Source organism: Cellulomonas sp. GTC20042 (assembly GCF_055389595.1).
Window position 1 is genome coordinate 2505071 of the sequence record NZ_AP043678.1, and the last position, 110940, is coordinate 2616010.

Annotated in this window: 111 protein-coding genes, 1 tRNA gene and 1 other RNA gene (2 of these 113 only partly in view); 55 read left to right on the top strand and 58 right to left on the bottom strand. The window is 74.0% G+C overall.

Translation table 11 applies throughout. The features are described 5' to 3' along the window. On the bottom strand, nucleotides 1-227 hold the start of the coding sequence (locus ACZ5HG_RS11625; RefSeq protein ID WP_464176378.1) for a DNA gyrase/topoisomerase IV subunit B. It extends 1921 nt beyond the left edge of the window; 227 of the gene's 2148 nt are visible here — the first part of the coding sequence; it begins with the start codon at nucleotides 225-227; its stop codon lies off the left edge, out of view. A 201-nt stretch (nucleotides 228-428) separates the two neighbouring features. Between ACZ5HG_RS11625 and ACZ5HG_RS11630 the strand changes: the two genes are divergently transcribed. After that, a complete protein-coding gene (locus ACZ5HG_RS11630) occupies nucleotides 429-659 on the top strand; it encodes a DUF7455 domain-containing protein (RefSeq protein ID WP_464176381.1) in 231 nt (76 codons plus the stop codon). Nucleotides 660-904: 245 nt separating this feature from the next. Here ACZ5HG_RS11630 and ACZ5HG_RS11635 read toward each other — a convergent pair whose 3' ends face one another. The 3 genes from ACZ5HG_RS11635 to ACZ5HG_RS11645 all read right to left on the bottom strand — a co-directional run bounded on the left by ACZ5HG_RS11635 (nucleotide 905) and on the right by ACZ5HG_RS11645 (nucleotide 5036). After that, nucleotides 905-2449, bottom strand: coding sequence for an RNA polymerase sigma factor (locus ACZ5HG_RS11635; RefSeq protein WP_464176383.1), 1545 nt, complete (start codon nucleotides 2447-2449; stop codon nucleotides 905-907). 331 nt (nucleotides 2450-2780) lie between these two features. After that, on the bottom strand, nucleotides 2781-3179 hold the full coding sequence (locus ACZ5HG_RS11640) for a universal stress protein (RefSeq protein ID WP_464176385.1): 399 nt from the start codon (nucleotides 3177-3179) through the stop codon (nucleotides 2781-2783). Between the two features lie 177 nt (nucleotides 3180-3356). Further along, nucleotides 3357-5036 carry a DUF4192 family protein gene (locus ACZ5HG_RS11645; protein ID WP_464176387.1) on the bottom strand — a complete coding sequence of 560 codons (1680 nt, stop codon included), beginning with the start codon at nucleotides 5034-5036 and terminating at the stop codon, nucleotides 3357-3359. 126 nt (nucleotides 5037-5162) lie between these two features. On the opposite strand from ACZ5HG_RS11645, the gene ACZ5HG_RS11650 reads away from it, so the two are divergent. Both ACZ5HG_RS11650 and ACZ5HG_RS11655 read left to right on the top strand, forming a co-directional pair. After that, nucleotides 5163-5687 carry a hypothetical protein gene (locus ACZ5HG_RS11650; RefSeq protein ID WP_464176389.1) on the top strand — a complete coding sequence of 175 codons (525 nt, stop codon included), beginning with the start codon at nucleotides 5163-5165 and terminating at the stop codon, nucleotides 5685-5687. A gap of 19 nt (nucleotides 5688-5706) precedes the next feature. Next, the gene (locus ACZ5HG_RS11655; RefSeq protein ID WP_464176391.1) at nucleotides 5707-6855 is read left to right on the top strand and encodes a polyprenyl synthetase family protein; all 1149 of its coding nucleotides are present in this window, start codon (nucleotides 5707-5709) and stop codon (nucleotides 6853-6855) included. A gap of 57 nt (nucleotides 6856-6912) precedes the next feature. Here the strand turns inward: ACZ5HG_RS11655 and ACZ5HG_RS11660 are convergent, their stop codons facing one another. Continuing rightward, nucleotides 6913-7320 carry an Rv2175c family DNA-binding protein gene (locus ACZ5HG_RS11660; protein WP_464176393.1) on the bottom strand — a complete coding sequence of 136 codons (408 nt, stop codon included), beginning with the start codon at nucleotides 7318-7320 and terminating at the stop codon, nucleotides 6913-6915. A gap of 202 nt (nucleotides 7321-7522) precedes the next feature. Between ACZ5HG_RS11660 and ACZ5HG_RS11665 the strand changes: the two genes are divergently transcribed. Continuing rightward, entirely contained in the window at nucleotides 7523-8725 is a 1203-nt protein-coding gene (locus ACZ5HG_RS11665) for a lytic transglycosylase (RefSeq protein WP_464176395.1), read from the top strand. Between the two features lie 39 nt (nucleotides 8726-8764). Continuing rightward, on the top strand, nucleotides 8765-10813 hold the full coding sequence (gene pknB, locus ACZ5HG_RS11670; RefSeq protein WP_464176397.1) for a Stk1 family PASTA domain-containing Ser/Thr kinase: 2049 nt from the start codon (nucleotides 8765-8767) through the stop codon (nucleotides 10811-10813). Nucleotides 10814-10894: 81 nt separating this feature from the next. Here pknB and ACZ5HG_RS11675 read toward each other — a convergent pair whose 3' ends face one another. From ACZ5HG_RS11675 to ACZ5HG_RS11685, 3 genes are all read right to left on the bottom strand, one after another. After that, nucleotides 10895-12244, bottom strand: coding sequence for a class II 3-deoxy-7-phosphoheptulonate synthase (locus ACZ5HG_RS11675; RefSeq protein ID WP_464176400.1), 1350 nt, complete (start codon nucleotides 12242-12244; stop codon nucleotides 10895-10897). Continuing rightward, complete coding sequence (locus tag ACZ5HG_RS11680; protein ID WP_464176402.1) at nucleotides 12241-13461, bottom strand: pyrophosphate--fructose-6-phosphate 1-phosphotransferase; 1221 nt, start codon at nucleotides 13459-13461, stop codon at nucleotides 12241-12243. The genes ACZ5HG_RS11675 and ACZ5HG_RS11680 overlap by 4 nt, the downstream gene beginning before the upstream one ends. A 139-nt stretch (nucleotides 13462-13600) precedes the next feature. Then, complete coding sequence (locus ACZ5HG_RS11685; protein ID WP_464176404.1) at nucleotides 13601-14398, bottom strand: lysophospholipid acyltransferase family protein; 798 nt, start codon at nucleotides 14396-14398, stop codon at nucleotides 13601-13603. Between the two features lie 71 nt (nucleotides 14399-14469). Between ACZ5HG_RS11685 and ACZ5HG_RS11690 the strand changes: the two genes are divergently transcribed. Beyond that, nucleotides 14470-15090 (top strand): hypothetical protein, encoded by a 621-nt coding sequence (locus tag ACZ5HG_RS11690; protein ID WP_464176406.1) that lies wholly within the window; start codon nucleotides 14470-14472, stop codon nucleotides 15088-15090. Nucleotides 15091-15188: 98 nt separating this feature from the next. Here the strand turns inward: ACZ5HG_RS11690 and ACZ5HG_RS11695 are convergent, their stop codons facing one another. Continuing rightward, on the bottom strand, nucleotides 15189-16133 hold the full coding sequence (locus ACZ5HG_RS11695) for an ROK family glucokinase (RefSeq protein WP_464176408.1): 945 nt from the start codon (nucleotides 16131-16133) through the stop codon (nucleotides 15189-15191). A gap of 292 nt (nucleotides 16134-16425) precedes the next feature. On the opposite strand from ACZ5HG_RS11695, the gene ACZ5HG_RS11700 reads away from it, so the two are divergent. Both ACZ5HG_RS11700 and ACZ5HG_RS11705 read left to right on the top strand, forming a co-directional pair. Continuing rightward, nucleotides 16426-18237 carry an AMP-dependent synthetase/ligase gene (locus ACZ5HG_RS11700; protein WP_464176411.1) on the top strand — a complete coding sequence of 604 codons (1812 nt, stop codon included), beginning with the start codon at nucleotides 16426-16428 and terminating at the stop codon, nucleotides 18235-18237. A 62-nt stretch (nucleotides 18238-18299) separates the two neighbouring features. Next, nucleotides 18300-18812 carry a YbaK/EbsC family protein gene (locus tag ACZ5HG_RS11705; RefSeq protein WP_464176413.1) on the top strand — a complete coding sequence of 171 codons (513 nt, stop codon included), beginning with the start codon at nucleotides 18300-18302 and terminating at the stop codon, nucleotides 18810-18812. A 73-nt stretch (nucleotides 18813-18885) separates the two neighbouring features. On the opposite strand, the gene ACZ5HG_RS11710 is transcribed toward ACZ5HG_RS11705, so the two are convergent. Next, on the bottom strand, nucleotides 18886-20286 hold the full coding sequence (locus tag ACZ5HG_RS11710; RefSeq protein ID WP_464176415.1) for an NYN domain-containing protein: 1401 nt from the start codon (nucleotides 20284-20286) through the stop codon (nucleotides 18886-18888). 67 nt (nucleotides 20287-20353) lie between these two features. Here ACZ5HG_RS11710 and ACZ5HG_RS11715 point away from each other — a divergent pair, with 67 nt between their 5' ends. Together ACZ5HG_RS11715 and ACZ5HG_RS11720 are read left to right on the top strand one after the other, a co-directional pair. After that, nucleotides 20354-22219, top strand: a complete 1866-nt coding sequence (locus tag ACZ5HG_RS11715; RefSeq protein ID WP_464176417.1) for a DEDD exonuclease domain-containing protein — start codon at nucleotides 20354-20356, stop codon at nucleotides 22217-22219. Nucleotides 22220-22226: 7 nt separating this feature from the next. After that, nucleotides 22227-22508, top strand: a complete 282-nt coding sequence (locus ACZ5HG_RS11720) for an Lrp/AsnC family transcriptional regulator (RefSeq protein WP_464176419.1) — start codon at nucleotides 22227-22229, stop codon at nucleotides 22506-22508. A gap of 118 nt (nucleotides 22509-22626) precedes the next feature. Here ACZ5HG_RS11720 and trpD read toward each other — a convergent pair whose 3' ends face one another. Together trpD and ACZ5HG_RS11730 are read right to left on the bottom strand one after the other, a co-directional pair. Then, the gene (gene trpD, locus ACZ5HG_RS11725) at nucleotides 22627-23676 is read right to left on the bottom strand and encodes an anthranilate phosphoribosyltransferase (protein ID WP_464176421.1); all 1050 of its coding nucleotides are present in this window, start codon (nucleotides 23674-23676) and stop codon (nucleotides 22627-22629) included. Beyond that, nucleotides 23673-24107: a response regulator transcription factor gene (locus tag ACZ5HG_RS11730; RefSeq protein ID WP_464176423.1), complete on the bottom strand. Its 435-nt coding sequence runs from the start codon at nucleotides 24105-24107 to the stop codon at nucleotides 23673-23675. The genes trpD and ACZ5HG_RS11730 overlap by 4 nt, the downstream gene beginning before the upstream one ends. A gap of 205 nt (nucleotides 24108-24312) precedes the next feature. Here ACZ5HG_RS11730 and ctaE point away from each other — a divergent pair, with 205 nt between their 5' ends. The 11 genes from ctaE (at nucleotide 24313) to ACZ5HG_RS11785 (ending at nucleotide 33868) form a co-directional block, all read left to right on the top strand. Then, nucleotides 24313-24960, top strand: coding sequence for an aa3-type cytochrome oxidase subunit III (gene ctaE, locus ACZ5HG_RS11735; protein ID WP_464182149.1), 648 nt, complete (start codon nucleotides 24313-24315; stop codon nucleotides 24958-24960). 58 nt (nucleotides 24961-25018) lie between these two features. After that, nucleotides 25019-25804: a cytochrome bc1 complex diheme cytochrome c subunit gene (gene qcrC / locus ACZ5HG_RS11740; RefSeq protein ID WP_464176425.1), complete on the top strand. Its 786-nt coding sequence runs from the start codon at nucleotides 25019-25021 to the stop codon at nucleotides 25802-25804. Further along, complete coding sequence (gene qcrA, locus ACZ5HG_RS11745; protein WP_464176427.1) at nucleotides 25801-26832, top strand: cytochrome bc1 complex Rieske iron-sulfur subunit; 1032 nt, start codon at nucleotides 25801-25803, stop codon at nucleotides 26830-26832. Before qcrC ends, qcrA begins: the two co-directional genes overlap by 4 nt. Beyond that, on the top strand, nucleotides 26829-28577 hold the full coding sequence (gene qcrB, locus ACZ5HG_RS11750; RefSeq protein WP_464176429.1) for a cytochrome bc1 complex cytochrome b subunit: 1749 nt from the start codon (nucleotides 26829-26831) through the stop codon (nucleotides 28575-28577). Before qcrA ends, qcrB begins: the two co-directional genes overlap by 4 nt. A gap of 123 nt (nucleotides 28578-28700) precedes the next feature. Next, complete coding sequence (locus tag ACZ5HG_RS11755) at nucleotides 28701-29330, top strand: superoxide dismutase (protein WP_464176431.1); 630 nt, start codon at nucleotides 28701-28703, stop codon at nucleotides 29328-29330. Nucleotides 29331-29604: 274 nt separating this feature from the next. After that, nucleotides 29605-29922: a hypothetical protein gene (locus ACZ5HG_RS11760; protein WP_464176433.1), complete on the top strand. Its 318-nt coding sequence runs from the start codon at nucleotides 29605-29607 to the stop codon at nucleotides 29920-29922. After that, complete coding sequence (locus ACZ5HG_RS11765) at nucleotides 29919-30521, top strand: hypothetical protein (RefSeq protein WP_464176435.1); 603 nt, start codon at nucleotides 29919-29921, stop codon at nucleotides 30519-30521. Before ACZ5HG_RS11760 ends, ACZ5HG_RS11765 begins: the two co-directional genes overlap by 4 nt. Further along, a complete protein-coding gene (locus ACZ5HG_RS11770; protein ID WP_464176437.1) occupies nucleotides 30518-31135 on the top strand; it encodes a hypothetical protein in 618 nt (205 codons plus the stop codon). Before ACZ5HG_RS11765 ends, ACZ5HG_RS11770 begins: the two co-directional genes overlap by 4 nt. Further along, a complete protein-coding gene (locus ACZ5HG_RS11775; protein WP_464176439.1) occupies nucleotides 31132-32187 on the top strand; it encodes a hypothetical protein in 1056 nt (351 codons plus the stop codon). The genes ACZ5HG_RS11770 and ACZ5HG_RS11775 overlap by 4 nt, the downstream gene beginning before the upstream one ends. Continuing rightward, nucleotides 32184-32798, top strand: a complete 615-nt coding sequence (locus ACZ5HG_RS11780; RefSeq protein WP_464176441.1) for an ABC transporter ATP-binding protein — start codon at nucleotides 32184-32186, stop codon at nucleotides 32796-32798. Before ACZ5HG_RS11775 ends, ACZ5HG_RS11780 begins: the two co-directional genes overlap by 4 nt. Then, a complete protein-coding gene (locus ACZ5HG_RS11785; RefSeq protein WP_464176443.1) occupies nucleotides 32795-33868 on the top strand; it encodes a hypothetical protein in 1074 nt (357 codons plus the stop codon). The genes ACZ5HG_RS11780 and ACZ5HG_RS11785 overlap by 4 nt, the downstream gene beginning before the upstream one ends. Nucleotides 33869-33962: 94 nt before the next feature. Here ACZ5HG_RS11785 and ACZ5HG_RS11790 read toward each other — a convergent pair whose 3' ends face one another. Genes ACZ5HG_RS11790 through ctaC form a run of 3 tightly spaced genes read right to left on the bottom strand, consistent with a single transcriptional unit; the run spans nucleotide 33963 to nucleotide 37113 of the window. Continuing rightward, nucleotides 33963-34361, bottom strand: a complete 399-nt coding sequence (locus ACZ5HG_RS11790) for a cytochrome c oxidase subunit 4 (RefSeq protein WP_464182150.1) — start codon at nucleotides 34359-34361, stop codon at nucleotides 33963-33965. A gap of 50 nt (nucleotides 34362-34411) precedes the next feature. Then, complete coding sequence (ctaD, locus tag ACZ5HG_RS11795; protein ID WP_464176445.1) at nucleotides 34412-36232, bottom strand: aa3-type cytochrome oxidase subunit I; 1821 nt, start codon at nucleotides 36230-36232, stop codon at nucleotides 34412-34414. Beyond that, entirely contained in the window at nucleotides 36232-37113 is an 882-nt protein-coding gene (ctaC, locus tag ACZ5HG_RS11800) for an aa3-type cytochrome oxidase subunit II (protein WP_464176447.1), read from the bottom strand. Before ctaC ends, ctaD begins: the two co-directional genes overlap by 1 nt. Nucleotides 37114-37514: 401 nt before the next feature. Between ctaC and ACZ5HG_RS11805 the strand changes: the two genes are divergently transcribed. After that, nucleotides 37515-38708 (top strand): aminotransferase class V-fold PLP-dependent enzyme, encoded by a 1194-nt coding sequence (locus ACZ5HG_RS11805; RefSeq protein ID WP_464176449.1) that lies wholly within the window; start codon nucleotides 37515-37517, stop codon nucleotides 38706-38708. A gap of 81 nt (nucleotides 38709-38789) precedes the next feature. On the opposite strand, the gene erpA is transcribed toward ACZ5HG_RS11805, so the two are convergent. Both erpA and ACZ5HG_RS11815 read right to left on the bottom strand, forming a co-directional pair. After that, nucleotides 38790-39140, bottom strand: coding sequence for an iron-sulfur cluster insertion protein ErpA (gene erpA / locus ACZ5HG_RS11810; protein ID WP_464176451.1), 351 nt, complete (start codon nucleotides 39138-39140; stop codon nucleotides 38790-38792). Between the two features lie 133 nt (nucleotides 39141-39273). Continuing rightward, nucleotides 39274-40524, bottom strand: coding sequence for a glycerate kinase (locus tag ACZ5HG_RS11815; RefSeq protein ID WP_464176453.1), 1251 nt, complete (start codon nucleotides 40522-40524; stop codon nucleotides 39274-39276). A gap of 149 nt (nucleotides 40525-40673) precedes the next feature. Between ACZ5HG_RS11815 and nadA the strand changes: the two genes are divergently transcribed. Continuing rightward, nucleotides 40674-41876: a quinolinate synthase NadA gene (nadA, locus tag ACZ5HG_RS11820; RefSeq protein ID WP_464176455.1), complete on the top strand. Its 1203-nt coding sequence runs from the start codon at nucleotides 40674-40676 to the stop codon at nucleotides 41874-41876. A gap of 52 nt (nucleotides 41877-41928) precedes the next feature. Then, nucleotides 41929-42528 (top strand): DJ-1/PfpI family protein, encoded by a 600-nt coding sequence (locus tag ACZ5HG_RS11825; protein ID WP_464176457.1) that lies wholly within the window; start codon nucleotides 41929-41931, stop codon nucleotides 42526-42528. 66 nt (nucleotides 42529-42594) lie between these two features. Here ACZ5HG_RS11825 and ACZ5HG_RS11830 read toward each other — a convergent pair whose 3' ends face one another. Then, nucleotides 42595-43980, bottom strand: a complete 1386-nt coding sequence (locus tag ACZ5HG_RS11830) for a M20/M25/M40 family metallo-hydrolase (RefSeq protein ID WP_464176459.1) — start codon at nucleotides 43978-43980, stop codon at nucleotides 42595-42597. A gap of 32 nt (nucleotides 43981-44012) precedes the next feature. Here ACZ5HG_RS11830 and ACZ5HG_RS11835 point away from each other — a divergent pair, with 32 nt between their 5' ends. Together ACZ5HG_RS11835 and ACZ5HG_RS11840 are read left to right on the top strand one after the other, a co-directional pair. Then, nucleotides 44013-44615 carry a DUF3043 domain-containing protein gene (locus tag ACZ5HG_RS11835; protein WP_464176461.1) on the top strand — a complete coding sequence of 201 codons (603 nt, stop codon included), beginning with the start codon at nucleotides 44013-44015 and terminating at the stop codon, nucleotides 44613-44615. A 19-nt stretch (nucleotides 44616-44634) separates the two neighbouring features. Continuing rightward, the gene (locus ACZ5HG_RS11840) at nucleotides 44635-45645 is read left to right on the top strand and encodes an aldo/keto reductase family protein (RefSeq protein ID WP_464176463.1); all 1011 of its coding nucleotides are present in this window, start codon (nucleotides 44635-44637) and stop codon (nucleotides 45643-45645) included. A gap of 111 nt (nucleotides 45646-45756) precedes the next feature. Here ACZ5HG_RS11840 and yczE read toward each other — a convergent pair whose 3' ends face one another. Continuing rightward, the gene (gene yczE, locus ACZ5HG_RS11845) at nucleotides 45757-46461 is read right to left on the bottom strand and encodes a membrane protein YczE (RefSeq protein WP_464176465.1); all 705 of its coding nucleotides are present in this window, start codon (nucleotides 46459-46461) and stop codon (nucleotides 45757-45759) included. Nucleotides 46462-46522: 61 nt separating this feature from the next. On the opposite strand from yczE, the gene yczR reads away from it, so the two are divergent. After that, complete coding sequence (gene yczR / locus ACZ5HG_RS11850) at nucleotides 46523-48145, top strand: MocR-like transcription factor YczR (RefSeq protein WP_464176467.1); 1623 nt, start codon at nucleotides 46523-46525, stop codon at nucleotides 48143-48145. Between the two features lie 69 nt (nucleotides 48146-48214). On the opposite strand, the gene ACZ5HG_RS11855 is transcribed toward yczR, so the two are convergent. Genes ACZ5HG_RS11855 through ACZ5HG_RS11870 form a run of 4 tightly spaced genes read right to left on the bottom strand, consistent with a single transcriptional unit; the run spans nucleotide 48215 to nucleotide 50385 of the window. Beyond that, complete coding sequence (locus tag ACZ5HG_RS11855) at nucleotides 48215-48478, bottom strand: hypothetical protein (protein WP_464176469.1); 264 nt, start codon at nucleotides 48476-48478, stop codon at nucleotides 48215-48217. Between the two features lie 2 nt (nucleotides 48479-48480). Continuing rightward, on the bottom strand, nucleotides 48481-49548 hold the full coding sequence (locus ACZ5HG_RS11860; RefSeq protein WP_464176471.1) for a quinone-dependent dihydroorotate dehydrogenase: 1068 nt from the start codon (nucleotides 49546-49548) through the stop codon (nucleotides 48481-48483). Nucleotides 49549-49558: 10 nt separating this feature from the next. Beyond that, nucleotides 49559-50029, bottom strand: a complete 471-nt coding sequence (locus ACZ5HG_RS11865; protein WP_464176473.1) for a hypothetical protein — start codon at nucleotides 50027-50029, stop codon at nucleotides 49559-49561. Further along, nucleotides 50029-50385, bottom strand: a complete 357-nt coding sequence (locus ACZ5HG_RS11870; RefSeq protein ID WP_464176475.1) for a hypothetical protein — start codon at nucleotides 50383-50385, stop codon at nucleotides 50029-50031. Before ACZ5HG_RS11870 ends, ACZ5HG_RS11865 begins: the two co-directional genes overlap by 1 nt. A gap of 39 nt (nucleotides 50386-50424) precedes the next feature. Between ACZ5HG_RS11870 and ACZ5HG_RS11875 the strand changes: the two genes are divergently transcribed. Beyond that, complete coding sequence (locus ACZ5HG_RS11875; RefSeq protein WP_464176477.1) at nucleotides 50425-51924, top strand: leucyl aminopeptidase; 1500 nt, start codon at nucleotides 50425-50427, stop codon at nucleotides 51922-51924. Nucleotides 51925-52011: 87 nt separating this feature from the next. On the opposite strand, the gene ACZ5HG_RS11880 is transcribed toward ACZ5HG_RS11875, so the two are convergent. Next, complete coding sequence (locus ACZ5HG_RS11880; protein WP_464176479.1) at nucleotides 52012-52398, bottom strand: oxidoreductase; 387 nt, start codon at nucleotides 52396-52398, stop codon at nucleotides 52012-52014. 195 nt (nucleotides 52399-52593) lie between these two features. Here ACZ5HG_RS11880 and lpdA point away from each other — a divergent pair, with 195 nt between their 5' ends. The 3 genes from lpdA (at nucleotide 52594) to ACZ5HG_RS11895 (ending at nucleotide 56802) form a co-directional block, all read left to right on the top strand. Next, nucleotides 52594-54003, top strand: coding sequence for a dihydrolipoyl dehydrogenase (gene lpdA, locus ACZ5HG_RS11885; RefSeq protein WP_464176481.1), 1410 nt, complete (start codon nucleotides 52594-52596; stop codon nucleotides 54001-54003). A 30-nt stretch (nucleotides 54004-54033) separates the two neighbouring features. Beyond that, complete coding sequence (gene sucB, locus ACZ5HG_RS11890; RefSeq protein ID WP_464176483.1) at nucleotides 54034-55770, top strand: 2-oxoglutarate dehydrogenase, E2 component, dihydrolipoamide succinyltransferase; 1737 nt, start codon at nucleotides 54034-54036, stop codon at nucleotides 55768-55770. 144 nt (nucleotides 55771-55914) lie between these two features. Continuing rightward, on the top strand, nucleotides 55915-56802 hold the full coding sequence (locus tag ACZ5HG_RS11895) for a TIGR01777 family oxidoreductase (RefSeq protein ID WP_464176485.1): 888 nt from the start codon (nucleotides 55915-55917) through the stop codon (nucleotides 56800-56802). Between the two features lie 94 nt (nucleotides 56803-56896). Here ACZ5HG_RS11895 and ACZ5HG_RS11900 read toward each other — a convergent pair whose 3' ends face one another. After that, nucleotides 56897-57979: a Gfo/Idh/MocA family protein gene (locus tag ACZ5HG_RS11900; RefSeq protein ID WP_464176487.1), complete on the bottom strand. Its 1083-nt coding sequence runs from the start codon at nucleotides 57977-57979 to the stop codon at nucleotides 56897-56899. Nucleotides 57980-58102: 123 nt separating this feature from the next. Beyond that, nucleotides 58103-60394: an MMPL family transporter gene (locus ACZ5HG_RS11905; protein ID WP_464176489.1), complete on the bottom strand. Its 2292-nt coding sequence runs from the start codon at nucleotides 60392-60394 to the stop codon at nucleotides 58103-58105. An 80-nt stretch (nucleotides 60395-60474) separates the two neighbouring features. Between ACZ5HG_RS11905 and ACZ5HG_RS11910 the strand changes: the two genes are divergently transcribed. After that, on the top strand, nucleotides 60475-60954 hold the full coding sequence (locus tag ACZ5HG_RS11910; protein WP_464176491.1) for a MarR family winged helix-turn-helix transcriptional regulator: 480 nt from the start codon (nucleotides 60475-60477) through the stop codon (nucleotides 60952-60954). Nucleotides 60955-60976: 22 nt separating this feature from the next. On the opposite strand, the gene ACZ5HG_RS11915 is transcribed toward ACZ5HG_RS11910, so the two are convergent. Further along, nucleotides 60977-61483 carry a flavodoxin domain-containing protein gene (locus ACZ5HG_RS11915; RefSeq protein ID WP_464176493.1) on the bottom strand — a complete coding sequence of 169 codons (507 nt, stop codon included), beginning with the start codon at nucleotides 61481-61483 and terminating at the stop codon, nucleotides 60977-60979. A gap of 165 nt (nucleotides 61484-61648) precedes the next feature. On the opposite strand from ACZ5HG_RS11915, the gene ACZ5HG_RS11920 reads away from it, so the two are divergent. Further along, the gene (locus ACZ5HG_RS11920) at nucleotides 61649-62365 is read left to right on the top strand and encodes a DUF4191 domain-containing protein (protein WP_464176495.1); all 717 of its coding nucleotides are present in this window, start codon (nucleotides 61649-61651) and stop codon (nucleotides 62363-62365) included. Nucleotides 62366-62562: 197 nt separating this feature from the next. On the opposite strand, the gene ACZ5HG_RS11925 is transcribed toward ACZ5HG_RS11920, so the two are convergent. Next, nucleotides 62563-63075 carry an RDD family protein gene (locus ACZ5HG_RS11925; RefSeq protein WP_464176497.1) on the bottom strand — a complete coding sequence of 171 codons (513 nt, stop codon included), beginning with the start codon at nucleotides 63073-63075 and terminating at the stop codon, nucleotides 62563-62565. A gap of 185 nt (nucleotides 63076-63260) precedes the next feature. Between ACZ5HG_RS11925 and glnA (ACZ5HG_RS11930) the strand changes: the two genes are divergently transcribed. Beyond that, complete coding sequence (glnA, locus tag ACZ5HG_RS11930; protein ID WP_464176499.1) at nucleotides 63261-64685, top strand: type I glutamate--ammonia ligase; 1425 nt, start codon at nucleotides 63261-63263, stop codon at nucleotides 64683-64685. Between the two features lie 87 nt (nucleotides 64686-64772). Here the strand turns inward: glnA (ACZ5HG_RS11930) and ACZ5HG_RS11935 are convergent, their stop codons facing one another. Then, entirely contained in the window at nucleotides 64773-64934 is a 162-nt protein-coding gene (locus ACZ5HG_RS11935) for a hypothetical protein (protein ID WP_464176501.1), read from the bottom strand. 233 nt (nucleotides 64935-65167) lie between these two features. Here ACZ5HG_RS11935 and ACZ5HG_RS11940 point away from each other — a divergent pair, with 233 nt between their 5' ends. Beyond that, nucleotides 65168-65350 (top strand): DUF6767 domain-containing protein, encoded by a 183-nt coding sequence (locus ACZ5HG_RS11940; RefSeq protein ID WP_464176503.1) that lies wholly within the window; start codon nucleotides 65168-65170, stop codon nucleotides 65348-65350. A 119-nt stretch (nucleotides 65351-65469) separates the two neighbouring features. Here ACZ5HG_RS11940 and ACZ5HG_RS11945 read toward each other — a convergent pair whose 3' ends face one another. From ACZ5HG_RS11945 to ACZ5HG_RS11990, 10 genes are all read right to left on the bottom strand, one after another. After that, nucleotides 65470-66891 carry a glycoside hydrolase family 1 protein gene (locus ACZ5HG_RS11945; protein ID WP_464176505.1) on the bottom strand — a complete coding sequence of 474 codons (1422 nt, stop codon included), beginning with the start codon at nucleotides 66889-66891 and terminating at the stop codon, nucleotides 65470-65472. A gap of 40 nt (nucleotides 66892-66931) precedes the next feature. Further along, entirely contained in the window at nucleotides 66932-67207 is a 276-nt protein-coding gene (locus tag ACZ5HG_RS11950) for an HPr family phosphocarrier protein (protein WP_464176507.1), read from the bottom strand. 188 nt (nucleotides 67208-67395) lie between these two features. Beyond that, nucleotides 67396-67641, bottom strand: coding sequence for a PTS transporter subunit EIIB (locus ACZ5HG_RS11955; protein WP_464176509.1), 246 nt, complete (start codon nucleotides 67639-67641; stop codon nucleotides 67396-67398). A gap of 17 nt (nucleotides 67642-67658) precedes the next feature. After that, nucleotides 67659-68504 carry a PRD domain-containing protein gene (locus ACZ5HG_RS11960; protein ID WP_464176511.1) on the bottom strand — a complete coding sequence of 282 codons (846 nt, stop codon included), beginning with the start codon at nucleotides 68502-68504 and terminating at the stop codon, nucleotides 67659-67661. A gap of 71 nt (nucleotides 68505-68575) precedes the next feature. Then, a complete protein-coding gene (locus ACZ5HG_RS11965) occupies nucleotides 68576-69856 on the bottom strand; it encodes a glycoside hydrolase family 140 protein (RefSeq protein WP_464176513.1) in 1281 nt (426 codons plus the stop codon). After that, nucleotides 69853-71799 (bottom strand): beta-glucoside-specific PTS transporter subunit IIABC, encoded by a 1947-nt coding sequence (locus ACZ5HG_RS11970; RefSeq protein ID WP_464176515.1) that lies wholly within the window; start codon nucleotides 71797-71799, stop codon nucleotides 69853-69855. Before ACZ5HG_RS11970 ends, ACZ5HG_RS11965 begins: the two co-directional genes overlap by 4 nt. Before the next feature lie 396 nt (nucleotides 71800-72195). Further along, nucleotides 72196-73170 carry a transketolase family protein gene (locus ACZ5HG_RS11975; protein ID WP_464176517.1) on the bottom strand — a complete coding sequence of 325 codons (975 nt, stop codon included), beginning with the start codon at nucleotides 73168-73170 and terminating at the stop codon, nucleotides 72196-72198. A gap of 1 nt (nucleotide 73171) precedes the next feature. Beyond that, complete coding sequence (locus ACZ5HG_RS11980) at nucleotides 73172-74056, bottom strand: transketolase (RefSeq protein WP_464176519.1); 885 nt, start codon at nucleotides 74054-74056, stop codon at nucleotides 73172-73174. Next, the gene (locus ACZ5HG_RS11985; protein WP_464176521.1) at nucleotides 74053-75048 is read right to left on the bottom strand and encodes a sugar phosphate isomerase/epimerase family protein; all 996 of its coding nucleotides are present in this window, start codon (nucleotides 75046-75048) and stop codon (nucleotides 74053-74055) included. The genes ACZ5HG_RS11980 and ACZ5HG_RS11985 overlap by 4 nt, the downstream gene beginning before the upstream one ends. Then, nucleotides 75048-76538 carry an FGGY family carbohydrate kinase gene (locus ACZ5HG_RS11990; RefSeq protein ID WP_464176523.1) on the bottom strand — a complete coding sequence of 497 codons (1491 nt, stop codon included), beginning with the start codon at nucleotides 76536-76538 and terminating at the stop codon, nucleotides 75048-75050. The genes ACZ5HG_RS11985 and ACZ5HG_RS11990 overlap by 1 nt, the downstream gene beginning before the upstream one ends. Before the next feature lie 158 nt (nucleotides 76539-76696). Between ACZ5HG_RS11990 and ACZ5HG_RS11995 the strand changes: the two genes are divergently transcribed. Together ACZ5HG_RS11995 and ACZ5HG_RS12000 are read left to right on the top strand one after the other, a co-directional pair. Next, a complete protein-coding gene (locus ACZ5HG_RS11995; RefSeq protein ID WP_464176525.1) occupies nucleotides 76697-78310 on the top strand; it encodes an exonuclease domain-containing protein in 1614 nt (537 codons plus the stop codon). An 84-nt stretch (nucleotides 78311-78394) separates the two neighbouring features. Then, complete coding sequence (locus ACZ5HG_RS12000) at nucleotides 78395-79072, top strand: dihydrofolate reductase family protein (protein ID WP_464176527.1); 678 nt, start codon at nucleotides 78395-78397, stop codon at nucleotides 79070-79072. 22 nt (nucleotides 79073-79094) lie between these two features. On the opposite strand, the gene ACZ5HG_RS12005 is transcribed toward ACZ5HG_RS12000, so the two are convergent. After that, a complete protein-coding gene (locus tag ACZ5HG_RS12005; RefSeq protein WP_464176529.1) occupies nucleotides 79095-79649 on the bottom strand; it encodes a hypothetical protein in 555 nt (184 codons plus the stop codon). Between the two features lie 155 nt (nucleotides 79650-79804). On the opposite strand from ACZ5HG_RS12005, the gene ACZ5HG_RS12010 reads away from it, so the two are divergent. Next, nucleotides 79805-81058 carry an AI-2E family transporter gene (locus ACZ5HG_RS12010; RefSeq protein ID WP_464176531.1) on the top strand — a complete coding sequence of 418 codons (1254 nt, stop codon included), beginning with the start codon at nucleotides 79805-79807 and terminating at the stop codon, nucleotides 81056-81058. Here the strand turns inward: ACZ5HG_RS12010 and ACZ5HG_RS12015 are convergent. Then, nucleotides 81049-84126 (bottom strand): bifunctional [glutamine synthetase] adenylyltransferase/[glutamine synthetase]-adenylyl-L-tyrosine phosphorylase, encoded by a 3078-nt coding sequence (locus ACZ5HG_RS12015; protein WP_464176533.1) that lies wholly within the window; start codon nucleotides 84124-84126, stop codon nucleotides 81049-81051. The genes ACZ5HG_RS12010 and ACZ5HG_RS12015 overlap by 10 nt on opposite strands. Before the next feature lie 189 nt (nucleotides 84127-84315). Next, the gene (glnA, locus tag ACZ5HG_RS12020; protein ID WP_464176535.1) at nucleotides 84316-85653 is read right to left on the bottom strand and encodes a type I glutamate--ammonia ligase; all 1338 of its coding nucleotides are present in this window, start codon (nucleotides 85651-85653) and stop codon (nucleotides 84316-84318) included. An 86-nt stretch (nucleotides 85654-85739) separates the two neighbouring features. Between glnA (ACZ5HG_RS12020) and ACZ5HG_RS12025 the strand changes: the two genes are divergently transcribed. The 3 genes from ACZ5HG_RS12025 to ACZ5HG_RS12035 all read left to right on the top strand — a co-directional run bounded on the left by ACZ5HG_RS12025 (nucleotide 85740) and on the right by ACZ5HG_RS12035 (nucleotide 89430). After that, a complete protein-coding gene (locus ACZ5HG_RS12025; protein WP_464176537.1) occupies nucleotides 85740-87548 on the top strand; it encodes an NAD+ synthase in 1809 nt (602 codons plus the stop codon). Further along, nucleotides 87548-88405, top strand: coding sequence for a 3-methyl-2-oxobutanoate hydroxymethyltransferase (gene panB / locus ACZ5HG_RS12030; RefSeq protein ID WP_464176539.1), 858 nt, complete (start codon nucleotides 87548-87550; stop codon nucleotides 88403-88405). The genes ACZ5HG_RS12025 and panB overlap by 1 nt, the downstream gene beginning before the upstream one ends. Nucleotides 88406-88485: 80 nt before the next feature. Continuing rightward, complete coding sequence (locus ACZ5HG_RS12035; protein WP_464176541.1) at nucleotides 88486-89430, top strand: M15 family metallopeptidase; 945 nt, start codon at nucleotides 88486-88488, stop codon at nucleotides 89428-89430. Nucleotides 89431-89437: 7 nt separating this feature from the next. Here the strand turns inward: ACZ5HG_RS12035 and ACZ5HG_RS12040 are convergent, their stop codons facing one another. Beyond that, on the bottom strand, nucleotides 89438-89611 hold the full coding sequence (locus tag ACZ5HG_RS12040) for an SPOR domain-containing protein (RefSeq protein ID WP_464176543.1): 174 nt from the start codon (nucleotides 89609-89611) through the stop codon (nucleotides 89438-89440). Nucleotides 89612-89697: 86 nt separating this feature from the next. Between ACZ5HG_RS12040 and map the strand changes: the two genes are divergently transcribed. The 5 genes from map (at nucleotide 89698) to ACZ5HG_RS12065 (ending at nucleotide 92577) form a co-directional block, all read left to right on the top strand. Next, on the top strand, nucleotides 89698-90570 hold the full coding sequence (map, locus tag ACZ5HG_RS12045) for a type I methionyl aminopeptidase (RefSeq protein WP_464176545.1): 873 nt from the start codon (nucleotides 89698-89700) through the stop codon (nucleotides 90568-90570). After that, nucleotides 90567-91343, top strand: a complete 777-nt coding sequence (gene ppgK, locus ACZ5HG_RS12050) for a polyphosphate--glucose phosphotransferase (protein ID WP_464176547.1) — start codon at nucleotides 90567-90569, stop codon at nucleotides 91341-91343. Before map ends, ppgK begins: the two co-directional genes overlap by 4 nt. Before the next feature lie 122 nt (nucleotides 91344-91465). Further along, nucleotides 91466-91888, top strand: a complete 423-nt coding sequence (locus ACZ5HG_RS12055) for a VOC family protein (protein ID WP_464176549.1) — start codon at nucleotides 91466-91468, stop codon at nucleotides 91886-91888. A 90-nt stretch (nucleotides 91889-91978) separates the two neighbouring features. After that, entirely contained in the window at nucleotides 91979-92152 is a 174-nt protein-coding gene (locus ACZ5HG_RS12060; protein ID WP_464176551.1) for a CsbD family protein, read from the top strand. Nucleotides 92153-92442: 290 nt separating this feature from the next. After that, entirely contained in the window at nucleotides 92443-92577 is a 135-nt protein-coding gene (locus ACZ5HG_RS12065; protein WP_464176553.1) for a hypothetical protein, read from the top strand. A 22-nt stretch (nucleotides 92578-92599) separates the two neighbouring features. Here ACZ5HG_RS12065 and ACZ5HG_RS12070 read toward each other — a convergent pair whose 3' ends face one another. The 4 genes from ACZ5HG_RS12070 to rnpB form a co-directional block, all read right to left on the bottom strand. Beyond that, the gene (locus ACZ5HG_RS12070) at nucleotides 92600-92977 is read right to left on the bottom strand and encodes a hypothetical protein (RefSeq protein ID WP_464176555.1); all 378 of its coding nucleotides are present in this window, start codon (nucleotides 92975-92977) and stop codon (nucleotides 92600-92602) included. Between the two features lie 137 nt (nucleotides 92978-93114). Continuing rightward, the gene (locus ACZ5HG_RS12075; protein WP_464176557.1) at nucleotides 93115-93678 is read right to left on the bottom strand and encodes a TM2 domain-containing protein; all 564 of its coding nucleotides are present in this window, start codon (nucleotides 93676-93678) and stop codon (nucleotides 93115-93117) included. Nucleotides 93679-93889: 211 nt separating this feature from the next. Further along, nucleotides 93890-94474: a hypothetical protein gene (locus ACZ5HG_RS12080; protein WP_464176559.1), complete on the bottom strand. Its 585-nt coding sequence runs from the start codon at nucleotides 94472-94474 to the stop codon at nucleotides 93890-93892. A gap of 75 nt (nucleotides 94475-94549) precedes the next feature. After that, nucleotides 94550-94934, bottom strand: an RNA gene (gene rnpB, locus ACZ5HG_RS12085) — RNase P RNA component class A. 125 nt (nucleotides 94935-95059) lie between these two features. Here rnpB and ACZ5HG_RS12090 point away from each other — a divergent pair. Next, nucleotides 95060-95524 (top strand): hypothetical protein, encoded by a 465-nt coding sequence (locus ACZ5HG_RS12090; protein WP_464176561.1) that lies wholly within the window; start codon nucleotides 95060-95062, stop codon nucleotides 95522-95524. 77 nt (nucleotides 95525-95601) lie between these two features. Further along, nucleotides 95602-96387 carry a YaaA family protein gene (locus ACZ5HG_RS12095; RefSeq protein WP_464176563.1) on the top strand — a complete coding sequence of 262 codons (786 nt, stop codon included), beginning with the start codon at nucleotides 95602-95604 and terminating at the stop codon, nucleotides 96385-96387. 182 nt (nucleotides 96388-96569) lie between these two features. Here the strand turns inward: ACZ5HG_RS12095 and ACZ5HG_RS12100 are convergent, their stop codons facing one another. From ACZ5HG_RS12100 to ACZ5HG_RS12115, 4 genes are read right to left on the bottom strand one after another with little or no spacing between them, the layout of a single operon-like run. Beyond that, a complete protein-coding gene (locus tag ACZ5HG_RS12100; protein ID WP_464176565.1) occupies nucleotides 96570-97271 on the bottom strand; it encodes a histidine phosphatase family protein in 702 nt (233 codons plus the stop codon). Then, complete coding sequence (locus ACZ5HG_RS12105) at nucleotides 97271-98011, bottom strand: zinc ribbon domain-containing protein (RefSeq protein WP_464176567.1); 741 nt, start codon at nucleotides 98009-98011, stop codon at nucleotides 97271-97273. The genes ACZ5HG_RS12100 and ACZ5HG_RS12105 overlap by 1 nt, the downstream gene beginning before the upstream one ends. Then, nucleotides 98008-99204, bottom strand: a complete 1197-nt coding sequence (locus tag ACZ5HG_RS12110) for a Nif3-like dinuclear metal center hexameric protein (protein WP_464176569.1) — start codon at nucleotides 99202-99204, stop codon at nucleotides 98008-98010. The genes ACZ5HG_RS12105 and ACZ5HG_RS12110 overlap by 4 nt, the downstream gene beginning before the upstream one ends. Further along, the gene (locus tag ACZ5HG_RS12115) at nucleotides 99201-100250 is read right to left on the bottom strand and encodes a zinc-dependent alcohol dehydrogenase family protein (RefSeq protein WP_464176571.1); all 1050 of its coding nucleotides are present in this window, start codon (nucleotides 100248-100250) and stop codon (nucleotides 99201-99203) included. Before ACZ5HG_RS12115 ends, ACZ5HG_RS12110 begins: the two co-directional genes overlap by 4 nt. 95 nt (nucleotides 100251-100345) lie before the next feature. Between ACZ5HG_RS12115 and ACZ5HG_RS12120 the strand changes: the two genes are divergently transcribed. The 3 genes from ACZ5HG_RS12120 to ACZ5HG_RS12130 all read left to right on the top strand — a co-directional run bounded on the left by ACZ5HG_RS12120 (nucleotide 100346) and on the right by ACZ5HG_RS12130 (nucleotide 103335). Next, nucleotides 100346-101041 carry an SOS response-associated peptidase gene (locus tag ACZ5HG_RS12120; RefSeq protein WP_464176573.1) on the top strand — a complete coding sequence of 232 codons (696 nt, stop codon included), beginning with the start codon at nucleotides 100346-100348 and terminating at the stop codon, nucleotides 101039-101041. 70 nt (nucleotides 101042-101111) lie between these two features. Then, nucleotides 101112-101567, top strand: a complete 456-nt coding sequence (locus ACZ5HG_RS12125; RefSeq protein WP_464182151.1) for an ASCH domain-containing protein — start codon at nucleotides 101112-101114, stop codon at nucleotides 101565-101567. 97 nt (nucleotides 101568-101664) lie between these two features. Continuing rightward, nucleotides 101665-103335, top strand: a complete 1671-nt coding sequence (locus tag ACZ5HG_RS12130; RefSeq protein ID WP_464176576.1) for a CotH kinase family protein — start codon at nucleotides 101665-101667, stop codon at nucleotides 103333-103335. 76 nt (nucleotides 103336-103411) lie between these two features. On the opposite strand, the gene ACZ5HG_RS12135 is transcribed toward ACZ5HG_RS12130, so the two are convergent. After that, nucleotides 103412-104617, bottom strand: a complete 1206-nt coding sequence (locus ACZ5HG_RS12135; protein ID WP_464176578.1) for an MFS transporter — start codon at nucleotides 104615-104617, stop codon at nucleotides 103412-103414. 86 nt (nucleotides 104618-104703) lie between these two features. Further along, nucleotides 104704-105198, bottom strand: a complete 495-nt coding sequence (locus ACZ5HG_RS12140; protein ID WP_464176580.1) for an N-acetyltransferase family protein — start codon at nucleotides 105196-105198, stop codon at nucleotides 104704-104706. Between the two features lie 75 nt (nucleotides 105199-105273). Here ACZ5HG_RS12140 and ACZ5HG_RS12145 point away from each other — a divergent pair. After that, nucleotides 105274-105347, top strand: a tRNA-Val gene (locus ACZ5HG_RS12145). Between the two features lie 41 nt (nucleotides 105348-105388). On the opposite strand, the gene ACZ5HG_RS12150 is transcribed toward ACZ5HG_RS12145, so the two are convergent. Continuing rightward, on the bottom strand, nucleotides 105389-106273 hold the full coding sequence (locus ACZ5HG_RS12150) for a MurR/RpiR family transcriptional regulator (RefSeq protein WP_464176582.1): 885 nt from the start codon (nucleotides 106271-106273) through the stop codon (nucleotides 105389-105391). Between the two features lie 24 nt (nucleotides 106274-106297). On the opposite strand from ACZ5HG_RS12150, the gene ACZ5HG_RS12155 reads away from it, so the two are divergent. Next, on the top strand, nucleotides 106298-107224 hold the full coding sequence (locus tag ACZ5HG_RS12155) for an oxidoreductase (protein ID WP_464176584.1): 927 nt from the start codon (nucleotides 106298-106300) through the stop codon (nucleotides 107222-107224). Nucleotides 107225-107324: 100 nt separating this feature from the next. Then, on the top strand, nucleotides 107325-107651 hold the full coding sequence (locus ACZ5HG_RS12160) for a helix-turn-helix domain-containing protein (protein ID WP_464176586.1): 327 nt from the start codon (nucleotides 107325-107327) through the stop codon (nucleotides 107649-107651). A gap of 75 nt (nucleotides 107652-107726) precedes the next feature. Here the strand turns inward: ACZ5HG_RS12160 and ACZ5HG_RS12165 are convergent, their stop codons facing one another. The 4 genes from ACZ5HG_RS12165 to ACZ5HG_RS12180 form a co-directional block, all read right to left on the bottom strand. Then, on the bottom strand, nucleotides 107727-108314 hold the full coding sequence (locus ACZ5HG_RS12165) for a ClpP family protease (RefSeq protein ID WP_464176588.1): 588 nt from the start codon (nucleotides 108312-108314) through the stop codon (nucleotides 107727-107729). Beyond that, nucleotides 108311-108943 (bottom strand): ClpP family protease, encoded by a 633-nt coding sequence (locus ACZ5HG_RS12170; RefSeq protein WP_464176590.1) that lies wholly within the window; start codon nucleotides 108941-108943, stop codon nucleotides 108311-108313. Before ACZ5HG_RS12170 ends, ACZ5HG_RS12165 begins: the two co-directional genes overlap by 4 nt. Nucleotides 108944-109004: 61 nt before the next feature. Then, the gene (locus ACZ5HG_RS12175) at nucleotides 109005-109487 is read right to left on the bottom strand and encodes a peroxiredoxin (RefSeq protein WP_464176592.1); all 483 of its coding nucleotides are present in this window, start codon (nucleotides 109485-109487) and stop codon (nucleotides 109005-109007) included. A 28-nt stretch (nucleotides 109488-109515) separates the two neighbouring features. Continuing rightward, nucleotides 109516-109935 (bottom strand): DUF3052 domain-containing protein, encoded by a 420-nt coding sequence (locus tag ACZ5HG_RS12180; RefSeq protein WP_464176594.1) that lies wholly within the window; start codon nucleotides 109933-109935, stop codon nucleotides 109516-109518. 432 nt (nucleotides 109936-110367) lie between these two features. Between ACZ5HG_RS12180 and aceE the strand changes: the two genes are divergently transcribed. Next, nucleotides 110368-110940, top strand: the start of a protein-coding gene (gene aceE / locus ACZ5HG_RS12185; protein WP_464176596.1) for a pyruvate dehydrogenase (acetyl-transferring), homodimeric type. Its footprint extends 2169 nt past the window's final position; the window shows 573 of its 2742 coding nt (coding positions 1-573); it begins with the start codon at nucleotides 110368-110370; its stop codon lies off the right edge, out of view.

Consider the following 110940-nt stretch of genomic DNA (forward strand, 5'->3'; position numbering starts at 1 on the left):
CGCACCTCCACCGAGGAGTCCGCGTGCAGCACCACGTCGATCCGGTCGCCGTGCCCGGCCAGCGCCTCGTCGACGGAGTTGTCGATGATCTCCCACAGGCAGTGCATGAGGCCCCGGCTGTCGGTGGACCCGATGTACATGCCGGGGCGCTTGCGCACCGCCTCCAGCCCCTCGAGGACGGACAGGTGGCGCGCGGTGTAGCTGGACTCGGCAGAGGCGGTCGACACGAAGCAGGAGCCTAATCGGTCCCTCCGACAGGTCCGTGACGCCATGCCGGGGCGCCTCGCCGCGCGATCCTCGGGATCTCGCGCCCGTCGTGTGCGCGGCGTGTTGCGGGCCGGTGACGGCCGGGTGACTTTCGGTACGCGGACAGCGAACCACCCGCTCCTGAGGGGAAGGATCCGCGCGCGGGATGGTTGTATGACAACGTGACTGGAACGACCGAGACGACGCCGACACCGCTGACCGCAGCCGACCGCTGCGACCGTTGCGGCGCGCAGGCCTACGTCCGCGTGCTTCTGCCCGTGGGCGAGCTGCTGTTCTGCGCGCACCACGCCCGTGAGCACGGACCCAAGTTCGCCGGGGTCGCGCGCCACGTGCAGGACGAGACCGACAGGCTGCTCGCCGAGCACGGGGCAGGGGCCGGCGCCGCGCGCTGAGCCTCGACCCGCGCCACCGAGCGCACCGACACCGCAGGGCCCGCACCGGGGATCGCTCCCGGGGCGGGCCCTTCGTCGTGCCCCGGGTCGGCCGTCGGTGACCGGGCGTGCTGCTGCACCTTCACCGCGCCGCCCCGCCGTCGAACCCCGGTCCGACGCCGCCACCTGCCGACGCATGAGAGCCAGAACGGCCCCGCCCTCCGCGCAGGAGGACGGGGCCGTTCGGTTCGCGTCGTGCGACCTGATCAGTCCAGGTAGTCGCGCAGAACCTGCGAGCGCGACGGGTGCCGCAGCTTCGACATGGTCTTCGACTCGATCTGGCGGATCCGCTCGCGGGTCACGCCGTAGACCTTGCCGATCTCGTCCAGCGTCTTCGGCTGGCCGTCGGTCAGGCCGAAGCGCATCGAGACGACGCCGGCCTCCCGCTCGGACAGCGTGTCGAGCACCTGGTGCAGCTGCTCCTGGAGCAGCGTGAACGACACGGCGTCGGCCGGGACGACCGCCTCGGAGTCCTCGATGAGGTCACCGAACTCGGAGTCGCCGTCCTCGCCGAGCGGGGTGTGCAGCGAGATGGGCTCGCGACCGTACTTCTGGACCTCGACGACCTTCTCGGGGGTCATGTCGAGCTCCTTGGCCAGCTCCTCCGGCGTCGGCTCGCGGCCGAGGTCCTGGAGCATCTGGCGCTGCACGCGGGCGAGCTTGTTGATGACCTCGACCATGTGCACCGGGATGCGGATGGTGCGGGCCTGGTCGGCCATCGCGCGCGTGATCGCCTGACGGATCCACCAGGTCGCGTACGTCGAGAACTTGTAGCCCTTGGTGTAGTCGAACTTCTCGACCGCACGGATCAGACCGAGGTTGCCCTCCTGGATCAGGTCCAGGAACAGCATGCCGCGGCCGGTGTAGCGCTTGGCGAGCGAGACGACGAGACGCAGGTTGGCCTCGAGCAGGTGGTTCTTGGCGCGACGGCCGTCCTGCGCGATCCACTGAAGCTCGCGACGGGCCTTGGGCTCGATGTCGTCGCCGAGGCTCGCCAGGCGCTCCTCCGCGAACAGGCCGGCCTCGATGCGCTTGGCGAGCTCGACCTCCTGCTCGGCGTTCAGCAGCGCGACCTTGCCGATCTGCTTGAGGTAGTCCTTGACCGGGTCGGCGGTGGCGCCGGCGGTCACGACCTGCTGCGCCGGGGCGTCGTCCTCGTCACGGTCGGAGACGACGAAGCCGGTGTCCTCGGTCTCCTCCTTGGCGGCGGGGGTGGCCTTGGACTTGTCGCCCGCGGTGGCGGACTCCTCGGTGTCGTCCGACTCGTCGGCGTCGTCCGTGGTCTCGAGGTCGGCCTCGTCGATCTCGACGTCGTCCTCGATCTCGACGTCCTCGACCTCGGCGTCCTCGTCGTCGGCGTCCTTCGCGGACTTCACCGGCTTGGCGGCGGTGGCCTTGGTCGCGGTCTTCTTCGCGGCGGGCTTGGCGGCGGCACGGGTGCGCTTGGCGGCGGGCTTCTCCTCGCCGTCCTCGGACACGACGGCCTTGGCCGACGGACGGGCCTTGGCGGTGGTGGCGGCGGCGACCTTGGGCGCGGCGGCGGTCGGCTCGGTGACGGTGATGCCGGCGTTGGCCAGACCGCGCACGACGGCCTTGAGCCGCTTGGCGTCCTCCACCTGCGCGGCCTCGCACGCCGCCCTCAACGAGGCGGCGTCGACGCTCCCGTTGGAGAGGCCGCGCCGGACGAGGTCCTGGAGCGCGGGGTGCTCGAACTCACGCGGGAGGGTGGGGGTGGAAGTCTGGGGCGTCACGAATGACCTTTCGGCAGCAAGGGACCCGGTTCGGCGCGTCGGGTACCCGCATATTGTACCGGCCGCACCCGCACCGCGGCGTGCGTCGCTCGACGCCTGCGGGTGGCGTCGCGCATGACCGGCTGACCTGTCGGGGGGTACAACGAGCCGGACGCCCCCAGGATTCCCGCCACCGCGCCCGGGCGTGTCGCGCCGCGGGGCTCGCGCAGGGCGGGTGGGGACGGCCGCGTCGAGCGGGCCCGCAGGTCAGGCCGGGTGGGCCCGCAGGTCAGGCCGGGTGGGGGCGGCCGCGTCGAGCGGGCCCGCAGGTCAGGCCGGGTGGGCCCGCAGGTCAGGCCGGGTCGGGCTTGACCGCGAGGACCGGGCAGGGCGAGTCGAGCAGGATGCGCTGGGCGTTCGCGCCGAGGATCAGCTTGCCGACGGGGCTGCGGCGCCGCAGGCCGATGACGATCAGCGTGGCGCCGGTCTCCTCGGCGGTGCCGATGAGGTCCTCGGCGACGTCACGTCCGCCGGAGATCACCCGCACGTCGTGCGGCACGCCGGCTGCGGCGAGCGAGCCCTGCGCGTCCTCGAGGGCGGCGGCGAGCTCGGCCCGCTGCTCGTCGCTCTCGTCCCCGCGCTCGCTCACGACGACGACGAGCGGCTCGGAGCGGCGGACCGCCTCCCCCGTGGCCGCCGCGAGGGCGGCACGCCCCTCGACCGTCGCCAGGTACCCGACCACGATGCTCATGAGTGCTCCTCGCACGTGCGCGTCTACGTCCGTCGGTCGCCACCGGAGCGCCGTCGCGCGGTGGGGGCATGGACCGTGGTCCGACGGTACCGGACAGACCGGGCACCGACGAACGGCGACGCGCACGCCCCCGCCCGCCATCAGCCACGACGCCTGACCGCGCCCACGTCGCGGGCCTCACCGCTCCGCCCGGACCCAGGCGGGCGGCGTGCCGGAGTCCACCAGCCGGTGGACCAGGTGGGCCAGCCCGTGCTCCGGGTCGTCCCGGAGCGCGCGCTCGACCAGCACCGAGGCCCGCGGCCCGTCACCGGACCACCAGGCGACCAGCGCGAGCAGCGTGCGGGCGGGCGCCTGGCGCCGGACCCGCCCGTGCGCGACGACCCGCTCCAGCACGTGGACGGCGGCCGCCGTGGCGGCAGGATCCGGCCGGCGCGCGCCACCGGCCGACAGCAACGAGTCGAGCACGGCGCCGATCTGCGGTCCCACCGGTGCGCCGTCGGGGCCGCACCCCTCGTCGCCGCCCGCCAGCACCCGGTCGGGCAGGGCGGATCCGGGGGCGAGGATCGTCAGCAGCACGGCATCCCGCAGCACGCGGTCGGTCAGCGCCGCCTCGATCCGCCCGAGCACCCGCGGGGCGGTCGCCCTCCCGCCGGCGCCCTCCGGCGCACCGCCGCTGTCCTTCCCGGGTCGTCGCACTGCCGCGCCACCGTCGGCCACGCCGAGCCCGGCCGGGACGCGGGCCGCCGTCGCACCATCGGTCACCGCCGGCATGCTCGGCGCGACGCTCACGCTCGCCTCCGGCGCTCCGCCGCTCTCCGGCACGACTTCGCCCGGCACCGCATCGCCACCGCCCGTCGCACCGCCACCGGCCGCGCCGACCGCCGCCGGACCGCGCATCGCCGCCGCACCACCCGTCGCGGGCCCGCGCACCTCCGCGACGGCCGCCGTCCAGAGGTCCAGCGAGTCCCGACGCCAGCGCAGCACGGCGGCCTGCTGCCACGCGCCGCCGGTCGCCGCACCCGTCCCGGCTCTGGCACGCGGACCTGCGCCCTCTTCGGCCACACGAGCACGCGGGTCGGCGCACTGTCTGCCCGCACCGGCACGCCCACCGGCACCAGGCCGGCCGCCACCGGCACCCACCCCGCCGCCACCGCCCGCCGCCGCGTCGCCACCCGCCCCGCCCTCCGGCCGCACCCGCCGCGCCCGGCGGAGCCGGTCCGCCCAGCGCAGGCGCGCGGAGTCGGCGGAGCGCCGCGCACCGGCGGGGGCCGGGGTGATCCGGGCGAGGTCGGAGCGACGCGGGGCGACGGGGCCGGCGGCGTCGAGCCGACGTGCGAGGTCGCTGTCCGCGACGTCCTCCACCGGGCGCCCGCCGAGAGGGCAGCAGGCGGGGTCCGCGCAGTCGAGGTCGAGGTAGCCGTCGTCGGTCAGCACCCACTGCTCGATCCGTGCCCGGGGCCGACGGGCCTCCCAGGCGAGGGCGAAGCGCTCCACGGCGAGCACGACGGTGCTGCCGGGACGCGGTCGCAGGCGGCCGTCGGCGCGCGGCTCGCGCGGGTCGTCGGCGGTGTGCGCGGCCGCGACGACCTCGTGGGCGCCGTCGGCGAGCAGGTGCGCGACGAGGTCGTGCGCGAGCATCGGGCCGGTCGGTCCGGCGAGGTCGGCGAGGTCGACCCGGGCGACGAGGCCGAGCCGCCGGCGTGGTCCGCCGATGCCCGCGACGACCAGGGACTCGCGGGGCCGGAAGCCGAGGCGGTGCGGGAGGTAGGCGAGCAGGTCGGGGGCGGCGCGCAGGCGCAGCACGGGCGGTGCGTCGTCGGTGGTGCCGGGCCGGGCGTGGTCGGTGGTGGTCGCCATGCGCCGAGCCCACGCCCCACGCCCCGCCGCGCACCACCTCCGGCGGGCCGACCTGGGGACGACGGAGCCGTGCGGAGCCTGTGGACGCGTCGAGGTCCGCCTGCTGAGCGGCGCTACTGTGGCGCGGTGCCCGCCCGATCTCTCGCCGCCGCCGCGCTGGTGGTGCTGACGACCCTCGCCACGGCCGCGTGCACCGGGTCCGACACTCCCGCGCCGACCCCGTCCGGATCGGTCGCGACGGCGCCCGCCCCGGCCCCCAGCGCGACGGAGAGCCTGCTGCCCAGCCCGACCTCCACCACCTCGGCGGTGGGCGCGCTGGCCCCGGGCTTCCCCACCGACCTGGTGACGGTGCCCGAGGGCAGCGAGATCCTGGTCTCTGCCGCGCAGACCGATGCGGCGACCGGGCTGCTGGACGTCAGCCTGAACCTGCGCAGCCCGTTGAGCACCGCCGATCTGGTGGCCGCGGTCGGCGGCGGGCTGGTGGCGGCCGGCTTCGTCGAGACGGTGATCGATCCCGGCGCCTCCGGCCTCGCCGCGACCTCGACCTACGTGCGCGGGGACGACGGCGCCGAGCTGCTGACCCTGGGCGTGCTGGACCGCGACGGGGTGCGCACGCTCACCCTGGGCGGCTCTGTGCGCGTCGCGGGCTGACCGGCTCTAGGCTCGCCGCGTGAGTCCCGCCACCGCCCTCGTCGACGCCGAGGACCTCCGGGCCCGCGTCGACGCCCGCCTGGCCGAGCACGTGGACCGGTTGCAGCCCGAGCTGGTCGCCGCCGGTGCCGGGGCCGCTCCCCTCGGGGACGCGGTGCGGCAGATGCTCCTGGGCGGCAAGCGGCTGCGGGCGGCGTTCTGCTACTGGTCCTGGCGCGCGCACGGCGGCGTGCCGGGCGATCCGGGGCAGCCGGACGACCCGTCGTCCCCGGTGATCGGGGTCGGCGCGGCGCTGGAGCTGTTCCAGGCGGCGGCGCTGTTCCACGACGACGTGATGGACGACTCGGACACCCGTCGCGGCCGCCCGGCCGCGCACCGGGTGTTCGCCGCGATGCACCGCGAGCACGGCTGGTCGGGCAGCGACCGCCGGTTCGGCGACTCGGCGGCGATCCTGCTCGGCGACCTGGCCCTGGTCGCCGCGGAGCGCGAGTTCACCGACGCGATGGCCGCGCTGGCTCCGTCGGCGGACCGCGCGGAGCGCGTGCGCCGGGCGCAGGCGGTGTTCGACCGGATGCGCACCGAGGTCACCGTCGGCCAGTACCTCGACCTGCTGGCGCAGGCGCTGCCGTGGGGCACGGACCCGGTGGCGGACGAGCAGCGGGCCCGCGAGGTGATCCGGGCGAAGACCGCCCGCTACAGCGTGGAGCACCCGGTGCTGATCGGTGCGGTGCTGGCCGGGGCGGACGAGGAGGCCCTGGCGGGCGCGAGCGCGTTCGGGCTGCCGCTCGGCGAGGCCTTCCAGCTGCGGGACGACCTGCTCGGCGTGTTCGGCGACCCGGCGACCACCGGCAAGCCCGCCGGGGACGACCTGCGCGAGGGCAAGCGGACCGTGCTGGTGGCCCGGGCGATGGCGCAGGCGGCCAGCACCGGCGACACCGCTCTCGCCGCGGCCCTGCACGACGGGCTGGGCGACCCGGACCTCACCGAGCAGGCGTGCCGGGCGCTGGCGGACCGGATCGCCGGGTCGGGTGCGGTGGAGCAGGTCGAGGAGCTGATCACCGACCTGTCGGGGCGGGCGTTCAGCGCGCTGGCGGCGGCGCCGCTGGTCGAGGGGCCGCGGTCGGTGCTGGAGCGGCTGGGACGGCTCGCGGTCGACCGCCAGGCCTGACCGGCACCCCGGACAGCACCCCGGCCGGCATCGAGGCCGACCGGGGCACGGGGACGATCAGAGCATCGCCTGCGCGCGGCGGCGGACCTCCGTCTTGTGACCGGCGCGCAGGGCGTCCACCGGCCGGCCGGGCAGCGAGTCGTCCGGGGTGAACAGCCAGACGATCGCGTCCTCGGGGGTGAACCCGGCGTCGCCGAGCACGCTGAGCGTGCCCTGGAGCGAGGCGAGCACGGCGGCACCGGCGCCGTCGGCCTGCACGTCGGCGGTGGAGTTGCCCTGGTCGACGGGGACCAGGAAGTCGGCGGGCACCGAGAGCACCGGCGGGTCGCCGCGGCGGACGCCGGACAGCCGGCCCTCCTTCAGCAGGCGGCGGACCTTTCCGGCGTCGATGCCGAGCTTGTCGGCGATGTCCGGGACGGTGAGCCAGGAGTCGACGAGGTCATCAGGGGTGGGCTGCGCAGTCACGGGGGTCAGCCTACTGACCTGCGCGTCCCTCGTCCGTGCGAGCGCCCCGGGGTGCCGACGGGTGAATCCGCAGCACAATCGGACATTTTGCGGCTCCGGCTTTCCCTGTGCGTTCTGGTGCATTACCGTCAACTCCAGTCACACGAATCACACCAGTCACATCGGTCACTCGCACACCACCCCACGAACCGCAGAGGTCACCATGACGACGACCGCCACCGCCACCGTCGAGGACGACGCCGCCCCGCGCCCCGCCCGGGGTCGCCGCCTCGCCACCAGCACCGGCGCCACGCTCGCCATCGCCGCCGTCGGTCTGACCGCCACCGCGGGCGCCGCGCACGCCGACGAGCAGTACACGGTCCGCTCCGGTGACACCGTCAGCCACATCGCCGCCCGCTACGGCACCACCGTGTCGGCGGTCCGCAGCGCCAACGGCCTCGACGCGCGCGCCTTCATCCGCGAGGGCCAGCGCCTGACGATCCCGACGCAGGCGACCTCCTCCCCCGCCGTCGCCGCCGCCCCGGCCGCCGCCGCGGGCAGCCACGCCGTCGTCTCGGGCGAGACGGTGTCCTCGATCGCCAAGCGCTACGGCACCACCGTCGCCGCGATCGTCTCCGCCAACGGCCTGGACTCCCGCGCGTTCATCCGCGCCGGCCAGACCCTCACCATCCCCGGAGCGACCACCAGCGCCGCGACCACGACCACCGCCGCCACCACGACCTCGGCCGCCGGCAGCCACGCCGTCGCCTCCGGCGAGACGGTGTCCTCGATCGCCAAGCGCTACGGCACCACCGTCGCCGCGATCGTCTCCGCCAACGGCCTGGACTCCCGCGCGTTCATCCGCGCCGGCCAGACCCTCACCATCCCCGGCGCGACCACCACCACGGCGGCCGCCACCACGACGACCACCACCAGCAACCTGGTCGGCAACACCTTCGCCGGACGCACCTACGCCCCGGCCGTCGTCGCCTCGGCGAACCAGAACAAGGCCGCCCTGCTGTCGATGAGCGTCCCCTCGGCCGCCCAGATGCAGGCCAAGGTCGCCGACACCGCCCGCGCGATGGGCGTGGACGCGTCGCTGGCGCAGGCCATCGCCTTCCAGGAGTCCGGCTTCAACCACACCGCGGTCTCCCCGGCCAACGCGATCGGCACCATGCAGGTGATCCCGTCCTCCGGCGAGTGGGCGTCCCAGCTGGTCGGCCGTCAGCTCAACCTGCTCGACCCCGACGACAACGTCGTGGCCGGCGTGGCGATCCTGCGCTCGCTGCTGAAGTCGTCCGGCGGCGACCTCCCGACGGCCATCGCCGGGTACTACCAGGGGGCGACCTCGGTGAAGAAGAACGGCATGTTCGCGGACACCCGGCGCTACGTCGCGAACGTCCAGACCCTCATGACGCGCTACTGAGCGCGCGGATGCCCGGTCCGCGCCGCCCCCGCCCGTAGAATGCGGGCCGTGGGAGCCACCGTCACCGACCCGCTCGTCGGCCGCCTGGTCGACGGGCGCTACGAGGTCGTACAGCGCATCGCGCGGGGCGGCATGGCCACGGTGTACCTCGCCGTGGACCGCCGCCTCGACCGCGACGTCGCGCTCAAGGTCATGCACCCCCACCTCGCCGAGGGCGGGGCGGGTGCCGACTTCGTCGCGCGCTTCCGCCGGGAGGCCCGCGCCGCCGCCCGCCTGACCCACCCCGGCCTGGTCGGCGTCTACGACCAGGGGCTCGACGGCGAGACGTCCTACCTGACCATGGAGTACGTCGACGGGGTCAACCTGCGCCGGCACCTCGCCGAGCGCGGGTCGCTGAGCGTCGGCGAGACCCTGCGGGTCGCGGAGCAGGTGCTCGACGCGCTGGCCGCCGCGCACCGCGCCGGTCTGGTGCACCGCGACATCAAGCCGGAGAACGTGCTGATGGCCGCGGACGGCCGGGTCAAGCTCGCGGACTTCGGTCTGGCGCGCGCCGTCACCGAGGTCACCTCGACCACCACCGGCACCGTCTTCGGCACCGTCGCCTACCTCGCCCCCGAGCTGGTGGTGCGCGGCGAGAGCGACGTGCGCACCGACGTCTACGCCGCGGGCGTGCTGCTGTACGAGATGCTCACCGGACGGCAGCCCTTCACCGGCGAGACGCCGATCCAGATCGCGTTCCAGCACGTCAACTCGGACGTCCCGGCGCCCTCGGACTCGGCGGCGTGGATCCCGGTCGAGATCGACGAGCTGGTCAGCGCCCTGGCGGCGCGCGACCCGGAGGACCGGCCCACCGACGCCTCCGCCGCGCTCGCCCTGCTCCGCCGCACCCGCGAGGCGCTGGACCCGGCCACCCTGGACCGACGCACCGACGTCGCGCCGACCGTCGTCCTGCCCGCCGACACCGACGACGCCGAGACCGGTGCCTCCGAGGTCGACGCGTCCGAGCCCGAGGACGGCGACGAGGACGCGGCGGTCGACACCGACGCCACCACCCGGATCGACGCGCTGCACGCCGGTCGCACGGTCGCGCTGCCGATCGGTCTGGGCGAGCACGGATCCGGGAACGGTGCGGTCGTCGCCACGATCGACGCCCCGCCGCGCCGCAGCCGGCGCCGGCTCGTCGCCTGGATCGCCGCCGCGGTGCTCCTGGTCGCGGCCGTCGCGGGCGGCTCCTGGTGGTACGCCACCGAGGGCCCCGGCGCGTTCACCACCGTCCCGGAGATCGCCGGGCTGACCCAGGCGGACGCCGAGGCGGCGCTGGACGAGGCCGGGCTGGACCACACCGCGCAGGACGGCTTCTCCGACGACATCGCGGTGGGATCGGTGATCAGCTCCGACCCCGGTGACGGCGAGAGCGTCCGCAAGGACGGCTCGGTGACCCTGACCGTCTCCGTCGGCCCCGACGTGGTCGACCTGCCCGCCGGGCTGGTGACGATGATGCAGGACGACGCCGCGGCCGCGCTCACGGCCGCCGACCTGGTCGCCGGCTACGAGCCCTTCGACACCCAGGCCGACTGGGACGACACCGCGACGATCGGCTCCGTGCTGCGGGTGGTCGACGAGGACGGCAACGACATCCCCGAGGGCACCAAGGTCCCGCGCGGCTCGACGGTGTACCTGATCCTCTCCGACGGCCCCGCACCGGTCACGGTGATCTCGGTGGTCGGCGCGACCCTGGAGGACGCCACGGAGCAGCTCGGCGAGAGCGGGCTCAAGGTCACCTCCGAGGAGGTGTTCAGCGACACCGTCGCCGCCGGTGCGGTCGTGGCGCAGGACCCGGGCAGCAACGCCGAGGCGCACCGCGGGGACACCGTGCACCTCCAGGTCTCCAAGGGCCCGGAGCTGATCGAGGTGCCGAGCGTGTTCGGCAACTCCTACGACGACGCCAAGGCGACGCTGGAGGGCCTGGGTTTCGTGGTGGTCCGCGAGAACGTCTTCGCCTCCCCCACCGGCCGGGTGCTCTCGCAGAGCGTCAGCGCCGGCGAGAGGATCAAGCGCGGCACCCAGATCACCCTCAAGGTCGTCTGACCCCGCAGCGGACGCCCCCCGGCAGCACGAACGGCGCCCCGCGAGATCTCTCGCGGGGCGCCGTTCGTGCCGAGCGCGGTCTCAGCGCCGCAGCAGCTCGACCACCTGGAACGCGAGCTCCAGCGACTGCTGGTGGTTCAGGCGCGGGTCGACCAGCGTCTCGTAGCGCCGGGCCAGGCCCTCGTCGTCGATCTCCTCCGCGCCGCCGAGCACCTCGGTGACGTCGTCGCCGGTGAGCTCGATGTGCAGGCCGCCGGGCACGGTGCCCAGCGCGCGGTGCACCTCGAAGAAGCCGGCGACCTCGTCCATCACGTCGGAGAACCGCCGGGTCTTGTAGCCCGAGGCCGAGGTGATGCCGTTGCCGTGCATCGGGTCGCACACCCAGGTGACCGGGCGTCCGTCGGCGGTGATCTTCTCCACCAGGCCGGGCAGGCGGTCGCGGATCTGGCCCGCGCCCATCCGGGTGATGAAGGTGATCCGGCCGGGCTCGGCGCCGGGGTTGATCTTGTCGATCAGCCGCAGCGCGTCGTCCGCGGTCGAGGTCGGGCCGAGCTTGATGCCGATCGGGTTGTGCACGCGGGAGAAGTAGTCCACGTGCGCCCCGTCGAGCTGACGGGTGCGCTCCCCGATCCACAGGAAGTGCGCCGAGCAGTCGTACGGCAGGCCGGTGCGCGAGTCGATCCGGGTGAGCGGCCGCTCGTAGTCGAGCAGCAGCCCCTCGTGGCTGGAGTAGAAGTCCACGGTCCGCAGCGCGTCGAAGTCCGCCCCGCAGGCCGCCATGAACCGGATGGCCCGGTCGATCTCGGCGGCGATCTCCTCGTAGCGCGAGTAGGCCGGGTTCTGCGTGAACCCCCGGTTCCACTCGTGCACCCGCAGCAGGGACGCGAAGCCCCCGGTGGTGAACGCGCGGATCAGGTTCAGCGTGGACGCCGACGTGTGGTACGCCTCGAGCAGCCGCTCCGGGTCGGGCGTGCGGGCCTCGGGCGTGAACTCGAAGCCGTTGATGATGTCGCCGCGGAACGCGGGCAGCGTGACCCCGTCGCGGGTCTCCTCCTCGGAGGAGCGCGGTTTGGCGTACTGCCCGGCCATCCGGCCCATCTTGATCACGGGCAGGCTGGCGCCGTAGGTGAGCACGACCGCCATCTGCAGGACGGTCATGATCTTGCCGCGGATGTTGTCCGCGGTGGCCTCGGCGAAGGTCTCGGCGCAGTCGCCGCCCTGCAGCAGGAACGCCTCACCGCGACCGGCGGCGGCGAGCTGGGCCCGCAGCGCGTCGGCCTCGCCGGCGAACACCAGCGGGGGCAGCCCCGCGAGGCGGGCCCCGACGCGGGCGAGCGCGTCGGGGTCCGGCCAGGCGGGCTGCTGGGTGACGGGCAGGCTCCGCCAGGCGTCGAGCCCCTGGACGACGGCCGGGTCTGCCTCGACGCTCACGAGTGGCTCGCGGGCACCAGCGGCTGGCCGATGTCCTCCAGGAGGGCGCCGAACCAGGGCTGCGTGACGTCGAAGGCCTTGCCACCGGCGATGCGCGGGAACGCGATGGCCTTGAGGCGGTCGCCGTCCTCCTCGTCGTGGCCGATCACGCCGGACTCGCCGCGCAGCGCGCACTCGACGGCCAGGTCGGTCATCGACTTGATCAGGCGCAGGTCCTCGGCGTTGGCCGCGGCGGCACGGGAGTAGTAGCCGGACTTCTGGACCATGGTCTTCTCGGCGCCGAGCTTCTCCGCGAACTGCTTCGCGAACCACTGGCCCGGGTTGATGGTGTCCAGCTTGACGTGGCCGAACGGGTCGCGCGGCACCTCGGCGCCGGAGGCCTCGAGCTGCTCGACGATCTCGTGCATGCCCGCACCCTCCGACAGGAAGATGTTGACGTTGCCCTGCTCGTCCATGATCGTCTTGAGGCGCGCGGCCTCGGCGTCGATGTCGATCGCCAGCTCGGGCAGGAACACCGCGTGGATGTCCCAGCGCTCCCGGGTCAGGCCGAGGGCCGGGGCCCACTCCTGGGCGTCGAGCCACGTGCGGTACGCGGAGGCGGAGGCGGCGGTCAGCCAGCCGCAGTGCCGGCCCATGACCTCGTGCACGATCAGCATGCGCGGGCCGGAGCGGTGCTCGCCGATGACGTTCGCGGCGAAGCCGGCGGCCTCCTCGGCGGCGGTCCACGCGCCCAGCGACTGCTTGATCGGCACCACGTCGTTGTCGATGGTCTTCGGCAGGCCGACGACGGTCAGGCCGTAGTCGTTCTCGGCCAGGTAGGCGGCGAGGTCCGCGGCGGTGGTGTTGGTGTCGTCGCCACCGATGGTGTGCAGGACGTCCACGCCGTCGGCCTTGAGCTGCTCGGCGGCGACCTGGAGCGGGTCCTGGCCCTCCTGCACGAGCCCGCGCTTGACGCAGTCGGCCGCGTTGGTGAGCTTGACGCGCGAGTTGCCGATCGGCGAGCCGCCGAACTTGTGCAGCACGCCGGCCTGGGCGCGGGCCTCGGGGCCGATCACGATCTTGTCGCCGCGCAGGAGGCCGTAGTAGCCGTGCTCGTAGGCGATGATCTCGATCTCGGGCGCGATCTCGGTGTACCGCTCGATCAGGCCACCGACGGCCGAGGACAGGCACGGAGCGAAGCCACCCGCGGTCAGGAGCGCGACGCGACGAACCGACATGAGAAACACCCTTCGTAGATCAGCACGGCTGGGCGATCCCCAGCCCGGAACAGCACAGCGTCAGTGAAGGTCAGGTCCCACCAGGGGACCCGGGCCCTTGGTCCGGGGTGCGGGCGCGCGAGGCGTCCCGCACCGGGGGTCATCCTACGGAACGCCCCGGCTCGTCCTCCGGCGGGACCGGAACCTGGACATCGGGGACCGCGCGGCCGCCGGGGGCGCTCGGCGCCGGGGCGTCGGGGCCGCTCGCGGCGGGGTGGCCGGTGGCGATCCGGGCCTTCTGGGTCGCGGCGTAGATGTCCACGTACTCCTGGCCGGACAGGCTCATCAGCGAGTACATGATCTCGTCGGTGACCGAGCGCAGGATGAACCGGTCGTTCTCCATGCCCTGGTAGCGGCTGAAGTCGAGCGGCTCGCCGATCACGACGCCGATCCGGCGCGGGCGGGGCAGCCGCTGGCCGAGGGGCTGGGCCTTGTCGGTGTCGATCATCGCGACCGGGATCACCGGCACGCCGGCCTCCAGCGCGAGGCGCGCGACACCGGTCTTGCCGCGGTACAGCCGGCCGTCGGGGCTGCGGGTGCCCTCGGGGTAGATCCCGAACAGGCCGCCCTCCTCCAGGCGCCGCAGGCCGGTGCGCAGGGCCGCCTCGGAGGCCTTGCCGCCGGAGCGGTCCACCGGGATCGTGCCGACGCCGCGCATGAAGCCCGCGACCAGCCGGCCCTTGAGTCCGCTGCCGGTGAAGTACTCGTTCTTGCCGATGAAGACGATCTCGCGGTCCAGCACCAGCGGCAGGAAGAACGAGTCGATCACGGCGAGGTGGTTGCTGGCGAGGATCGCTCCCCCGCTGCTGGGCACGTTCTCGGCGCCGCGGACCCACGGGCGGAACAGCAGGTGCAGCAGCGGACCGACGAGGACCCGCTTCATGAACCAGTAGAACAACCTGCCACCTCTCGCCCTCGTCGTCACGGGACTCCCGCGACGCTCGGTCCGACCGACTCTAGAGTGCTGCCATGGCACCGCGTCCCGACCTGCCCGACGACGATCCCACCGACCGGTCCGTGCCGGGCGGCGATCACGTCAGCGACGAGCAGTGGGCCGCGATCGTCGCCGACCTGCGTGGCGACCTCGACCCCACCGGACCTGATCCGACCGGTGCCGACGACGGCACGGCCGGCGAGCCCGACCCTGCACGGACGACGTCCGGTCCCGCCGTAACCTACCCCGTCGCGCCGTGGGTCTCAGAACGGCGCGTCGTGCGACCTGCACGCCGACCCGGCTCCGACGAGGACGAGGCGGTGCCGCCGGAGCTCGCGGGCGCCCGGGACTGGGACGCCACGGCGCAGATGGACGAGGCCGAGCGGCGGGTGGACGCCGAGGAGCACTTCGTGCCGGAGGACCCGGGCCCGGTCCTCGGCGGCGACCCGCTGCTGACGATGGCCTGGCTGGCGGTCGGCGGGATCCCGCTGTTCTGGCTGGTGATGGTGATCGCGTGGCGCGACGCCCCGCGCACGGTGCTGCTCGCCTCCGGCGTGGTGTTCCTGCTCGGGCTGGCGCTGCTGCTCTGGCGGATGCCGCACCGGCGCGGCGACGGCGGCACGGACGACGCCGACGACGACGGGGCCGTGGTGTAAGCGCTGCGCACAGACGACGGCGCGCACGACGAGGGGCGGCGGACCGTGCTGGTCCGCCGCCCCTCGTGCGTCATGCCGGGGCGAGCCCCGGGGGTGGCTCAGCGGCGGGCGAGGTCCGCCGCGCCGACGATGCCCGCGTCGTTGCCCATCGAGGCCAGCGCGAGCGGCGCCTCCGGGCGGTGCCCGCGGGCGGACAGCTGCTCCTGGAAGCCGCGGCGCGCCGGGGCCAGCAGCAGGTCGCCGGCGGCGCTGACGCCACCGCCGATCACCACGATCGCCGGGTCGAGCAGCGCGGCCACGGAGGCCGAGCCCTCGCCGATCCACCGGCCCAGCTCGGCCAGCAGCTCGACGGCCAGCGGGTCGCCCTCCTGGGCGGCGCGGGTGACGTGCGGACCGGTGAGCTCCTCGGCGTCGCCGCCGGCCAGCTCCAGCAGGCGGGTGCCGCGCTCGGGCTCGGTGATCAGGGCGGCCTGGGCGTCGCGCACCAGCGCCGAGCCGGAGGCGTACTGCTCCCAGCAGCCCTCGTGGCCGCAGCCGCAGTAGTGGCCGCCGGGGACCACGCGCATGTGGCCGACCTCGGCCGCCACGCCCCAGGCGCCGCGGACCAGGTTGCCGCCGACGACGAGCGCGCCGCCGAGGCCGGTGCCGATGGTCAGCATGAGCATGTCCTGCACGTCGCGCGCGGCGCCGAAGCGGAACTCGGCCCAGCCGGCGGCGTTGGCGTCGTTCTCGACGACGATCTTCACGTCCTCGCCGAGCTCCTTGGCGACGATGTCGCGCAGCGGGTGGTCGCGCCAGGGCAGGTTCGGGGTGAACAGCACGGTCGACTGGTCGGAGCCGATGAAGCCGGGGGCGGCGAGGCCGATCGCGCCGACCTCGTGCTGCTCGATCAGCTCGCGGCACGCCTCGATCACGCCGTGGTCGACGCTGTCCGAGTCGCGGGGGTCGGTGTCGCGACGCGTCTTCGCGATGATCCGGCCGTCCTCGTCGACGACACCGGCGGCGATCTTCGTCCCGCCGATGTCCACACCGATGGCGTGCATGCTTCCCTGCTTCCGCGTGATGGTCCCGACCGTGCACGAGGGCTCCCGGCCCTGCCCGGTGGACCCGGGTGGCGCGTCCGCGACGGAGGCGGCGCTGCGCAGGTGCGCGCTCGTGCGCCCCCACGCTAGCGCGTCGAGGTCCCAGGCTCTGAATGCGCTCCCATGCCGGAAGGTGCCCACAACGCCCGGACCCGCACCACGAGCGGGTGACGACGCGACAGACCCCCTGCGGGTAGGACCTAGGTCCCCTATGCTGCGAGAGTCCTTCCACCTCTGACAACGGAGCCAGAACATGGAAGAGTTCCGCACTCCCCTGCTCGTCGAGGCCGCCCCCGACGAGAACCTGCTGGACCTGCTCGACGCGCGCGTGGCCGCCACCGGCGACGGCCCGCTGATCGAGTTCAAGACCCCCGGCACCGGCACCACCTGGACCACCGTGTCCGCGAGCGCCTTCGCGGCCCGGGTGCAGGCGGTCGCGCGCGGGTTCGTCGCGCACGGGGTCGCGCCCGGCGACCGGGTCGGGATCATGTCCCGCACCCGCTACGAGTGGACGCTGCTCGACTGGGCGCTGTGGACGGCCGGCGCGGTGCCCGTGCCGGTCTACGAGACGTCCTCGGCCGAGCAGGTGCACTGGATCCTCACCGACGCCGACGTGACGCTGCTGGTGGTGGAGACCGCCGAGCACGCCGCCACCGTCGCCGAGGTCCGCCCGGAGGCCCCGCACCTGCGCGACGTGCTGGTGATCGACGAGGGCGCCGTGGCCGCGCTGGAGGCCGCCGGGGCCTCGGTGCCCGCCGCCGAGATCGCCGCCCGGCGACGCTCGGCCGCACGCGACGACCTCGCCACGCTGATCTACACCTCGGGGACCACCGGGCGGCCCAAGGGCGTCGAGCTGACCCACGGCAACTTCTCGATCCTCGCCCGCAACGCCGTCGAGGGGCTGCACGAGGTGGTGAGCACGCCGGGTGCGCGCACGCTGCTGTTCATGCCGCTGGCGCACGTCTTCGCGCGGTTCGTCGAGGTGCTCTGCATGCCGGCCGGCGCGGTGCTCGGGCACACCCCGGACACCAAGACGCTGCTGGTCGATCTGGCCGAGTTCCAGCCGACGTTCATCCTGTCGGTGCCCCGGGTGTTCGAGAAGGTCTACAACTCCGCAGAGCAGAAGGCCGCCGCCGGCGGGAAGGCGAAGATCTTCCAGTGGGCCGCCCGCACGGCCATCGCCTACTCGCGGGCGCTGGACGAGGGCCGTCCCGGGATCGCCCTACGCGCGCAGCACGCCCTGGCCGACCGGCTGGTGTTCCACAAGCTGCGCGAGGCGATGGGCGGCCGGATCGAGTGGGCGATCTCCGGCGGCGCCCCGCTGGGCGAACGGCTCGGGCACTTCTTCCGCGGGATCGGCGTGCGGATCCTCGAGGGCTACGGCCTGACCGAGACCACCGCCCCCGCCACCGTGAACATGCCCGCCCGCACCCGGATCGGCACCGTCGGCCCGCCGCTGCCCGGCACCGCCGTCCGGATCGCCGCCGACGGCGAGGTCGAGGTGCAGGGGCCGCAGGTGTTCCGGCAGTACCACCGCAACCCGGTCGCCACCGACGAGGCCCTGCACGACGGGTGGTTCCGCACCGGCGACCTCGGCTCGCTCGACGACGACGGCTACCTGCGGATCACCGGGCGCAAGAAGGAGATCATCGTCACCGCCGGCGGCAAGAACGTGGCCCCCGCGGTGCTGGAGGACCGGCTGCGCTCGCACCCGCTGATCAGCCAGGTGGTCGTGGTGGGCGACGGGCGCCCGTTCATCGGCGCGCTGGTCACCCTGGACGCCGAGGGCCTGCCCGGCTGGTGCGCCGCCCACGGCCGCCCGGTGCTCACCGTCGAGGAGGCCGCGCACGACCCGGAGGTGATCGCCTCGATCGACAAGGGCGTGGAGCGCGCCAACAAGGCGGTGTCCCGCGCGGAGTCGATCCGCCAGTACCGGATCCTCGACCGCGACCTGACGATCGCCAGCGGCCACCTGACGCCGAAGCTCAGCGTCCGGCGCACCCACGTGCTCAAGGACTTCGCCACCGACGTCGAGGCGATCTACACCGCCGAGCACACCGGCTGACGGGTTCCTCGGCGGGGTCGACGCGGGCATCATGGTCCGCGTCGACCCCGTGAGGAGCGCCCGTGACCAGCAGCGCCGTGCCCAGCAGCCCCACGCCCGACCCGGTGCTGCCCGGCAGCAGCGCCGCGGTGGCCGCCGCCCTCGCCGCTGCCGGGGTGCCCGGGCCCGTGCAGGTGCTGCCCGGTGCCGCCCGCACCGCCGCGCAGGCCGCCGAGGCGCTGGGCTGCGCGGTCGGGGCCATCGCCAACAGTCTGGTCTTCTGGTGCGACGACGCCCCGCTGCTGGTGATGACCAGCGGGGCGCACCGCGTCGACACCGCGGCCCTCGCCGCACGCACCGGGCGCGGGACGCTGCATCGCGCCACCCCCGAGCAGGTCCGGGCCGCCACCGGCCAGGCGATCGGCGGGGTCGCTCCCGTCGGGCACCCCGCGCCGCTGCCGACGCTGGTGGACGAGGCGCTGCTCGCGTACCCGACGGTCTGGACCGCCGCCGGTCACCCGCACACGGTGGTGCCGATGACGGTGGACGACCTGGTGCGGATCACCGGCGGGACGCTGGTGCGGGTCGACAGCTAACGCGCCGCGCGCGGGCGGGCGGCGCGCGGGGTGCGGGCGGGCGGGGTGCGTGCGGCGCTGCGTGCCGCGGGGGTCAGAGGCGGCCGAGGCGGGCGATCAGGGTCGCCGAGGGCAGCACCCGGGCACCCGCCGCCTCCAGGTCCGAGCCCAGCGCGCGATCGGTGGTGACCGCCAGCACCACCCGCCCGGCCGGCTCGGCGCGCACCAGCCGACGGATCAGGTCGTCCGCGATCTCCCCCTGCGAGAACAGCACCCGCACCCCGCGCGGGGTCGTCGGCGCGCGCCCGGTGCCCTCGACGTCCTGCCCGTCGAAGCAGCAGGTGACCTCCGCGCCGGTGCGTCCCGCGAGATTCGCCAGCCGCTCGGTCAGCCGGCGCCGCTGCTCCGCGAGCGACTGCTCCGGCCACGCCAGCTTGGTCACGTTGTAGCCGTCGACCACCAGGTGCGCCCGGGGCATCGCCAGCAGCTCGTCCAGCAGCGCCGGGTCGTCCGCCGACCGTCCCCGCGACGTCGCCCGGGGGCCGGGGGCGCCGGGAGCGGGCGCCGGGGCGACCAGGTCGGCGGGCATCCGGCCGGCGGGCGGCAGCGCCAGCTCCTCGCGCAGGGCCGCGCCGGCCTCCACCACCGTGTCCAGCAGCAGCCGCACCCGCACCTCGGCCAGGTCGCGCAGCACGGCGGCGTCCTCACGGGCGGCCCGGGCGATGTCGTCGGCGCGGCGTCGGTCCTCGTCGGCCCCGGCGCGCACCCGTGCGGTCTCCGCGTGCACCCGCTCCGCGGCGGCGGCCACGTCGGCGGCGTGGGCGGCGGCACGGCGGGCCTCCGCGCGGGCCCGGTCGGCGTCGGAGCGCAGCCGGCGCAGCTCCTTGCGCAGCGCGGCCACCTCCGCCTCCGCGGTGTCGGCACGCTCGCGCTCGGCGGTGACCAGGGCGGCCAGGCGGTGCAGCTCGGCGTGGTCGGGGGCGGTGGCGGTGGTCGGGGCCGCGGTGGTGGCCGTGGCCGGGTCGGCCGTCGGGTCGTCCGCGGTGGGCGGGACGAGGGCGGCCAGGCGGTGCTGCCAGCCCTCCGGGCGCAGCAGGAGCAGCCCGACCCCACGGGTCACGGGGTCCTCGGCCCCGGTCGGCGCCGCCGCCGGTGCGCGGTCGTCCCCGTCGGCGCCCGGACCGTCGTCCGCCGCGTCCGCGCGAGAGGCGACCACGCCCTCGGCGAGCACGTCGACCGCCGCCTCCGGGTGCGCCTGCGACCACGCGCGGGCCACCCGCGCCCGGAAGGCGTCGTCGGAGCCCAGCGCGTGCCAGATCCGCCCCGCACCCGCCTCGGCGCGCCGGCGCGGCGCGAACCGGCGCACCGCCGCGAGCGCCACCGGCACCGCTGCGGGGTCCAGGGCGCCGAGCACCTCCGCCGCCAGCCGGACCGCCGCCGACCGCACGACCTCGGGCACCGCGTCGGGCGCGGGGACGGGGTCGGTGGGCTGCATGCGCGCCACCCTACGGCGCGGGCGGGGCCGGACGGCCGTGTCGGACCCCGCGGCTAGCGTGCGCGGCATGGTCTCCCTGCCCTCCTCCACCCCTGGCGGCGCCGCCGACGCGGGTTCCGGGCGACCGCTCGCCGGTCCGGGGCGGTGGTCCGGGCTCACGCCGCCGCGGCCCGATCTCGCGCAGCTGCAGGTCGGTCGACCGGTGCAGGTCACCCTGGACGACATCGGCACGCCGCTGCACGAGGTCACCTTCGTGGTGGTCGACCTGGAGACCACCGGCGGCTCCCCCGCGGGCTCCGCGATCACCGAGATCGGCGCGGTCAAGGTGCGCGGCGGGGAGGTGCTCGGCGAGCTGCAGACGCTGGTCGACCCCGGCGGGCCGATCCCGGCGACGATCCAGGTGCTCACCGGCATCACCACGGCGATGGTGATCGGCGCCCCGCGGATCGAGGAGGTGCTGCCCTCGTTCCTGGAGTTCGCGCGCGGCACCGTGCTCGTCGCGCACAACGCCCCCTTCGACATCGGCTTCCTCAAGGCCGCCGCCGCGCAGACCGGGCACGCCTGGCCGGGCAACCCGGTGGTCGACACCGTCCGGCTGGCCCGCCGCGTGGTCACCCGCGACGAGGCGCCGAACCACAAGCTGAGCACCCTGGCCGGCCTGTTCCACGCCTCCACCACCCCCGAGCACCGCGCGCTGGCCGACGCCCGTGCCACCGTCGACGTGCTGCACGCCCTGCTCGGCCGGCTCGCGCCCCTCGGCGTGACCCACCTGGAGGACCTGGCCACCGCCGCCGACCCGGTGCCCTCCGACGTCCGGCGCAAGCGCCACCTGGCCGACGGCCTGCCCGACGCCCCGGGCGTCTACCTGTTCCGCGGCCCGAAGGACGAGGTGCTCTACGTCGGTACCTCCACCTCCCTGCGCAAGCGGGTGCTCACGTACTTCACCGCCGCCGAGAAGCGCCGCCGCATGCGCGAGATGGTCCGGCTGGCGCAGGCGGTGACCCCCGTGGTCTGCGCGACGCCGCTGGAGGCCCAGGTGCGCGAGCTGCGGCTGATCGCCGAGCACTCGCCCCGCTACAACCGCCGGTCACGGTCCCCGGAACGCATGCCCTGGGTGCGGCTGACCGACGAGCCGCACCCCCGGCTGTCCGTCGTCCGCGAGGTGAAGGAGGGCGCCACCCACATCGGGCCCTTCGCCTCCCGCGCCGCCGCGCAGCAGGCTGTCGAGGCCTTGCAGGACGCCTTCGCGGTGCGCCGCTGCGCCGGGCGCCTGCCCGCAGTCCCCGCCGACGGCGCCTCGGCATGCCACCTGGCCGAGATCGGCCGCTGCCCGGCCCCCTGCGTGCGCCCCGAGGGCGTCGCCGAGCACGACGCCGTGGTGGACCGGCTGCGCGCCGCGATGACCGGGGATCCCGCCGCCGTGGTGGACGCGCACGCCGTGCACCTGGCCCGGCTGACCGCGCAGGAGCGCTTCGAGGAGGCCGTCGGCGTCCGGGACCGGCTCGCGGCCTTCCTGCGCGGGGCGGCCCGCTCCCAGCGCCTGACCCCGCTGTCCACCTGTGCCGAGCTGTGCGCCGCCCGGCGGACCGACAAGGGCGGCTGGGAGGTCGTCCTCGTGCGGCACGGCCGGCTCGCCGGCACCGCCCTCGTGCCGCCGCGCACCGACCCGCAGCCCGCGATCGACTCGCTGCGCGCCACCGCCGAGCACGTGCCCGCCCCGGTCGCCCCCGCCACCGCCGGTCACCCCGAGGAGGCCGACCTGGTGCTCGCCTGGCTCAGCCGCCCCGGCGTGCGGCTGGTGGCGGTGAGCCAGCCCTGGTCCATGCCGATCCGCTCCGCGCAGGCCCGCACCGACCCCGCCGAGGCCGTAGGGGCGGCGCAGGCGGGACCGGTCGGCCCGTCGACCGCGTTCACCCCCGCCGACGCGGCATGATGGCGTCATGCTCACCGCCATCGTGATGATCCACACCGACGCCGACCGCATCCCGGAGGCCGCCGCGACGATCGCGAACCTGCCGGGCGTCAGCGAGGTCTACTCGGTGACCGGCGGCGTCGACCTGGTCGCGATGGTCCGCGTCAAGCAGCACGACGACCTGGCCGATGTCATCGCCGACCGGATCAGCAAGGTCGACGGCGTGCAGCGCACCGAGACGTTCATCGCGTTCCGCACGTACTCGCAGCACGACCTCGAGCAGGCCTTCGCCCTCGGCCTCGAGGACTGACACCCGCGCGCCGCGCTGCGCCGCGCCAGACCCACCGAGAGGGCAGTCGTTGTCGCTTCCCGACCCGGGGAGACGACAACGACCGCCCTCTCGGTGTGCGCGCAGCGTCGCCCGCAGCTCAGGCCGCGGCGGCCCAGCGGGTGAGGACGTCGGCGGCACGGCCCTCGTCGACGCTCGCGCGGGCGTGCGACAGCCCGGCCGTCAGACGCTCGACCAGCGAGCCGCCGTCGGCGCCCGTGCCGGGCAGGCTGCCCTCGGCGACCAGCGCCGCCGCGGCGTTGAGCAGCACGGTCTCGCGGGCGGGCACCCGCTCGCCGTCGAGCACGGCCCGCGCGACGCCCGCGTTGAACGCCGCGTCGGCGCCGCGCAGGTCGGCCACCGTGACCGGGGCCAGCCCGAGGTCGGCCACCGGGTCGAGCACGTGCTGCACGACCTCGCCGCCGGTCACCTGCCAGATCCGCGCGGTGCCGGTGGGGGCGAGCTCGTCCAGGCCGTCGTCGCCGCGGAACACCAGCGCCTCCGTGCCGCGCGAGGCGAGCACCCCGGCGACCAGGCCGGCCATCCGGGGGTCGGCCACGCCGATCGCGGCGGCGGCGGGCTGCGCCGGGTTGGTGAGCGGGCCGAGGAAGTTGAACGCCGTCGCGATCCCGAGCTCCTTGCGGGCGACGCCCGCGTGCCGCATCGACGGGTGGAAGGTCTGGGCGAAGCAGAAGGTGATGCCGACGGTCTGCGCCAGCGCGGCGACCTCGGCGGGCGTGCGGTCCAGGCGGATGCCGAGGGCCTCCAGCACGTCGGCGGAGCCGGAGGACGAGGACGACGCCCGGTTCCCGTGCTTGACGACGCGCACGCCGGTGCCCGCGATCACCAGCGACGCCATGGTGGAGACGTTGACGGTGTGGGCGCGGTCGCCGCCGGTGCCGACGATGTCCACGGAGCGCCCGGGCACCTCGAAGCGCACCGCGTGGGCGAGCATCGTGTCGGCCAGGGCGGTGAGCTCGTCGACGGTCTCGCCCTTGGCGCGCAGCGCGACCAGGAACCCGGCGACCCGCACCGGCGAGGCCTCGCCGGACATGATCTCGCCCATGGCCCAGGCGGTCTGCTCGCCGGTGAGGTCCTGCCCGGAGACGAGCGAGGTGAGCAGGTCCGACCAGGTGGTCGGCCCGGTCATGCCGCGGGGGTCCGGGACAGCAGCCCGGCGACGGCGGCGTGCAGCTCGACCGGGTCGAGCGGCTCGGAGACCACCGCGTCGGCGTCGGACCAGGCGGCGAGCCAGGCGTCCTGCGGGCGACCGGTGAGCACGAGCACCGGCGGGCAGTCGAAGATCTCGTCCTTGACCTGGCGGGCCAGGCCCATGCCGCCGACCTTGGCGGTCTCGCCGTCGAAGATCAGCAGGTCGAACGTCGACTTCTCGGCCTGCTGGAGCGCGACGGCCGCCGTGGCGACCTCGGTCCACCGGATGTCGGGGGTGCCGTGCCCGAGACGACGGCCCACGCCCAGCCGCACCCGGGAGCGCGTGTCGACGTCGTCGCTGTAGAGCAGGATGCGCGGGCCCTGCTCAAGGGTCGTGTCTGTACCCGGGGCGGGGCGGTCAGCAGCCATGGTGGTCCTTCACTCGTCGCGGCGGGACTCCTCGCGGGCGATCGGGGGTCCCGCACGTCCCGAGCAGCATCTTGGCACGCGGGCGCGCCACCGGTCTCCCGGCGCCCCGCGAGGGGCCTCGACACGCCGAACGAGGTGACGATGTGACAGATAACTCTGCGGGAGCGGGGGACTTAGGACCCATGCGGGGCCGTTTTCGGCCATACTGACGTGCGTGACGACCGCAACGGCTGCCCCGCCCTCCGCTCCCCGCGTGAGCGTGAACCGCCCGAACCCCGTGTCGGTCGGGACCATCGTCTGGCTCGCCAGCGAGCTGATGTTCTTCGCCGGCCTGTTCGCGATGTACTTCACGCTGCGATCCACGGTCCCGGACGAGTGGGCCGCGCAGACCGGCAAGCTCAACGTCACCTTCGCCGCGATCAACACCACGGTGCTGGTGCTGTCCTCCGTGACCTGCCAGATGGGCGTGCTCGCCGCCGAGCGCTTCCAGCCGGTGCGGTCCGGATCCCTGCTCCAGATCACCCGCTGGGGCATGAACGAGTGGATGACCCTCACCTACGTGATGGGCGCCGTGTTCATCGGCGGGCAGATCTTCGAGTACGCCGAGCTCGTCCAGGAGGGCCTGACGATCTCGTCCAGCCCCTACGGCTCGGTGTTCTACCTGACGACCGGCTTCCACGGCCTGCACGTGGTCGGCGGCCTGATCGCCTTCCTGTTCCTGCTCGGGCGGTCGTTCACCGCCGGCCGGTTCGGGCACCACGAGGCCACCACGGCCATCGTCACCTCGTACTACTGGCACTTCGTCGACGTGGTCTGGATCGCGCTCTTCGCGACGATCTACCTGATCAAGTGACCCGCCCCGCCCCCGCCCCCCAGATCCCCCCGAACCACCCCGAGACGAGGACCCACCCGTGAAGGCACTCGCCGCCCGCAGGCACCACCGGGCCGCCCCGGTGGTGCTGCTCCTGCTGGCGCTGCTGCTGACCGGAGCCGTGTACGCCGTCGTGCAGCCCGCCAGCGCCGACGCCGCGTCCGCCGCCGCGAGCAGCGACGACATCTCCGCCGGCCAGAAGCTGTTCCAGGCCAACTGCGCGACCTGCCACGGTCCGGCCGCCGCCGGCACCGCGAGCGGTCCCTCGCTGATCGGCGTCGGCGCCGCGGCGGTGGACTTCCAGGTCGGCACCGGCCGCATGCCCGCGCAGATGTCCGGCCCGCAGGTGCAGGCCAAGCCCGTGCAGTTCGACGACGAGCAGATCGCCCAGCTCGCGGCCTACGTCGCCTCCCTCGGCGCCGGCCCGGCCATCCCGACCGCCGACCAGGTGGACGGCAGCCAGGGCGACGCGGCCAACGGCATGGCGGTGTTCCGCACCAACTGCGCCATGTGCCACAACGCGGTCGGCGCCGGTGGTGCGCTCTCCCAGGGCAAGTTCGCGCCCTCGCTGATGGAGACCACCCCCACGCACATCTACGAGGCGATGCTCACCGGCCCGCAGTCCATGCCGGTGTTCAACGACGCCAACATCACCCCCGAGGAGAAGCGCGACGTGATCGCCTACCTCGAGGAGCAGCGCGACGGCTCCCCCGGCGGCCTGTCGCTCGGGTCCCTCGGCCCGGTGAGCGAGGGCCTGTGGGCCTGGGTGCTCGGCATCGGCCTGCTGATCGGTGCCGCCGTCTGGATCGGAGCGAAGTCCTCGTGAACGCGAACGAGCCCACCAGCGGCGAGCTGACCACCACCGAGCACGGGACCGCGCTCCCCGAGCGTTTCGAGGACCCGGGCCACCCGGAGCACCACGACCGGCGCGGCGACACCGACCCGGCAGCGAACAAGCGCGCGGAGCGCCAGGTCGTCGCCCTGTTCACCCTCTCGGTGCTGGGCACCATCGGCTTCATCGTCGCCTACTTCGCCTTCCCGCCCGGCGAGACCGTCGCCTCGATGCGGCGCACCAACCTGCTGCTGGGCCTCGGGCTGTTCCTCAGCCTGGCCGGCATCGGCGTCGCGGCCGTGCACTGGGCGAAGGCCCTGATGAACGACCACGAGAAGTCCGAGCTGCGGCACGAGCAGAAGTCGACCCCCGAGGTCCGTGCTGCCGCCGTGGACGCGCTGCGCGAGGGCGCCAAGGACTCGGCGATCGGCCGCCGCGGCGTGCTCAAGGGCGCCATGGTCGGCTCGCTGGCGCTGTTCCCGCTGTCGATCGCCGTGCCGCTGGTCGGCAACATCGGCGAGGACTGGAACGTCGGCAAGCTCAAGTACACGATGTGGCGCAAGGGCACCAAGCTCGCGATCGACCCGTCCGGCCGCCCGATCAAGGCCGCCGACGTGACGATCGGCTCCGTCTTCCACGTGATCCCGGAGGACCTGCACGAGACCGAGCACCCGCTGGACGAGAAGGCCAAGGCCGTCGTGCTGCTGGTCCGCCTCGACCCGCGGGACCTCAAGGAGGCCGAGGACCGCAAGGACTGGTCGTACGACGGCATCGTCGCGTACTCCAAGATCTGCACCCACGTCGGCTGCCCGGTGGCGCTGTACGAGCAGCAGACGCACCACCTGCTGTGCCCCTGCCACCAGTCGACCTTCGACGTCGCTGACGGCGCCAAGGTCGTGTTCGGCCCCGCGAAGCGCCCGCTGCCGCAGCTGCCGATCACGGTCGACGACGAGGGCTACCTCGTCGCGCAGAGCGACTTCACCGAGCCCGTCGGCCCGAGCTTCTGGGAGCGACTCACATGAGCACCACCGAAGCCCCCCCGAGCCGCGGGGCCAAGGCCGCCGCCGCGACCGCCGACTACCTGGACCAGCGCACCGGCATCGGCAGCGCGGTCAAGGAGTTCGCCCGCAAGATCTTCCCCGACCACTGGTCGTTCCTGCTCGGTGAGATCGCGCTGTACTCCTTCGTGGTGCTGCTGATCTCGGGCACCTTCCTCACGATGTTCTTCGTGCCCTCGATGAACGAGGTGCACTACGAGGGCCCGTGGGCCGCGATGAACGGCGTGGAGATGTCCGAGGCCTTCGCCTCGACGCTGCGGCTGTCCTTCGAGGTGCGCGGCGGTCTGCTCATGCGGCAGATCCACCACTGGGCCGCGCTGATCTTCATGGCGTCGATCGTCACGCACATGATGCGCGTGTTCTTCACCGGCGCGTTCCGCAAGCCGCGCGAGGTCAACTGGGTGGTCGGCTTCACGCTGCTGATCCTCGGCCTGGCCGCCGGCTTCTCCGGCTACTCGCTCCCGGACGACGTGCTCTCCGGCAACGGCCTGCGGATCACCGACGGCGTCGTGAAGTCGATCCCGATCCTCGGCTCGTACCTGTCGTACTTCATCTTCGGCGGCGAGTTCCCCGGCCAGGACCTGATCCCCCGGCTGTTCACCGTGCACGTGCTGCTGGTGCCGGGCATCATCCTGGCGCTGATCGGCCTGCACCTGTTCTTCGTCGTGCTGCACAAGCACACCCAGTACCCGGGATCCGGCCGCTCCGACAAGAACGTCGTCGGCTACCCGCTGTTCCCGATCTACGTGGCGAAGGCCGGCGGCTTCTTCTTCATCGTGTTCGCGGTGATCGCGCTGATGGCCGGCACCATGACGATCAACCCGGTGTGGAACTACGGGCCCTACGACCCCTCCCCCGTGTCCGCCGGCGCGCAGCCCGACTGGTACATGCTGTTCCTCGAGGGTGCGCTGCGCCTGATGCCTGGACAGGCCGAGATCGTGCTCGGGCAGTACACGCTGTCGCTGAACGTCCTGATCCCGGCGGTGGTGGTGCCCGGCATCCTGTTCACGGCGCTGGCGCTCTACCCGTTCATCGAGTCGATGGCCACCGGCGACAAGCGCGAGCACCACGTGCTCGACCGGCCGCGCAACGTGCCGTTCCGCACCGCCTTCGGCGTCTCGCTGCTCACCGCGTTCTTCATCCTGGTGCTCGCCGGGTCGAACGACCTGATCGCGACGCACTTCCACCTGTCGATCAACGACATCACCTGGACGTTCCGGGTGCTGCTGTTCGTCGGACCGGCCATCGCGTTCTGGATCACCAAGCGGATCTGCCTGGCGCTCCAGCGCAAGGACCGCGAGCTCGTGCTGCACGGCCACGAGACCGGCCGGATCGTGCGCTTCGCCAGCGGCGAGTACATCGAGGTGCACAAGCCCCTCGACGCGCACGAGCGCTGGCTGCGGGTGCAGCACGACCCGCGCCGCCCGATCGAGATCGAGCCCGCCGAGGACTCCCGCGGCGTGCGCCGCAAGGGCTACCGCCTCGACCGGATGCGCCAGCGGCTGTCGCAGGTCTTCTACGAGGACCGCGTCGAGCCCGTCACCCCGGCCGAGCTGGCCGCCGCGCAGTCCCACGGCGGGCACGACGCCCTCCCCGCGGGCCACGCGCAGGAGCGCGCGGAGATCGCGGCCGGGGCGACCGGGGGCGGCACGCACCTGGTCGAGCCCGAGGGTCCGGACAGCCGTCCGGAGGGCGAGACGCACTGCTGACGTGCGGAATCATCCCGCCTGGTGGATCGTTGCACCAGGTGGGCGCGCACCGCGACGAGCGCACGCGCCCGCGCAGACGACGTCGTGGCAGCGAGCCGCGACCCGAGTGCAGGAGAGGCACTGATGGCTGAGTACACCCTTCCGGACCTGCCCTACGACTACGCGGCGCTCGAGCCGCACATCTCCGGTCGCATCATGGAGCTGCACCACGACAAGCACCACGCGACCTACGTCGGCGGGGCCAACACCGCGCTGGAGAAGCTCGCGGAGGCCCGCGACAAGAACGACTTCGGTGCCGTCGCCGGCCTGGAGAAGAACCTGGCCTTCAACCTCGGCGGCCACGTCAACCACTCGGTGTTCTGGCAGAACCTCTCCCCCGAGGGCGGCGACAAGCCGGTCGGCGAACTGGCCGCCGCGATCGACGAGTTCTTCGGCTCCTTCGACAAGTTCCAGGCGCACTTCGCCGCCAACGCCCTCGCGATCCAGGGCTCCGGCTGGTCGATCCTGGCCTGGGACTCCATCGGCGAGAAGCTCGTCATCGTGCAGCTGTACGACCAGCAGGCCAACCTCGCGCTCGGCCTGGTGCCGGTCGTCGTGCTCGACATGTGGGAGCACGCCTTCTACCTCGACTACGTCAACGTCAAGGCGGACTACGTCAAGGCGTGGTGGAACATCGTCAGCTGGGCCGACGCCGGTGCGCGCTTCGACCGCGCCCGCACCCAGACCAAGGGGCTCATCGTCCCCTCGCTCTGACGGCACCTGCCGCACGGCTCCTGGGCCGGTCACCCCACGCGGGTGGCCGGCCCTCGGCATGTCCGGAGGTCCGGGATGTCCGGATCGTGAGATGACGACGACCGACAAACCCGGACGAACCCGGACGGGTTTCGGGGGCGCGTAGGTAGAAACACTGGAAACGCCCTGATCGCGTCCTGCTGCTGCGAGCAGTCTCGGGAGGTCGGACCGCACGGACCGACCCGGTGCACAGCCGCCCCGGCACCGGCCTGCCCAGACGCACGAGGAGCACGCCATGAGCACAGCAGCACCACTCCCGACCGTCCGCCGCCGCGGGATCGCCCGCCTCGCCGCCCTCGCCCTCGCCGTGGGGGCGATCGGGGTGGTGGACGCCGCCGTCACCGCGCCGTCCGCGGAGGCGGCGGGCTGCCGATACAGCAATCTCACCTCGATCAGCGTGAAGAACGTCGACTGCTGGCGCGGAGCGTACGGGTACAAGACCAGCGCCGGTGCGTCCGGCGGATACAGGGTCGGACCCTGGGTCGCGGCTGGCGGCTGGTCGTCCAATGACGGCCGCGTCTGCTACCAGTACCCCACGATGGTCCACCGGTGACGATCCGCACCTCCGCCCACCGCCGGCCCGCTGGGTCGGCGGTGGGCGCCGTCGTCATCCTCGCCCTGGCCGGCTGTACCAGTACCGCCCCTGAGGCGGAACCCTCGCCCGGATTCACCGGTCCGTGGGCGGCGGAGCTCGCCGACTTCGCCGCGCACACCGACTTGGACTTCGCCCACAGCGCTCTCGCTGACAGCGCTGTCTCCGACGCCGAGGTGCAGGAGGGCATGTCCCTGATCGACGCGTGCTACGCCAGCCACGGCGCAACAGTCGAGTTCGACGCCTACGGCTACGAGTACGTCGAAGTCACCACCGGCACCGAAGACCCCTTGGACGTCATGGGGATGTGCGCGTTCGCCGACGGCGGCGTCGTCGTCCTGCACCACCAGATGCGGCTCAACCCCGAGAACCTCGACCCGTCCACGATCCAGGCGGAGTGCATGGTGGCGGCCGGGATCGTCGAACCCGGGTTCACCGCGCAGGACCTCGACCAGGCATTCCAGAGCGGAAACCTCCCCTACCCGCCAGGCGATCCCACCGGTGCCGCGTGCATGAAGGACCCGCTCGGCCTGGCCACGCCGTCGGGAGACGCACCGTGATCGCCCCGCGCCGCGGCCGCAGATCCGGGCTGTCGCGGATCGGTGTCGCCCTGGTCGCGACGATCGCGGTCCTCCTCACCGCCTGCTCCTCGCAGGACGCCCCTACCGGCGACTCGTCGACGTCGAGCTTCACCGGGCCGTGGGCCGGGGAGATCGCCTACTACGACTCCATCGCCGACTCCGACTTCGCCCACCGGGCCTTCGCCGACAGCATGATCTCCGATGCCGAGGTGCAGGAGGGGATTTCGCTGATCCTCGCGTGCTACGACTCCCACGGCGCGATCGTGCAGCACGACGCCTACGGTTTCGCCCGCGTCGAGGTCGTCACGGGCACCGAGGACCCTGTGGACGTCATGGGGACCTGCGAGTTCGCCGACGGCGGGGTCGTCGTGCTGCACGGCCAGATCCGCCTCAACCCCGAGAACCTCGAGCAGTTCACGATCCAGGCGGCCTGCCTGGTCGACGCCGGGATCGTCGAGCCGGGCTACACCGGCCAGGACCTCGAGCACGCCTACGACATCGAAGATCTGCCCTTCCCACCGGGCGACCCCACCGGCGTCGCCTGCCTCAAGGACCCGCTCGGCCTCGCCGCACCCGCCGGAGCCACGTCATGACCGCCCTGCGCCCCGGCCCCGCGTCGGTCCTCGCCCTCGCCCTGCTGGCCGCGCTGTCCGGCGGCGTGGCGGTCGGCACCGTGCTCACCACGCCGGGCACCCCGGAGGTGCTCGCCGCCGGCCCGACGGTGACCGAGGTGCCGGTGACCACCCGCTCCTACGACGACCGCCGCAACCTCGCGCTGCGCGTGACGGCGGGCGCCGCCCGAGAGGTCACCGCCCGCACGGGCGGCCTGGTGACGTCCTCGACCTGCTCCCCCGGCGGCACCATGACCAGCGGCGGCTCGACCGTCGCGCTGGACGGCGTCCCGCTGCTCGACCTGCACACGGCCGTGCCGCTGTGGCGCGGACTGACGGTCGGCGACCGCGGGCCGGACGTCGCGGCGCTGCACGACGCGCTGCGCGCGCTCGGCCGGGAGGCCCCGACAGACGACCGGGTGACGGCGACGACGCTGCGCTCGTTCCACGCGGCGACGACCGCTGTCGGGGCGCCCGCGCCGGCGTCCACCCGGGACCCGGTGGACCCCGCCCGCGTGGTGTGGCTGCCCGAGCCGACGGTGTCGATCGGCACCTGCACGGCCGAGGTCGGGACGGACGTCGTCGCGGGTGACGCGCTCGCCGGGCTGCCCGCGGCGCTGGCCTCCGCCGCACTGGTGGCGGTCCCCGAGGACGCGGCCCCCGGCGCCCGCGCACTGACGATCGGCGGCACCCCGGTCGCCATCGCCCCGGACGGGCGGATGACCGATCCAGCGTCCCTCGCCGTCGTGGCGGCCTCCGAGGAGTACGTCCAGGCGGCCGCCGTGGTCGAGGCCGGCACGGACGTTACGCTGACGGTCCCCTGGGCCCTGGTCGAGCCGGTCGACGTGTGGGTGGTGCCGCCGGGGGCGGTGCTGGACGCAGGGACCGACGCCGCCTGCGTGCGGGACGCCGACGACCGGCCGGTCGGCGTGACGGTGGTGGCCTCCGAGCTCGGTCAGACGTTCGTGGCACCGATCACGGCCACCGCACCGCCCACGTCGGTGCGCACCCGCCCGACCGGTGGCTGCGCGTGACCCTCGCGATGCGGGTGACGCTGGACGGTCTCGGGCACCGGTTCACCGGGCAGCCGTTCCTGTTCCGCGGGCTGAGCACGGTGCTGCGGCCCGATCGCGTCTACGCGCTGGTGGGGCCGTCGGGATCGGGCAAGAGCACGCTGCTGTCGCTGCTGGCCGGCTGGGTGGCGCCGACGGAGGGCCAGGTGCGGCGGCACGATGTGGTCCGCACGGGCTGGGTGTTCCAGAACCCGCACGGTGTCGCCCGCCGGACCGCGCTGGACCACGTGGTGCTCCCGCTGCTCGTGCAGGGTCTCGGGCGTCGGCAGGCCGAGGCGCGGGCCACCGACCTGCTCGCCGAGTTCGGGCTGGCCGAGGCCGCCGGACGGGAGTTCTCGGCGCTGTCCGGCGGAGAGGCGCAGCGGCTGATGCTGGCGCGCGGGATCGCCGCCCGGCCGGATCTGTTCCTGGTGGACGAGCCGACCGCCCAGCTCGACGCCCGCACCGCCGCCGAGGTCAGCCGCACGCTCACCGGGCTCGCCCGGCGCGGCACGGTGGTGGTGGTCGCCACCCACGACCCGCACACCCGCGCAGCCTGCACCGACGTGATCGACCTGGCGGACCTGGCATGAGGTGGCTGCTCGGCGAGGCGGTGCGCGACGTGCTGTCCGGCACCACCCACGCGCTGCGGTACGCGCTGGCGCTCGTCCTGGTGCTCGGCGCGGCGGTGCTGGCGGACGTCACCGCCGTGGACGCGCTGCTCGCCCGGGCGGCCGCCTACCGGGACGCCGGCGCCTCGGTGCTCACGGTCGAGGCGCCGGGCGCGATCGACGGGGCGACCTGCGACGCGCTGGCCGACCTGACCGGGGTCCGGGCCGCCGGGGCGATCCGTCAGCAGGAGGACGCGCTGGTACCCGCCGTGCTGCCGCGCGGGCCGCTCGCCACCTACCTGGTGTCGCCGGGGCTCCCCGCGGTGCTCCGGGCCACCGACTCCACCGGACCGGGCGTGCTGCTCTCCGCGGATGCGGCGCAGACCCTGGACGCCCGACCGGGCTCGACGGTCGCGCTGGTCGGCACGGCCGACGGCACCACCATGCGCGGCACCTACCCCTGGCCGGACGACGGCCGCCGACCCGGGTACGGCTACGCGGCACTGGTCCCCGGCGAGCGCGCCGAGCCCTACGACGCCTGCTGGGTGGACGCCTACCCCATGCCGACCGACCTGCCCGCGCTCGCCCGGCTCGCCGTGATCCCGGGCGGCGCGGACGACCGGGCGCCGGTCGTCGTCTCGCAGCTCAACACCACGCTCGGTCAGCGCTTCGACGGCGAGGGCCTGCTCGCCGTGCGCAGCACCCGGCACGCACCCTGGGCGGCGCTGCTCGGCGGGGCCGTGATCGGCTGGGTCGCGGTGCGTACCCGGCGGGTCGAGCTCGCCTCGGCCCGGCACGTCGGCGTGCGCGCGGGGCAGCAGCACGGCCAGGTGCTCGCCGAGACGCTGGTGTGGGTCGGGTGCGCGGCGCTGCTGGTCGCGGCGACGACGCTGCTGCTGGTCCGGCTCGGCAGCGGCGAGGACGACGCGGCGCTGCGTGCGGTGGCGGTGCACGTCGCGCTGCCCGGGCTCGCCGGTGCGCTGCTCGGCGGGCAGGCGGCGGTGGCGCTCACCCGCGAGGCGCACCTGTTCCGCTACTTCCGGACCCGGTGACGGGCCGCTCACCCAGGTTGCACGAAAGCAGGCTTCCCGGGCCGGGAAGCCTGCTCTCGTGCACTCTCGACGCGGCCGGCGCGAGCGGAGCGGCTCAGTGCGCGTGCTGCCCGCGGCTGAACTCGAACACCCAGCCGATCAGACCGATCACGCCGAGCGCGCCGCCGATGTACATCAGCCACCACCCGATCGCCAGGCCGGTGAAGGTGATCGCGCCGGCGAGGGCGATCACGAACGGCCACCAGGACCACGGCGAGAACACACCCTGGTCGCCGGCGCCCTCCGCGATCAGCGCCTCCGGGTCGTCCTCCGGACGGGGGTCGATCCGGCGGGCCACCAGCGCGAGGTAGCCGCCGATCATGCCGACCAGGCCGCCGACCAGCGGGATGCCGACGGTGCCGACGGGCTCGCCGTCGGACCACCAGGCGTACACCAGGCCGATCGGGATGAAGAACAGGATCCCGCCGAGGAAGAGGTACGGCTCGACCTTCATCGCGTGCCGCGGCCGGCTGGTCGGGTCCTCGCGCTGGGCGTCGGCGGCGCTCATCGGTCGGTCTCCTCGTCGTCCTCGGTGCGGGGGCGCGGGCGGTCGTCGACGATCGTGGCCGTCGACTGCTCGGGCTGGCCGCCGTCGTGGTCGACGCGGTCCTGCGCGACGGTCCGCTCACCGGTGCGCTCGGCCTCCCAGTCGAAGAACCCGGGATCGGGCTCGACGTGGTCCATGGCGGCGACCTCGGGGTGGTGCAGGTCGAACGCCGGGCGCTCGGAACGGATCCGGGGCAGCTGCGTGAAGTTGTGCCGCGGCGGCGGGCAGGAGGTCGCCCACTCCAGCGAGGCGCCGTAGCCCCACGGGTCGTCCACGGTGACCTTGGGCGCCGAGCGCCAGGTCTTGTAGACGTTCCACAGGAAGGGCAGCGTGGAGACCGCCAGGATCATCGAGCCGACCGTGGACAGCTGGTTCATCCAGGTGAAGCCGTCCTCCGGCGAGTAGTCCGCGTACCGGCGCGGCATGCCGATCACGCCGAGCCAGTGCTGCACCAGGAACGTCATGTGGAAGCCGATGAACAGCAGCCAGAAGTGGATCTTGCCGAGCCGCTCGTCGAGCATCCGCCCGGTGAACTTGGGCCACCAGAAGTAGAGCCCGCCGAACATCATGAACACCACGGTGCCGAACACGACGTAGTGGAAGTGCGCGACCACGAAGTAGGTGTCGGACACCTGGAAGTCGAGGGCAGGGCTGGACAGGATCACACCGGTCAGACCACCGAACAGGAACGTCGTGAGGAATCCGATCGTCCAGAGCATCGGTGTCTCGAACGTGAGTTTTCCTCGCCACATCGTGCCGATCCAGTTGAAGAACTTCACACCGGTCGGCACAGCGATCAGCATGGTCATCAACGAGAAGAACGGCAGCAGCACCGCGCCGGTCACGTACATGTGGTGCGCCCACACGGTGACGGACAGCGCCGCGATGGCGATGGTCGCGTAGACGAGGCCCTTGTAGCCGAACACCGGCTTGCGGCTGAACACCGGCAGGATCTCGGTCGCGATGCCGAAGAACGGCAGCGCGATGATGTACACCTCGGGGTGCCCGAAGAACCAGAACAGGTGCTGCCAGAGGATCGCCCCGCCGTTCTCCGGGTTGAACACCTGCGCACCGAGCCGTCGATCGGCACCCAGCGCGAACAGCGCGGCGGCCAGCGGCGGGAACGCCATCAGCACCAGCAGGCTGGTGATCAGCGTGTTCCAGGTGAAGATCGGCATCCGGAACATCGTCATGCCGGGCGCACGCATGGTGACGATCGTGGTGATGAAGTTGACCGCGCCGAGGATCGTGCCGAAACCGGTCAGCGCGAGACCGAACACCCACAGGTCACCACCGGCGCCCGGCGAGTACACGGAGTTCGACAGCGGTGCGTACGCGAACCAGCCGAAGGAGGCCGCGCCCTGCGGGGTGAGGAACCCGGCCGCGGCGATCAGGCCGCCGAACAGGTACAGCCAGTACGAGAACGCGTTGAGGCGCGGGAACGCGACATCCGGGGCGCCGATCTGCAACGGCATGATGATGTTCGCGAACGCGGCGAACAACGGCGTCGCGAACAGCAGCAGCATGATCGTGCCGTGCATGGTGAAGAGCTGGTTGTACTGCTCCTTGCTCTGCACCACCTGGATGCCGGGCTCGAACAGCTCCGCACGGATCAGCAGCGCCATCAGACCGCCGATCGCGAACCACACGAACGCGGTGATCAGGTACATGTAGCCGATCGTCTTGTGGTCGGTCGACGTGACCCACTTGACGATCGTGCGTCCGAGCGTCTGCCGGCGCGGGCTCAGGCCCGGCACGATCTCGACGGCCTGTGCCATCAGTTCTCCTCCGGGCTGTCGGACGAGTCGGAGCGGACGTCCTGGAGGCGGCTGTACTCGAGACCGAGCTGCCCCTCCTGGCCGGCGTCCCGCAGATCCTCCATGTGCGCGTCGTACTCCTCGCGCGACACGACCTTCACGTTGAACAGCATCGACGAGTGCTCCTCGCCGCACAGCTCGGCGCACTTGCCGACGTACTCGCCCTCGACCTGCGGCGTCACCTGGAAGGTGTTCGTGCGCCCCGGGATCATGTCCTTCTTGTAGAGGAAGGCCGGCACCCAGAACGAGTGGATGACGTCACGGGAGTCGAGCACGAACTCGACGCGCTCCCCGACGGGCAGGTACAGCGTCGGCTGGTCCGCCAGGACGCCGGTGGTGCCGATCTCCTGCGCGTGCTCGCCGGTGTCGTAGACGTCGTCGTCCACGTAGTTGAAGTCCCAGCTCCACTGCTTGCCGATCACCTGCACGGTGAGGTCGGGCTCGGCGCTGGTGTCCTCGATCTCCGACATGTCCCGGGCGGTGAAGTAGAACAGCACCCCGACCATGATGATCGGCAGGATCACGTACATGATCTCGAGCGGCACGTGGTACCGGAGCTGCACGGGCAGCTGGTCGTCGTCCTTGCGCTTCCGGTAGACCGCGACGCACCAGAGGATCAGGCCCCAGGTGATGACGCCGACGATCAGCGCCGCCACCCACGAGCCGACCCACAGGTCGCTGATCCGTCCCGTCTGGTCGGTGATCTCGTTCTCGGAGCTGCCCGGCAGCCAGCCGCGCTGGACCTCCGGCGAGCAGCCGGCGAGCGCGAGCGCGACGACGGTCACGAGTCCCGCGACGGCGAGTCGGGTCCGCCTCGGACGGCGGGGGGTCTGCGAGCGCACCGGGGGCCTTCCGTTCCGGTCCCCGTCGCCCGCGACACCGCTCGGGCGTCCGTCGTCCGACAGGGAGGTCATCTAGGACTTTCGTCCTCTGGATCGTGTGCAGCGTAGCGCGCCGAGCCCCCGGTCGTGGCCTCAGACGGACGTTTCGGGGCAACGAGATGACGCAGTGTCATCTGGATCACCCTCACATCCCCCACCCACCGCGCACACCCTTCCTGTCCCCGATCCCGACGAGGTCGGTGGTTCGTGCACGACACGCCTGCGCGACACGCCGTCGGGAGCACGGAACCACCGACCTCGCGGGGGTGGGGCGGGTGGGAGGGGGTGGGGTGCGGGAGCACGTGGGTGCGGGCAGGGGGTCGGGGTGCGGGCAGTGGGTGCGGGGCGGCTAGCGTGCTGGGGTGAGCACCTCCCCTGCCTCCTCCTCCGCGCGCGTGGTCCTGGACGCGGGCGGGCACGCGCCCGTGCTGCCCGCCGCCCGCGAGGCCTTCCTCGCCGCACTGGACGAGGGCTGGGCGGACCCGCGCCGGCTGCACTCCGAGGGCCGCCGCGCGCGCCTGCTGCTGGACGGTGCCCGCGAGGCGCTGGCCGCGGTGCTCGGCGCCCGCACCGAGGAGGTCGACCTGGCCCCCTCGCTCACCGCGGCCCTGCACGGTGCCGTGCGCACGGTCGCGCAGGGTCGCCGCAGGTCCGGCTCGGGTGTCGTCGTGAGCGCCGTGGAGCGGATGGCGGTGCTGGACGCCGCCGCGTTCGTCGCCGATGGCGCGGGATCGAGCGGGAGCGGCGCGCCGGCCCCCGGGCGCGTGGTGGTGCCGGTGGACACCGACGGGCGGGTGGATCCGGACGCGATGGCCGCCGCCCTGGCCGCGCCCGGGGCCGCCCTCGCCGCGCTCCAGCACGCCAACGGGGAGATCGGCACGATCCAGCCGCTGGCCGCGGTGCACGCCGCAGCCCGCGCCGCCGGGGTGCCGCTGCTGGTGGATGCCGGGTCCTCGCTCGGCCACGCGCCGATCGGCGACTCCTGGGACGTGCTCGCGGTCGACCCCGCCGACGTCGGCGCCGTGCCCGGGGTCGCCGTGCTCGCCACCCGCACCGGCGTGCGCCGCTCCCCCGTCGGCCCGGTGGACGAGGACCGCTGGTTCCCCGGCGGCGTCTCGGTGCCCGCCGCGCTGTCCGCCGCCGTCGCCGTGCAGGTCGCGCACGCCCGGATCGGCTCCGGCGCCGTGGACCCCCGCGATGCGCTGATCACCCGGATCCGTGCGCGGGTGCAGGCCGAGGTGCCGGCCGTGGACGTCGCCGGTCCGACCACCGGGCGGTTGCCGCACGTGCTGACGTTCTCCTGCCTCTACGTGGACGGCGAGGCTGTCGTCACCGAGCTCGACCGGCACGGCTTCGCGGTGGCATCCGGCTCGGCGTGCACCTCGGCCACCGACCAGCCGAGCCACGTGCTCGCGGCCACCGGTCGGCTCAGCCAGGGGAACGTGCGGATCACGCTGCCGGTCGGGGCGTCCGCCGCCGACGTCGAACGGTTCTGCGACGTGCTGCCGGGCGTGGTGCGGGAGATCCGCGAGCGCGCCGGGGTCACCGACCTCTGAGCCCGCAGCGGGCCCGCCCCGGACGCACGAGAGCCCGGGACCGCGCAGGTCCCGGGCTCTCGACGTGCGTCCGCGCCGAGGTCAGCTGAAGGAGCCGCCGCACGCGCAGGAGCTGCCCGCGTTCGGGTTGTCGATCGTGAAGCCCTGCTTCTCGATCGTGTCCGCGAAGTCGATGGTCGCGCCGTCCAGGTAGGGGACGCTCATCCGGTCCACGACGACCTCGACGCCGTCGAAGTCGCGCAGGGCGTCGCCGTCCAGGGTGCGCTCGTCGAAGTAGAGCTGGTAGATCAGGCCCGAGCACCCGCCCGGCTGCACCGCGATCCGCAGGCGCAGGTCGTCGCGACCCTCCTGCTCGAGGAGGCTGCGGACCTTGTCCGCCGCGACGTCGGTGAGGGCGACGCCGTGCGTCGCGGTCTCGGTGGTCTCGCTCATCGTCTCTCCCAGGTCATCGGTCGGCGCGCGCACCAGCAGCGGGCCGCGGGCGGTCACGTCGAGCACAACCGCGCTGCTGCGTGATCTGTTCCCAATGTACGCCGCGTCCTCGGCGCTTCCACCGCAGCGGCGCTCAGCGCGACCAGGTCTGCGCCACCCGCGGCACCCGGCCCCGCAGGGCTCCGGCAGGATCGGCCCGCCAGGCGTCCTCGCTGCCGGCGTCCTCCACCACGCCGAAGCCGGCGGCCAGCCCGGCGGCGCCCCAGTCCCGGCGCCCGGTGCGCAGCCGCGCGGCGATCGCCAGCGCGGGCACCCCGGTCGGCAGGGCGGTGCGCGCCACGGCGGCCACCACCCCGGCGTCCAGCGCGGAGGCGTCGAGCACGCCGACCCCGGTCACCACCACGTCGGCGGCGGCGATCCGGGCGGGCAGGTCCACCACGTCGGCCACCCACGCGCCGCCGTCGGACAGCCGGGCGCCCAGCAGCATCAGCGCGAAGGCGCAGCCACCGCCGGCACCCGATCCGGGGGCGAGCGCCTCGCGCGCCGACGCGGCACGGGCCGCACCCGGTCGGCCCGCGGCACCGGGTGCGAGCAGGTCGGGGCGGGCCGGGGCGCCGACGGCGGTCGCGGCGGCGTGGGCGAACCGGGCCAGGTCCCCCTCGATCCGCTGCGCCGTGGCGGCGTCCACCCGGCCGGCCGTGCCGAGGTCGGCGCTCATGCCGCTCAGGCCGGTCAGCGGCAGGTCGTGGGTGTGCAGGACGACCAGGTCGCGCCCGCGCAGCGCTTCGCGCAGGTCGTGCAGCGGCGCCAGGTCCTCCGCGGTGAGCCGCCCGGCGGCCACCGATCCACCCGTGGCCGGGGCGGGGGCGGCGCCGAGGGCGGCCAGCAGGCCCGCTCCCCCGTCGTGCGCCACGGTCCGACGCGCACCGAGCCCGACGACCACGCGACCGGCACCGGTGTCCAGGGCGGCGGCGATCAGCGTGCCCAGCCCGGCGGAGGTGGTCCGCTCCGGGTCGACCGCGTCCCCGGCGGCGGCGCCGAGGGCCAGCGCGGCGTCCACGTAGGCGGTGCGCCCGCCCGGCTCCTCGTCGACCACCAGCACCGCGCCGGGCACGACTTCGCCGCACGCGTCGGTGGTGGTGACCGCCAGCAGCTCGCCGCCGCGCGCGGCCCGCACCACGTCCAGCAGCCCCGGCCCGCCGTCGGACAGCGGCAGCAGGTCCAGGGTGTCGTCCGGGGCGACGGCGGCCCACCCGTCCGCGAGCGCCGCGGCGGCCTCGGGGGCGGTCAGCGCGGGCCACGGGTCCGGGGTGGTCGGGCGGACTGCGGCGGGACCGGTGTCCGGCGGGACGTCGAACCGGCCGGGGGCGATCAGCACGTGCACCCGTCGATCCTTCCACGCGGCGGAGCGCCCCCTCGCCGCGTGGCCGCCCTCGCCGCGACGCCACCGTCGCGCACCGCGATCCCCGGGCGGCTCCCCGCCGACCGCGACCGACCCGGTCCGCCCGCGGGGGCCTGTGGGATGATCTGCACGTGAGCCTGCTCGACACGCCTGTCACGTTCGCGGAGCCCCTGCCCTCCGCGCTGCTGCTGCTCGGCCGTGGGATCGACCTCGACTCCGAACGCGGGGTGGAGTGCGTCGGCTCCCTGCCGGCCGCCTCCGACCCCGATCTCGTCGAACGCGCCCGGGCCGCCCGCGCGGCGCTCGGCGAGCGCGCCTTCGTGCTCGGCCACCACTACCAGCGTGACGAGGTGATCGACTTCGCCGACGTCACCGGCGACTCGTTCAAGCTCGCCCGCGAGGCCGCCGCGCGCCCCGAGGCCGAGTTCATCCTGTTCTGCGGCGTGCACTTCATGGCCGAGTCCGCGGACATCCTCACCTCGGACGCCCAGCAGGTCGTGCTGCCGGACATGGCCGCCGGCTGCTCGATGGCCGACATGGCCGCGATCGACCAGGTGGAGGACGCCTGGGACGTGCTGGTCGAGGCCGGGATCGCGCAGGACACCGTCCCCGTGACCTACATGAACTCCACCGCCGCGATCAAGGCCTTCACCGGTCGGCACGGCGGCACCGTCTGCACCTCGTCGAACGCGCACGTCGCGCTGCGCTGGGCCTTCGACCAGGTCGGCGGCGTGGACGGCACCGGCAAGGTGCTGTTCATGCCGGACCAGCACCTCGGCCGCAACACCGCGGTGCTCGAGCTCGGCATCCCGCTGGACGCCTGCGTGGTCTACGACCCGCGCAAGCCGAACGGCGGCCTGACCACCCAGCAGCTCAAGGACGCGCGGATGATCCTGTGGCGCGGGCACTGCTCGGTGCACGGCCGGTTCTCCGCGCAGAACCTGGTCGACGCCCGCGCGGCCGTGCCGGACGTGACCGTGCTGGTGCACCCGGAGTGCAAGCACGAGGTGGTCACCGGCGCCGACATGGTCGGCTCGACCGAGTACATCATCAAGGCGCTGGACGCCGCCGAGCCCGGGTCCGCCTGGGCGATCGGCACCGAGCTCAACCTGGTGCGCCGGCTCGCCGCCGCCCACCCGGACAAGCGGATCAGCTACCTCGACTCCACGGTGTGCTTCTGCTCGACCATGAACCGGATCGACCTGCCGCACCTGGTGTGGGCGATGGAGTCGCTCGCCGAGGGCCGGATGGTCAACCGGATCGTGGTGGACGCCGACGACGCGCACTGGGCGCGGGTGGCCCTGGACCAGATGCTGGCGCTGCCCGGCTACTGATCGACCCCGGCGGGCCCGACGGGTCCGCGAGACACGGCGCACGGAGGCGCGGATGGGTACGGGAAGCTCGCTGCGGGTCGGCATCGTCGTGTTCGACGACGCCGAGGAGCTGGATGTCGTCGGGCCCTTCGACGTGCTGACCGCGTGGGCCGCCCGGTCCACGCTGCGCCCCGAGGTCGTCACGTTCTCCGCCGACGGCGCGGGCGTGCGCTGCGCGAAGGGCCTGCGGCTGCTGCCGGACACCTCCCGCGAGGAGGTCGGGCCGCTGCACGTGCTGGTGCACCCCGGCGGCCAGGGCACCCGTCCGCTGGCCCACGACACCGATCACCTGGCCTGGGTGCGCGAGCAGCGGGCCACCACGGCGCTGATGACCTCGGTGTGCACCGGCGCGCTGGTCTACGCCGCCGCGGGGCTGCTCGCCGGTCGCCCGGTCACGACGCACTGGGCGGCCTTCGACGAGCTCGTGCGGCTCGACCCGAGCGTGCTGGTCGACACCGAGGCGCGCTTCGTGGACGACGGCGACGTGATCACCTCGGCGGGCGTGTCCGCCGGGATCGACATGGCCCTGCACCTGGTGGCCCGGCTCGACTCGGTCGCGGCCGCCCGCGACGTCCGCCGGCACATCCAGTACGACCCCGCCCCGCCCGTCTGACCCGTCCGGCCCGGACGCACGCGAGCCCGGGCGGACGCTCAGGTCCGACCGGGCTCGCGCAGGGTGTCAGGCCAGGCGCGCGAGGAGCAGGGCCTCGGCGAGCACGACCTTCTCCAGCTCGGCCAGGTGCACCGACTCGTTGGCGCCGTGCGCGCGGGAGTCCGGGTCCTCGACGCCCGTCACCAGGATCGCGGCCTGCGGGAACACCTCGAGCAGGTCGGCGATGAACGGGATCGAGCCACCGATGCCGATGTCCACCGGGTCGGTGCCCCAGGCGTCGGCGAAGGCCGCCCGCGCCGCCTGCATGGCGGTGGAGTCGGCGGGCGCCTGGAACGGCTTGCCGAGCTCGCCGTCCTTCACGGTCACCCGGGCGCCGAAGGGCGCGTGCTCGACCAGGTGCGTGCGCAGCGCCTCCAGCGCGCGGGCCGGGTCCTCGCCGGGCGCGACGCGCATCGACAGCTTGGCGGTGGCCTTCGGGGTGATCGTGTTGGACGCGGTCGCGACGCGCGGGGCGTCCAGGCCGATCACGGCGATCGTCGGGCGGGTCCACAGCCGGGCGGTGAGCGGGCCGGTGCCGGCCAGGCGCACCCCGTCCAGCACCCCGGCGTCGGCGCGCAGCGCGTCCTCGTCGTAGTCGACCGCCGGGTCCGGCGCGGTGGTCAGCCCGGCGACCGCCACGCTGCCCTCGTCGTCGTGCAGGGTCGCGATCAGGCGGGACAGCAGGGTCACCGCGTCCAGCACCGGGCCGCCGAACATGCCGGAGTGCACCGCGTGGTCCAGCACCGCGACCTCGACCTCGAGGTCCACCAGCCCGCGCAGCGAGGTGGTCAGGCCGGGCACGCCGACCTTCCAGTTCGAGGAGTCCGCGACCACGATCACGTCGGCCCGCAGCAGGTCCGCGTAGGTGTGCAGGAAGCGGGTGAAGGACGGCGAGCCGATCTCCTCCTCGCCCTCCACGAACACGGTCACGCCCACGCCGAGCTCGTCGCCGAGCACCCGCAGCGCGCCGAGGTGCGCGACCACGCCCGCCTTGTCGTCGGCGGCGCCGCGGCCGAACAGCCGGCCGTCCTTCTCGGTCGGCACGAACGGGTCGGTGTCCCAGTCGTCGGCGGAGCCCGGGGGCTGCACGTCGTGGTGCGCGTAGAGCAGCACGGTCGGCGCACCGGCGGGGGCCGGGCGGCGGGCGACGACCGCGGGAGCGCCGGGCGTGCCGTCGGGGCGGTCGGCGCGCAGCACCTGCACCTCGGGCATGCCGGCCTCGGTCAGCAGGGCCGCGACGGCGGCGGCGGAGGCCTCGACGTGGGCCTGGTCGAAGTCGGCGTTCGACACGCTCGGCACGCGGACCAGCGCCTCGAGGTCGGCACGGATGCCGGCGAAGGCCTGCTGCACGCGTCCGCGCAGGTCATCGACGTCGACGGGGCGGGACGGGGTGGTGGGAGAGGGCTCGGTCACGATCCACCACGCTACTCGACTACTCTGGTCAGGTGTTCGGACGCAGCAAGGACAGCGCCACCGCTGACGCAGAGCCCCTGACCGAGGAGACCCCCGGCCTCATCGAGGCACCCGGCAAGGGTCGCCCGACGCCGAAGCGGAAGGTCGCCGAGGCGGCGAACCGCCGTCCCCTCGTGCCGACGGACCGCAAGGCCGCCGCCAAGGAGGCCCGGGTCGCGCAGCGCGCCGAGCGCGACAAGCAGTACGTGGCGATGCAGACCGGCGACGAGCGCTACCTGCCCGCCAAGGACAAGGGCCCGGTGCGCCGCTACATCCGGCACTACGTGGACGCCCGCTGGAGCCTCGGCGAGCTGTTCCTGCCGGTGGCGATCGTCATGCTGCTGCTCAACATGCTGCTCTCGCAGGCCAGCCCGCAGGTGGCGGTGCTCGGGCTGCTGCTGCTCTACGTGTTCATCCTCGGCATGGTCGTGGACGTCGCGATCATGTGGCGTCGGCTGCGCAAGCGGCTGCTGGCCAAGTTCGGCGACGACCTGGTGCTGCGCGGGCTGATGATGTACTCGCTGACCCGCACCTTCCAGATCCGCCGCGCCCGCCTGCCCAAGCCGCAGAACAAGCACGGCGAGTACCCGTCCTGATCACGCCTAGGGTGGTGGCATGGTCAACTACCGCCACCTGGGCCGTTCCGGCCTGAAGATCACCGAGATCACCTACGGCAACTGGCTCACGCACGGCTCGCAGGTCGAGAACGAGACCGCGACCGCCTGCGTGCGCGCCGCGCTCGACGCCGGCATCACCAGCTTCGACACCGCGGACGTCTACGCGAACACGAAGGCCGAGGAGGTGCTCGGCGCGGCCCTCAAGGGCGAGCGCCGGCAGTCCCTCGAGGTCTTCACCAAGGTGTTCTGGCCCACCGGCCCCAAGGGCGCCAACGACATGGGCCTGTCGCGCAAGCACATCATGGAGTCGATCGACGGCTCGCTCGCCCGGCTGCAGATGGACTACGTCGACCTGTACCAGGCGCACCGCTACGACCACGCCACGCCGCTCGAGGAGACGATGCAGGCGTTCGCCGACGTCGTCCGTCAGGGCAAGGCGCTGTACATCGGCGTGAGCGAGTGGACCGCGGACCAGATCCGTGCCGGCCAGGCCCTCGCGAAGGACCTCGGCTTCTCGCTGGTGTCGAACCAGCCGCAGTACTCCGCGCTGTGGCGGGTCATCGAGGAGGAGGTCGTGCCGGCCTCCGAGGAGCAGGGTCTCTCGCAGATCGTCTGGTCCCCCGTCGCGCAGGGCGTGCTCACCGGCAAGTACCTGCCGGGCCAGCCGCTGCCGGCCGGCTCGCGCGCCACCGACGAGAAGGGCGGCTCGCGCACGGTCCGCTCGTTCCTCGACAGCCCGAACCTGCTCGAGCGCGTGCAGGGCCTGCGTCCGGTCGCCGACGAGCTCGGTCTGAGCATGGCGCAGCTCGCGGTGGCCTGGGTGCTGCAGAACACGAACGTCGCCGCGGCGATCATCGGCGCCTCCCGCCCCGAGCAGGTGCAGGAGAACGTCAAGGCCTCCGGCGTCGAGATCCCCGCCGAGCTCATGGCGACGATCGACGAGGTCCTGGGCGACTCGGTCGTCACGGACCCGGCGGAGACGGCGAAGAACTCCCCCGCCACCCGCTGACGCCCCCGTCCGCCGGCCCACGAGGTCGGTGGTTCTGCACGAGGTCGGTGGTTCGGACGCGCGTGATCGCGCACGAACCACCGACCTCGTCGGGTGTCGACGCCCGGACGGTCAGTCGCGGGGGACGGTCAGCCGCGGCAGGAGGATCCCGATCAGCGGGCCGATGCAGATCGCGTAGGCCAGCGTGCCGAGGCCGACCGTCCCGCCGAGCACCCAGCCGACGGCCACGACGGTGACCTCGATCGCGGCGCGCACCCGGCCGACCCGCCAGCCGGTGCGGGCGACGATGCCGGTCATCAGCCCGTCGCGCGGGCCGGGGCCGAGGCGCGCACCGATGTACAGGCCGCTGGCCAGGCCGTTCAGCAGCACACCGCCGGCGACCAGGGCGATCCGTCCGGCCAGCGGCAGCGCCTCGGGCAGCAGGTCGAGCAGCCGCAGCGCCGGGTCAACCAGCAGGCCGATCACCAGCACGTTGGCGACGGTGCCGATCCCCGGGCGCTGCCGCAGCGGCCACCACGCGATCAGCACGAGCACGCTGGTCACGAGCACGGCGGTGCCGAGCGACCAGCCGAGCCGCCGCGAGACGCCCTGGCTCAGCACGTCCCAGGGCATCGAGCCGAGGGCGGGGTGCACCAGCATCGCGATCGACAACGCGTAGAGCAGCAGGCCGCCGAGCAGCTGCACGGTCCGCCGTACCGCGTGCCGGGCCGGAGCAGTGGCGGGTACCGGGTCGGGGGCGGGGGCAGGGGCCCCGTCGGCAGCCGCCACGTCGAGAGGGTCGACGGGATCGGTGACGGGTGCGGTCGGCTGGCTCATGGACACATCCTGAGGCCCCGCTGGCCTTCCGATCGATAGCCACTTGCGGCAAAGTGGCCACATGACATCGCCGCTCGTCGCCGATCGCCGGATCAGCGGCCCCCGACTGGCCACCCTGCTCGGCCGCTGGCAGCGCCCCGGCCCGGCGTACCCCGCCCTGGCCGACGCGATCCGCCGCGCCGTGCTCGCCGGCACGCTCCCGCTGGCCACCCGTCTGCCCGGCGAGCGCGAGCTCGCGACCAGCACCGGCGTCTCCCGCACCACGAGCACCGCCGCGTACCGGCTGCTGCGCGAGGAGGGCTACCTGGTCAGCCGGCAGGGCTTCGGCACGGTGACCGCGCTCCCCCGTCCGCTCGGCTCGCAGGGCGGCACGGCGGCACCCGGGGCCACGTCCCGAACCGGGGGCACGATCCCGGGCGCCGCAGCGGCACCCACCGGCGGCCCGCGCACGACCCTCCGCGGTCAGCGGGCACCGCGCCGTCCCCGTGCGGAGACCGGCCTGCCGCTCCCCCACCCGCTCGCGCTGGACGGGATCGTGGACCTGTCGATCGCTGCTCCCGTCACCCCGCCCGACCTGGCCGACGCGATCGGCCGTGCGGCGGCGGCGCTCCCGCTGACCGGGATCGGCCACGGGTACGCCCCGCTGGGCCTCGACCTGCTGCGCGAGGCGCTGGCGGAGCGGTACACGGCCCGCGGGGTGCCGACGAGCGCGGAGCAGATCCTGGTGACCACCGGCGCGCAGCACGCGATCTCGCTGCTGATCAGCGCGCACGCCGGTCCGGGCGACCGGGTGGTGGTGGAGCAGCCGACCTACCCGCACGCGATCGACGCGGTGCGGGCGGTGGGCGCGCGACCGGTGCCGGTGCCCTCCGGCCCCGACGGCGCCACCGACCTCGACCTGCTGGAGTCCACCGTCCGGCAGGTCGCTCCGCGTCTGGTGTACCTGATCCCGGACCACCGCAACCCCACCGGCACCAGCCTGGACGCGGCGGCCCGCGCCCGCGCGCACGAGATCTCCCGGCGCACCGGCACCGTGGTCGCCGGTGACGAGGTGCTGACCGACCTGACGCTGGACGGCCCGCCGCCGCCCCCGTGGGCGGGTGACGGCACGTCGGCGCGGGTGGTGTCGATCGGCTCGATGTCCAAGAGCCACTGGGGCGGGCTGCGCGTCGGGTGGGTGCGCGGGTCGCGGGACCTGGTGACCCGGCTGGCGCTGGCCCGGCGCAGCGCGGACCTCGGCACCGCCGTGCTCGACCAGCTGGTCGCCGCCGAGCTGCTGCGCCAGGGCGACGGCCCGGTCGAGGCGCGCCGAGCAGAGCTGCGGGCCGGGCGGGACCTGCTGGTCGCGCTGCTGCGCGAGCGGCTGCCCACGTGGCGGTTCGACGTGCCCGCCGGTGGTCAGTCGCTGTGGGTGGATCTCGGCGCGCCGGTGTCCTCGGCGCTGTCGGCGCTCGCGCTGGCGCACGGGGTGCGGGTGGCGCCCGGGCCGGCGTTCGGCGTGGACGGGTCGATGGAGGACCGGCTGCGGCTGCCCTACACCGCGGGCGCCGAGGCGCTGGTGCGGGCGGTGGACGGGCTGGCGCTGGCGTGGGCGGCGCTCGGGGCGCCGGGCGGGGGCGTGCCCGCGGTCGCCGGCGGGTCCGGCGGGACGGCGAGCGCGCTGCTCACGGGCGCCCTGGTGTGACCCCCGGGCGCTCTCGGGGGCAGCGGCCGCGGGCCGGGTCCGACGCGCGGTGCGGCGGCGCCGGGGGCGCTACGCCGAGGCGGTTCCCGCGGCCGACCCCGTGCCCGGGCCGTGGTGCCAGGGCCGCTCCGGCACGTCCAGCGGGTGCGCCGGCGGCACGAGCGTGCCCGCGTTCAGCAGCACCGCCGTGGCCACCCCCTGCGCGCGCAGCGTGCGCCACTGCGTGCCGAGCCACTCCTCGGCGTCGTAGCGGGTGGTGAACGCGGGCGAGAGCGGACGGTCGAGCACGGTGCCGTCCGGGCCGGCGAGCTGCCACTCCCACTGCGGCCGCACGGTCAGACCCCGTCCGGGTGCTGCGCGCGGGCGGTGCGATCCTCGGCGTCGCGGGCGAGCGCCTTGACGATCCGGGACGCCCAGAACGGGCCCTCGTAGATGAAGCCGGTGTACCCCTGGATCAGGTCGGCCCCGGCGGCCAGGTAGGCGCGGGCGTCGGCCGGGGTGCTGATGCCGCCGACCCCGATGATCACCAGGCCGGCGCCGAGCCGGTGCCGCAGGCGGGAGACGACGACCAGGCCACGGTCGAGCAGCGGCGGGCCGGACAGCCCGCCCGGGCCGAGGTCGTGGGAGATCGTGGTGTTGACGGCGACCATGCCGTCCAGGCCGAGCTCGACGGCCAGGTCTGCCACGGCGTCGACGTCGGCGTCCGCGAGGTCCGGGGCGATCTTGACCAGCAACGGCACCCGGGGACGACCGGCTGCGGCGGCGGACTCGTCGGCGGCGGCGCGCACGGCCTGGAGGATCGGGCGCAGCGCGTCGACGGACTGGAGGTCGCGCAGGCCGGGGGTGTTCGGCGAGGAGACGTTGACCACCAGGTAGTCGGCGTAGGGCGCCAGGTGGCCCGCGCTGGTGGCGTAGTCGTCGGCGGCGTCGGCGGCCGGGGTGACCTTGGTCTTGCCGATGTTGACCCCGACCACCAGCGCGCGCCCGGAGGGCGTGGAGCGCAGGGCGCGGAGCCGGCGGGCGACCGCCACGGCGCCCTCGTTGTTGAAGCCCATCCGGTTGCGCAGCGCGCGGTCCGGGATGTGCCGCCAGAGCCGCGGCGCCTCGTTGCCGGGCTGCGCGAAGGCGGTGACGGTGCCGATCTCGACGTGCCCGAAGCCGAGCATCGTCAGCCCGGGGACGCCGACGGCGTTCTTGTCGAAGCCGGCGGCCAGGCCGAAGCGCGAGGGGAACGTGCGGCCGAGCACCTGCACCTGCCCCGCCGACGACGGGGCCATGATCGCGCGGATGACGGAGCGCAGCACCGGGACGCGCGACGCCACCCGGATCGCGAGGAAGGCGTAGTGGTGCGCCTTCTCGGTGTCGGTGCGGGCGAAGACCAGGCGGAAGAGGAGGCCGTACACGGCGCCCAACCTACCGGCCGGCGGGGACGTCGGGCCGGGACCCTGCGCCCTGGCCCGGCGCGCCCGGGCGTGTCCGCCACAGCCAGAGCAGCCCGAGGAACGGCAGCACCAGCGGCACGTAGGCGTAGCCCTGGCCGTAGACGGACCACACGGTCGCGTCCGGGAAGTCGCCCGCGTCGAGCACCGAGAGCGTCCCGACGGTGAGCACGCCCACCAGCTCGATCCCCACCGCCACCCAGGCGACCGTCCGCCAGCGCCCGGTGCCCCGGGCCAGCGCGACGGTGGCGAGCACGTAGACCAGGCCGGCGGCCAGCGACAGCGCGTACGCCAGCGGCGCCTCGTCGAAGTCGGTGGCGATCTGGTAGGCGCCGCGGACCGTGGCGGCCAGCGCGAGGATCCCGTAGATCGCGACCAGCACCCGGCCGGGGCCGGAGGCCGTGGAGCGCGGCGCGGGGTCGGCCGGCGGGACGGGTGCGGTCATCAGGACCCCCAGGTCTGGTTCAGGCGGAGCTGGAGGAACGCCACCGCGACGGCGGCGACCAGCAGGACGACGGAGGACCAGCGGCTGCGCTCGGCGAAGGCCCACAGGGCGGCGGCGGGCAGCAGCACCAGCTGGGTGACCACGTAGGACCAGAAGACCGCGGGCTCGGCGGGCACGGCACCGGTGGCGTGGCGCACGCCTGCGACGGCCGCCTGCACGAGCATCAGGCCCTCGACGACGGCCCCGCCCCACAGCTGACGGAGCACCACCGCGCGGTCACGGACCGCCCACCAGCCGGCCCACGCGGCGAGCGCCAGCGCGGCGACGGCGACGAGGACGGCGATCGGCGGGGTCACGGGGAGCCACGGTACCGGGCGCACCGCTAGCATCGAGGGGTGCCTCGAGTGACGTTGACCTCTGCGAACCCTGCCCGACTCTCCGCCGACGTGCTCGTCGTCGCGGTCGCCGCCTCCGAGAACGGCCCCCGGCTGCTCGGTGCGGACTGGCTGCCCGACGAGACGCGATCGCAGGTGACCGACCTGGCCACCGTGCTCGGCGTGACCGGCGCCCCCGACGAGGTGCGCAAGGTCCCGACCACCGGCAAGGTCGCCGCGAAGGTGCTGGTGCTCACCGGTGTGGGCGCGGTCGAGGGCACCGCCCCCGAGGCCGAGGCGCTGCGTCGCGCCGCCGGTGCCGCCCTGCGCGAGCTCGCCGGCACCGCCTCGGTCGCCGTCGCGCTGCCCGCCGAGGACGCCGCCCAGGTGGCCGCCGTCGCCGAGGGCGCCCTGTTCGGCGCCTACGCCTACACCCGCTACCGCGAGGCCGAGGCCGCCGCGAAGATCACCCCGCCGGCCGAGATCACGATCGCCACGCCGCGCGCCCGCGACAAGTCCGCCGCCGCCGCGCTGGCCCGCGCCGAGGTGCTCGCCGCCGCCGTGCACGGGGTGCGCGACCTGGTGAACACCGCCCCGAACGACCTGTACCCGGCCGCCTTCGCCGACGCCGCCAAGAGCGCGGTCAAGGACGCCGGTGCCAAGGGCGTGAAGATCACCGTGCTGGACGAGAAGGCGCTGGCCGCCGGCGGCTACGGCGGCATCCTCGGCGTCGGCCAGGGCTCGGCCCGCCCGCCGCGCCTGGTCAAGGTCGCCTACACCCCCTCGCGCCCGGCGGCGAAGATCGCGCTGGTCGGCAAGGGCATCACCTTCGACTCGGGCGGCATCTCGATCAAGCCGGCTGCCGGCATGGACGCGATGAAGTCCGACATGGCCGGTGCCGCCGCCGTGCTGCACACCGTGATCGCGGCCTCCCGCCTGGAGATCCCGGTGGCCGTCACCGCGTGGCTCTGCCTGGCCGAGAACATGCCGTCCGGCACCGCGCAGCGCCCGTCCGACGTGCTGACGATCCGCGGCGGCAAGACCGTCGAGGTGCTCAACACCGACGCCGAGGGCCGGCTGGTGATGGCCGACGGCCTGGTCGCCGCGGTCGAGGAGAAGCCCGACCTGGTGATCGACATCGCGACGCTCACCGGCGCGCAGCTGGTGGCGCTCGGCCCCCGGGTGTCCGCGGTCATGGGCACCGAGGACGCGCGCGGCGAGGTCGTGGACGCGGCCGGCACCGCCGGCGAGGCGTTCTGGCCGATGCCGCTGCCCGCCGACCTCAAGGCCGGCCTGAAGTCGCGGGTCGCCGACCTGGCGAACATCGGCGACCGCTTCGGCGGCATGCTGACCGCCGGCATCTTCCTGCAGGAGTTCGTCGGCTCGACCCCGTGGGCGCACCTGGACGTCGCCGGGCCGGCCTTCAACGAGAAGACCGCCTTCGGCTACACGCCGACCGGTGGCACCGGCGTGGGCGTGCGGACGCTTCTCACGCTGATCGAGGGTCGCGCCACGCGCTGATCCGACGCACCTGCACGCACGAGGGGCCGCCGCTCCGGGAGACCGGGGTGGCGGCCCCTCGTGCGGTCGGTCGGGGCGCGGGTGCGCTCAGGCCTGCTCGGCGGCGCGGCGGGCGTCCCGCTCGCGCTGGGCCCGCTCGCGCTCGATCCGCTGGCGGGAGTTCCAGTCGCGCATCCGCTGCGGGTAGCCGGTGCGCTGCACGTCGTACAGCGGGACGCCGAGGGTGCGGGCCAGCGCGGCGCCGGCCTTCGGGTCGGGCACCCGGCGCCGGGTCCACTCGCCGTCGGTGGCGATCAGCATCAGCGTGGTCTGCGTGACGTTGGTCTGCGGCTCCAGGTACGCCTCGACGCCCACCCGGGTGCGCGTGAACTCGCGCAGGTGCTCGAGCGTGGCCTGCTGCGCGTCACGCGGGCTGGGCGCGGCGGCGTCCGACCCGGTGGCGGCGCGGCGGCGGCGGCGGGAGAACAGACCCATGCCGGGAGCGTAACCGCCGACCCTGGACGCGCGGTCAGGTTCCACGCAGGACCCGCACAGGTGGCGCATCCCGGACGCCTGGCCTGGTCGAAACATGGGATGACTGTTCCCAGAATCACATCGCCGAGGCCGTGATCTGGGTCGTCCGGCCTAGACGGAGATGACAAGATGGGCGTCAACACACGTCGTTCGTGAATGTCTGCGCCGGAGGAGTCTTACGTGTCCGACACGACCGGGTCCGCTTTCGACATCGTCGTCCTGGGCGGAGGGAGTGGCGGCTACGCTGCCGCGCTCCGTGGCGCCCAGCTCGGCCTGACTGTCGCCCTCATCGAGGCCGACAAGGTCGGTGGCACCTGCCTGCACAATGGTTGCATCCCCACCAAGGCCCTGCTGCACGCGGCCGAGCTCGCCGACAACGCCCGTGAGGGCGCGCACTTCGGCGTGCAGACCGAGCTCAAGGGCATCGACATGGCCGGGGTCAACGAGTACAAGGACTCGGTGATCGCCCGCCTGTACAAGGGGCTGCAGGGGCTGATCAAGTCCCGCAAGATCACCGTGATCGAGGGCTACGGGAAGCTCGTCGCCCCCGACGCCGTCGAGGTCAACGGCCAGCGCGTCACCGGCAAGCACATCGTGCTCGGCACCGGCTCCTACGCCCGCTCGCTGCCCGGTCTGGAGATCGGCGGCCGGGTCATCACCTCCGACCAGGCGCTCAAGCTCGACTGGGTGCCGCGCTCCGCGATCATCCTCGGCGGCGGCGTCATCGGCTCGGAGTTCGCCAGCGTCTGGAAGTCCTTCGGCGCCGACGTCACGATCATCGAGGCGCTCCCCCACCTGGTCCCGAACGAGGACGAGGCGCTGTCGAAGGCCTTCGAGCGCGCGTTCCGCAAGCGCGGCATCAACTTCAACCTGGGCGTCCGGTTCTCCGGCGTCACCCAGAACGACGAGGGCGTGCACGTCACCCTCGAGGACGGCAAGACCTTCGACGCCGACCTGCTGCTGGTCGCCGTCGGCCGTGGCCCGTCGACCTCCGGCCTCGGCTACGAGGAGCAGGGCCTGACCCTGGACCGCGGCTTCGTCATCACGAACGAGCGCCTGCACACCGGCGTCGGCAACGTCTACGCGGTCGGCGACATCGTCCCGGGCCTGCAGCTCGCGCACCGCGGCTTCGCCCAGGGCATCTTCGTCGCCGAGGAGATCGCCGGCCTGAACCCGGCCCCGATCGTCGAGTCCGGCATCCCGCGCGTCACCTACTCCGACCCCGAGGTCGCCTCGGTCGGCCTCACCGAGGCCAAGGCCAAGGAGATCCACGGCGCGGAGAACGTCGAGACCCTCGAGTACAACCTCGGCGGCAACGGCAAGAGCCAGATCCTCGCCACCACCGGCTTCGTCAAGCTGGTGCGGCAGAAGGACGGTCCGGTGATCGGCGTCCACATGATCGGCGCGCGCGTCGGCGAGCTCATCGGGGAGGGCCAGCTCATCGTGAACTGGGAGGCCTACCCCGAGGACGTCGCGGCGCTCGTGCACGCCCACCCCACGCAGAACGAGGCTCTCGGTGAGGCGCACCTCGCGCTCGCCGGCAAGCCGCTGCACGCCCACAACTGACCCCACAGATCCAAGGAGACACGAGCGGTCATGTCCGACAACGTGCAGCTTCCCGCCCTCGGCGAGTCCGTCACCGAGGGCACCGTCACCCGCTGGCTGAAGAACGTGGGTGACCGGGTCGAGGTCGACGAGCCCCTGCTCGAGATCTCGACCGACAAGGTCGACACCGAGGTCCCCTCGCCGTTCGCCGGCGTGCTGGAGCAGATCCTGGTGCAGGAGGACGAGACCGCCGAGGTCGGCGCCGTCCTGGCCGTGATCGGCGACGGCAGCGGTGCCGGTGCGGAGGAGTCCGCCCCCGCCGAAGCTCCCGCCGCCGAGGCCGCGCCCGCCGCCGAGGCCGCGCCCGCCGCCGAGGCGCAGGAGGCCCCGGCCGCCGAGCAGGCCGCGCCGGTCGCCGACGCTGCCCCGGCCGAGGGCTCCGGCGAGGGCGAGCAGGTGCTCCTGCCCGCGCTCGGCGAGTCCGTCACCGAGGGCACCGTCACCCGCTGGCTCAAGGCCGTCGGCGACACCGTCGAGGTGGACGAGCCGCTGCTCGAGATCTCGACCGACAAGGTGGACACCGAGGTGCCGTCGCCGTTCGCGGGCACCCTCCAGCAGATCCTGGTCGGCGAGGACGAGACCGCGCAGGTCGGTGCCCCGCTCGCCGTGATCGGCTCCGGTGCCGCCGCTCCGGCCGCTGCCCCGGCCCCCGCTGCCGCCCCGGCCGCTGCTCCGGCTGCCGCCCCGGCCCCGGTGCCCGCGCCGGTCGCCGCCGCCCCGGCTGCTGCCCCGGCTCCCGCCGCCGCTCCGGCTGCTCCCGCCGCGTCGGCCCCGGCCCCGCAGGCCGGTGGCTCCTACCTGACCCCGCTGGTGCGCAAGCTCGCCGCGGAGAAGGGCGTGGACGTCGCCTCCCTCACCGGCACCGGTGTCGGCGGTCGCATCCGCAAGGAGGACGTGCTGGACGCCGCCGCGAAGGCCGAGGCCGCGGCGCAGGCACAGACCGCTGCTGCCGCCCCGGCTCCGGCTGCTGCCGCCGCCCCCGCCGCGTCGAAGACCGCCGAGGTCTCCCCGCTGCGCGGCACCACGGAGAAGGCCAGCCGCCTGCGGCAGGTCATCGCCGAGCGCATGGTGGACGCCCTGCACAGCCAGGCGCAGCTCACCTCCGTGGTCGAGGTCGACGTCACCAAGGTCGCCCGGCTCCGCGCGAAGGCCAAGGACGAGTTCAAGGCGCGCGAGGGCGTCAACCTGACGTTCCTGCCGTTCTTCGTCCAGGCCGCCGTCGAGGCCCTCAAGGTCCACCCCAAGATCAACGGGGTGCTCGAGGGCAAGGAGATCACGTACCACGGCACGGAGAACGTCGGCATCGCGGTCGACACCGAGCGCGGCCTCGTCGTGCCGGTGATCCGGGACGCGGGCGACCTCAACCTCGCCGGCATCTCCCGCAAGATCGCCGACCTCGCCGGTCGCACCCGCGCCAACAAGGTCACCCCGGACGAGCTGTCCGGCGCGACCTTCACGGTGACCAACACCGGCTCCGGCGGTGCGCTCTTCGACACCCCGATCGTCCCGGGCGGCACCTCCGCCATCCTGGGCACCGGCGCGATCGTCAAGCGCCCGGTCGTGATCAAGGACGCCGACGGCGCCGAGGTCATCGCGATCCGGTCCATGTGCTACCTGGCCCTGTCCTACGACCACCGCCTGGTGGACGGCGCGGACGCCTCGCGGTACCTGATGACCGTGAAGCAGCGGATCGAGGAGGGCGCGTTCGAGGCCGAGGTCGGCCTCTGATCGCCTGACCCGCGAACACCGGAGCCCCCGGCAGCCACCGCGCTGCCGGGGGCTCCGTCGCGTCTCGCGCGCCAGCCGCTGCTCCCGCGCGGGTGTGAGCGGCGCGACGGTGCGGACCGTGCCGACGCGACCTAGGGTCGAGGGATGGAGGTCGTGGTCGCGGGATCGAGCGGACTGATCGGGCAGGCGCTGGTGGCGCGGCTGCGCGCCGAGGGGCACGGGGTGCGACGGCTGGTCCGACGACCCGCGCAGGGCCCCGAGGAGCGCACCTGGGACCCGGCGACCGGGGTGCTCGACCCCGCGGCGCTGGCCGGTGCCGACGCCGTGGTGAACCTGGCCGGCGCCGGGGTCGGCGACAAGCGGCTGACCGCGTCCCGCAAGCAGGTGGTGCTGCGCTCCCGCACCGACGCCACCAGCCTGCTGGCGCGCACGATCGCCGGGCTCGACGCCCCGCCCCGCGTGCTGCTCCAGGGATCGGCCACCGGCGCCTACGGCGAGCGCGGCGACGACGTGCTGACCGAGGAGGAGCCGGGCGGCACCACCTTCCTCGCCGAGGTCGTGCGGCAGTGGGAGGGCGCCGCCGCTCCGGCCGTCGCGCACCCCGACGTGCGGGTGGCCTTCCTGCGCACCGGGATCGTGCTGGCTCCGCGCGGCGGGGCGCTCGTCAAGCTGCTGCCGCTGCTGCGGCTCGGTGTCGGCGGTCCGCTCGGGTCCGGCCGGCAGTACTGGTCCTGGATCACGCTGCCCGACGAGGTCGGGGCGATCGTGCACCTGCTGGACGCGCCGGTGAGCGGTCCGGTCAACCTGGTCGCCGAGCCCGCGACGAACCGCGAGATCACGCGGGCGCTGGCACGGGTGCTGCACCGGCCCGCCGCGATCCCGGTGCCGGCCTGGGCGCTGCGGATCGCCGTCGGGGAGTTCTCGCAGGAGATCCTCGGGTCGGTGCGCGCGGTGCCGACGGTGCTGCGGGCGTCCGGCTTCGTGCACGCGCACCCGACGATCGACGTGGCGGCTCCCGCGGTCCTCGGCTGAGCGGGCGGGCGCGGGCGGAGCGGGCGGGCCGATCGGGGCCGGTGGTCGATCGCCCCCGGGCCGCGCGCGGTCCCCGGACCCGCCGCGCCGCGCGTCAGTCCGCGATCGTGACGACCCGGCCCTCGTCCGCCGACACCCGCGCGGCGTCCAGCACCCGGGCGGTCGCCACCGCGTCCCGCGGGTCCACCGGCACCGGGCCGGTCCCCCGCACCCACGCCTCGACCGCACGGTAGTAGTCGGCGTGCCCGCCCGGGACCCGGCGCACCGGCACCCGCTCGTCGCCGTGCACCAGCCAGCCCTCGTGCGTGGGCTCCTCCGCCGGCGCGGACGTGCCGGCGATCACGTGCAGCGGCCCGGTCACCGTCTCGTCGAGGACGGCGAAGGGCGTCGCCTCGCCCTCGAAGCTCGTCACCAGGTAGGCGCCGCGGGCGCCGAGCACCCGCGTGCGCGGACCCGGCGCGCCGGTCAGCCCGCCCGCCTGCACGTGGCTGGTCACGACGGAGCCGTCGGCGCGCGGCCGGTGGCGCAGCGCGAGGAACACGTCGTCCACCGCGGGGGTGGTGAGGTTCGCCAGCTCGGCGTACACCGTCGCCACCGGCCCGAACAGCTGCACGGCGGAGTCCACCAGGTGCGATCCGAGGTCGAGCAGCAGGCCGCCGGCGCGGGTGTCGTTCTCCTTCCAGCGGTCCTGCGGCACCGGGCGCCAGCGCTCCCAGCGCCGCTCGAACCGGTGCACCGTGCCCAGGTCGCCCGCCGCGACCAGCGCGCGCAGGGTCTGCTGCTCCGGGTCCCAGCGCCGGTTGTGGAACACGGTCAACCGACCGCCCGCCGCCTCGCCGGCCTCCGCCAGCGCCACCGCCTCGTCCACCGTCGTCGCCAGCGGCTTGTCCACCACCACGGGCAGCCCCGCCGCGAGCGCCTGCGTGACGTGGGCGACGTGCTCCCCGGTGGGGCTGGCGATCACGACGACGTCCAGGTCCTCCGCGTGCGCGAGCAGGCTGGTGAGGTCCTGATCCACGGCGACGCCCGGCCAGTCGTGCTCGGCGGCGGCGGAGCGCGCGGGGTTGCGCGAGACCACCCGGACCACCTGGGCGCCGACCTCCCGCAGCAGGCGGGCGTGGATGCCCCGTCCCGCCGACCCGTACCCGACCAGTCCGACCCGCAGCGCCTCCGTCATGCCCGCCACCCTAGGTCCGCGCGCGCACCCCGCGCCCGCGCGAGCTCCCTCCCATGCCGAGCGGGCGATTCCTGTCGCCCATAGCGGACGATCGACGACAGGAGCTCCCCGCTCGGCGAGCGGTCAGCGCGTGCGGGCGAGGCGGCTGGGCCACCAGACGCGGTCGCCGAGGTCGTGCACGAGCGCGGGGACCAGCAGGCTGCGCACCACCAGCGTGTCCAGCAGCACGCCGAACGCCACGATGAACGCGAGCTGCGCGAGGAACAGCAGCGGGATCACGCCCAGCGCCGCGAACGTCACCGCGAGCACCACGCCGGCCGAGGTGATCACCCCGCCGGTCACCGCCAGCCCGCGCAGCACGCCCTCGCGGGTGCCGGAGCGCAGGCTCTCCTCCCGGACGCGCGACATCAGGAAGATCGAGTAGTCCACCCCGAGCGCGATCAGGAACGTGAAGGCGTACAGCGGCACCGCCGGGTCGGCGCCCGGGTAGTCGAGCACGTGCCGGAACACCAGCGCGGACACCCCGATCGCGGCGGCGAAGGACAGCACGTTGGCGGCCATCAGCAGCGCGGCGGCGGTCACGGAGCGCAGCAGCAGCATGAGGATCAGCAGGATCACCACGATCACGACGGGCACGATCACCCGCAGGTCACGGGTGCCGGCGTCCTGGGCGTCGAGGGTCTCGGCGGCGGCCCCACCGACCAGCGCGTCCGGCGCGACCTCGTGCACCGCGGCGCGCACCCGCTCGATCGTGTCGACGCCCGCGGTGGTGTCGGCGGCGGCCTCGGTGGTGACGTCGACGCGCACCAGCCCGTCCACCACCACCGGCTCGGCCGGCTCCTCGGGCGCACCCGACGCCCCGGGCTGCCCGTCGCCGCCGGTGTAGACCGCGGCCGAGACCACGCCGTCCACGTCCTGCGCGGCGTCGACCACCGCGTCAGCGTCCCCCGACGCCACGTACACCGTGGCCGGCTGCACGACGCCCGCCGGGAAGTGCGCGGCGAGCACGTCCTCGCCGGCCACCGCGTCGACCTCGGTGCGGAACACGTCGGCCTGGCTGGTGCCGGACGCCTGGAACGTCGGCAGGAAGGCGGCGAAGGCGGCGAGCACCACCGTCGTCACCACCCACACCAGCCGGTCCCGGCGCCCGACGGTGGCGGCGATCCTGCCCCAGATGCCGGTGACCGGCGCGTGCGTGGCGGGGTGCGGGCGGTGCTCGCCGGCCGCGACGGGCGCGTCGGCAGCGACCGGCGCGGCCGCGGCCGCGGAAGGCGTCTCCACCCGCGGCACGCGGGGCCAGAACAGCCCGCGCGAGCGCGGTCCGAGCACCAGGAGCAGCAGCGGGAGCAGCGTGAAGGACGCGAGGTACGCGGAGGCGATGCCGATCGCGCCGACCGGGCCGAGGCTGCGGTTGGAGGCGAGGTCGGACAGCAGCAGGCAGAGCAGACCGGCGATCACGGTGCCGGCGCTGGCGGTCACCGGCTCCAGGCTGGCCCGCAGCGCGCGGCGCATGGCGTCGGTCGGACGCTCCACCCGGTGCAGCTCCTCGCGGTAGCGGGCGACGATCAGCAGCGCGTAGTCCACCGAGGCGCCGACCACCAGGATCGAGAGGATGCCCTGCGCCTGTCCGTTCAGCGTGAGGTGCCCGGCGTCGGCCAGGTGGAACACCGCGAGCGCGGCGGCGCACAGCGCGAAGACGGCGGTGAGGATCACCAGGAACGGCAGGAAGGGCGACCGGTAGACCAGCACCAGGATCACCAGCACCGCACCGAGGGCCACCAGCAGCAGCACCCCGTCGATCCCGCCGAAGGCGTTGACCAGGTCGGCCACGTAGCCGCCGGGGCCGGTGACCCAGGCGCGCAGCCCGGCCTCGCCCGCGGAGTCGGCGGTGGCGCCGAGGTCGTCGGCCAGGGTGTCGCGCACGGCCTGCACGACGGCGCCGACCACCCGCTCGTCGTCGGCCAACGCCTCGTCGGCGACGCTCGCGTCCAGGGACAGCGGCACCAGCAGCGCCTCGCCGTCCTCGGAGGGCACGACCACCGGATCGGCGGTGAGCACGTCACCGATCGTGGCGGGGTCACCGGCGGAGGGATCGGCCCCGGGGATCTCGACGTCCGGCAGCGTGGCGATCGTCGCGCCCACGGTCGCCATCGCGTCGGCGGGCAGCGCGCCCTCGTCCTCGCCGGTGAGCACGACCAGCACCGGCAGGGCCTCGGACTGCGTGAAGTCGCCGGCCAGCGCTGCCGCCCGCGTGGACTCCGCCGAGGACGGCAGGAACGCCGCGGCATCGTTGGTCTGCACCTGGGACAGCCGGCCCTGCGCCATCCCGCCCAGACCGCCCACGGCCAGCCATCCGACCAGCACGACCAGCACCACCAGGCCGCGCCCGGCACCCCGCACCCAATTCCTCAGCATGCTGAGCACTATGCGCGACGGCCGCCGATCCGGCAACATGAACCCGAGCACACGCACGCACCACGCAGGAGGTCACCGGGGTGGAGAGGTCTGCCGGCCGGGAGACCGACCAGCGCTGGTCGGACGCTGCCTCGCGCGACCCGTCGCGCTGGCCGGTCGGACGGCTGCTGTCCGCGGCGGCCCGCCGGGTCGAGCGCGAGTGGAACACGCACCTGGACGCCTGGCAGCTCAACCACGCCAGCCTGCCCGTGCTCGTCATGCTCATGCGCGGCCCGCACACCCAGGCCGAGCTCGCCGTCGCCTGCTCGGTGACCGAGCAGACCATGAGCCGGGTGCTGGCCCGGATGGAGCGCACCGGCTACGTGCAGCGGTCCGACCACGCCACCGACCGGCGCAAGCACGCGATCAGCATCACCGATGCCGGGCGCGCGGTGGCGCTGGAGGCCGCCGACCCGGTCGCCGCCGAGGCCGTCGCCACCCGCGGGCTCACCCCCGAGCAGGTCGAGCAACTGCGCGCGCTGCTGACGATCGTGGCGCGCTCCACCCCACCGGAGGCCTGACGGGCGCGAGCCGGCGCCCCGGCTACCGCAGGACCCGCGGCATCCCGGCGAGGTCCTTCGCGATCTGACCCGCCCACTCGTCCACCTCGGCGAAGTCGCGGAAGTCCCCCTGCTCGGCGTCGATCATCGCGACCAGCGCCCGCTCCGCCAGCCCGAGCTCCTCGCGCTGCAGCCGACCCGCGAAGCAGCGAACGTCCCGGGCACCGGTGCGGCCGGCCACCGTCGCCACGTCGTCCGGGGCGCTCGCCGGCATCGGCGGCACCCCCACCGGCCCGGACCAGAACAGCCACACCGGCCGCGCCCGGAGCTGGCCGTGCTGCCGCTCCACCAGGTCGCGCAGCGCGGCGGCCAGCCGTCCGACGTACACCGCCGAGCCGAGCACCACCGCGTCGTAGGCGATCACCGAGGTCACGTCCTCCGGCTCGACCTCGTGCACCTCGTGGCCCGCCTCGCGCAGCCGCGTCGCCACCGCCGTGCCGATCTCCCGCGTGCCACCGTGCCGGGACGCCACCGTCACCAGGATGCGCATCGTGAACTCCCCCTCCCGAGCCGCCCCGTCGCGACGTCCACCCAGGCTCGCCCGCCGCCGCCCGACAGGTCCAGGGACCGAGGTCCCACGGATCGCGGACGTGTTCGCCGTGGGCGAGCCGGCGCGTGGTCGTCCGGGTCGCCACGATCGGTAGACTCCGTCGTCATGGCCCGTGAGAAGAACGCGAACCCGAGCGCGCCCGCGAAGGTGAAGAAGACCCGGTGGTACCACCAGGTCTGGCAGGCGTACCAGATGACCCGTCAGCAGGACTCCGCGGTCACCTGGATGATCCTCGCGGTGTTCGTCGGCATCATCGCGGTCGGCCTGGTGATCGGCCTGCTCGTCGGCCACTGGCTGTACTTCCTGCTGATCGCGCTGCCGTTCGCGGCCCTCGGCGCCATGTTCACGCTGACCCGCCGCGCGGAGCGCGCCGCCTACAGCCGGATCGAGGGCCAGCCCGGCGCGTCGATGTCGGCGCTCGGCACCATCCGTCGCGGCTGGACCTTCACCGAGGAGCCCGTCGCCATCGCGCCGCGCACCCAGGACCTCGTGTTCCGCGGCGTCGGCCGCCCCGGCGTCGTGCTGATCGGCGAGGGCCCCGCCCACCGCGTCGACAAGCTGCTCGAGTCCGAGCGCAAGCGCACCGCCCGCGTGCTCCAGGGCGTGCCGATCGTGCTGATCCAGGTCGGCAACGAGGAGGGCCAGGTGCCGCTGCCGAAGCTCGCGCGCACCGTGCAGCGCCTCAAGCCGTCGCTGACCAAGCAGGAGACCGGCGAGGTCGTCAAGCGCCTCACCGCCCTCGGCGCCGTGAAGATGCCGGTGCCGAAGGGCGTCGACCCGATGCGCGCGCGCCCCGACCGCAAGGGCATGAAGGGCCGCTGAGCCCGCCGGGCTCCCACGCACACCGAGAGGCCGTCACCCCGCGCAGGGTGACGGCCTCTCGCACGTCGGGGCCCGCGCGCCCGCGGGTCGCGTGCGCAGCGTCGCCGCCGCCGAGTGGTCACAGATGCGGGCTTCATCCGCGCGGAAGCCTGCATCTGTGACCACTCGGCACGTCCGCGGCGAGCCGCGAAGCCGGCTCAGCGGCGGACGATGGCGGTGGCGGCGAAGCGGTCGTGCAGGCCGCGCCCGTCGGCGTCCCACACGGCGGCCGGGATCACCAGGCACAGCAGCACCGTGCGGACCAGGCCGAGCAGCGGCCCCGGGGGCACGTCCGGGCCGGGGTCGGGAACGACGTCCGGGTCTCCCCCGCCGACCGGCGCGAGCGTGCGCGGGGCCAGCACCCGGCGCACCCGGATCCCGACGACGCGGTGGCCGAGCGTGAACCCGATCGTGCCGACCAGCAGCACGTTCTCCACCGCGAACACGGCCAGCTGCGCCAGCGGGTCGCCGTCGAACAGCACCGCCGCGATGGCCACGCAGGCCGCCCAGTCGATCACCAGCGCCACCACCCGCCGCCCGAGCGACGCCAGCGCCCCCGAGCCCTGCTCAGGCAGCCCGAGACGGGTGCCCCGCGGACCGGTGCCGGATCCGCCCGCCCCACCCACCGGGGGCCCGGAGAGCCACGAACCGACGTCCTCGCGATCGACCATGCGGACACGGTAACCGCCGTCCCGCACGATCCCGCGGCACCGACCCCGTTCGCGACTCATCCCGGACACACACCCGCCCGTCACGTAACACGTCCGAAACAATGGGTACACCCCAGGGAAACTGCCTGGCCCTAGCCTCGACCGTGCCCGGCGGCCACCGGGCACACCGACCCGAGGAGCAGCGGATGTTCAGCAAGCCAGAGGAAGTCCTGGCCTTCATCAAGGCCGAGGACGTCAAGTTCGTCGACGTCCGGTTCTGCGACCTGCCCGGCGTGATGCAGCACTTCAACGTGCCGGCCATCTCGGTCGACGAGAACTTCTTCGTCGAGGGCCAGATGTTCGACGGCTCGTCGATCCGTGGCTTCCAGGCGATCAACGAGTCCGACATGAAGCTCCTGCCGGACGTGACGACGGCCTTCGTCGACCCGTTCCGCGCCGAGAAGACCCTCGTGCTGAACTTCCACATCGTCGACCCGTACACCGACGAGCCCTACAGCCGCGACCCCCGCCAGGTCGCCGCCAAGGCCGAGGCGTACCTGCGGTCGACCGGCATCGCCGACACCGCCTTCTTCGCCCCCGAGGCGGAGTTCTACATCTTCGACGACGTGCGCTTCGAGACGAAGCAGAACTCGTCCTTCTACTCGATCGACTCCATCGAGGCGGCCTGGAACACCGGCCGCGTCGAGGAGGGTGGCAACCTCGGCCACAAGACCCCCTACAAGGGCGGCTACTTCCCCGTCCCGCCGGTCGACCACTTCGCCGACCTGCGCGACAAGATCTCGCTCCAGCTGGACGAGCTCGGCCTCGAGGTCGAGCGCGCCCACCACGAGGTCGGCACCGCCGGCCAGGCGGAGATCAACTACCGCTTCGACACGCTCGCCAAGTCGGCCGACAAGGTGCAGCTGTTCAAGTACGTCGTGAAGAACGTGGCGCACGCCGACGGCCGCACCGCGACCTTCATGCCGAAGCCGCTGTTCGGCGACAACGGCTCGGGCATGCACGTGCACCAGTCCCTGTGGAAGGACGGCAAGCCGCTGTTCTTCGACGAGAAGGGCTACGGCGGCCTGTCCGACCTCGCCCGCTGGTACATCGGCGGCCTGCTCAAGCACGCCCCGTCGCTGCTGGCCTTCACCAACCCGACGGTGAACTCCTACCACCGCCTGGTCCCCGGCTTCGAGGCCCCGGTCAACCTGGTCTACTCGGCCCGCAACCGCTCCGCGTGCATCCGCGTGCCCGTGACCGGCTCGAACCCGAAGGCCAAGCGCATCGAGTTCCGCGTGCCGGACCCGTCGTCCAACCCGTACCTGGCGTTCGCCGCCATGCTGATGGCGGGCCTCGACGGCATCCAGAACCGCATCGAGCCGCCGGAGCCGGTCGACAAGGACCTGTACGAGCTGCCCCCGGAGGAGCACGCCCAGATCGCCCAGGTCCCGGGCTCGCTCTCCGAGGTGCTCGACAACCTCGAGGCCGACCACGACTGGCTGACCGCCGGCAACGTGTTCACCCCGGACCTGATCCAGACCTGGATCGACTACAAGCGCTCCGCCGAGGTCGACCCGATCCGTCTGCGCCCGCACCCGCACGAGTTCGAGCTCTACTACGACGTGTGATCGGCGGCGGCTCCGCTGAGCCGCCTCGCGTCTGACACCGGCACCCCCGTCACCCTCGCGGTGGCGGGGGTGCTGTGCGTCCGGGCCTCAGTCCAGCCGTGCGCAGCTGCCGCACCGGGCGAGGTCGCCGGTGCCGATCTCCCAGCTGCCCGGGGAGATCTGCTGCCCGTTGGGGCAGTCGCTGTAGTCGTGGAAGACCTGCGGGTCACGCTGGTCCCGGGAGTGGTACGGGTACGACCTGGTCGCCATGTCCTTCTCCTCGATCCGACCGGGGTGCGCCGTTGCACCCCGTGATCGGCACGCTAGACCTGCGACGGGCGGCGCGAGGGCGGTTTCACGCGGGCTGCCAGGATCGGTTCGCCACGCGCGCGGGCGTGACCGAGGAGACAGCCCGCGACCTCGCAGGACGCCCGGATCGGCGCACGGGCGGGCGTACGCTCGAACGAGGCCCACGCACCCTGGCGCGGGTCGGAGGAGGAACCGTGGGACGGCCCGAGGCGAAGTGCCCGATCCGGCCCGGGGACCCGTGCACGCTGTGCTTCCCCGGTGCCGACGGCCCGCAGAACTGCGGTCTGGTGTGGCTGGTGATGGACGACGAGGAGCAGCGCGCCGAGCTGCACGACCTCACGGTCGCCCAGCGCCAGGCCGCCCGCGAGGCGCGCTGACCCCGCTCCCCCGGGCCCCCACCCCGCCCCACGAGGTCGGTGGTTCCGCACGAGGTCGGCGGTTCCGCACCGCGTGATCGCGCACCAACCACCGACCTCGTCGGGCCGCAGCGAACCGCTCAGCGCGTGAGGCTGGCCCCGTTGCTGCGGATCACCTCGGCGTACCAGCCGAAGGACTTCTTCTTGTACCGGGCCAGCGTGCCGCTGCCGTCGTCGTTCCGGTCCACGTAGACGAAGCCGTAGCGCTTGCTCATCTGCGCGGTGGACGCCGACACCAGGTCGATGCACCCCCACGACGTGTAGCCGAGCACCTGCACGCCGTCCTCGATCGCCTCGCCGACCTGCACCAGGTGGTCGTTGAGGTAGGAGATCCGGTAGTCGTCCTCGACCGTGGGCACGCCGTCGACCTCGACCAGCGCGTCGCGGGCGCCGAGCCCGTTCTCGACGATGAACAGCGGCTTGCCCCAGCGGTCCCAGAACTGGTTCATCACGATCCGCAGGCCGACCGGGTCGATCTGCCAGCCCCACTCGGAGGCCGCCAGGGTGGGGTTCGGCACGCCGCCCATGATGTTGCCGGCGCCGGGGGTGCGGGCGTCGGGGTCGCCGGTCTCGCAGAGGCTCATGTAGTACGAGAACGAGACGAAGTCGACGGTGTGCCGCAGGATCTCCCGGTCCTCGTCGGTGATGTCGAGGGTGACGCCGCGCTCGCGCAGGTGGCGCAGCAGGTAGCCGGGGTACTCGCCGCGGACGTGCAGGTCGCCGAACGCCAGGTTGAGGTGGTCGGCGTGCATCACGGCGAGCGCGTCGGCGGGCGCCGGGGTCAGCGGGTAGGTCGGCATGGCGATCACCATGCAGCCGATCTGCGCCTGCGGGGCGACCTCGCGGGCGATCTTCGTGGCGAGCGCGCTGGCGACCATCTCGTGGTGCACGGCCTGGTACAGGTCGGTGTCGGACAGCTGCTCGCGCGGGGTGGCGATGCCGCCGGACAGGAACGGGGCGTGCAGCACGGAGTTGATCTCATTGAAGGTCAGCCAGTACCGCACGCGGTGGCCGTAGCGCTCGAGCAGGGTGCGGGCGTAGCGGGCGTAGAACCCGATCAGGTCGCGGCTGACCCAGCCGTCGTAGGTGCGGGCGAGGTGCAGCGGGGTCTCGTAGTGCGACATGGTGATCAGCGGCTCGATGCCGTGCTTCTCGCACTCGTCGATCACCCGGTCGTAGAACGCGAGGCCCTCCTCGTTCGGGGTCTCCTCGTCGCCGCGCGGGAAGATCCGCGACCACGCGATCGAGAACCGGAACACCGAGAAGCCCATCTCGGCCAGCAGCGCGATGTCCTCGGCGTACCGGTGGTAGAAGTCGACGCCTTCGAGCTTGAGGTTGTCCGGGGTCGGCCCCTCGGTGGGCGGGGTCATCAGGCCGTGCGGCATGACGTCCTGGATGGACAGGCCCTTGCCGCCCTCGGCGTAGGCGCCCTCGATCTGGTTGGCGGCGGTGGCACCGCCCCAGAGGAAGCCCTCGGGGAACGGGGTGGTGGTGCTGGTCACGGGTGGAGCCCTTCTGATGGGTGCGGGAGGAGGGGCGTGCTCAGGCCGTCGCCGCGTCGAGGTCGGTGGCAAGCATCGTCGCGAGGTCATCGAGCACGGCGTCGGCGCCGGCCCCCTCGGCGGTGATCTCGACGGTCTCGCCGTGCTGGAGCCCGAGGCCCATCACCAGGAGCAGGCTGGCGGCGGTGACCGGCGCCGCCCCAGGCCGACCGATCGTGACCGGGACGGCGGCGGCCGCCGCGGCCTTGGCGAGCACACTGGCGGGCCGGGCGTGCAGACCGGCGGCGGTGGCGATGGTGACGTGGCGGTGCGGCACGGGGAGATCTCTTCTCTGGCGATTCGGTTCGTGCAGATCGGGAGGACATGAAAAAAGACCTGCGCGATTCTTCGGCGCCGGGCCGGAGAATGTCAGCAGGTCTTGCCTGATCGAATCAGTCACAATCCTTCGATGTTCGGTTCTTTTTCTACCTCCGCGCGGGTGCCCGCGTCAAGGCGGCGACACTTTCATCCGAGCATTGTCTGCACCGCGTCGTGCACCTCGTCCAGCGGCGCGCGCAGTGCGAGCTGGGTCTGCCCGTACTGCTCGAGCAGCATCGACACCCCCGCCAGCGCGCGCAGGGCGTCGCGGTCCGCGAGCGCCGGGTCGGCCAGCTCCAGCCGCAGCCGCAGGAAGCAGTGCGTGACGGCGGTGACGTTCCCGGCCCCGCCCACCAGCCGCACGATGTCGGCGGCCAGCGCCGCGGGGTCCACGCGGCCCGCTCCCCCGGTCACGCGCCGGCCTCGGCGACCAGCCGGCTGACGTGCAGCGCCAGGTACAGCACCTCGGCGCGGTCCACCGGCCAGCCGAACCGCTCGGCCAGCAGCTGCGCGATCCGCACGGCGCAGTCGTACTCGCGGGGCCGGGACTCGCGCAGCACCGCCGCCATGGCCTCCTCGGGGATGTCGGCGGTGCGGCCCTGCTGCTGGCGCACCACCAGGTAGCGCAGGTGGGTGACGAAGCGCGCGGCGGGCACGGAGGTCTCGTCGACCCGCACGCCGAGGTCCTGGTGGATCAGGCCGAGGACCTCGGTGAGCACCCGGGTGATCCGCACGGTGCGGGTCATGTCCCCGGCACCGAGCTGGGCGTTGACGAAGTGCAGCGCGAGGGCCGCCGCCTCCTGCTCCGGCAGCCGCACGCCGCGCTCGGCCTCGATCGTGCCCAGCGCCGTGCGGGCGAGCGCGACCTCCGCCGGGTACAGCGTGAGCACCTCCCACTGGAGCGGGTACTCCAGGTCCTCGACGCCCTCGCGGGCCCGACGCAGCGCGAAGGAGATGTGGTCGGCCAGCGGCAGCAGCACGTGCTCGGCGGCGCCGGGCACCAGGGCGTGCTGCACCTGGTCCAGCACCCGGCCGGCGAGCGCGAGGTCCTCCGGCGGGATCTCCTGGAGCAGCCGGACCAGCCGCTCGGGCGGGGTGGCTCCGCTGGGCACGAAGGTCTTGTCGACCAGCTCGGCCTTGACGGTGTCACCGGGTCGCGAGCCGAAGCCGACGCCCGGTCCGAGCAGCACGTGCTCGGCGCCCTGCTCGTCCACCCCGAGCACCACGCTGTTGTTGAAGACCTTCGTGATCCGCAACCCGGTGACTCCTTCGTCCGTCGGGGTCCGGCAGGTGCCGGGCCCTCGTGCTGATGGTGCCTGCGATCGGGTCACCGTGGCGAGACGAGGAGCAGCACGTCCTCGTCGAACCGGTGCACCGGCACGGTGGTGCGACCGTCGGCGACCGTGGGCACCAGGCGTCCGACGCGGCCGCGGGCCAGGTCGAGCACGGTGACCTGCGCGCCGTCGAGCGCGGCGTCGAGCACCACGCGGGTGGCGACGGGCAGGTAGACCACGATCGTGCCGTCGGCGGCCCGGGCAGCCCGCACGGTGGGGTCCTCCGGCGCGGCGAGCAGGTCCTGGCACGGGACCAGGGGCCGAGGCACGGCCGTCTCGAGCAGCCGGCGCACCGTGCCGACGTCCCAGGCGCCGGGGGCCTGGAGCGCGTCGACCCAGGGCAGCGACTCGTCGAAGCCCTCGCCGAGCGCAGGGTCGGGCGCGTGACCGCGCACGTGCCAGTTCCACACGCCGTGCGCCCCGTAGGACACCCCCGCGTCGGCGCCGGACAGCAGCGAGGACCAGATCGCCCGGCGCACGTCGCGCCGCCCGAACCGCCCGTACAGGTGCCGGCTGTAGCCCATGCCCTCGTAGCACGGCTCGCCGTTGAGGACGGCCTTGTCCGGGTGCTCGCCGGTCAGCAGCGTGCCGAGCCGGTAGGCCTCCGCCTGCCCGTCGCGGTTGTGCCCGGACTGGTACAGCAGCACCTGCACCCGCTCGGCCAGCGCCTCGGGCACGTGGGAGTAGCCGCGCCGCAGGTGCAGCGCCTGCACGCCCTCCGGATCCTCGGCGCGGAGCACGTCGGAGGCCGTGACGTAGTGCGCCACCGTCTCCGGCGCGTCGAGGTCGGAGTCCCCCGCGACCACCCACAGCGGGTGCAGGTCCGCGAAGGTGCGCACCACCAGCCGGGTGTAGTCCTCGACCAGCGCGAGCGGCATCACATCGGTGCCCCGGATCGCGGAGGCCCAGGTGCCGGGCACGTAGTTGCACCACAGCACCACCAGCACCGGCACCATCCCGCGCTCGACGACCTCGGCGCACCGGCGTCGGGCCTGGTCGAAGTAGTGCGCGTCCCAGCCGTCCCAGACCACGCGCCCCTCGGAGTCACGAGCCAGCGGGTCGGCGCCGGTGGGCAGCAGCGTGCGGTCCCACTGCGGCAGCACGTCGATCTGCACGGCGGTGAAGCCCTGCTCGGCGCGCTGGTCGAGGTAGGAGCGCCACTCGTCGTCGGTGGGGTTGGTGAAGGCGCTCCAGGCGGTGTCGGCCAGGTAGAGGAAGGGGCGCCCGCCGCGGAGGAACGCCCCTCCCTCCACCGTCAGGCGATCGTCGTTCACGCCACACCCTGCGCGACCGGGACGGCGTCGCTCACCCGGCGCAGGACCACGTCCTGACCGGCCACGACGGTGCCGCTGACCGCGACCGGGTCCAGCGCGTCCGCGCCCTCGCCGGTGACGACGACCACGGTGGTGGTGTCGTAGCCGGCAGCGGCGACCGCCGCCAGGTCGACCTGCACCACGGTGTCGCCGGCGCGCACGGCCTGGCCGTCGGTGACCAGCGCCTCGAAGTACTCGCCCTGCAGGGCCACGGTGTTGAAGCCGATGTGCACCAGCAGCTCGGTGCCGTCGGCGGCCCGCATCCCGAAGGCGTGGCGGGTCGGGAACACGCTGGTCACCACGCCGTCGACCGGTGCGACCACGCGGCCGTCGCTCGGCAGCACGCCGATGCCCTGGCCGAGGTCGCCCCCGGCGAACATCGCGTCGCCCACCGAGGACAGCGCCACCAGCTCGCCGCTGACCGGGGCCACCAGGTCCTGGTGCGGGGCGTCGGCGTCCACCACCGGGGCGGCGGCCGGGACGTCCGAGGTGATCATGCCGTCGTGGAAGCCGAAGAAGTACGTGACGATCGCGGCGCCGAAGAACGCGATGGCGCAGGCGATCAGGAAGGCGACGAAGCCCTGGCCGATGTAGGCGGGCAGCGTGAGGATCGCGGTGCCGACCAGCGCCGGGGTGCCGGTGCCGGCGGTGGCGACGATCGCACCGGCGATGGCGGAGAACACCGAGCCGATGATGAACGGACGCTTGTACTTGAGCGTGACGCCGTAGATCGCGGGCTCGGTGATGCCGGCGAACACCGCCGACAGGCCGGCCGCGCCGGACAGCGCCTTGAGGTCCTTGTTCTTGGTCTTGAGGAACACGCCGAGGGTCGCGCCGGCCTGGGCCATGTTGTTCGGGCCGGTGATGACGAACAGGGTGTCGCGGCCGTACTGGGCGATGTTGTTGAAGACGATCGGCACGAAGCCGTAGTGCAGGCCGAACAGCACGAACAGCGGCCACAGACCACCGAGGATGAACCCGGCGATCGTGGGGTTGAAGCCGACCAGGGCGGTGTAGCCGCTGGCCAGGACGCTGCCGAGCCAGGTGGTGATCGGGCCGATCACCAGCAGGGTCGCCGGGACCATGATCGCCAGCTCGATCAGCGGGGTGAGGAAGTTCTTGGCGAAGTCCGGCAGCGCCCGGCGCAGCACGCGCTCCAGCCGGGACAGCACGTAGACGGCCACGATGATCGGGATCACCGAGGAGGTGTACGAGGCGAGCTGGACCGGGATCCCGAGGAACTCCAGGTCGGTGCCCGCGCCGTAGGCGGCGACCAGCGTCGGGTACACCAGCGCCGCCGCAAGGCCCATGGCGACGAACTGGTCAGACTTGAACTTCCGGGCGGCGGTGACCGCCAGCAGCATCGGCAGGAAGTAGAAGACGCCGTCGGCGGCCGCGTACAGGATCGTGTACGTCCCCGAGGTGTCCGTCGTCCAGTTCAGCGTGGTCGCCAGGATCAGCAGGCCCTTGAGGATGCCCGCGCCGGCCATGGCGGCGAGCACCGGGGCGAAGATGCCGGAGATCATGTCGACGAAGGCCGCCGCGATGTTGCGGTTCTTGCGCCCACCGCCGGAGTCGCCGGAGTCGTCGCCGGCCTCGGTGATGCCGCCGGTGCGGACCACCGCGGCGTAGACCTCGGGCACCGCGTTGCCGATCACGACCTGCGTCTGTCCGCCGGACTGCAGGACGTTGATCACGCCGCTCAGCTGCTTGAGGCGGGCGACGTCGGCCTTGCCGTCGTCCTTCAGGGTGAACCGCAGCCGGGTGGCGCAGTGCACCAGCGAGTCCACGTTGGACGTGCCGCCGACGCCGGCGAGGACGCCGGACGCGAGGTCGTCGTAGTTCTTGGCCATCTTCTGCTCCCGTTCCCGCGGGTGCGGGCAGGTCGGCGTGGCGGGTGCCACGCGGGAATGCCAGGGACGCCGCCGGCTGCCTCGCCGGAGGGTGTGGCGGATCTGGGCGTCGGGTGTGCCGGGGTCGACGGTCGTCGTCGTCCCTGGTCGGCCGGGGGGACGCGCCCCGGACGGTGATTCCTCCTCGAATCTGCACGTGTGGCGGGAGGTCACCGTCTTCAGGCAATAAAAAAACCCAAGCCCCACATCCTTTGCGCCTCGCAGGTCGTCCTGCGTGCGAGAAAGTCCGTGGAGCCCGGGTTTTGCCTGCTGAGAGTCACAATCCCTGGCTGATGCCGGCGAGCCTGCCGCCGACCTTCATGGTAATGCATTCGGCTCAGGGTGCACAACCCCTGCGCCGGGTGCACCGCACGACGTTTTCCGCCGGGCGGTGCACCCATTCCTGCCTCAGGCGCGCACCCCGAGGGCGCGGGCCTCGACCGCCGCGCGGGCGATCCCCTCGGGGCTGATCCCGAAGTGGTCGAGCAGCCACTCGGCGGACCCGGTGGGCGCGAAGGTGTCCGGGACACCCACGAACCGCACCGGCACCGGGCGGTGCTGCACGACGGCCTCCGCCACCGCCCCGCCGAGACCCGTGGTCAGGGCCTCCTCGACGGTGACGATCGCGCCGGTCTCGGCGGCGGCCGCGACCACCGCGTCGGTGTCCAGCGGCTTGACCGTGGGCATGGACAGCACCCGGGCGCGCACGCCCTGGGCGGCCAGCAGCTCGGCGGCGTCCAGCGTGCGGCCGACCACCGTGCCGGTGGCGATCAGGGTGACGTCCTCGCCCTCGCGCAGGGTGACCGCCCGACCGGGGACGAACTCGTAGCCCTCCGGGTTGACGTCCGGCACGCCCATCCGGGACACCCGCACGTACGCCGGGCCGTCGTGCCGGTGCGCCCAGCGGATCGCCTGGCGGGTCTCCTCCGGGTCGGTCGGCACGATCACGGTCAGCCCGGGGATCGTGCGCAGCCAGCCCAGATCCTCGATCGAGTGGTGGGTCGGGCCGAGCTCGCCGTAGGCCATGCCGGGCGACTGCCCCACCAGCACCAGGTGGTGCGCGGAGTAGGCGGCGTCGACCTTGACCTGCTCCATCGCGCGGGCGGTGAGGAAGCAGGCGGCGGCCGAGACGAACGGGATCTTCCCGCCGTTGGCCAGGCCCGCGCCGACGCCGACCATGTCCTGCTCGGCGATGCCGACGTTCACCAGCCGGTCGCCGAACTGCGCCTGGAACGGGCCGAGCTTGCTGGAGCCGACCGAGTCGTTGACGACCGCGACCACGCGCGGGTCCTCGGCGGCGATCTCCAGCAGGGCCTCGACCCAGGCGTCCCGGCAGTCGCTGGTGGGGCGCTGCGCGTAGGGGGTGACGGTGGTGGTGCTCATCTCATGCCTCCAGCTCGGTCAGCGCGGCGGCGACCTGCTCGGTCGAGGGGACCTTGTGGTGCCAGGCGACGTCGTCCGACATGAAGGACACCGGGTGCCCCTTGACGGTGTGCGCGATCACCGCGGTCGGTCGGCCCGAGGCGGCGGGCACCGCGGCGAACACGTCGAGCAGCGCGGCGTGGTCGTGCCCGTCCACCTCGACGACCTCGAAGTTGAAGGCGCGCAGCTTGTCGGCCAGCGGCTCCAGGTCGTTGGTGTCCGCGACGCGGGCGCCCTGCTGGAGCCGGTTGCGGTCGATCACGACGCACAGCCGGGACAGCCGACGGGTGCCGGCGGTCATCAGGGCCTCCCAGTTGGAGCCCTCCTGCATCTCGCCGTCGCCGAGCACCACGAAGGTGCGGCGCTCCGAGCCGTCGAGCTCACCGGCGATGGCGGTGCCGACCGCGATCGGCAGGCCGTGGCCCAGCGGGCCGGTGGACGCCTCGACCGCGTCGATCTTGGTACGGGCCGGGTGGCCGTTCAGCTGCGACAGCGGCTGCATGAACGTGCTGAGCGACGCCGGGTCGATCAGGCCGGCGGCGGCGAGGGTGCTGTAGAGCGCGGCGGCGGCGTGGCCCTTGGACAGGATCAGCCGGTCGCGCTCGGGGTCGCCGATCCGGGTGGGGTCGACGTTCATCACGCCGAGGTACAGCGTCACCAGGATGTCGGTGACCGAGTACTCGCCGCCGATGTGCCCGAGGCCCGAGGCCCGGACCATGGCGATGTCGCGGCGACGGACCAGCCGGGCCGCCTCGCGCAGGTGCTCGACCACGCGCGCACGGTCCCAGTCGGCGCCGGCCTGCCCGATCACGGGCAGCGTCACGGCGGTGTCGTCGGTGGTGGTCACGCGTCTTCCTCCCTCATGCTGGCGAACAGGACGTCCTGGACGAGCTTCTGCGCGCCCATCGCGTCCTGGCGGTGCTGCGCGGCGCGCAGGTCCTCGATGTCGAGCTCGTCCAGGGCCCGGTGGATCGCCTTGAGGAACCGGATCGAGAGCTTCGCCGCCTCGACGGTGTCCTCACGGAACGGGAACTGGTCGAGCTGCCAGACGCCCTCCCACCCGTTGACCTTCAGGGTGTAGAAGAACTCGAAGACCTCGACCGGGTGCACGGTGCCGACCACCATGTCGTCGTCCCACCCGCGCAGGTTGTCGTTCACGTCCATCGCCCACAGCAGCCCGTGGTCGATCAGCAGCTGCGCCGAGGCCGCCGGCGACTCCCCGCCGAACAGCGCGTGGCCGAAGTCGAGCAGCACGCCCACGTTGTCCACGCCCATGGCCTGGATGCCGAGGATCGTCTTGGCCGCGGAGTCCCAGAACATCTTCTGGCGCGGCTCGCGCGGCTTGTACTCGATCACCATGCGCACGTCCGGGTTGGCCTGCGCCAGCTCGCGCATGCCGGACACCGCGAGGTCCCACTGCTGGTGGTGGTCCACCTGGAACGGGTAGTCCCAGCCGTCCTGACCGGGCCAGACCTTCAGGTACTGCGCGCCCAGCGCCCGCACCACGTCGGCGGCCTCGTTCAGGAACGCCAGCAGGTCGGCCCGCACCTGCGGGTCGGGGTTGGTGAACGCGCCCTTGGCGTACTTGCGCATGTAGATCTCGGGGGTGACGCCGATCGCCTCCAGGCCGTGCTCGGCCAGCGCCGCCTTCACGTCCTCGACGGTGACGCCCTCGGTGAAGGGGTAGGGCACGTCCACCACCGACAGGTCGCCGACCGCACCGGCGCGGGCGATCTGCTCGATCGTGGACACCGCCGGGGCGTAGCCGTCGGTGGCGTAGCGGTCGACGTAGGAGGCGAAGTGCCACAGGCCGGCACCGAAACGCGGGAGAGCAGACATCACACGGTCCTTCCAGGGTTGACGGTCAGTCCGCGCGAGCGGGACACCGCGTCGCGCCACGCAGCGCGGTCGGCGGTCCGCTCGCCCGGGGCGAGCAGGGGTTCCACCCGCGCACCGACCACGGGGTCGGCCACGGGGAGTCCGAGGGTGCGGGCCGCGAGCAGCGCGGCGCCGAGGGCGGAGGCCTCCGGGGCGGTGGCCGGGGCGACCGGACGCCCGAGCAGGTCGGCCTGCCGCTGGACCAGCAGCGCGGAGGCAGTCGCTCCCCCGTCGGCGTGCAGCACGTCGATCCGGGCCCGGCCGTCGGCCTCCACGGCCTCGATCACGTCGGCCACCTGCTGCGCGACCGCGTCCACGGCGGCGCGGGCGATGTCGGCGCGGGTGGTGCCGGCGGTGATCCCGCTGAGCAGGCCGGTGGCCGAGCGGTCCCAGGTCGGGGCGCCGAGCCCGGCGAAGGCCGGCACCAGGTGCACCTGCCCGGGGTGCGTGGCCTGCTCCGCGAGCGCCGCCACCTCGGCCCCTCCGGCGAGGCCCAGCAGCGAGGCGGCCCACTCCAGCGCGGCGCCGGTGGCCAGGATGTTGCCCTCGCGGGCGTAGGTCGGCGTGCCGCCGGTCACCCAGGCGACCGTGGTGGTGACGCCCTCCGGTGCGGGGCCGAGGTCGCCGACCGGGGTCATCACCGAGGAGCCGGTGCCGTAGGTGGCCTTGCCGGTGCCGAGGGCCGCGCAGCCGTGCGCGAGCAGGGCGGCGTGCGAGTCGGCGAGCACCGCCACCACAGGGATGCCGTCCGGGATCCCCGCAGCACCGCGCGTGGCGCCGAAGCCGGCGTCGGAGTGCCGCACCGGCGGCAGGTGCCGCGCGTCGACGCCGAACACGTCGAGCAGGTCGGGGTGCCAGTCCAGGGTCTCCAGGTCCAGCAGCAGCGTGCGCGAGGCGTTGCCGGCCTCGGTGGCGAGCACGCCGGTCAGCCGGTGCACCAGGAACGCGTCCACGGTGCCGAGCACCAGGTCGTCCGGGTCGGCGCCGTCCGCGAGCGCCGCCTCGGCCAGCCACGCCATCTTGGGCGCGGAGTACATCGGGTCGACCGGCAGGCCGGTGCGGCGGCGGACCTCGGCCCGCTGCGTCTCGGTCAGCGCGGCGCAGGTCTCGGCGGTGCGGGCGTCCTGCCAGCCGAGCACCGGGCCGTAGGTGCGACCGGTCGACCGGCTCCACGCGACGACGGACTCGCGCTGGTTGGAGATCGCCAGCGCGACCGGCACCTGCCCGTCGGCGGCGGCGAGCGCCTCGGCGGCGGCGGCGCGGGTGGCCTCCCAGATCTCCTCGGCGTCCTGCTCGACCCAGCCGGGGGCGGGGAACGCGATGCCGACGGGGCGGAAGGCGGTGGCGACGACGGCACGGCGCGCGGGGTCGACCAGCACAGCCTTCGCGTTCGTCGTGCCCTCGTCGAGGGCGAGGACGAGCGGCCCTGCTCGTCCTGCAATCTCTGTCATTGCATATCCATTCGTGCGCGACTTGATACTCATAGCGTAGTGAGGCGGAGGGCCGCGGTCAACGCCCCGGCGAAGCCACCACGCAAACCGGCCACCCGAGCCGCGCGTCCGTGATTCGCTTCGTCAGACATACCCGCACGTTCGACAGGGAGACCGGCATGGGGTGGATCGACAGACTGCTCGGACGGCGCCCCGGCGGCGCACAAGCACCTGAGACCCCGGGTATGCCGCCCGCTACCCGCCACCCGCGTGAGGACGAGGGCGGCTACGCGGTCGTCGATGTCGAGACCACCGGCCTGTCGCCCCGCCAGGACCGCATCGTGTCGATCGCCGTGGTCCAGCTCGACCCGGACGGACGTCCCGGGTACGAGTGGTCCACCCTGATCGACCCGCAGGGTCCGGTGGGAGCCACGCACATCCACGGCATCCACCAGCAGGACGTGATCGGTGCACCGACGTTCGCGCGCATCGTCCCGGATCTCCTGCCTCTTCTGCGGGGTCGCGTGCTGAGCGGCCACAACGTCTCCTTCGACGAGCGGTTCCTCAAGTTCGAGTTCGGCCGGGCCGGGTGGGGCTGGCCGTCGGTCCCGACACTGTGCACCCTCCAGGAGTCGACGCACTTCCTGCCGCAGCTCGACCGGCGCCGGCTGGCCGACTGCTGCTGGGCGGCCGGGGTCGATCTCGTGGACGCCCACTCCGCACTGGGTGACGCACGTGCGACGGCCTCGCTGCTGGCGCACTACCTCGACGGAGGCTCAGGCATCGCCCCCCTCACGGGGCACCGCACCGTGCTCAGCACCGCACGCAGCACCGAGTGGCCGTCACGTCCGGGGACGGGACCCATCGCGAACGCAGACGCCCCACGCCGCGCGCTCTCGGAGCGGGCCCGCACGGTGATCGCCACGACCGACCGGGGTGCCCGTCGATCGCTCTTGGAGACCTTCACGCTCACCGACGCTCTCGACGACGGCGCACCGGAGGGATCGTTGGCCTATCTCGAGATGCTCGCCGGGGTTCTCGAGGACGGACAGATCACCGACGCCGAACGGTCGCACCTGCGCGATCTCGTGGAGGTCTACCGGTTGGACGGCACCGAGGTCACCGCCGCGCACCGCGGATTCGTCCGTGCACTGGTGCGCGAGGCCGTCGAGGACGGCGTCCTCGCACGCGCCGAGCGGGCCGAGCTCACCCACGTCGCCGGACTGCTCGACGTCCCGGACAGCACCCTCAAGGACCTGCTCGACGGAGAAGCCGAGGCACGCCTCGTCCTGCTCTCCGCAGATCTTCCCGCGCTCCCGGCCGGCTGGTCGTCGGGCGAACCCTTCCGCGTGGGTCAGCGGATCGCGTTCACCGGGTGCGAGGGCCAGGGTCGCGGCCGGCTGGAAGCCTTGGCGCAACGGGTCGGCATACGGGTCGGAAACAGCGTCACCGCTCGCACCGTCGCCCTGATCACCGACGAGACCGTCCACGGCACCAAGGCGGCCGCAGCGGCGAGCCTGGGAACGCGCCTGGTGGGACCTGCCGAGTGCGAGGTGCTGCTCACCCACATCCAGCCCCGTCTGGCGCCGGAGCCCCGGGCCTCACGGCCGGTCACGACGCGGCACAGCACGCGACGCCCGCCTGCCGGTGCCGTACCGACCGAACCGTCTGCGATCTCCACGGCCGTTCCGCCGTCGGTGGTGCGTGCCTGGGCTCTGGGCCAGGGAATCGACGTCGGTGTCCGTGGGCGCCTCTCCGCGGATGTCTGGGAGGCCTACGCGGCGTCGCACTGACGCGCCACCCGGCGAGGGTCCCGCGTGCTGGCTACGCTCGCGAGCGACGCCCGCCGCGTCGTCGCGTCGGACCGAGGAGGAACGATGTCCCTGCTGCGCGTGCACAACCTGTCGATCTCGCTGGACGGCTTCGCCACCGGGGAGGGGCTGACCTTCGATCAGCCCTTCGGGCACGCCGGCCAGCGGCTGCACCAGTGGATGTTCGCCACCCGGTTCTGGCACGAGATGGTCGGCGAGCCCGGCGGCAGCACCGGCGTGGACCACGCGATGGCCCGGCGGACGGACGACGGCATCGGTGCCGAGATCATGGGGCGCGGCAAGTTCGGGCCGCAGCACGGGCCGTGGACCGACCTCGGCAGCCCGCAGGAGTGGCAGGGCTGGTGGGGGCCGGAGCCGCCGTTCCACTCCCCCGTCTTCGTGCTGACGCACCACCCGCGGCCCTCGATCGAGATGGCCGGCGGCACCACCTTCCACTTCGTCGACGTCGACCCCGCGGAGGCGCTGACCCTGGCGCAGGCGGCGGCCGGCGACCTCGACGTGCGGCTCGGCGGCGGGCCGACCACCGTGCGCGCGTTCCTGGCGGCCGACCTGGTGGACCTGCTGCACGTGGTGCAGGTGCCGGTGCTGCTCGGGCGGGGCGTGCGGCTGTGGGACGGGCTGGAGGCGCTGGAGGAGCGGTTCGCGATCGAGGCGGTGTCGACGCCGAGCGGGGTGACGCACCTGACCGGCGTGCGGCGCGGGCGGGCCGGGCTCGCGGGCTGACCGGGCGGGCGCGCGCGAGCGGTCAGGACTGGCCGGCGAGCTCCACCAGGTCGGACAGGTCGCTCATGCCGAGCACCTCCACCGTGACCACCGTGGCACCGGCGGCCGGCGCCTGGTAGCCGATGTCGGCGAGCGTCAGCCCGGGCGGCAGGGCGACCTGCTGGGCGCTGGTCACCACCACGATCACCCCGGCGGTCGTGCCGATCGCGACCCGGCCGTAGCCGTTCGCCCCGTAGTCGCTCAGCCCGTACCGCTCCCCGTAGGCGCCGATCCATGCGGCGAGCGCGGCCTCGGGGTCCAGGTCGACCTGGAACGCCGCCCGCGCCAGCGCCGGCTGGTCGACCGCGTCGCCGAACCCCCACCGCGAGGCGGTCTCGTCGTGCCCGAGCGGGGTCGCCGCGACCGGGGCGTCCAGCACCTGCTCGGCCGCCAACTCGTCGACGTGCGGCGCGGGCCCGCGCACCAGCCGCACCATCGCGACGCCCTCCAGCACCGACACCGCGAGCACCAGCAGCACCACCGGCACCACCCAGGGCCAGCGGCGGCGGCGCACGGGGGCGACCGGGTACGGGTTCACGGCCCCGACGCTAGGGCACGGCGGCGCGCTGCGGGGCGGGTTCGGGCCGACGTCCTCCGCGCGGAGCAGCGACGGCGATCCCCGCACGTGCCCGCCCCACCCGGCGGGTAGCCTGCGTCCAGCACCCGCGCACCCCACCAGCACCGGAGCGAGCGATGCCCACCCCTGACACCGCCGGCACGAGCACCCCGCCGGCCACCGGCCCCACCCCCGTGACGCCCCGGGTCCCCACCCGCGGCGACCACTGGGACAGCCCGGCGGTCCCCCGCTGGCTGCCGCGCGCGCTGGTGATGGCCGCCGCCACGGTGATCGTCGCGATCCTGGTGTGGAACGCCGCCGGGATGCTCGGCAACGTCATGATGATCGTGATCGTCTCCTGGTTCGTCGCCCTGGCGATGGAGCCGGCGATCCTCTGGCTCGGGCGCCACCGCATCCGGCGCGCCCCCGCCACCGGCCTGGTGATGCTGGGCGTCGCGGTGGCCGTCGGCGGCGTGCTGACCCTGCTCGGCGGGCTGTTCGTCAACCAGCTGGTCGACCTGGTGCAGTCGATCCCCGGCTACTACAACGATCTGCGCCAGATGGCCGACGAGCGCTTCGAGCTCGACCTGCCGGCGAGCAGCGAGCTGCTGGGGCGTCTCGGCGACTACGCGGACGACCTGGCCCCCGGGATCGTCGGGGTCGGCACTTCGATCGTCGGCGGGGTGTTCAACTTCACCGCGATCCTGCTGGTCGTCTACTACATGGCCAGCGCCGGCCCGCGGTTCCGCGCCGCGGTCTGCCGCTACCTGGCGCCGCACCGTCAGCGCGAGGTGCTGCGGGTGTGGGAGGTCTCGCAGGACAAGGTCGCCGGGTTCATCAACTCGCGCCTCGCCCTGGCGGCGATCTGCGTCGCCGCCACCTACGTCTTCCTCCAGGTGCTCGGCATCCCCTACGCGCTGCCGCTGGCGGTGTTCACCGGCCTGGTGTCGCAGTTCGTGCCCACGATCGGCACGTACATCGGCGGCGCGCTGCCGGTGCTGCTGGCGCTGGCGGTCGACCCGGTCAAGGCGCTGATCGTGCTGGCGTTCATCGTGGCATACCAGCAGGTGGAGAACCTGCTGCTCACGCCGAAGATCTCCCAGCGGTCGCTGGAGCTGAACCCGGCGGTGTCGTTCCTGTCGGTGCTGGGGTTCGGCGCGGTGTTCGGGGCGCTCGGCGCGTTCCTGTCGCTGCCGGTGGTGGCCACGATCCAGGCGGTGTCCTCCACCTACCTGCGCCGGCACGAGCTCGTCGACCCGACGCTGCTGGCGGAGGAGACACCGCGCCGCAAGGGCGGCGAGGACAAGGCGGGCGCGGAGGACAAGGCCGGTGCGAAGGCCGAGGACGAGACCGCGACGGACGCGGAGACCCCGGCCACCCCTCAGGCGTAGAACAGCCGCTCCACCACCGTCCGCGCCCGGCGGGACACCCGCAGGTAGGTCTCCTCGACCTCGGCCGCCGAGCCGGAAGGGTGGCCCAGCACCGCCGCGAGCCCGGCCATCACCTGACGGTCGTGCGGCAGCACGTCGGCCTGCGCCCCGCCGGTGCGCCCGGTCCACAGCACCAGCGCGTCGCGCAGCCGGGACGCGAGGTCCCACGCCTCGGTCAGCACCGCGACGTCCTCGGCGTCCACCAGCCCCGCCTCGGCGGCGGCCGCGAGCGCGTCCAGCGTCGAGGTGGTGCGCAGGGCGGGCACCGCGTGCGCGTGCTGGAGCTGGAGCAGCTGGGCGGTCCACTCCACGTCGGAGATCCCGCCGCGCCCGAGCTTGAGGTGCCGGGCCGGGTCGACGCCGCGCGGCAGCCGCTCGGACTCCACACGGGCCTTGATCCGCCGGATCTCCCGCACCGCCGCCTGGTCCAGCCCACCCGCCGGGTAGCGCAGCGGGTCGACCAGCGCGAGGAACCGCTCCCCCAGCGCCTCGTCGCCGGCCACCGGGCGGGCGCGCAGCAGCGCCTGGCTCTCCCAGACCACCGCCCAGCGCGCGTAGTACTCGGCGTAGGCGTCGAAGGAGCGGACCAGCGGGCCGTTGCGCCCCTCCGGCCGCAGGTCGGCGTCCACCTCCAGCACCGGCTCCGGGCCGACCGCGCCGAGCAGCGCGCGCAGCCGGGTGGCGACGCCGGTGGCGAACTCCTGGGCCAGCACGTGATCGGCCCCGGGCAGCGGGTCGTGCACGAACAGCACGTCGGCGTCCGAGGAGTAGCCCATCTCCCGCCCGCCGAGGCGGCCCATCGCCACCACCAGCAGCGCGGTCGGGTCGGCGTCCAGGCCGCGGTCCACCCGCTCCTCCCAGGCGGCCACCCGCAGCGCGCCGGCCAGCAGCACGTCGGCGGTGACGGTGAGGCTGCGCGAGGCGCGGGTGCCGGTGACCACGCCGAGCACGTCGGCGGCGGCGGTGCGGGCCAGCTCACGCCGCCGCAGCGCGCGCAGGGCGGTGAGAGCAGGCACCGGCTCGGACGCCCGGGTGAGGATCGCGTCGGCCTCGGCGGCCAGCCGCTCCTGGCTGCGTGGCTCCAGCTCGGCGTCGTCGTCCAGCCACACCACCGACTCGGGCGAGCGGGCCAGCGCGTCGGCCACGTAGCGGGAGGTGGACAGCGCCCGGGCGAGCCGCTGGGCGGCGGTGCCCGAGTCCCGCAGCAGCTTGAGGTACCAGTGGGTGCCGCCGAGCGACTCGGACAGCCGCCGGAACGCGAGCAGGCCGCCGTCCGGGTCCGGCCCGTCGGCGAACCAGCCGATCATCACCGGCAGCAGCTGGCGCTGGATCGACGCGCGGCGGGACACCCCCTCGGTGAGCGCCGCGATGTGCCGCACCGCCCCGGCAGGGTCCCGGTAGCCGATCGCCGCCAGCCGCTCGCGCGCCGCCTCCGGCGCCAGGCTGATCTCCTCGGCGGACAGCTGCGCGGTGGCCGGCAGCAGCGGGCGGTAGAACAGCTCCTCGTGCAGGTGGCGCACCTCGCGCCGCACCTGCCGCCACCGGTCCAGCAGCCCCTCGGCGCCCTCGGCGCGCATCCCGACCGACCGGGCCAGCCGGCGCAGGTCGGGCTCCGCGGTGGGCATCAGGTGGGTGCGGCGCAGCCGGTGCAGCTGGATCCGGTGCTCGATCGCCCGCAGGAACCGGTAGCAGACCGCGAGCTGGCCGGCGTGCTCCCGACCCACGTACCCGCCCGCCGACAGCGCCGCGAGCGCGGTCAGGGTGTTGCCGCTGCGGATCGTGTCGTCGGAGCGCCCGTGCACCAGCTGGAGCAGCTGGACGGTGAACTCGACGTCGCGCAGCCCGCCGACACCGAGCTTGATCTGCCGGTCCGCCTCCGCCGCCGGCACGTTCTGCTCCACCCGCCGACGCATCGCCTGGGAGTCCGGCACGAAGTTCTCGCGCTGCACCGCCTGCCACACCATCGGGTTCGTCGCCGCCACGTAGGCGTCGCCGAGGTCGCGGTCGCCGGCCAGCGGGCGGCCCTTGAGCAGGGCCTGGAACTCCCAGGTGCGCGCCCAGCGCTCGTAGTACGCACGGTGCGAGGACAACGTGCGCACCAGGGGGCCGTCCTTGCCCTCCGGCCGCAGGGCGGCGTCCACCGGCCACAGGGCAGGCTCACCGGAGGGACCGCCGCAGGCACGTGCCAGCCCGGACGCCAGCCGCGCCCCCGCCGCCAGCGCCTCCCCCTCGTCGGTGCCCTCGACCGGCTCGGCGACGTAGACCACGTCCACGTCGCTGACGTAGTTGAGCTCGCGCCCGCCGGTCTTGCCCATGCCGATCACCGCGAGCCGCACACCCGAGCCGTGGTCGTCCAGATCGGCCCGCGCCAGCGCCAGCCCCGCCTCCAGGGCCGCCGCCGCCAGGTCCGCGAGCGCCGCCGCCACCCCCGGCAGCCGGGTCAGCGGCTCGCCGGAGCACAGATCCGTGGCCGCGATCCGCAGCAGCCGGCGCCGGTACGCGCGCCGCATGGCGTCGATCCCGTCCGTGCCGGTGGTCGTCGCCACCGGGACGTCGGCGGCAGGGTCGGCGCCCACCGCGCGCAGCAGCTCGGCGCGGACCTCCTCGACGGGAACGCCGGTGCCGGAGGTCTCGTCGACCACCACGTCCAGGTGCGCGGGGTGCGCGGCCAGGTCGTCACCAAGGGCCACCGAGGCGCCGACCAGCGCGAGCAGCCGCTGCCGGGGGGCGGCGTCGGCGGCGAGCACGTCGGCGAGCAGCCTGCGGCGGGCCGGGTCCTCGGCCACCGCGCCGGCGACCTTGGCCAGCGCGAGCAGGGCCTGGTCCGGGTCGGCGGTGTCCGCGAGCGCCGGCAGCAGCGCCTCCGGCTCGGGCAGCACGGCGAGCAGGGCGGCGTCGGCGAGCATCCGCTCCGCGCGGGCGGCGTCCTCGAAGCCCGCGCGGGTCAGCCGTCCGGCGAGGGTCCCCCCGCGGGGCCGCCCGCGCTGGGGGTCGCCGGGCAGTCCGCTGCTGGGGTTCGTGCTGCTCACCCGGCCCACGCTACCGAGCACGGGCGCGGGCGGGCGCGGGGTGTCCATCCCTGCGCAGGTCCGCCGCATGCGACGAGGTCGGTGGTTCGCACCTGATCATCAGGTGCCGAACCACCGACCTCGTGCAGAACCACCGACCTCGCCGGGATGGCTGGGCGGGTGCGGGTGGGGTGGGTGTGGGGGTGGGGGCTAGAGGGTGGGGAGGAAGCGCTGGAGCTCGTAGGGGGTGACCTGCGAGCGGTAGTCCTCCCACTCCTGCTTCTTGTTCTTCAGCACGAAGTCGAACACGTGCTCGCCCAGCGTCTCGGCGACCAGCTCGGACTTCTCCATCACGGCGATGGCGGACTCCAGCGTGGCGGGCAGCGGCTCGATGCCCAGCGCGCGGCGCTCGGCGTCGGTCAGCTCCCACACGTCGTCGTCGGCGCCCTCGGGCATCTCGTAGCCCTCCTCCACGCCCTTGAGGCCGGCGGCCAGCATGACCGCGAACGCCAGGTACGGGTTGGTGGCGGCGTCCACCGCGCGGTACTCGATCCGCGCGGAGTTCGACTTGCCGGGCTTGTACATCGGCACCCGCACCAGCGCGGAGCGGTTGTTGTGGCCCCAGCACACGTAGGACGGCGCCTCGGCCCCGCCCCACAGGCGCTTGTACGAGTTGGTGAACTGGTTGGTGACCGCGGTGATCTCGGCGGCGTGCTTGAGCAGGCCGGCGATGAACGAGCGGGCGACCTTGGACAGCTCCAGGTGCGCGCCGGGCTCGCTGAACGCGTTGCGGTCGCCCTCGAACAGCGACAGGTGGGTGTGCATGCCCGAGCCCGGCTTGTCGGCCAGCGGCTTGGGCATGAAGGAGGCGAACACGCCCTGCTCGAGGGCGACCTCCTTGACCACCGTGCGAAAGGTCATGATGTTGTCGGCCGTGGTGAGCGCGTCGGCGTACCGCAGGTCGATCTCGTTCTGGCCCGGGCCGGCCTCGTGGTGGGAGAACTCCACCGAGATCCCCATCGACTCGAGCATGGTGATCGCGGCGCGCCGGAAGTCGTGCGCGGTGCCGCGCGGCACGTGGTCGAAGTAGCCGCCCTGGTCGACCGGGACCAACGGGGCGGAGGGGTCCGCCGGCGCCTCGAACAGGTAGAACTCCACCTCGGGGTGCGTGTAGAAGGTGAAGCCCTTCTCCGACGCCCGGGCCAGCGCGCGCTTGAGCACGTTGCGCGAGTCGGCCAGCGAGGGCTCCCCGTCCGGCGTGAGGATGTCGCAGAACATCCGCGCGGTGCCGTGCCGCTCGCCGCGCCACGGCAGCACCTGGAAGGTGGTCGGGTCCGGCTTCGCGATCATGTCGGCCTCGTAGACCCGCGTCAGGCCCTCGATCGACGACCCGTCGAACCCGATGCCCTCGGAGAAGGCGGACTCGAGCTCGGCGGGGGCGACCGCGACCGACTTCAGGGTCCCGAGCACGTCGGTGAACCAGAGACGGATGAAACGGATGTCGCGCTCCTCGACCGTGCGGAGCACGAACTCCTGCTGCCTGTCCATGAGGGACATCCTGCCTGATCCGTGTTGCGGGCGGGTGTCGCCACGCTCCGACGATCGCGGGTGGAACCGTCAGTAGGCTTGCTGCCATGCCCGATGCACCCGCCCAGCCAGGTCACCTGCGGATCGCCCTCGCCCAGATCGACACCTGTGTGGGCGACGTCACCGGCAACGCCGAGGCGGTCGTCGCCTGGGTGCGCCGGGCCGCCGAGGCGGGTGCCCGCCTGGTCGCCTTCCCGGAGATGACCGTCACCGGCTACCCGATCGAGGACCTCGCGCAGCGCGCGTCCTTCCGCCGGGGTGCCGAGCGCGCGCTGGCCGATCTCGCCGCCGCCCTGGAGGACGCCGGCCTGGGCGACCTGACCGTGGTGGTCGGCAGCGTCGGCGAGCGCACCACCCGCGAGCACGACGGCGCCCCGGCGCGTCCCACCAACCAGGGCGTGGTGCTCCGGCACGGCGCGGTGCAGCAGCGCTACGACAAGCGGCACCTGCCGAACTACGGCGTCTTCGACGAGTTCCGGATCTTCGCCCCCGGCTCCGAGCCCTGCGTGATCGACGTGGACGGCCGCCGGGTGGGCCTGGTGATCTGCGAGGACATCTGGCAGGACGGGCCGGTCGAGGCGCTGGTCGGCCAGGGCGTCGAGCTGGTGCTGGTGATCAACGGCTCCCCCTACGAGGAGGGCAAGACCCAGCAGCGGGTGGACCTGTCCGCGCGGCGCTCCGGCCAGGTCGGCGCACCGGTGGCCTACGTGAACATGGTCGGCGGCCAGGACGACCTGGTGTTCGACGGCGGGTCCTTCGTCGTCGACGGCGAGCCCGTCGGCCCGGACGAGGTCGAGGGCGCACCGGTCACCGAGGCGACGCTGCTGGCCTCCGCCCCGCAGTTCGTCGAGCACCTGCTGGTCTGGGACCTGCCGCCGGTCGGGCAGCCGCACCCGCGCGGCCCGTTCGCCGCCCCGCTGCACCCCGACGAGGAGGTGTACCGGGCGCTGGTCACCGGCCTGGCCGGCTACGTGCGCAAGAACGGCTTCCGCAGCGTGGTGCTCGGCATGTCCGGCGGGATCGACTCCGCGCTGGTCGCCGCCATCGCCGCCGACGCGATCGGCGGGGACAAGGTCGTCGGGGTGTCGATGCCCTCGCGCTGGTCCTCCGACCACTCCAAGGACGACGCCGCCGACCTCGCGCAGCGGATCGGCGCCGACTACCGGGTGCAGGCGATCAAGCCCATGGTGGACGCCTTCGAGGGCGAGATGGCGCTGGACGGCGTCGCCGCCGAGAACCTCCAGGCGCGGGTGCGCGGCGTGATCCTCATGGCGCTGTCCAACGCCGAGGGCCACCTGGTGCTCGCCACCGGCAACAAGACCGAGCTGGCGGTCGGCTACTCGACGATCTACGGCGACGCGGTCGGCGGCTACGCCCCGCTCAAGGACGTCGACAAGTCCCGGGTGTGGGCGCTGTCGCGCTGGCGCAACCACCACGCGGTCGACGCGGGGATGATCCCGCCGATCCCGGAGTCCTCGATCACCAAGCCCCCGTCGGCCGAGCTGCGCCCGGGGCAGGTCGACCAGGACTCGCTGCCGCCCTACGACCTGCTGGACCGGGTGCTGGACGCCTACGTCGAGCACGCCGAGGGCCGCGCCGAGCTGCTGGCCCGCGGCTTCGACACCGAGATCGTCGACCGGGTGCTGTCCCTGGTCGACCGCGCGGAGTGGAAGCGCCGGCAGTACCCGCTCGGCCCCAAGGTCACGGCGCTGGCGTTCGGCCGGGACCGTAGGCTGCCGATCACGACGCGCTGGCGCGAGCCGCTGGACGTCTCCGCCTCCGCGGAGGCCGCCGCCCTCGCCGCGAGCGCGGCACCCGAGAGCACGAGCACCACCGAGAGCACGGAGCAGAGCTGATGTCCGAGCAGGTCCCCGCCGCCACCACCCCCACTGCCCCGGCCACGCCGGCGGCGCCCAAGCGCGTGCGGGTGCACCACCTGGCCGCGGCCAAGGAGCGCGGCGAGAAGCTCACCATGCTCACCGCCTACGACGCGACGGTCGCGCGGATCTTCGACGCCGCCGGCATCGACCTGCTGCTGGTCGGCGACTCGATCGGCAACACCATGCTCGGCCTGGACTCGCCGATCCCGGTGACCGTGGACGAGATGATCCCGCCCACCCGCGCCGTCGTCCGCGCCGCCCGCCGCGCGCTGGTGGTGGCCGACCTGCCGTTCGGCTCCTACGAGGCGTCGGCCGAGCAGGCCCTCGGCACCGCGGTCCGCTACCTCAAGGAGGCCGGCGCGCACGCGGTGAAGCTCGAGGGCGGCAAGCGGTCCGCCGCGCAGATCCGCGCGCTCACCGACGCCGGCATCCCGGTGGTCGGGCACCTCGGCTTCACCCCGCAGTCGGAGAACATCTTCGGCGGGCACCGGGTGCAGGGCCGGGGCGACGAGGCCGCCGAGCGGCTGTGCGAGGACGCGCTCGCCGTGCAGGAGGCCGGGGCGGTGGCCGTGGTGCTGGAGATGGTCCCGGCGCCGGTCGCGGCGCGGGTCACCGAGATCCTGCGCATCCCCACGATCGGCATCGGCGCCGGGTCGGACGTCGACGGCCAGGTGCTGGTGTGGACCGACATGGCCGGCATGGGCGAGTGGGCCCCGCGGTTCGCCAAGCAGTTCGCGCAGGTCGGCGCGCTGCTCGGCGAGGCCGCCCGCGCCTACGCCGCCGAGGTGCGCGGCGGGCAGTTCCCGGACGAGGCGCACTCCTTCCTGTCCTGACGCCCGGCGCGCACGACGCGCGGGCACCCGGACGGCAGAAGTCCCGGTCCGGGGCGCCCGCGCGCTCTACGCTCGACGTCGTGCGCCCCCACCTGCCCGAGGACGAGCCGGCCCCGACGCGCACCCTGCCCACCTCCCGGGACCTCGAGGACGCGCCCCGGCCGATCCCGGTGCGCACGGCGCCGGGCGGGTCCGAGCGTGTGCGGTCCGCGCAGCCGCGATCGACGCAGCCGCGATCGACGCGGCCGGGGTCCGGCGAGGCACGATCCGGGCAGCCGCGATCCGGTCAGCCGCGATCGATCGATCCGCACGCCGAACGCGCCGGGGCTGCCCGGACCGACACCCGTGCCCCGTGCACCGGCACCCCCGCCGGACGGCCGGTCACCCAGCAGGGCACGCTGCGGATCACCCCGCGCGGCCGTCGGGTGCTGGCCCTCGGCGCCCTCGGGACGCTCACCGTGCTCGTGCTGCTGGTCGTCGGTGTGGTGCGCCTGATCGCGGGGCCGGACGAGGCGACCGCTCCCCCGGCGGCAGCGGCCCCGGAGGCGCCGGTCTGCGAGCCCACCGCTACCCAGTCCCAGAACTGCTGGCCGGTGATCGACGCCGGCGACGACCCGCTGCTGTCCCCCTCGCCGTGGATCACCGGGCGGATCCTCGCCGGGGACGTGCAGACCGTGCTCGACCACGTGGCGGCGCGCTTCGACGCGACCGTGGAGCCCGTCGACCCCGACTCCTCGTGGGGCTGGGCCAACCGGTCGGTGCGCGGCGAGGGCGACGACCAGATCTCCAACCACGCCTCCGGCACCTCGATCGACCTCAACGCCGTCGAGCACCCGCTCGGCGAGTCCGGCACCTACACCGACGCGCAGGTCGAGGCGATCCACGCGATCCTCGCCGAGGTGTCGCCGGTGGTGTCCTGGGGCGGCGACTTCGACGGGCGCAAGGACGAGATGCACTTCGAGATCGTCGGCGACGCCGCCGCGGTGGCGGAGGTCGCGGCCCGGCTGCGCGCAGCCGGAGGCTGAGCGAGGATCACTGCTCCTCGCGGTCCTCCTCGTCCCAGGCGGCCGACCGCGAGCGCGCGGTGGACAGCGCCTGCTGCGCCGCCTCACGGGTCGGGTACGGGCCCATCAGGTGCGTCCAGGACGACTGCCGGCCCTGCTCCACCTGGCCGGTCTCGGTGTTGTAGTAGAACTCCTCGGCCATGACCGCTCCTCTCGGCACACCCCGCCCGCGCCGCCCCGGGACGTCCGGGTGCGGGTGCGGGCCCTGCTCTTCGTAGACTGCCAGTCATGACGTCCGTGCACGCGCCGAGGTCGGCGCTCGTCCCGGGGACCATCGGCCCCCGGCGACCCGTCCCCGCGGCGATCCCGCGCCCCGAGTACGTGGACCGCCCGGGGCCGACGCCCTACACCGGCTCCGACGTGGTCGCCCCCGACGTGGTGGAGCGGATCCGCGTCGCCGCCCGGATCGCCGCGCAGGCCCTGGCGGCGGTCGGCGAGGCCGCCGTCCCCGGTGTCACCACCGACGAGCTCGACCGGATCGGCCACGAGTTCCTGCTGGACCACCACGCCTACCCCTCGACGCTGGGCTACCGCGGCTTCAGCAAGTCTCTGTGCACCTCGGTCAACGAGGTGATCTGCCACGGCATCCCCGACTCGACCGTCCTGCAGGACGGCGACATCGTGAACATCGACATCACCGCGTACATCGGCGGCGTGCACGGCGACAACAACGCGACCTTCCTGGTCGGCGACGTGGACGAGGAGTCCCGCCTGCTGGTCGAGCGCACCCGCGAGTCGCTGGCCCGTGCGATCAAGGCGGTGGTCCCGGGCCGCGAGGTCAACGTGATCGGCCGGGTGATCGAGAAGTACGCCACCCGGTTCGGCTACGGGGTGGTGCGCGACTACACCGGCCACGGCGTCGGCGAGGCCTTCCACTCCGGCCTGGTGATCCCGCACTACGACGCCGCACCCGCCTACGACCGGCTGATCGAGCCGGGGATGGTCTTCACCATCGAGCCGATGCTGAACCTCGGCACCCCGGACTGGGAGATGTGGGACGACGGGTGGACCGTCGTCACGGCCGACCGCCGCCGCAGCGCCCAGTTCGAGCACACCCTTCTCGTCACCGACACCGGAGCGGAGATCCTGACGCTGCCATGAACGCCACCCCCACCCCCGACGCCGCCGCACCGCGCGTGGCCTTCGGCATCGACATCGGCGGCTCCGGGATCAAGGGCGCCCCGGTCGACCTGACCACCGGCGAGTTCGCCGCCGAGCGCGTGCGGATCCCCACCCCGCAGCCCGCCACCCCGGCGGCCGTCGCCGCCACCGTCGCCGAGCTGGTCGGCTCCTTCGACCTGCCCGCCGACACCCCGATCGGCGTCACCTTCCCCGCCGTCGTGCAGCACGGCGTGGCCCGCAGCGCCGCGAACGTCGACTCCTCCTGGATCGGCACCAACATCGAGACCGTGCTGGGCGAGGCCCTGGGCCGCCGGGTGGTCGCTGTGAACGACGCCGACGCCGCCGGCTACGCCGAGGCCGCCTTCGGCGCCGCCCGCTCCTCGCGCGGGGTCACGTTCATCTGCACCCTGGGCACCGGGATCGGCACCGCGATGGTCGTCGAGGGCGTGCTGGTGCCGAACCTCGAGCTCGGTCACCTGGAGATCGACGGCCACGACGCCGAGACCCGCGCCTCCGACGCCGTGCGCGACCGGGAGAAGCTCGACTTCGAGCAGTGGGCCGAGCGCCTCCAGCGCTACTTCGGCGTCATCGAGGACCTGTTCTGGCCCGACCTGATCGTCGTCGGCGGCGGCGTGAGCAAGCACCACGAGAAGTTCCTGCCGCTGCTGCACCTGCGCGCGCCGATCGTGCCCGCCCAGCTGCGCAACGCCGCCGGGATCGTCGGGGCCGCCGCGCTGGCCGCCCGCGCCTGACCGCACCACCATCGCGACCCCGGGTCCGCCGCCGACCCGCGACGGCCCCGGGGTCGCGGCGTGCCCGGGGGCGGTCGGGGTTCCCGCTGGCGAGGGTGGGTGCGCGGCCCTAGCGTCCAGGCATGGGACTCGTGGTGAGCCAGATCAGCATCGACGCGCACGACCCCGGCGCGCTGGCCCGGTGGTGGGCCGCCGCGCTCGGCTGGGAGGTGACCTGGGAGGACGAGGACGAGGTCGGCATCGAGCCGGTGGACGGCTCCGCGACCTCGTGGCTGTTCCTGCGCGTGCCGGACGACAAGGTGGTCAAGAACCGCCTGCACGTCGACCTGCGCCCGCCGGACGGCTCCGACCAGGCCACCGAGCTCCAGCACCTGCTCGACCTCGGCGCCGTCCCCGCCGACGTCGGCCAGGGCCCCGACGCGACCTGGCACGTGCTCGCCGACCCCGAGGGGAACGAGTTCTGCCTGCTGCGCAGCACGCCGTCCCAGCTCGCCGCGCTGCTCGCCGAGGAGGAGGCCGCGCAGGCCGACGGCCCCGCCGCCTGACGCGCCTCGGGCAGTCGCTGCGGATGCGGAGCGGCCGGAGCCGACCTACGGTCGAGGGGACAGCGCAACCCGCTCGGAGGAGGACGCACCATGGGTCTCGACGACAAGATCGCGAACGCGGCGGAGAAGGTCGCCGGCAAGGTGAAGGAGGCCACCGGTCACGCCTCGGGCGACGAGGACCTCGAGCGCGAGGGCCGCACCGACCAGTCGAAGGCCGATCTCAAGGACGCCGGCGAGAAGGTCAAGGACGCCTTCAAGCGCTGACCCCGCGCGCCGCGCGACAGACCGCTGCGAGCCCGACCCGGAGCACCGGGCCGGGCTCGCGTGCTGTGCGGGGGCGTGTGCTGCCGGTGGTCGCCTGCGGCCGGGTCGGCGCCGGTCCGGACGGCTCCCGGTCGCCCGTGCGGCCCCGTCGTCACCCGCCCGCTCCCCCGCGCGGGTGATCCCCCGGGCACGGATTCACCCGCTGCCGGTCACCCGAACGGCCACCCCTCGCGCTGCGGGCCGGCGCGGACCGTGCCTACCGTGGTGGAACCATCGCGAAGGGGGCCGAGATGGCGACGCAGGACCGATCCGAGGAACCTGATCCGTTCCGGGGCGCGCTCGAGCACGCCGACCTGCCGCTGGTGCCGCACCAGCGCTCACCGCTGGGCGACGTCGATCCCGGGGGCGCCGCGCCGCCGGACTGATCGGCCGCCGGTGCCGGGCGGCTCAGCGGGGCCAGATCTCCGGCGCGTGCTCCTGCACCCGCAGCCGACCCGCCCACGACGGCAGGGACCCGCGCACGTCCTGCGCGTCCAGCCAGGCCGCGAGCGCCGGGTCCAGCCGGAACGGCGTGCGCTGCCGGACCGCGTGGTCCCAGGCGAGGCACCACAGCGTCTGCGCCGGGGTGCCCCGGTACGGGTGGTCACCGGTGCCCGCGAGCAGCGCCCGCACCCGTGCCTGCCCGCGCCGGTCAGCAGGGGTCGCGGGCCGACCCGACCGGCTCACCGCCTCCATCGCCGCCACGTAGCGGATCGCGTCCGCGGGCCCGTCCAGCAGCACCGGCTCCACCGCGGCGTGCACCTCGGCGACGTCACCGCCCAGCACCCGCGTGGTCGTCGTCAGGCACAGCCCCTCGGGGCGGGGCCGTCGGGGCGACGGTCCAGCACCGTCACCCGCACCGGGTGCGGGCAGTGCTCCGCCAGCACCGCACGGAACTGCGCCAGCGCGGGCACGCCGCGCGCTCAGCCGATGCCGTGCGCGCGGCGCAGGTTCACCTGACGGGTCTGCTCCGGCAGCGTGAACAGGTCGACCAGCGTCCCGATCCCGCACACCCCCCAGGTCAGCAGCCAGATCACCCCGCGCACCGGCTTGCCCAGGTAGAAGTGCTGGAAGCCCGCGAGGCCGAACAGGGTCGCCAGGCCCCACAGGTAGGCGATGCCGACGTCCTTCGGCGGGAGCGCGGGGCCGTAGGCGCCGGCGTGGACCGGCTGCGGCTGGGCGTACACCGGCTGGGCGTACGTGGGCTGGCCGTAGCCTGCGGGCGCGGCGGGCTCGGTGTAGACGGGCTGGGCGTAGCCCTGGCCCGCGGGCTGCTGGGGGTAGCCGGGCTGCGGGTACCCGGGCTGGGCGTAGGGCTGCTGCGCGTAGCCGCCCGCCTGCTCATATCCCGGCTGCGGCGCGTAGCCGGGCGCCTGCTGCCCGTACCCCGGCGCCGCCGGATCGCCCTCGGGCACGCCCGGCACCGGCGGGTGCGGCTGCCCCGCGTTCGGCTGCTCGGGCTGCTGCGGCGGGTACGGGTCGGTCACGATCGCTCCTCGGGGCGCGGTGAGCACCCCTGCGGCGCCCATGCCGACGGTGCCGGCAGCCGCGACCCTACCGATCCGGCGGGTCCGCGCAGGCCACCGTCCGTGTCGCGTCCCCCGCGGTCACCTGGACGGGTCGCCTCGTGGCTGGCATTCGGAGCACACCGGTACCCACGGTTCGTCGAGCCGACCCCAAGGGTGCTATTCGAAAATTCTATCCTCGCGAAAGAAGGCCGCCAAGAATTCCCGCAACAAAGCCGAAGATCGAGGAGAATGCGGTGACGATCCAGGTCTGCCGCCGCGCATCTAGTTCGTCGCGACGCGAACGAGCCACGACCGCCGGCCCCAGGCGGCGGAGCCGTCGAGACTTCGACTTGGTGAAAACACGTCTCCATCCGAGCGGTTTCGTCACCGACTCCACGAGGCCAGTGAGCCTGTGCAACACCGGCTGGTCCGGGTGACCCGGATAACCTCCAGTAGTCGCCATCACCCAAGTCTGACCGCCCTCCCAGGCTGTCAGCCGCACGACCACCGTGTCTGGCCCGTCAGACTGGATGTGGAGGACTCGAACACGCGGAGGGGCAAGATCTAGCAGCGTGTCGACGTCGGTCGCCCCAGGAAAATCGACTTCATCGAACATCACCGAAAACCCTCGAGGCGCGACCATCTGATCAAACGCGACGAGCACTGCTCGAAGCGCCTCTCGATCCCTCAGTCGAACCGGCTTCTTTCGAACATACTCGGAAATTCCCAGGTTGAAGTCCCAATGATCTCGATACTCGTAGTCGAGCCCTGTCATCGCACTCCCTCCGGATGGCCGCTAGGACTCTACCGCGGTCCCGACATCACCCGCCGTATCTTCGCGCCGAGAGTGCGGATGAGCTGGCCGGTACGCCGGGTTCTGTCCCCGCGCGCGGTTGCCCCCGCGCGGGTGGCGGCCATCCATCTACGACGTACGTTGCCGCACGCCTCCAGCGGCCTACCCGGGAGCTCGGGCGGGCAGCCCTCGAACGCTCCCTGTCTGGCCTTGCTCCGGGTGGGGTTTACCTAGCCGTGCCGGTCACCCGGCACGCTGGTGGTCTCTTACACCACCGTTTCACCCTCACCGACCTCGGCCCGAGGGTCGTGGTCGGCGGTCTCTTCTCTGTGGCACTGTCCCGCGGGTCACCCCGGGTGGGTGTTACCCACCACCCTGCCCTACGGAGCCCGGACGTTCCTCGGCGAGCCCGAGGGCTCGACGCGGCCGCCTGGCCAGCTCATCCGCGTCGAGGAGTCTAGCGCGGATCCGCAGGCCCCCGACGCTCAACCCCCGGCGCGCACGTGCCGATGTCGGGGGTGACCAGGAGCGTCGGTCAACGGTGACCGGCGCGCTGAGGGAGAGACGATGAGCGATCCCGTGGGCCGGCACCGGGAGCCGGCCGAGAGCCCCGAGCCCGTGCGGCCGCGTACCGGACGACGTGTCGTGCTGCTGGTGGCAGCAGGGGCGGCAGTGGCGCTGACGGCGGTGCTGCTGGTGCCGCGGCTGACCGGCGGCGGCGAGGCGGCGGCCGAGGGGCCGGACTCGGTGGCGGTGACCTACCAGGTCGAGGGCACGGCAGCCTCGGTGGCGGTGACGTACGCGTCGGCGACCGGGACCCAGCAGGCCTCGGCGCGGCGGCTGCCGCTGGAGAGCAAGGGCGAGCCGGGTGTGCAGGTCGACCTGAAGCCGGGGAGCAGGGCGTTCATCGAGGCGCGCAACGAGGGCGACGCGGGCGACGTGACCTGCCGGATCCTCGTGGCCGGCGAGGTGGTCGCCGAGCGCACCGTCTCCGGCGCCGGGGTGACGGCCTCCTGCGAGGCAGGGGTCTGACGCCGGACGGGCGGGTCCGGCCGGGCCTGCCCGCTCGGTGCGCCGGAGCACGCGGCCCGGGCACGTAGGGTCGTCCGGTGCTGATCCTGCTGCCGCCGTCGGAGGGGAAGACCGCGCCGGTGCGCGGGCCCGCCCTCGACCTCGACGCCCTGTCCTCCCCCGCGCTGACACCGACCCGTGCCCGGGTGCTGGACGCGCTGGTCTCGACGAGCGCGCGCCCGGACGCCGTGGCGACGCTGGGCGTGGGCGCCGGGATCATGGACGAGGTGGCGCGCAACGTGCACCTGCGTACGGCGTCGACGGCCCCGGCCCGGCGGGTCTACTCCGGCGTGCTGTACGCGGCGGCCGGGCTGGACGCGCTGACCCCGGCGGCGCGGCGACGGGCCGCCGAGAGCGTGCGCGTGGTGTCGGGGCTGTGGGGGCTGGTCGGCCCGGAGGACCCGATCCCGGCCTACCGGCTGTCGATGGGGGTGGATCTTCCCGGTGTCGGACCGCTCGCGGCGGCGTGGCGCGACCCGCTGGCGGCGGAGCTCGACCCCCGGGCGCTCGCGGGCGATCTGATCATGGACTGCCGGTCCGCCGCGTACCTGGCGGCGTGGCGCCCCCCGCGCGCCGTGCAGGAGCAGTGGGTGCAGGTGCGGGTGCTGCGCGAGGTCGACGGGCGACGATCGGTGGTCTCGCACCACGCCAAGCACACCCGCGGCGTGCTGACCCGGCACCTGGTCACCCGCCGCGGCGCCGCCCCGACGACCGCCGTCGCGCTGGCACGGGTCGCGCGGGAGCTGGTCGGGGTGGATCTGCTGGACGTGGAGCTGGACGCTCCCGTCGGCCGGGGAGCCACCCTCTCGCTCGTGGTGGCGTAGGGCGCTGCGCCGAGTTCGGTGGTTCGTGCAGAAAAACGCCCGCGCAACCACCGAACTCGGCCCGAACCACCGAACTCACCAGGAGAGGCGGGTGCGCGAGCAGGTGCGTGCGGGCGCGAGCAGGTGCGTGCGGGCGCGAGCAGGGTGCGCGTGCGCGCAGGCAGCGCAGGGTGCGGGCTCGCTCAGCGCGCCGCGGCGCCCCAGCCTTCGCTGGGGGCTCCCGCAACCGCCACCTCGTCGCGGCGGTCGTGGAACAGGCGGATGATGCTCACCGACGCGGGGGCCACGCGCAGCTGGCTCCACGAGGAGGGCTGCGCGCCCATCGTCCGGCCGAGGGCGGCGCGGATCGCCACCGCGTGCGAGACGACGACCACGGTCCGGTCGGTGCCGGCGGCGAGCAGCGCGTCCAGCCCCGCCCCCACCCGCTCCCCCACGTCGGTGATCGACTCGCCGCCGTCCGGACGCACGTCGGCGCGGGTGTGCCACGGCTCCAGGCGCCCGGGCCAGCGCTGCTCGATCTGCTCGGCGGTCAGCCCCTGCCAGGCGCCGAAGTCGGCCTCCTGGAACGCGGCGTCCACCCGTGCGGTCAGCCCGAGGCGCTCGCCGATGATCCCGGCGGTCTCCTGCGTGCGGACCATCGGCGAGGCGATCAGCTCGGTGGGGTACGGGATGTCGCCCCACAGGTCGCGGCCGACCCGCTGCACCAGGTCGCCCGCGGCCGCCGCCTGCGCGCGCCCGTGCTCGGTGAGCGAGGGGCCGGGCTCGCCGGAGCCGGAGTACCCGCGCGCGACGGTCATGGTGGTCTCGCCGTGCCGGACGAGCACCACGGTCACCGGGTCGGCGTCGTCGAACCGCGGCGAGGCGCCCTGCGCGCGGGCACGCATCAGAAGGCGTCCTCGCCGCGCACCAGGATCCGGCCGGAGTCCTCGCAGTAGACGAGCTGGTCGGCGGGGGTGGCCTTGATCGCGGCGAGCTCGGTGGCGGGCACGGGCATGCCGCTGCCCTCGGACCGGCCCCGGCGCAGGGACGCGACGGCGACGCCGCCGAGGCGGGCGCGCAGCCGGTCGTAGATCGCGATCAGCGGGGCGGGCAGCGGCTCGGCGGTGGCGGTGCGCTTCTCGGCGACCTGCGCACCTTCGGCGTCGATGACCTTCAGCTCGGCGTCCCGCTCGGCGACGACGACGGCGCGGTCGTTGAGCAGCGCGGCGTGCGCGGTGGTCAGCCCGGACAGCGCGCCCTCGTGCGCCTCCAGCCGCTCCATCACCTCGAGCTCGACCTCCTCGAGCTCGCCCTGCCGGCGCCCGAGCGACACCAGCTCGCTCTGCAGCGCCTGGAGGTCCTTGGCGCTGCCGCTGCCGGACTCGAGGCGGGTCTGGTCGCGGGCGGCGCGGTCGCGCACCTGCTGCACGTCGGCCTCGGCCTTGGCGAGCTCACGACGCAGGTCGGCGGCCGCGGTGCGGGAGGTGGCGACGGCGGTGTCCAGATCGGCGATCTGCGCGTCGAGCTCGGCGATCCGGGCGTGCTGCGGCAGGTTCTTCCGCTTGTGGTCGAGCTGGTCGAGCCGGGTGTCGAGGCCCTGGAGGTCGAGCATCCGCTGCTGCTCGGCGGGGGTGGCGGTGGTCACGTGCGGGGTCCTTCCGACGGGTCGAGGGGCGCCGCGACGCGGCCGGTCCACGGATCGGTGCGCAGGGTGCTGACGCGGGTCTCCACCGTAGTCCCGTGCGCGGCGAGATCGGCTCGCAGGTCGGCGGCGGCGCGGGTCAGCCAGGGCCACTCGGAGGCGAAGTGCGCGGTGTCCACCAGGTAGGGCGGGCTGGCCGCGATCCCCCGGGCCGCGAACTCCGCCCGCTCGCGCAGCTCGGAGGCCGGGTGGTGCCGCAGGTCCGAGGTCACGTACACGTCGGCACCGGAGCCGCGCACCGCGTCGAGCAGCGAGTCCCCCGATCCGCCGACCACCGCCACGGTGCGCACCACCGCGTCGGCGGGCCCGGCGTAGCGGACGCCCTGCACGGTGGCGGGCAGCGCGGCGGCCACCCGCTCGGCGAAGGCGTGCAGGGTCAGCGGCTCCGTGAGGTGCCCGACCCGGCCGGTGCCGGTGGGCGCGTCCCAGCGCGCGAGCTCCAGCACGTCGAAGGCGGGCTCCTCGTAGGGGTGCGCGGCACGCATCGCGGCGACCACGGCCCCGCGCAGCCGGCGCGGCGCGATCATCTCGACCCGGGCCTCGACCACGTGGGCGGCCTGCCCGATCGTGCCGATCGCCGGGACGGCGCCCGCGCCGGGGGTGAAGGTGCCCTCGCCGGTGGTGGTCCACGCGCAGCGGCTGTACGCCCCCAGCGCGCCGGCACCGGCGGCGGACAGCGCGTCGACCAGCCGCTCGGCGTCGGCGGCGGGCACGAACACCACGTGCTTGTCGATCGCCGGACCGGCTCCCGGCACCAGCGGGCGCTGCTCGACCAGGCCCAGCACGTCGGCCAGCGCGTGCGCGACGCCGCCCTCGGCCGCGTCGGCGTTGGTGTGCGCGGTGTGCAGCGCGACCCCGGCCCGGATCAGCCGGTGCAGCAGCGCGCCCTTGAACGTGGTCGCGGCGACGTCGTGCACACCGCGCAGCAGCAGCGGGTGGTGCACCAGCACCAGGTCGGCGCCCCAGCCGATCGCCTCGTCCACCACGGCGGCGACCGGGTCGACGGCGAGCAGGATCTTGCGGACGGGCTGGTCGGGGTCGCCGGTGACCAGCCCGACCCGGTCCCAGGACTCCGCGGTGGCCGGCGGGTAGCGCTGCTCGATCAGGCGGACCACGTCCGCGAGGGTGGCGGTCACGGCAGCAGCATCGACTTGATCGCGCGGCGCTCGTCCATCGCCGCGTAGGCCTCGGTCACCTCGTCCAGCGGCAGCACCAGGTCGAACACCCGGCCCGGATCGATCGCCCCGGCCCACACGTCGGCCGCGAGCTCCTCGATGTACCCGCGCACCGGCGCGACGCCGCCGCCGACCGACTTGTTCTGGCCGAACATCTGGCCGAAGGGCAGCACGCCGCCGCCCACCGGCAGGCCGACCGCGCCGACCTTGCCGCCGGGGCGCACGGTGTCGATCGCCTGCTGCACGGACTCCTTGGTGCCCACGCACTCCAGCACGGCGTCCGCGCCGACCCCGCCGAGCAGGTCGATCACGCGGGCGGCGCCCTCGTCGCCGCGCTCGGTGACGACGTCGGTGGCGCCGAAGTCCGTCGCGAGCGCCTGGCGCGCGGGGTGCCGGGAGAACGCCACGATCCGTGCGGCACCGAGCCGCTTCGCCGCGATCACGCCGCACAGGCCGACCGCGCCGTCGCCGACCACCGCCACCGTGGACCCGGCGCGCACCCCGGCGGCGAGCGCCGCGTGGTGCCCGGTGCCCATCACGTCGCTCAGGGTGAGCATGCTCGGCAGCAGGTCCGCGTCCGGGTGCTCCGGCAGCGCCACCAGCGTCCCGTCGGCCAGCGGCACCCGCACCGCCTCGCCCTGACCGGCATCGGCGTGGATGCCCTCGAAGTCCGCGCTGCCCCAGCCGGACGACCGCTCGCAGGAGGTGTGCACCCCGTTGCGGCAGTGCACGCAGGTGCCGTCGCTGATCATGAACGGCGCGATCACGAACTGCCCCGGGCGCAGCGTGCGGACCTCGGCGCCGACCTCCTCGACCACGCCGACGAACTCGTGCCCGATGCGGCGGGGCTCCGGCGTCGGGCGGGCGCCCCGGTAAGGCCACAGGTCGGAGCCGCAGACGCAGGCGGCGACCACGCGCACCACGGCGTCCGTGGGTCGGTGGACCACCGGGTCGGGGACCTGCTCGAGGCGGATGTCGGACGGGCCGTGGATCAGGGTCGCGCGCACGTCGGCAGCCTACGACGCGCGCAGTGATCAGCGCAGACCCGGGTGGGCTCACGTGCCCGCTGGCCGCGACCGCCCCGCGCCCCGACACTGGGCGCATGTGTGGCCGCTACGCGCAGACCCGCGCCGCCGACGCCCTGGAGCGCGACCTGATCGTGGACCGGATCCTCGGCGAGCACCCCGGACCCTCGTGGAACGTCGCCCCCACCCAGGACGTGCCGGTGGTGCTGGAACGCGTCGAGGACGAGCGCCCCGAGCGCCAGCTGCGCACCGCCCGCTGGGGGCTGGTGCCGTCCTGGGCGAAGGACACGTCGATCGGTGCCCGGATGATCAACGCGCGCTCGGAGACCGTGCTGGAGAAGCCCGCGTTCCGCAAGGCCGCCGCCCGGCGTCGCGCGCTGGTGCCGATGGACGGCTACTACGAGTGGCAGCCGCAGGAGCACGGCCCCAAGACCCCGTTCTTCCTGCACGCCGACGCGCCGCTGGCCGCCGCCGGGCTGTACGAGCTGTGGCGCGACCCGTCCCGCGCCGCCGACGACCCGCTGCGCTGGCTGTGGTCGGTCACCGTGATCACCCGCCCCGCCACCGACAGCCTCGGGCACATCCACGACCGCTGCCCGGTGCTGCTGCCGGCCGATCGCTGGGACGACTGGCTCGACCCGTCGATCACCGCCGCCGACGAGGTCGGCGCGATGCTGGTGCACGTGCCGGAGCCGCACCTGGTGCCGCGCGAGGTGTCCCGGGCGGTGGGCAACGTGGCGAACGACGGGCCGCACCTGGTCGAGCCGGTCTGACTGGCACGATGGGCACGTGACCAGCGACCGCACCCCGCCCGGCCCGCTCGACCTCCCCGCCGCCGAGGAGATGTGGCAGCGGTACGTCGCCGCGCACCCGGAGGCCGTGGTCGCCGGGGACGAGCACGTGGTCGACCGCTTCGGCGACTCCGCGCAGCTGTCCGACGCGCTGCTCGGCGTGGTGCTGCACGGGTACAAGCGCGCCACCGCCGAGCTGGTCGCCGAGTTCGCCGCCCGCGGAGAGGCGCTGCCGCGGATCGGTGCGCACTGGATCGCCTGCGACGGCCGGGGTGCCCCGCGCGTCGTGCTGCGCACCACCGAGCTGCGGATCGCGACCTTCCGCGAGGTCGATGCCGACTTCGCCTTCGACGAGGGCGAGGACGACCGCTCGCTGACGTCCTGGCGCGCGCAGCACCGGATCTACTGGGAGCGGACCTGCGCCGCGCGCGGGGCGGCCTGGGACGAGCAGGACGCGATCGTGCTGGAGCGGTTCGCGGTGGTGTGGCCGCCGGAGCACGCGGACTGACCGGTCCTCACATCCGGCGCACAGGGACCACCTGGTCGGCGCCCACGCGCGTCGCGTTCGCTGGGGAGCAGCCCGCACCCCGACGAGAGGACGCCCCATGCGGTTCCGCACCCGCCGATCCCCCGATCCCGCCGCCCCCCGCCGCGGCCCGTGGCGGGGCGCCGTCGCGGCGCTCGCGGCCCTCGGTCTGCTGGCCGGCTGCACCGCCGCCTCCGCGACCGACGAGGACTCCGCCACCGGCACCGGACTGTTCGACTCCTCCGAGGTCCACTCGATCGCCGTCGAGTACGACCAGGACGACTACGACGCCATGATCGACACCTACCTGGAGACCGGCGAGAAGGACTGGATCACCGCCACGGTCACCATCGACGGCACCACGATCGAGGACGTCGGCCTCAAGCTCAAGGGCAACTCGACCCTGCGCGGGCTGACCGCCGCCACCACCGAGGACGGCGACGACGGCGGCGACGAGTCCGACGGCGACGCCTCTGCCGACGACCCGGCCGGTCTGCCGTGGCGGATCCGCCTGGACAAGTACGTCGACGGCCAGAGCTACGAGGGCCAGACCGATCTGGTGGTGCGCGGCAACAGCACCGAGACCTCGCTGAACGAGGCCGTCGCGCTCGAGCTGATCGAGGAGGCCGGGCTGGCGTCCGAGCAGGCCACCGCCGTGCGGTTCAGCGCCAACGGCTCCGACGAGCAGCTGCGGCTGGTCGTGCAGAACCCCGGCAAGGTCTTCGACGCGGAGAACTTCGACGGCGACGGGATCCTCTACAAGGCGCTGTCCACCGGCGACTGGTCCTACCGCGGCGACGACCCGGCCGACTACGCCGACGCCTTCGAGGTCAAGGCCTCCAGCGACGGCGAGGACGACCTGACCCCGCTGATCGCGTTCCTGAAGTTCCTCGACGAGTCCGACGACGCGACCTTCGCCGCCGAGCTCGGCGACTACCTGGACGTCGACTCCTTCGCCACCTACCTGGCCGTGCAGGACCTGGTCGCCAACACCGACGACATCGACGGGCCGGGCAACAACGCCTACCTGCGGTACGACACCGAGACCGGGCTGATGACGGTGGTCTCCTGGGACCAGAACCTGTCCTTCGGCGGCTTCGGTGGCGGGGGCGGCGGTGCAGGTGGCGGGATGCCGGGCGGCGACGGCGGCTTCGGCGGCGGGACGGACGACGACGGTGCCGGGCGGCAGGGGCCGGGCGGCGGCGGGATGCCCGGTGGTGCGACCGACGGGACGGGCTCGACGGGGACGGACGGCGCGACCGGGGACCGCCCCGAGCCGCCCTCGGGCGACGCGCCGACCGATCTGCCCACCGACCTGCCCGACGGCGAGGCCCCGGCAGACCTGCCCTCCGACGCGGCGGCCGGCGGGATGGGCGGCGGCATGGGGTCCATGGGCGGCGACAACGTGCTCGTCACCCGGTTCCTCGCCGACGACACCTTCTCCGCCCTGGTCGACACCGCCGAGCAGACCCTCCAGGCCGACCTGGTCGACAGCGGACGCGCGCAGGAGATCCTCGACACCTGGGTCGCCGTGCTGACCGACGGGGCGAGCGACCTGTTGGACGCCGACACGATCCAGTCCGAGGCCGACGCGATCTCCGCGTACTTCACCGGCGACGCGGGGACGTCGGGCACCGCACCCGGCGGGTCGTCGGCGGGCGGGTCCTCGGCGGGCGGCTCGTCGGCCGGCGGGTCGCGCCGCGAGGACACCGAGGGCACCGCCACCGCGGAGGCCACCGCCGACGCGTGATCGCCGCGACCCGCGCTGCGGGCGGCGTGCTTGCCGGACCACCGGCGGGTGCGCCGCCCGCGTCGCGTACGCCCACCTACCGCGCGGCACGCAGCGCCGCGACCACCCCCACCACCGCGAACGTCACCGTCGCGACCAGCACCAGCAGCATCGGCGCCACCCACCCGTCGGTGGCCGTGTGCAGCGCCCCGGCCAGCGGCGGGCCCGCCGTCGCCGCGAGGTACCCGCCGGTCTGCACCCGGGCCGACAGCGACGCCGCCTCCGAGTCGGTCCGGGCGATCCGCGCCACGATCGAGAAGATCGCCGTGAACCCTCCCCCCTGCGCGATCCCGCCGACCACCGCCCACACCGGGTACGCCCCGGGCGCCAGCAGCATCCCGACCGGCAGCGTGCACCACAGCGCGCCGACCACGGCCACCGGCACCCATCCCGGCGTCCGCGCGGCCAGCAGCGGCACGCCCAGCGCCCCGACCACCGCCGCGATCTGGAACAGCGAGGCCACCGACCCCGATCCCGACGCGCTCAGCCCGCGCTCGTCCGCGAGCAGCGTCGGCAGCCAGGTCGTCACCGCGTAGTAGGCGAACGCCTGCCCGCAGAACGCGATCATCAGCAGCCAGCCGATCACGGTCACCCGTCGCGCGGGGTGCGCCGTCGCCCCGCCGCCCGCCCCGGCGTCCGCGGGTGCCTCGGCGCGCTCCGGCACGTCCCGCCGCGCCAGCGGCACCCAGCACAGCGCCCCGATCCCGGCGACCAGCGCCCACGCCGCGAGCGCCCACCGCCAGCCGACCTGTGCCGCCAGCGGAGCCGTGCCGAGCATCGTCACCATCGACCCGATGTTCAGCGCCGCCGTGTACGCCCCGGTCACCAGCCCGACCCGGTGCGCGGGCACGTCCCGTCGGATCACCACCGGGATCACGATGTTCCCGATCGTGATCGCCGACCCGATCAGCAGCGTCCCCGCGATCACCACCGGCGCCGGCCCGATCGACCGCACCACCACGCCGGCCAGCACCCCGAGCAGGCAGATCAGCACCGCCGCGTCCGGTCCCGCCCGTCGGATCACTCGCACCGCCAGCGGCGCCGCGAGCGCGAAGCACAGCACCGGCAGCCCGGTCAGCAGCCCCGAGACCGTCGCCGAGATCCCCAGGTCCGCCTGGATGTCGCCCAGCACCGGCGCCGGGGCCACGATCGGCGCCCGCAGGCTCAGCGCGGCGACCAGGATCCCGCCGACCACCGCCCACGGCAGACGACCGGATCGGGCGAGGGCGGGGAACGTCGGCACCGGCGCATCGTAGGGATCGCGTGTGACGCGGGCGTGTCGCGTCCGCCGTGCGGTCCGGCCCGGCGCAGGCTCCGCCCGACGTGGGATCAGAACGTGAGCAGCAGCGTGTCCGATCCGCCGACCCGCCCCACCGGCACGAACCCCCGGCGCTCGTACATCCCGCGCGCCCGGTCGTTCCCGTCCTCCACGCTCAGGCTCACCGCCCGGTGGCCCGCCTCCCGCGCCAGCCGCAGGCCCCCGTCCAGCAGCGCCGACCCCGCGCCGCTCCCCCGCCCGCCGTCCAGCACCGCCATGCTCAGCTCCGGCACGTCCGCCGCCACGAACCCGTACCCCGGCCGGTCCTCGGGCAGCACCCGCAGCCACGCCGCCCCGAGCGTCGTTCCGTGGTCGTCCACCGCCACGACCCCGAGGTCCCCGGCCCGTGGCCAGCCCTCGACGTACCGGGCCAGGTGATCGTCCACGAGCACCCGCTCCGCGGTCCACGCCTCGGCGCCGTCGGCATCGTGGTCCCAGTCGACCGCCGCCACGACCAGGTCGACCAGCAGGTCACGGTCGCTCGCCGTCGCCTCGCGCAGGTGCATCCCGCCACGCTGCCAGCGCCGGGGCACGCGGTCCAGCGGATACCCCCGCACCGGTAGGCTGGCCCACCGTCACAGGGGCCTGTAGCTCAGTTGGTCAGAGCGCCGCGCTTACACCGCGGAGGTCGTCGGTTCGAGACCGGCCGGGCCCACACTCGGGTGGACGCCGCTACCCGCGGCACCAGCGGGCCGGCTAGGCCAGGTCGGGCAGGTCGATGCCCGCGCGCTCGGCGCGTCGGACCCGCTCCGGCTCGCGCAGCGCGAGCGCCGCGGCGAGGACGTCGAGCACGGCCAGGTGCGCGAGGCGGCTGCCTGCGGCGGCCATCTGGGTCGACAGGGGCGACCCGCCGACCACGAGCGCGGTGTCGGCGAGCTCTGTGAGCGGCGTCCCGTGATGATTCGTGATCGCGATCACCGTGGCGCCGGCGTCGGCCGCCGCATCTGCGACAGCGAGTGTCGCGGTCGTGCGCCCCGTCGAGCTGACGGCCAGGAGCACGTCCCCGGGACGCAGCAGGCGAGCGGCGATCATCGCGGACTCGTGGTCGACGACGCCTGCCGTCCGCACGCCCAGCGCACGCAGGCGGAACACCGCGTCCGCGGCCACCGTCGCCGACGGCCCCGCCCCGTACGCGAGCAGCTGCGAGCAGGAGCGCACGGCCTCCAGCGCCGCGTCGATCTGGTCGGCGGCGATCGCACCCCGGAGGGCGGTGAGCGCCTCCACGCCCGTCTGCACCGAGAACTCCACCACCGCGCGGGCATCAGCGCCGCCGTCCAGCGACGCCGGCGGGGCGAAGAAGTCTGCCGTGCCGCGAGCGCGTGCGATCTCGAGCTTGAGCTCCGCGAAGCCGGCGTACCCGATCGCCCGTGCCGCGCGGACCACGGTCGGTGCGGAGACCCCTGCACGGGCGCTGACCTGCGCCGTGGTGCTCATGCCGACGAACAACGGATCGGACAGCAGCAGCGCGACCACCTTCGCCTCGCTCGCCGCGAGGCCGGCGCTGTTCGCCTGCACCACGCCCAGCCAGCGCCCGAGCGAGTCGCTCTCGCTCACAACGCTGTTACCGATATCGCGCGCCACGGGTAACAGCGTAACGTGCGGTCTGTGAGCACACCACCGAACCCTCCAGAGCCTCGCGTGCCGGCGCCACCCGCGATCGCGATCGTCGGACCGGGCGCGATCGGCACAGCCGTGGCGGCAGCGCTCCACGAGGCAGGGCGCACTCCTCACCTCTACGGCCGCACACCTCGCACGCACCTCGAGCTGCGCGTCGACGACGAGCGCCTGCGCGTCCCCGGCCCCGTGCGCACCGACCCGAGCGGCGACACGCACCCCGCCGATATCGTCTTCTTCGCCGTCAAGGCCACCCAGGTCGAAGCCGCCGGCCCCTGGCTGGCGACCCTCTGCCATCCCGAGACGATCGTGTGCGTCCTGCAGAACGGCGTCGAGCAGACCCGCCTGCTCGAGCCCTTCCTGGCCGCGGGCGTCGAAGCCGTTCCCTCGGTGATCTGGTTCCCCGCTCACCCGCAGCCGGACGGCTCGGTGCTGCTCCGCGGGGTACCGCGCCTGACCCTCCCCGACGTGGCCGCGTCCGCACGCGTCGCCGAGGTGCTCGACGGGACGCGTTGCGCCGTCGATCTCACCGCGGACTTCACGACGGTCGCATGGCGCAAGCTCCTGCAGAACGCGGCCGCCGGCCTGATGGCCCTCACGGGGCGTCGCTCCGGCATGTTCGCGCGGGCCGACGTCGCCGGGCTGGCGCTCGGCTATCTCCACGAGTGCATCACCGTCGCGCGGTCCGAAGGCGCGCGGCTCGACGACAGCGTCGCCGACGAGATCCTCGCGCTCTTCCGCACGTTCCCGCCCGACATGAGCACCTCCATCCTCACCGACCGGGAGGCCGGCCGGCCCCTGGAGTGGGAGATCCGCAACGGCGTCGTCTCGAGGTTCGGTCGCAGCCACGGCATCCCGACGCCGATCAGCGACACGATCGTCGCTCTGCTCGCCGCCGCCAGCGACGGCCCCGGCTGACCCCGCCGGGCGCGGTCCGCGGCGAGGTACGGACCGCACGCGACTCTCTGCTCTCAGCGGATCTCGACCCGCCCCACCCCGCCCCGTCCTACCGTGAGCCATGGCCGCCGACACCCGCCCCGCCCCCACCGCCCGCCGCGAGCCGCTGTGGCGCGACGTCCTCGGCGACCGCCTGCGCCGCCGTCGGCACGAGCGCGGCGAGACGCTGGACGACACGGCCGCCCGCGCCGGGATCTCCCCGCAGTACCTGTCGGAGATGGAGCGCGGGGTGAAGGACCCGTCGAGCGAGATGATCGCGGCGGTGGCCGGGGCCCTCGACCTCACGCTGGTGGACCTGACGCTGGACGTGGCGGCGACGCTGCGCGGGGAGCGGGCGCAGGCGGCGCGCGGGACGGCGGGACGCGCCACGCTCATGGTCGCGGCCTAGCGCGGATCGTCCTCGCACGGCCTGACCCTCGCGAGCCCCGATCCGCGCACCCGCGCCGCCCGCCCCGCCCCGCGCTCAGCGGTGCTCGAGCACGTGGTCCACGATCCCGTACTCCCGCGCGGCGCTCGCGGTGAGCACCCGGTCCCGGTCGGTGTCCGCCCGCAGCACCTCGACGCTGCGCCCGGTGTGCCGGGCCAGCACCTCCTCCATGTCGGAGCGCACCCGCACCACCTCGTCGGCCTGCAGGATCAGGTCGGGGATCGCACCACGGCCCTGCGCGGCGGGCTGGTGCAGCACGATCCGCGCGTGCGGCAGGGCGGCCCGGCGTCCGGCGGCACCGGCGGCGAGCAGCACGGCGCCGGGGCCGATCGCCTGGCCGACGCAGGTGGTGGCGACGGCGGGCCGGATGTATCGCATCGTGTCGTACACGGCGAGCATCGCGCCGGGGTCGCCGCCCTCGCAGTTCACGTAGAGCTGGATCTCCCCGTCGGGGTCCGCCGACTCCAGGTGGATCAGCTGGGCGATCAGCGCGTTCGCCACCCCGGCGTCGATGCCGGTGCCGAGGTAGACGATCCGCTCGGTGAGCAGCTGGGAGTAGACGTCGGTCACCCGGTCGCCGCGCGGGTGCTGGGTGAAGACGGTCGGGATCGTGTACGTGCTCATCGCGCACCCCCTGCGATCCCGGCGAGACCGAAGCCGGCGAGCGCCCGCCCGACGGGCACGATCTCGTCGAAGCCGGTGACCACCGTGTCGATGAACCCGTACTCGCGCGCCTGCTCCGCGGAGTACCAGTGGTCGTGCAGCGAGTCCTCGAAGATCCGATCGATCGGCTGCCCGGTGTCCTGCGCGATCAGGCCGAGGACGGTGTCGCGGGTGTGCCGCAGGTCGTCGGCCTGGAGCTCGATTTCGACGGCGGTGCCACCGATCCCGGCGGAGCCCTGGTGCATGAGGATCCGGGCGTGCGGCAGGGCGCGCCGTTTGCCGGGGGTGCCGGCCGACAGCAGGAACTGCCCGGCGCTGCACGCCAGCCCGAGCGCGAGGGTGGCGACGTCGCACGGGACGAGGCGCATCAGGTCGCGGATCGCCAGCATCGACGGCACGGAGCCGCCGGGCGAGTGGATCCACAGGGCGATGTCGGCGGTCGGGTCCTCGGCGGCGAGCGCGACGACCTGCGTGGCGAGCAGGGTGCCGTTGTCGTCGTCGAGCGGGCCGTCCAGGACGATCACCCGGCGGTCGTAGAGGGCGCGGCGGGCGCGCTGGTCGAAGAGCGGCGGTGCGGAGGTCTCGGTCATGGCCCCAGCGTCGGCGCGCGGGAGCGGTGGCGGCAGCGATCCCCGCCCAGGGCAGGGCTGCTCAGAGCAGCGCGAGCGCCGCGCGGTACGCGTCGAAGGGCCGCGCCCGGCCGTCCCGGTGCAGCAGCGTCCACCGCACGACGCCGTCGGCACCGACGAGCACGCTGCCGCGCAGCGCGTACCCGGCCTCCTCGTCCAGCACCCCGTACTCCCGCGCGGCGGCACCGTGCGGCCAGAAGTCCGACAGCAGGTCGACGGGGTAGCCGTCCTGCTCGGCCCACGCCCGCAGCGCGAACATCGGGTCGCAGGAGATCGCCACCGGGCGCACCCCGGCCGCCGTCAGCTCCGGCAGCCCGGCGGTCAGCTCGCCGAGCTCGCCGGTGCAGGTGCGCGAGAACGCGAACGGCACGAACACGAGCAGCACCGGGCCACCCCGCAGCAGCCCGTCGAGGGTGACGGTCGCCCCGTGCGTGTCGGTCAGCGTGAACCCGGGCGCGGGCGTGCCGACGTCCGGCAGCCCCGGAGCCCGGATCCCCCCGGTCACGCCGTCCGACCGATCGTGCGCGCCGGGCTCAGCGACCGCGGCCGCGCGAGCCCATGCGGGTCGCCGACCAGTCCCCCGCGATCGAGAAGGTGCTGGTGGCGTGCAGGCCTGCCGTGGTGGCGGCCTCCTGGATGTCGTCGTGGCCGACGTGGCCGTCACGACCCGGCTTCGGGGTGAAGACCCAGATCAGCCCGCCGTCGTCCAGCACGGTCAGCGCGTCGACCAGCGTGTCGGTGAGGTCGCCGTCGTCGTCGCGGTGCCAGATCACGACACCGTCCACCACGTCGTCGTAGTCCTCGTCGACCAGCTCGGTGCCGGTCAGCTCCTCCAGTCCGGAGCGCAGGGACTCGTCGACGTCGTCGTCGTACCCGAACTCCTGGACCACCTGCCCCGAGGTGAACCCGAGACGGCCCGCCCCCTGGGGGGCGTCGCCCGTGCTGGAAGCCACGTCCGACCTGTTCCTTCCGTCGCGGCCGCCTCGACGACGACCTGCTGATGATCACCGAACGGTAGCCCACCTCACCCCTCGCGCGCGTGGCAAGGGCGTGGCGCGTCCGGCGCGTCGCCGTGATCACCGCCGATCCGCCCGCCGCCGCGACGACCCGCGACCCCGCCGATCCGCCCGCGATACCCGTGCGCGACCCCGCGCACCCCCTCCGACGTGCGCGGACGTGACGAGGACCACGCCGAAATCACGCCGATGTCACCGACGTCACGCACTCCGGACCCCCGACCAGGAGACTTTCGGGGTCGGGAGGCCGGACAATGGTCCTACCCCGCTCGGACGCACGCCCACCTGGCGTGCACCGCTCGGGGCCGAGATGCGCACCGGGGCCGACCGGCCCGTGACGCGACGAGCGTGGAGAGGCGAGGAGCACTGGTGGCTTCCAAGGACGAGCGCGGGCCGCTCATCAACGGCCTGCTGAGCCAGGTACCGGACGTCGACCCGGACGAGACCTCCGAGTGGGTCGAGTCCATCGACGGTCTCATCGACGACAAGGGCGGCCCCCGGGCCCGCTACGTCCTGCTGAGCATGCTGAAGCGTGCCCGGGAGCGGAACGTCGCGGTGCCGGCCGAGCTCAACACCCCGTACGTGAACACGATCGGCGTGCACGAGGAGCCCTACTTCCCCGGCGACGAGGTGCTCGAGCGCCGCTACCGCTCGTGGAACCGGTGGAACGCCGCGGTCATGGTGACCCGCGCGCAGCGCCCCGGGATCGGGGTCGGCGGCCACATCTCCTCGTACGCCTCCGTGGCGACGCTGTACGAGGTGGGCCTCAACCACTTCTTCCGCGGCAAGGACCACCCCGGCGGCGGCGACCAGGTCTACTTCCAGGGCCACGCCTCCCCCGGCGTCTACGCCCGCGCGTTCCTCGAGGGCCGGCTGACCGAGCACCAGCTCGACGGCTTCCGCCAGGAGATGTCGCACCCGGGCGGCGGCCTGCCGTCCTAC

Coding starts and splice junctions, on each gene's coding strand:
- ACZ5HG_RS11640 (WP_464176385.1), bottom strand. CDS start 3,179: ATGAGCATCGTGGTCGGGTACCTGGCGACGGTCGAGGGGCGTGCCGCC.
- ACZ5HG_RS11645 (WP_464176387.1), bottom strand. CDS start 5,036: ATGGCGACCACCACCGACCACGCCCGGCCCGGCACCACCGACGACGCA.
- ACZ5HG_RS11665 (WP_464176395.1), top strand. CDS start 7,523: ATGACGACGACCGCCACCGCCACCGTCGAGGACGACGCCGCCCCGCGC.
- pknB (WP_464176397.1), top strand. CDS start 8,765: ATGCGGGCCGTGGGAGCCACCGTCACCGACCCGCTCGTCGGCCGCCTG.
- ACZ5HG_RS11680 (WP_464176402.1), bottom strand. CDS start 13,461: ATGTCGGTTCGTCGCGTCGCGCTCCTGACCGCGGGTGGCTTCGCTCCG.
- ACZ5HG_RS11690 (WP_464176406.1), top strand. CDS start 14,470: ATGGCACCGCGTCCCGACCTGCCCGACGACGATCCCACCGACCGGTCC.
- ACZ5HG_RS11695 (WP_464176408.1), bottom strand. CDS start 16,133: ATGCACGCCATCGGTGTGGACATCGGCGGGACGAAGATCGCCGCCGGT.
- ACZ5HG_RS11700 (WP_464176411.1), top strand. CDS start 16,426: ATGGAAGAGTTCCGCACTCCCCTGCTCGTCGAGGCCGCCCCCGACGAG.
- ACZ5HG_RS11710 (WP_464176415.1), bottom strand. CDS start 20,286: ATGCAGCCCACCGACCCCGTCCCCGCGCCCGACGCGGTGCCCGAGGTC.
- ACZ5HG_RS11715 (WP_464176417.1), top strand. CDS start 20,354: ATGGTCTCCCTGCCCTCCTCCACCCCTGGCGGCGCCGCCGACGCGGGT.
- ACZ5HG_RS11720 (WP_464176419.1), top strand. CDS start 22,227: ATGCTCACCGCCATCGTGATGATCCACACCGACGCCGACCGCATCCCG.
- trpD (WP_464176421.1), bottom strand. CDS start 23,676: ATGACCGGGCCGACCACCTGGTCGGACCTGCTCACCTCGCTCGTCTCC.
- ACZ5HG_RS11730 (WP_464176423.1), bottom strand. CDS start 24,107: ATGGCTGCTGACCGCCCCGCCCCGGGTACAGACACGACCCTTGAGCAG.
- qcrB (WP_464176429.1), top strand. CDS start 26,829: ATGAGCACCACCGAAGCCCCCCCGAGCCGCGGGGCCAAGGCCGCCGCC.
- ACZ5HG_RS11755 (WP_464176431.1), top strand. CDS start 28,701: ATGGCTGAGTACACCCTTCCGGACCTGCCCTACGACTACGCGGCGCTC.
- ACZ5HG_RS11760 (WP_464176433.1), top strand. CDS start 29,605: ATGAGCACAGCAGCACCACTCCCGACCGTCCGCCGCCGCGGGATCGCC.
- ACZ5HG_RS11775 (WP_464176439.1), top strand. CDS start 31,132: ATGACCGCCCTGCGCCCCGGCCCCGCGTCGGTCCTCGCCCTCGCCCTG.
- ACZ5HG_RS11785 (WP_464176443.1), top strand. CDS start 32,795: ATGAGGTGGCTGCTCGGCGAGGCGGTGCGCGACGTGCTGTCCGGCACC.
- ACZ5HG_RS11790 (WP_464182150.1), bottom strand. CDS start 34,361: ATGAAGGTCGAGCCGTACCTCTTCCTCGGCGGGATCCTGTTCTTCATC.
- ctaD (WP_464176445.1), bottom strand. CDS start 36,232: ATGGCACAGGCCGTCGAGATCGTGCCGGGCCTGAGCCCGCGCCGGCAG.
- erpA (WP_464176451.1), bottom strand. CDS start 39,140: ATGAGCGAGACCACCGAGACCGCGACGCACGGCGTCGCCCTCACCGAC.
- ACZ5HG_RS11825 (WP_464176457.1), top strand. CDS start 41,929: ATGGGTACGGGAAGCTCGCTGCGGGTCGGCATCGTCGTGTTCGACGAC.
- ACZ5HG_RS11840 (WP_464176463.1), top strand. CDS start 44,635: ATGGTCAACTACCGCCACCTGGGCCGTTCCGGCCTGAAGATCACCGAG.
- yczE (WP_464176465.1), bottom strand. CDS start 46,461: ATGAGCCAGCCGACCGCACCCGTCACCGATCCCGTCGACCCTCTCGAC.
- yczR (WP_464176467.1), top strand. CDS start 46,523: ATGACATCGCCGCTCGTCGCCGATCGCCGGATCAGCGGCCCCCGACTG.
- ACZ5HG_RS11865 (WP_464176473.1), bottom strand. CDS start 50,029: ATGACCGCACCCGTCCCGCCGGCCGACCCCGCGCCGCGCTCCACGGCC.
- ACZ5HG_RS11880 (WP_464176479.1), bottom strand. CDS start 52,398: ATGGGTCTGTTCTCCCGCCGCCGCCGCCGCGCCGCCACCGGGTCGGAC.
- lpdA (WP_464176481.1), top strand. CDS start 52,594: ATGTCTGCGCCGGAGGAGTCTTACGTGTCCGACACGACCGGGTCCGCT.
- sucB (WP_464176483.1), top strand. CDS start 54,034: ATGTCCGACAACGTGCAGCTTCCCGCCCTCGGCGAGTCCGTCACCGAG.
- ACZ5HG_RS11895 (WP_464176485.1), top strand. CDS start 55,915: ATGGAGGTCGTGGTCGCGGGATCGAGCGGACTGATCGGGCAGGCGCTG.
- ACZ5HG_RS11900 (WP_464176487.1), bottom strand. CDS start 57,979: ATGACGGAGGCGCTGCGGGTCGGACTGGTCGGGTACGGGTCGGCGGGA.
- ACZ5HG_RS11905 (WP_464176489.1), bottom strand. CDS start 60,394: ATGCTGAGGAATTGGGTGCGGGGTGCCGGGCGCGGCCTGGTGGTGCTG.
- ACZ5HG_RS11915 (WP_464176493.1), bottom strand. CDS start 61,483: ATGCGCATCCTGGTGACGGTGGCGTCCCGGCACGGTGGCACGCGGGAG.
- ACZ5HG_RS11920 (WP_464176495.1), top strand. CDS start 61,649: ATGGCCCGTGAGAAGAACGCGAACCCGAGCGCGCCCGCGAAGGTGAAG.
- ACZ5HG_RS11925 (WP_464176497.1), bottom strand. CDS start 63,075: ATGGTCGATCGCGAGGACGTCGGTTCGTGGCTCTCCGGGCCCCCGGTG.
- glnA (WP_464176499.1), top strand. CDS start 63,261: ATGTTCAGCAAGCCAGAGGAAGTCCTGGCCTTCATCAAGGCCGAGGAC.
- ACZ5HG_RS11935 (WP_464176501.1), bottom strand. CDS start 64,934: ATGGCGACCAGGTCGTACCCGTACCACTCCCGGGACCAGCGTGACCCG.
- ACZ5HG_RS11975 (WP_464176517.1), bottom strand. CDS start 73,170: ATGAGCACCACCACCGTCACCCCCTACGCGCAGCGCCCCACCAGCGAC.
- ACZ5HG_RS11985 (WP_464176521.1), bottom strand. CDS start 75,048: ATGTCTGCTCTCCCGCGTTTCGGTGCCGGCCTGTGGCACTTCGCCTCC.
- ACZ5HG_RS11990 (WP_464176523.1), bottom strand. CDS start 76,538: ATGACAGAGATTGCAGGACGAGCAGGGCCGCTCGTCCTCGCCCTCGAC.
- ACZ5HG_RS11995 (WP_464176525.1), top strand. CDS start 76,697: ATGGGGTGGATCGACAGACTGCTCGGACGGCGCCCCGGCGGCGCACAA.
- ACZ5HG_RS12000 (WP_464176527.1), top strand. CDS start 78,395: ATGTCCCTGCTGCGCGTGCACAACCTGTCGATCTCGCTGGACGGCTTC.
- ACZ5HG_RS12010 (WP_464176531.1), top strand. CDS start 79,805: ATGCCCACCCCTGACACCGCCGGCACGAGCACCCCGCCGGCCACCGGC.
- glnA (WP_464176535.1), bottom strand. CDS start 85,653: ATGGACAGGCAGCAGGAGTTCGTGCTCCGCACGGTCGAGGAGCGCGAC.
- ACZ5HG_RS12025 (WP_464176537.1), top strand. CDS start 85,740: ATGCCCGATGCACCCGCCCAGCCAGGTCACCTGCGGATCGCCCTCGCC.
- panB (WP_464176539.1), top strand. CDS start 87,548: ATGTCCGAGCAGGTCCCCGCCGCCACCACCCCCACTGCCCCGGCCACG.
- ACZ5HG_RS12040 (WP_464176543.1), bottom strand. CDS start 89,611: ATGGCCGAGGAGTTCTACTACAACACCGAGACCGGCCAGGTGGAGCAG.
- map (WP_464176545.1), top strand. CDS start 89,698: ATGACGTCCGTGCACGCGCCGAGGTCGGCGCTCGTCCCGGGGACCATC.
- ppgK (WP_464176547.1), top strand. CDS start 90,567: ATGAACGCCACCCCCACCCCCGACGCCGCCGCACCGCGCGTGGCCTTC.
- ACZ5HG_RS12055 (WP_464176549.1), top strand. CDS start 91,466: ATGGGACTCGTGGTGAGCCAGATCAGCATCGACGCGCACGACCCCGGC.
- ACZ5HG_RS12060 (WP_464176551.1), top strand. CDS start 91,979: ATGGGTCTCGACGACAAGATCGCGAACGCGGCGGAGAAGGTCGCCGGC.
- ACZ5HG_RS12065 (WP_464176553.1), top strand. CDS start 92,443: ATGGCGACGCAGGACCGATCCGAGGAACCTGATCCGTTCCGGGGCGCG.
- ACZ5HG_RS12080 (WP_464176559.1), bottom strand. CDS start 94,474: ATGACAGGGCTCGACTACGAGTATCGAGATCATTGGGACTTCAACCTG.
- ACZ5HG_RS12090 (WP_464176561.1), top strand. CDS start 95,060: ATGAGCGATCCCGTGGGCCGGCACCGGGAGCCGGCCGAGAGCCCCGAG.
- ACZ5HG_RS12100 (WP_464176565.1), bottom strand. CDS start 97,271: ATGCGTGCCCGCGCGCAGGGCGCCTCGCCGCGGTTCGACGACGCCGAC.
- ACZ5HG_RS12120 (WP_464176573.1), top strand. CDS start 100,346: ATGTGTGGCCGCTACGCGCAGACCCGCGCCGCCGACGCCCTGGAGCGC.
- ACZ5HG_RS12125 (WP_464182151.1), top strand. CDS start 101,112: ATGTGGCAGCGGTACGTCGCCGCGCACCCGGAGGCCGTGGTCGCCGGG.
- ACZ5HG_RS12130 (WP_464176576.1), top strand. CDS start 101,665: ATGCGGTTCCGCACCCGCCGATCCCCCGATCCCGCCGCCCCCCGCCGC.
- ACZ5HG_RS12140 (WP_464176580.1), bottom strand. CDS start 105,198: ATGCACCTGCGCGAGGCGACGGCGAGCGACCGTGACCTGCTGGTCGAC.
- ACZ5HG_RS12160 (WP_464176586.1), top strand. CDS start 107,325: ATGGCCGCCGACACCCGCCCCGCCCCCACCGCCCGCCGCGAGCCGCTG.
- ACZ5HG_RS12165 (WP_464176588.1), bottom strand. CDS start 108,314: ATGAGCACGTACACGATCCCGACCGTCTTCACCCAGCACCCGCGCGGC.
- ACZ5HG_RS12170 (WP_464176590.1), bottom strand. CDS start 108,943: ATGACCGAGACCTCCGCACCGCCGCTCTTCGACCAGCGCGCCCGCCGC.